This window comes from Streptomyces sp. col6, from assembly GCF_008042035.1.
Taxonomy (GTDB): Bacteria; Actinomycetota; Actinomycetes; order Streptomycetales; family Streptomycetaceae; genus Streptomyces.
Genome location: NZ_RDBL01000006.1, coordinates 1332050 through 1447392 on the forward strand (window position 1 = coordinate 1332050; position 115343 = coordinate 1447392).

The window sequence follows — 115343 nt, forward strand, 5'->3', positions numbered from 1 at the left end:
GGGGAGGGGACTTCGGCGGCGGGTTCTGACCACGGGGCCGGGAGCGTCCCGTGACAGAATCGCGCGCATGAACGGTTCGGCCGCGACGCCCATGGCCCGGCTGGTGCACCGCCGCTGGCGGGAACGGGAAGCACCCGACGGCGACTTCCTCGTGTTCGCCGACGGTTCGCTCCGCGTGATGGACCTCCTGCGGACGCGGCCCCCGGACCGGCCCGGTGATCCGCGGGCGGAGACCTGGCACTGGGCGCAGATCCTGCGGGCCACCGAGTGGAGCACGGACGACTGGGTGGAGGTCGACTCCGCACTCGCCACCCACGTCCACGGCACCAGCCGCGCCTGGGCGGGGGAGTCCGCCCAGCACGGCTCCATCGGCTGGGTCGCGCTGACCCGGGACGACGAGGACAGCACCCTCGAATGGCTCGCCGTCTCCGGCTGGTCCAACCCGTTCCACGCCGTCACCCTGGACGACACCGCGGTGACCGCGGTCAGCACCGCCGGCCGGATCTGGACCTTCCCCCGCGACGCGCCCCAGAACGTGAAGATCACCGCCGACCCGGCTCATCCGGGCGCGCGCCGCTGAGGCGGGAACCGGACGCACGAATGGGCCGCGGGGTGCGGCCCCGCGGCCCGGACGTGGTGGAAGGACTGACGGGCGGGTCAGCCGCGTCCGCCGTGGGCGCGCTCGAAGGTGGCGAAGGCCGCCTCCTGGCGCCACTCGGTCGCCGCCTTCGGGCTGCGCGCGAGGTACGCCGCGCAGCGCGCGCCGGGGCGGCCGTCACCGGGGCGGTCGGCCCGGCAGGCGTCGACCACGCGGTAGCCGGAGGGCGCGGAGCCGGCGGCCCACAGGCTGCGGCCGTCGCGGAAGGCGTACTCCAGCGAGGCGCGGGCCAGGTCCTTCAGCTCGGTGTACGAGAGGCTGTAGGTCTTCGCCGCGTACTGGTACTCGTGGCTGATGTCGATCCGGGAGACGCCCGGGTCGTCCGTGGACAGCACGATCGGCACGCCGTAGCGGCGGTACGCGTTGAACGGGTGGTCGTCGCCCGCGATGCCGAGGATCTGCTTGTTGCTGGAGAACGGCACCTCGACGGCCACGTGCCGCCGCGCCATCGTCCTGGCCAGCTGCCGCCAGTCGTTCTCGTGGACCAGGTCCACGCCATGGCCGATGCGCTCGGCGCCGGCGACCCGCACCGCCTCGTTGATGTGGAAGGTCAGGTCCTCCGGCTTGACCAGGCCGGGCGCCAGCTCACCGGCGTGCAGGGTGAGGTGGGCGCCCGGGTACTGCCCGCGCAGGTACTTCAGCATCCGCATCTGGAGGCTGTAGTTCTCCAGCGAGCTGTCCCAGTCCTCCGGCTGGACGAGGTTGACCGCGACGAACCGGTGGTCGCGCTCGGCCAGCCGCATGCCGACCGCCATCTGCGTGAAGACGCGGACCGGCGAACTGCCCCGGGAGACCTGGGAGATCCAGCGGACGGGCAGCCGGCAGCCGGGCGCCGGGCGCGGGGTGTCGCAGTGCGCGGCCTCACGGAACTGCGCGTCGCTGTCGTCGGCCTCCTTGACCGCCTCGTCGATGACCTTGTCCAGCTTGCCGCCGGCCAGGAGCTTGCGGTGCAGCGCGGCGAGGTCGGCGTCGTAACCCACCGCGTCGGCCAGTGCCTTGGCGCTGTCCGAGGCCGGGCTGACCATCGTCTCCAGGTAGAACTGGTTCTGCTTCACCACGGTGTTCGCGACGTTGGCGAGCATCTTGCCCCGGGTGTACCAGGTCGCCATGCCGAACTTGCCGAACGTGTCGAAGAAGTGGTCGTGCCCGGACTCGTCGGCCGGGAAGTCCTGCATCGACCAGGCCCGGATGATCTGCTGCTTGAACGCGGGGTCGGTGCGCGCGTCGGAGGCCGGCCGGGCGCCCGGGGCGCACGGCGAGGCCACCGCGGTCATCGTCGCGTCGATGCAGAGCCCCTGCTCGATCGCGAGCTGGAGCAGGTACTCCGTGGTCACCGCCCCGGAGAGGTGGTTGTGCAGGTCGCCGCCCTTGGGCAGCTCCTTGAAGAAGGCCCGCAGCCGCGCGGGCCGTTCCCGCAGCGAGTCCAGGTACGCGGCGGTGCGGCGCTCGGCCGGTGTGACGGCGCGGGGCGACGCGTATCCGGCGGCCCGTGCGGCGCCGTCCTGCGCGGGGGCGGAGGCGGTCGCCGGGATCGCCGGAAGCAGGGTCAGGAGGGCGAGCGCGCCGCCGAACCCGGCCAGCAGGGAGGACTTGGGACGGCGTGCCGTCCGATGGGAAGAGATCACCGACGCATGATCGCGCTCGCCGGGGTCATGTGACGCGGAATCATGCCGGGAAGGCCGAACGTCCACCCGATCGAGTGGGCGCAGGAGAGACCGGCGGAGAGAGCCGGGCGGGAGACCCAGGTCACTTCCGTACCTGTCACATCGCCGTCGGCCGCTCCGTCAGAGGGGTGTAGAGAACACCGACCCGACTCACGGCAGGGGAACCACCATGGAAGCGCGCCTCAACCTCTTCACCAACGCCGTCGCGGCCAAGACCCTGAAGCACTTCGTCGCGGCGGGCAAGGAACTCGCCGCCACCTCCACGATTCCGGGCCACACGCTGGAGCTGGTCACGCTGCGCGCCAGCCAGATCAACGGCTGCGCGGTCTGCGTCGACATGCACACCAAGGACCTTCTCGCCGGCGGCGAGTCCACCACCCGTGTCAACCTGGTCGCCGCCTGGCGCGAGGCCACGGTCTTCACCGACGCCGAACGCGCCGCCCTGGAGTTCGTCGAGGAAGCGACGCGCATCGCGGACGGGGCGGGCGGGGTCCCGGACGAGGTCTGGGCCGGGGCGGCCAAGCACTACGACGAGGACGAGATGGCGGCCCTTGTGAGCATCACCGCCCTCATCAACGCCTTCAACCGGCTCAACGTCGCGACCCAGCAGCCGGCGGGCGCCTACGTGGCCGGCCAGTACGCCTGACGGTACGGATGCCGCCGCCCGGAAAGTTCTGCCGGGCGGCGGCCGTTCGCGCAGCTCATGCCGACGCAAAGAGGTCTAGACCACTAACGAAGGGAGAAAACTGTTTACCGGCGTGCGGTTCTGTGGCTGACTATGTCGTGTTCGCGACAAGTGGACGCGCGTAGACCACGCGCGTAGAACATCGTGAAGCGTGCTGCCCGAGCGGTCGGTCGACGGCCGTCCCCCCACCAGCAGGAGGCTCCTCATGACCACGCGCAAGAGATTCACCGCGGCCGGTGTCATCGCCACGAGCGCGGCACTGCTGCTCGGCCTGATGTCCGGCTCCGCGTCGGCGGCGCCCCGCCACGACAACCCCGTCCCGCTCGGCAAGGGGTACATGGGTGTCGGCTACGTCCAGGACAGCAAGGACTTCAAGCCGGACACCCGGCAGCTGCACCTCGACCCCGGTGCCGGTGCCCAGCTCAAGGCGAACCCCGAGGGCATCGACGTCTCCAGCTGGCAGGGCGGCATCAACTGGAGCTCGGTGCGCGGCGCGGGCATCGAGTTCGCCTGGATGAAGGCGACCGAAGGACTGACGTACAAGGACCCGACGTTCAGCGCCAACTACCTGAACGCCTACAACGCGGGCGTCATCCGGGGCGCGTACCACTACGCCCGGCCGGACGTCTCCGGCGGCGCGGCCCAGGCGGACTTCTTCGCGAGCAACGGCGGCGCCTGGTCCCGCGACAACCTCACGCTTCCGGGCGTGCTGGACATCGAGGGCACCTGCTACGGCTACTCCCAGGCCTCCATGCAGCAGTGGATCCTCGACTTCTACAACCAGTACAAGGCCCGCACCGGCCGTGACGTCGTGATCTACACCAGTCCGAGCTGGTGGAACACCTGCACCGGCGGCTGGAGCGGCATGTCCGCCCGCAGCCCCCTGTGGGTCGCGAACTGGACCACCGGCACCCCCAGCATCCCGTCGGGCTTCCCCTTCTACACGGTCTGGCAGTACACCTCCACCGGCGCGGTGAACGGTGTCTCCGGCAACGTCGACCGCGACCGCTTCAGCGGCGACCGCTCCCGCCTGCTGGCCCTGGCGAACAACACGCCGTGAACGTAAACGTATAGGTGTACGAGCCGGAGCGGCCAGGTCGGGCCGCTCCGGCTCCCGTCCCCCACGACCGCTCACGAAGGAGCACGTCATGACCCCACCGCTCAGCAGGCGCGGCGCCCTGATCGCCGGAGCCGCGGCCCTGGCCGGCGGCCTGGCCCCGGCGGCCGGTGCGGAGGCGGCCCTCCGGCTGCCGATGGCCACGCGGCCCCGCTTCTCCGCCCTGTCCCCCCTCCAGCGCGCCGGGCAGTGCGTGATCCACTCCTACCCGGGGCTCACCCCGCCCGCGTCCCTGATGGACGCCATCAAGCAGGGTCACACGGCCGGGGTCATCTTCTTCGGCGAGAACATCCAGAACCTGAGCCAGATCGAGGGCGTCATCAACCAGATGAAGGCGGCCCACGCCTCGTCCCCGGTCAAGGCCCCGCTGCTCCTGATGACCGACCAGGAGGGTGGTGTCATCCGCCGGCTGCCCGGCGAGCCCGTGAGGTCCGCGAAGGACGTCGGCGCCTCGTCCGACCCGCACTACTGGGCCGACTTCACCGGCAGCGGCGCGGGCCTGAACCTCGCGGGCATCGGCATGAACGTCAACCTCGCCCCGGTCCTGGACGTCTACCGCAAGGACGGCGACTTCACCGACCAGTACGAGCGTTCATACAGCAAGTCGGCCGCGGCCGTAGCCAGTTGCGGGTCCACTTTCATCACCGCCCAGCAGGCGGAGGGCGTCGCCGCCACCGCCAAGCACTTCCCGGGACTCGGCCCGGCCACGGCGAGCCAGAACACCGACCTGCGCGCCGTCACGATCAGCACCTCCGCCTCCAGCCTGCGCAGCGTGGACGAGGCGCCGTACCGTGACGCGATCGCCGCCGGCGTCAAGCTCGTCATGCTCTCCTGGGCCGTCTACACCGCCCTGGACTCCGCCCGCCCCGCCGGTCTCTCGCCGACCGTCGTAGGCGAGCTGCGCAACCGCCTCGGCTTCAAGGGCGTCACGGTCACCGACGCCCTGGAGGCCGGCGCGCTCTCGTCCTACGGCAGTACGTCCCAGCGCGCCGTGAAGGCCGCCGCCGCGGGCATGGACCTCATCCTCTGCTCGGCGCGCAGCGTCTCCCAGGGCGACGAGGCAGTGACCGCCCTGGCCGACGCCCTGGGCGACTCCCTGGACCCGACCGCCTTCGACGCCGCCGCGGCCCGCGTGAACGCGCTGCGCGCGGGGCTGTGACGGCCCGCCGGAGGCGTACTCGCTAGATTACGGCGGTGACCGACGCGCCCGTCCCCTCTCCCGCCCCCGGCAGCGCCGCCGACGTCGTCCGTACGTGGGACGCGCGCGCGGAGCAGTACCTCCGGCTCTTCCGCGACGAGTTGGAGGGCAAGCCGTACGACCTGGACGTCCTGCGCGCCTTCGCGGACCGGGTCGGCGCGGGAGCCAGGGTGTACGACGCCGGGTGCGGGCCCTGCGGCCATGTGACGGCCCTGTTGGCGTCCCATGGCCTCGATGTGCTGGGTATCGACCTCTCGCCCCGCTGCGTCGACCTCGCCCGCCGCGAGCAGCCGGGCTGCCGGTTCGCCGTCATGGACCAGGGCGCGATCGGCACGGGCCCGCTCGACGGGCTGGTCGCGTACTACTCGCTGCACGACCAGCCCAAGCGCGTGCTGCCCGTGACGCTGGCGGCCTGGGCAGCAGCGGTACGCCCCGGCGGACAGCTGCTGACCGTCGCGAAGGAGGGCACGGGGGACGGGGTCGTCGACGATCCCATGGGCGGCGAACTCCGCGTGTACTGGGCGGAGTTCACGGCATACGAACTGCGCACGGCGGCCCGGGACGCGGGTTTCCGCGTCGACGACTGCACGGTCCGCGAGGCGTACGAGGACGAGATCCCGGCCCGCCGCGTCTACCTCGCGGCGACGAGGTCCTAGGGGGTGTCTTGTCGATCAGGGTCGGATCAGGCCGCGGCGTCTGGTGCGGTGCATCGCAAGGCGCCGGAGCGTCTCGATAGCGGAGCTATTGGGGCGTTTCGGCAACGCCGCGAGGTGCCGTACCAGGCGTCGCGGACCCGGCCATGATCGGCAAGACACTCCCTAGCGGTTCGCCGACGCAGTCGCCGCCCCGGCGAGGATCTTCACCAAGGCCCGGGTTTGCCGCACCGGCAAGGATGTTTGCCGTGGCGCCGGGCGACGCGCACCATCTGCCGTATTGGAGGTGCGCGCATGAGCGACATGACGCAGATGTACGACGTAGTGGTGGTCGGCGGCGGGGCCGCCGGGCTGAGCGGGGCACTGGCGCTGGGCCGGGCCCGGCGCTCGGTGCTGGTGATCGACTCGGGCAGCCCGCGCAACGCGCCCGCGTCCCACATCCACAACTACCTGGGCCGCGAGGGCACCCCGCCCGGCGAACTCCTGGCGATCGGCCGGGAGGAAGTGGCCGGCTACGGGGTGGAGGTCGTCACCGGTGAGGTCACCGTGGCCGAGCGGCTGCCGGAGGACTCGGGGTTCCGGGTCGTACGCGGGGACGGGACGACCGTCACCGCGCGGCGGCTGCTGGTCACGACCGGGCTGACCGACGAGCTGCCGGCGATCCCGGGCCTGGCCGGGCGGTGGGGCCGCGAGGTGCTGCACTGCCCGTACTGCCACGGCTGGGAGGTGCGCGACGCGGCGATCGGCGTCATCGGGGTCAGCCCCATGGCCGTGCACCAGGCGCTGCTGTGGCGGCAGTGGAGCGAGGACGTCACTCTCTTCCTGCACCAGGCTCCGGAGCTCAGCGACGAGGAGTACGAGCAGCTCGCCGCGCGTGGCATCGCGGTCGTGGACGGCGAGGTGGCTGGGCTGGAGGTCAGCGGCGACCGGCTGACCGGCGTACGCCTCGCGGGCGGCCGGGTGGTCGAGCGGGCGGCGTTGGTCGTGCAGCCGAGGTTCACGGCGCGCTCCGGCGTACTGGAGAGCCTGGGGCTGCGGCCCGTACCGCTGGAGATGGGCGGGCACACCCTCGGCTCGTACATCGAGGTGGACCCGAACGGGGCCACGGCAGTGCCCGGTGTGTGGGTGGCCGGGAACGTCACCGGTCTCATGGACCAGGTGATCGGCTCGGCGGCGGCCGGGCTGAAGGCGGGCGGGGCCATCAACGGGGACCTCGTCATGGAGGACACCGAGCGGGCCGTGAAGGCCCGCAACGCGCCCTCGGACGCCCAGATGTGGGACGACCGCTACCGCGAGAGCGACCGGATCTGGAGCGGCAAGCCCAACACCGTGCTCGTCCGCGAGGTCGAGGACCTGGAGCCGGGCCGGGCGCTGGACCTGGGCTGCGGGGAGGGTGCGGACGCGGTGTGGCTGGCGGGCCGGGGCTGGCGGGTCACCGCCACGGACATCTCGCGCGTCGCGCTGGGCCGGGCGGCCGAGCACGCGGCGGAGGCGGGCGTCGCCGGCCGGGTGGACTGGCAGTTCCACGACCTGGGCGTCACGTTCCCCGAAGGGGCGTACGACCTTGTCTCGGCGCAGTTCCTGCACTCCATGGGCGACCTGCCCCGCGAACGCATTCTGCGCCGGGCGGCCCGCGCGGTCGCCCCGGGCGGGGTGCTGCTGATCGTGGGCCACGCGGGCTTCCCGGCCTGGGACCACCACCACGCGGACATGGAGCTGCCGACCCCGGACGAGGTGCTGGCCTCGCTGGAGCTGCCGGAGGGGGAGTGGGAGGTGCTGCTCAGCGAGGAGCACGAGCGCGTGCAGAACGACCCGGACGGCAATCCCACCACCCGTACGGACAACGCCCTGAAGATCAGACGGCGTTGACCGCGCGTATAGGACGGATACCGACCTAAAGGGCTCGTACTGTCATTCCTGACGGCGGAACAGGAACGACGGAAGGCAGAACCCATGAACGCCAGCGAGACGGCCCCCGCGAACACCGGCTCCGACGAGCGCGCCGACCTGCTGGAGGCGCTGGGCAAGCAGCGGCACTTCCTGCGGTTCACCACCCGCGACCTGACCGACGAGGAGGCCGGGCAGCGGACCACGAAGAGCGAGCTGTGTCTCGGCGGCCTCATCAAGCACGTCACCTCGGTGGAGCGGACCTGGGCCGCGTTCATCGTGGAGGGCGCCTCCGCGATGCCGGACTTCACCGCGATGACCGAGGCGGACTTCGCCCAGCGGGCCGACGACTTCAGGATGCTGCCGGGCGAGACGCTGGCCGGCGTGCTCGACGCGTACGAGAAGGTGGCGGAGGCGACCGACGAGCTGGTCGCCTCGCTGCCCGATCTGGGCGTCTCGCACGCGCTGCCGAAGGCGCCCTGGTTCGACGGGGACGCGAAGTGGTCGGCCCGCCGGGTGCTGGTGCACATCGTCGCGGAGACCGCCCAGCACGCCGGCCACGCGGACATCATCCGGGAGTCCCTGGACGGCGCGAAGTCCATGGGCTGACCCGGGACGCACCGAACGCCCGCCGCCCGCTCCCGTACGAGGAGCGGGCGGCGGGCGTTCGGGGATGGATCAGGCCTGCGGGGCGGCGGCCTTGATCGCGGAGATGTCGAAGTTCAGCTTCACCTTGTCGCTGACCATCACGCCGCCGGTCTCCAGCGCCGCGTTCCAGGTCAGGCCCCAGTCGGAGCGCAGGATCTCGGCGCCGCCCTCGAAGCCGACGCGCTCGTTGCCGTAGACATCGGTCGCGGAGCCGTTGAACTCCAGGTCGATGGCGAGCGGGCGGGTCACGTCCTTGATGGTGAGGTCGCCGGTGACGCGGTACTTGTCACCGCCGAGCTGCTCGGCCGAGGTCGAGCGGAACGTCATCAGGGGGAACTTCTCGGCGTCGAAGAAGTCGCCGCTCACCAGGTGGCCGTCGCGGTCCTTGATACCGGTGTCCACGCTGGCGATCTTCACGTCGATCGAGGCCGAGGAGTTGGCCGGGTCGCTGCCGTCCAGCTTCAGGGAACCCTCGTGGTCGGCGAAGGAGCCGCGGACGTTGGTGACCATGGCGTGCCGCACGGTGAAGCCGATGCTGCTGTGCGCCGGGTCGATCGTGTAGTCACCCGTGAGAGCGGCCAGGGCGGGGTCGACCTCGGCCGTGGTCACGGCGGTGGCGGCGTCGTTCTTGCGGTTGAACAGAGCCATGGCTCCTCCTCGGGGACGAGGCCGAGTGGACCCGGCCTGTTGTTTAACCTTCAACGACATTCACTGTAGACCCATCTTGTTCAAAGTTCAACATCTATGGCGAGGACTGTTGCGGTCGCCGTCATCTGTTCACGCGGCCGTTACGTCGGGCCCTCTGGCGACGCGCGTAGAACTGGGGCACCATCTCTCCTGCCCCTTTGTCATGCACAGGAGGAGTCCCCCCATGGAGTTCCGCGCGCCCCACGTCTCCCGGATGACGCTGCGCCCCGTCCTGACCGCCCTCGCCCTCGTCCTCGGCGTCCTCTTCGCCCCGGGCTTCGGCCTCGTGAGCGGGACCACCGACGCGTACGCCGTCACCAAGCTCACCCACAGCCAGGCGACCTCGCGCTTCAGCTCGTCCGGCATCACCTGGTCGTCCTCGGGCGGCTGCTCCAACCGCAACGTCGCCACCTGCACCTCGTTCGACCAGCTCAACCTGCCGACCGCCCAGGGCGCCCAGACCCTCAAGAGCGCCACCGGCTGCGCCCTGAACATCACCGGCGGCACCGAGACCGGGCACGCCAGCGGCACGTACTCGCACTGGAACGGCTACAAGCTCGACTTCGGCAAGACCACCTGTCTCACCAACTACGTGAAGAGCGCGTTCACCTACATCGGACTGCGCGGTGACGGCGCGCCCCAGTACAAGTCCGGCTCCGGCAACGTCTACGCCGACGAGGGCAACCACTGGGACGTGACCTACTACAACTGCGGCGGCTGCTGACCGGCCATCGTCGTCCGGGTGCCCCCGTCCGCACGGGCGGGGGCACCCGAACCCTCCGCGCGCCCCTCCCCACAGGAGCTGCCCATGCATGCGAACAACCCGAGCCGCCGCGCCCTGCTGCGCACCGGCGCCGGCGCCGCCCTCGCCGCGGCCGGACTCGCCGCCGGCGCCCCGGCCGCCGGCGCCGCGTCCCTCGTCACCGGCGGCAGGATCCGCAACCTCACCGGCCCGGCGGAGACCGGCCGCTTCGCCGCACCCTGGACGGACCTCGGCATCCCGGCCCGTTGCCCCGACGGCTCGATGCTCCTCGTCTGCGGCGACACCTTCGACGGCGGCGGGGTCGGCGGACCCGACTGGCGCGCCCCCGTGGGACTGCGTGCCTCCAACGCCTCCCTAGGCTCCCTCGTCATCGACGGGAGCGTCGGCGGCGCCCATGCCGTCGGGCTCGTCCCCGAGGGCCACGCGGGCGGCACCACGGCCATCCCGTCCGACGTGTTCACCGTCGGCTCCACGATGTACATGCACCTGATGCGCGGGGTCATCTACCGCACGCACCACTCGGACTTCTGGCGCTCCGACGACAACGGCAACACCTGGCAGTACCTCTGCCAGTGGCCCGGCGACCAGTACGGCGGCCAGTTCCAGCAGAAGACGTACGCGGTCGCCGACGACGGGTACTGCTACGTCCTGTCCACCGCGTTCAACCGGGACATCACCTCGGGGCTGCTGCTCCACCGGGTGCGGCAGGACGCCCTCGGGAACCCCGCCGCCTACCAGCCCTGGGGATACGCGGGAGGCGTCTGGGCCTGGGGGAACCCGCCGACCACCATCACCGCGGCCCGCCGCTGGGGCGAGATCTGCTTCCGGGCCATGGGCGGCAAGTACGCCTTCACCTGGCTCAACATGGCTCCGCTCGACATCCGGGCGCAGATCTTCGCGCTGCCCACGTCCAACCTGTTCGCCACCCCGGAACAGACCATGATCGTGCCCACCGTGCCCGGTCTGGAGGTGGGCAACGCGGTCGCCAGCCCGTACGGGGGCTTCATCGTCCCGGGATCGACGTTCGCCGACTTCCACATCGCCGTCAGCCAGTGGTTCGACAACCAGAACTATCGGGTCATGCAGTACCGCATCAACGGCCTCGCCGCCTGAACGCCGAGAAGGCGCCCCACCCGGGAAGGGCGGGGCGCCTCTCCGTGCGGGACGGGGGTTTCAGACCACCGCGTCCAGAGCCCGGCACGCCCGCGCCACGACCTCGGGGTCGGTGACGAAGTGGGTGTCCTGCTCGGCCGACGTACCGCCCGCGCCGAGCGGAACCCAGGCGCTGCCCGCCCGGCGCGGCGCGCGGGTCTTGGCGGAGAGGTGGACGGAGGCGACACCGGCCGAGGCCAGCGCCGGGATGTCGGCGAGGCGTACACCGCCGCCGGCCATCACCTCCACCTCCGGGGCGGCCTCGGCCATCGCGGCGATCGTCGCCAGCCCTTCGGCCGCAGCGGGGGCGCCGCCCGACGTGAGGACCCGGGTCAGGCCGAGGGAGGGCAGCAGCGCGGCGGTGGCCACCGGGTCCGCGGACTGGTCGACGGCCCGGTGCAGGGTCACCTCCATCGGGCGGCCCGAGGCGCGGGCCGCGTCGGCGAGCCGGGCGACCGCTTCGGTGTCCAGGGCGCCGTCGGCGGTGAGCGCGCCGATGACCACCCCGGAGGCGCCGGAGGCGATGACCGACCGGACCTCGGCGGCCATGAGGGCGACCTCCTCCGCGTCGTGGACGAAGTCGCCGGGCCGGCACCGGACCAGCACCTGAACCGGCAGCCCTTCCGCGGCGACCGCCTCGACCAGGGCGGCCGACGGGGTCAGACCGCCCAGCTCCAGCGCGGTGCACAGCTCGACCCGGTCGGCGCCGTTCTCGCGGGCGGCGCGGGCGCCGGCCGGTGAGGTGACGGCGATCTCCAAGGCGGGACGGGGGCTCATTCGTCGTCCCCGGTCAGCGGCTGGTCGGAGGCGGGGATGATGCGGGCCGACAGGTCCGGGTCGGCCATCTCGCGGTCGAAGGGGAACATCGGGCGGCGGATGCGGTGGTGGCCCAGGCGCACCAGGTCCTGGTCCACACCGCCGGGGGTGAGCGCCATCTTCCAGCCCACCGACATGTCGAAGAGCTCCGGCTCCAGGTAGCCGATCTTCACGATCACGATGTCGGCGCCGCGCGGGTCGAGGCCGAGGTCGGTGAAGTCGTGCTCGTGGTGGTACGGCTTGCGCAGTTCCGTGAGGATCGCGTACACGCTGCCCACCCGGATCACGACCTCGGTCCGCGCGTCGCGGTCGCCGTGCCGGACCGAGTGCACCGTGCCGGTCAGGGTGACCGGGCCGGCATGCCGGTCGTCCACCTCGGCCCCGGCGGTGACGGTGACGGTGGCGCCCACACCGGCGGCGGCGGCCGTCGCGACGGCCGCCGGTCCCGGCACCGAGGCGTAGATGACGGCCGGGCCGTCGTCCTTCTGGAACTCCGGGCGGGCCAGCAGCCGGGTCAGGCCCCAGGTCATGTCGCCGGAGCCGCCCGCGGTCGGGTTGTCCCCGGTGTCGCTGATGAAGTAAGGGCGCTGGTCGGAGCCCAGGGCCTCGTCCAGGATGCCGTCGAAGGTGCCGGTCGGGGCGACGAACTCGAAGTCGTCGCGGGCCTTCCAGAAGCCCTCGGCCAGGCGCTCGGCCCCGGCCGCCACGGCGTCCCGGTCGGTGCCGGTGACCACCACGGCGGCGCGGTTGCGGGGCTCGTCGGCCCAGGCGTAGCCGACCCAGATGGCGGCGTCGGTCACGCCGTCCACGGCCTCGACGTCGGCCACCGCCGCGTACACGCTCTTCGCCGGTTCGATCCTGGTGGAGGTCTGCTCGCCGGCCAGCAGCACGGGGACCGGCACCCACGCCTTGACCGGGCGGGGCGCGCCGGAGACCAGCAGGTCGACCAGGTTGCGGGCGGCCCTCTCCTTGGTCTCCATGTGGTCCTCGTGCGGGGCCAGCCGGTAACAGGTGATCAGGTCGCTGCCGTGGACGAGTTCGCGGGAGACGTTGCCGTGCAGGTCCATCGAGGTGGAGATGATCACGTCCGGGCCGACGGTGGCGCGGATGCGGTCCAGCAGGACGGCCTCCGCGTCGTCGACGCCCTCGACGGTCATCGCGCCGTGGATGTCGTACCAGAGGCCGTCCGGGCGGGGCAGCGCGGCGAGCCGTTCGATCAGTTCGTCGGTCAGCTCCTGCCAGGCCGCGGCGGTGACGGTGCCGCCCGGCAGTGACTTGCCGACCAGGGCACCGTGCCAGTCGGCCGCCTCGCGCAGTTCCTCACCGGGGGCCAGGAAGGGGTAGCGGTCCAGCACCTCGGCGCCGCGCGAAGGGTGGAAGGCGGCGGCCCCGGTCCGGGCGGGGGAGAAGGTGGAGGACTCGATACCGAGCCCTGCGACGGCGATGACCGGGCGGGATGCGGCGGTGCGGGATTGCGACATGGCTCCTCGTAGGGGTCGGGCGTCAGGGGTGACGGGGGGCGAGCGTGCCGGGCCGGTCGGTTCCGCCCACCTCGTGCAGCGCGTGGGCCAGGGCGTGCTGGAGGGCGAACTGGCCGGCGCCGACCAGTCCGGCGTCGGCGCCGAGCCTGGTCCGCTCGATGGTGAGGTGCTCGGTGACGAGCGGATGGCAGCTCTCGTAGAGCCGGCTGCGCACAGCGGCGACGAACTGTTCCAGGGTGGAGAGGATGCCGCCCAGGTAGACGGCGTCCGGGTTGAAGAAGTTGACGTTGGCGGCGAGCACCTGGCCCAGGTAGTCGCCGGCCCTGCGGACCGTGCGGGTGGCCAGGGGGTCGCCGTCCAGGGCGAGCCGGGCCACGTCCTCGGTGCTGTTCACGTCGGCCCCGCGCTCGCGCAGGATGCGTACCAGCGCGGCACCCGACGCCACGGTCTCCAGGCAGCCGGTGTTCCCGCAGGAGCAGGGGATGCCGGCACCGGCGTCGATCCGGATGTGCGTGATGTCCCCGGCGGCGCCCTGGGCGCCCCGGTACAGGCGCCCCTCGACGATCACGCCAGCGCCGATCGCGGAACCGATCTTGACCATGATGGTCTGAGCGTTCGCGTCGGGCCGGACGGTGTGCTCGCCGACCGCCATGCAGTTGGCGTCGTTGTCCACGGCTGCCGGGACGCCGAAGCGCTCCTGGAGCCAGTCGGCGACCGGGAAGCGGTTCCAGCCCGGCATCCGCGAGGGCCGGACGACCGACCCCGACACGGTGTCCACCGGGCCGGGCAGTGAGAGCCCGACTCCGCGCAGGCGGCCGGTTTCACGTCGGCCGGCCAGGGTCTCCAGGGCCTCGGCCAGCCGGGGCAGGGCCGCCTCCGGTCCGTCGGAGATCAGGAACGGGACCGTCGAGACGTCGGTCAGGCCGCCGCCCGGAAGGACCACGCCGATCCTGGCGTGCCGGCCTCCGAGGTCGGCGGCGACGGCGAAGTCGTCACGGCTTCCGACCCTCAGCGCCTTGCGGGGGCGTCCGCCCGTGGAGGCCTGAATGCCTTCCTCGGCGACCAGACCGCGATCCACCAGGTGCCCCACGGCGAGGGAGATGGTGGACGCGGCGGCCCCGAGACGCTCCGCGAGTTCGGCGCGTGACGTGGCCTGGCCCGAAGCGATGAGTTCCAGAACACGCACGGCGAGGGACGGGGTCCCTTTGGTGGCCTTGCGGTCCCACGCACTTATTCCAGTCATGTACAAAGTTACTTCCGCAACGGGGTAGGTGGCGCAGACGATACGCCCGCACTTCGCACAGGGGAACAGTCGGATGAAGGAAGTAGGTCACCCTGGAATGCCGCTGAATAGGCACAAAACACCCCAAGGGGTCGGGTGAAATGGGGCAAGGGGACTTTCGTCGAATGTGCAGTAACTTACTTGTTACTAATTCTTGTTTGTTTCTTCGATGGCTGCGGCGTTAGCTGTCGTGAACGCAGCGCCGACCTTCCCGAGCGGCTGCGGGCCCTATCGAACCGAGGAGTGTCATGATCCTTACCCGTACGGTGCGCAGCCGCCGTTGGGCCCTCGCCGCAGGCGCCGCCACCACCGCGGCCGTACTGCTGTCCGGGTGTTCCGGCGGGGGCACGACCTCCTCCGGCTCCGCCTCGTCGGACAGCATCAACTACGCGCTGCCGGCGAACTTCACCCCGAACTGGATCCTCCCGGTCGGCACCGCCGCCCACCTGAACACCAACAACTCCTCGATATCCCAGTCCCTCTGGGAGCCGCTGATCGCGTACGACGGCTCCACCGGCAAGGTGGGCTGGAACAAGGGCAACTCGCTCGCGACCGCCGCCGACTTCGCCGAGGACAGCAAGAGCGTCACGATCACCCTCGGCGACCGGCACTGGAGCGACGGCGAGAAGATCACCTCGCGCGACGTGCAGTTCTGGTTCAACCTGGTCAAGGCCAACAAGAAGGACTGGGCCAGCTACAGCCCGGGTAAGGCGCCGGACAACTGGACCGCGCTGAAGATCGTGGACGACACGCACTTCACGATCACCTTCGACAAGGCCTACAACACGCAGTGGATGCTCGCCAACGAGCTGAGCATGATCCGCCCGATGCCGCAGCACGTCTGGGACAAGACCGGCGACGCGGGCAAGGTGTCGGACCTCGACCTCACCCCGGCGGGCGCCAGGAAGGTGTGGACGTACCTCAACACGGCCGCCAAGAAGATCTCCGGTTACGCCACCGACCCGCTCTGGAAGACGGTCAGCGGCCCGTACACCATCAAGTCCTTCTCCACCGCGGGCAAGGTGCAGCTGCTGGCCAATGCCAAGTACGACGGCGGCGGCAAGGCCAACATCAAGACCGTGAACCTGCTCCCGTTCACCACCACGGACGCCGAGGAGAACGCGCTGCGGGCCGGAACGGTCGACTACGGCTACATCAACGCCACCAACCTCAGCCAGGAAGCGTCCTTCACCGCCAAGGGCTACACCCTCAAGCCGTGGGCCGGCTGGGCGATCACGTACATGCCGTACAACTTCAACAACCCCACCATGGGCCCCGTCTTCAAGCAGCTCTACGCCCGCCAGGCGATCCAGATGTCGGTGGACCAGGCGACCCTGTCCAAGGTCATCTTCAACGGGACCGCCGTCTCCACCTACGGGCCCGTCCCGCAGGGCCAGACCTCCTCCTTCGTCTCCGAGGCGCAGAAGAACAACCCGTACCCCTTCTCCACCGTCAAGGCGCGCAAGCTCCTCACCGACCACGGCTGGACCGAGCAGAACGGCACGATGGTCTGCACCGACGCCGGCAGCGGCGACGACCAGTGCGGCGCCGGGGTCGACAAGGGCACGAAGTTCAAGATGCAGGTGCTGTCGCAGTCCGGCTCGACCGTCACCGACAACCTGATGAGCGCGCTCCAGTCCTCCTTCGCCAAGTCCGGCATCGGCTTCGGCATCAAGACCGCACCGGTCAACTCCGTCCTCTCGCAGGCCGGCCAGTGCGAGGCCGGGGACTCCGGCTGCAAGTGGCAGCTGTCCTTCTTCGGCAGCGCCGGCAGCTGGTACTTCCCCGCCTACCCGAGCGGTGACTCGCTCTTCGCGACCGGCGGAGGCTCCAACTTCGGCAGCTACTCCAACTCCGACGTGGACAAGCTGGTCGAGAAGACCACCACCGACTCCTCCGACGCCGCCATGCAGAAGTACAGCGAGGCCCTGGCCAAGGACCTCCCGGTGATCTGGCTGCCGGAGCCCGACTACCAGGTCTCCGTCGTCAGGAGCGGCCTCGGCGGCTTCGCCCAGGACTCGCTCGCCAACTTCCACCCGGCCATGTGGAAGTGGACCAAGAAGTGAGCCGGGTCGCCGACCACGCGCACCACTGAGCCGAAGCGACCGGAAAACACATGAGCACTTCCAAGTACCTCCTCAGGCGGGTCCTGCAAGCCGTCGTGGTGATCGTCATCGTGACGATCGTGGTCTTCGGTCTGCTGCACGCCCTGCCCGGGGGCCCCGCACGCGGGATCCTCGGCCCGCAGGCCACCGCGCAGCAGATCACGGCCTTCAACCACGAACAGGGCCTCGACAAGCCCCTGCCGGTTCAGTACTTCTACTACCTGAACCAGCTGATCCACGGCGACCTCGGGACCTCGTACACCCTCAACGAGCCGGTGTCCCAGCTGATCACCGAACGGCTGCCGAAGACACTGCTCCTCACCGTCCTGTCGGCCGTCGTCGGCCTGGTGCTGGCGATCCCGCTCGGCATGTGGCAGGCCATGCGGCGCAACAAGCCGGCGGACTACGTCATCACCACGCTGAGCTTCATCGCCTACTCCACGCCCGTCTACTTCCTCGGTCTTGTCCTGGTGCTGGTCTTCAGCCAGACGCTGGCATGGTTCCCCTCCCAGGCCCCCCAGGGTGACACGCTCGCCCAGGTCTTCTCCGAACCGCAGGCACTCGTGCTGCCGGTGGTCGCGGGCGCCGCCTCGATGATCGCGGTGTTCAGCCGCTACATGAGGGCGGCCACCCTGGAGAACCTCTCCGAGGACTACGTCAGGACCGCGCGGGCCGGCGGCTCCCGCTCCCGCGCCATCCTGTGGCGGCACGTGTTCCGCAACTCGCTGACCCCCGTGGTCGCCATGCTCGGGTACTACGTGCCCGTGCTGTTCGGCGGTGCCCTGGTGGTCGAGCAGCTCTTCAACTACCCCGGTATGGGCCTGCTCTTCTGGACCGCCGCGCAGTCCTCCGACTACCCGGTGCTCCTGGGCTGTGTGCTCGTCATCGCGATAGCCACGGTGACCGGAACGCTCCTCGCCGACATCGTCCAGCGGGTCATCGACCCCCGAGTGAAGGCAGGCCGGGCATGAGCGCCGTCATCCAGCCGGGCCAGGTGCCCGGCAAGGTCACCGCCCCCGTCGCGGCGTCCGGTACCCGCCTCGCGGTCCGGCGCTTCCGCCGCAACCGGCTCGCGGTCGTCGGGCTCGGCGTCGTCTCCTTCTTCTTCCTGTTCTGCTTCGTGGGCCCGCTGGTGTACTCCACCGACCAGACCCACACGCTGCTCGACCAGGTCAACCTCGCCCCCAGCGGCTCGCACTGGCTGGGCACCGACGCGGTCGGCCACGACGTACTGGGCCGGCTCATGTACGGCGGCAAGGTCTCGCTGATCGTCGGCCTTGCCGCGGGCGTGCTCGCCACCGTCATCGGCACCCTGTGGGGCGCCGTCGCCGGTTACGCGGGCGGCTGGATCGACGCGGTCATGATGCGCGTCGTCGACGCGGGCATCGCCATCCCCGCCCTCTTCATCCTGCTGGTCGTCTCGGCCATCACCACTCCGGACCTGACCGGGCTGATCGTCATCCTGGGCTTCGTCTCCTGGCTCGTGCCGTCCCGCCTGGTCAGGGCGGAGACGCTGAGCCTGAAGAACCGCGACTACGTGCTGACGCTCCGGGCCATCGGCGGTACGCACGGCCGCGCGATCATCCGGCACATCCTGCCGAACTCGGTGTCGACCATCATCGTCGCCGCCACCTTCCAGATTGCCGACGCCATCCTGCTCGTCGCGTACGTCTCCTACCTGGGCCTGGGCGTCCAGCCGCCGTCCACCGACTGGGGCGGCATGCTGTCGGCCGGCCTCACCGCCGCGTACTCCGGCTACTGGTGGCTCATCATTCCGCCCGGCCTGGCCATCATCCTGGTGGTGTGGGCGTTCAACGCGATCGGGGACGGGCTCCGCGACGCATTCGACGTGAGGGGACGCGGATGACCGCCACCCAGCGCCCCGCCGCACCGCAGGCCGGGCCGATCCTCGAACTCGACGGCCTCGGCGTCGTCTTCACCACCGAGAGCGGAGAGGTACCCGCCGTCCGGGGCGTCTCCCTCCACGTCGCACCCGGCGAGACGCTCGCCCTCGTCGGCGAGTCCGGCTCCGGCAAGTCCACCATCGCGTTCGCCGCGATGGGCCTGCTCAGCGGCAACGCCCGGACCACCGGCAGCGCCGTCATCGCCGGCACCCAGGTCGTCGGCGCCCGCGAGAGCGACCTCGCCGCGCTGCGCGGCCGGACCGCCTCCATGGTCTTCCAGGAGCCGGCCACCGCCCTGGACCCGCTCACCCGGGTCGGCAGGCAGATCGCCGAGGTGATCCGCAACCACCGCGAGATGTCCGCCAAGGAGGCCGCTGCCGAGGCCGTCGCCCTCCTGCGCAAGGTCGGCATCCCCGAGCCGGAGAAGCGGGCCACGGCCTACCCCTTCCAGCTCTCCGGCGGACAGCGCCAGCGCGTCGTCATCGCCATGGCCATCGCCAACGACCCCGCCCTGCTGATCGCCGACGAGCCGACCACCGCGCTGGACGTCACGGTCCAGGCCGAGATCCTCGACCTGCTGCGCCGGCTCGCAGCCGAGACCGGCACGGGCGTCCTGCTGGTCACCCACAACATGGGTGTCGTCGCCGACTTCGCCGACCGGGTCGCCGTGATGTACCGCGGGGAGATCGTGGAGACCGGACCGGTCGAGGACGTGCTCCTGCGCCCGGCCCACGACTACACCCGCCGACTGCTGGGAGCCGTGCCCCGGCTCTCGGTCGCCGAGACGGACAAGGCCGCCCCGGCCGCCGCCACCGAGGCCCCGGACACCGAGCCGGTCGCCGAACTCCGCGACGTCTCCGTGGTCTTCGGCCGCGGCAAGAACGCCGTACGGGCCCTGGACGGCGTCTCCCTCGCCGTGCACCCCGGCCAGACCCTGGGCCTGGTGGGCGAGTCGGGCTCCGGCAAGTCCACCGCCTCCAGGGTCGCGCTCGGCCTGATCGCGCCGACCTCCGGCACGGTTTCCCTGTTCGGCACCGACCTGGGACGCGCCAGGTCCCGGGCCCGCCGGGCCCTGCGGGCCGGGATCGGCGTGGTCCTGCAGGACCCGGTCGCCTCGCTGGACGCCCGGATGACGGTCGGCGAGTGCGTGGCCGAACCGCTCAGGGTCCACCACAAGGGGCTGACCGCCAAGGACCGCCGGAGCAAGGTGGCCGCCATCCTCGACCGCGTCCGGCTGCCGCGCGAACTCGCCGACCGGGCTCCCCGGGAGCTGTCCGGCGGGCAGCGCCAGCGGGTCAGCCTGGCCCGTGCGCTGGTCCTGGAACCCCGGCTGCTGGTCGCCGACGAACCCACCAGCGCGCTGGACGTCAGCGTGCAGCAGGCCGTGCTCGAAGTGATCTCCGAGCTCCAGGACGAGCTGGGCTTCGCCTGCCTCTTCGTCTCCCACGACTTGGCCGTCGTCCAGCACTTCGCGCAGCGCGTCGTGGTGCTGAGGGGTGGACGCATTCAGGAGCAGGGCCCCACCGGGGAGACCCTGCTGCACCCGGAGACCGACTACACCCGCGGCCTGCTGGCCGCCGTACCGGTGCCGGACCCGGTGGTCCAGCGCGGCCGCAGGGCCGAGCGCCTGGCCGCCCTCGCGGCCGGCCGGACGGAGGTCCAGGCATGAACACGTACGACCGCAGGCTCTTCGCGGGCGTGGACATCGGCGGCACCACCACGCAGGTGGTCCTCTGCGACGACGACCTGACCGTCCTGGACCGGGCCGAGACCGCGACCCCGGCGGACCGGGGCGGCCGGGCCATGACCGACGCGGCCCTGGGCGCCCTGGCCCCGCTCCTGGAGCGCACCCCCGGCCGGCTCACAGGCTGCGGGGCCGGGGCCGCAGGCGTCGTGGACTCCGTCACCGGACGCATCCTGGTGGCCAGCGACTCCTTCACCGGCTGGGCCGGTTTCGGGGTGACGGACGCCTTGGAGGACGCGCTCGGAGTCCCGGCCTTCCTGGACAACGACGTCAACGCCTTCCTGTACGGGGAGACCTCGGGCGGCGCGGTCCGCGACGAGCAGGACGTCCTCGGGATCACCCTGGGCACCGGCGTCGGCGGCGCGCTGTGGAGCGACGGCGCGCTGTTCACCGGCCCGCACGGCGCGGCCGGCGAGATCGGGCACATCCCGGGCTTCGGGGACCTGCTCTGCTCCTGCGGCGGGCGGGGCCATCTGGAGACCCTGGCCTCCGGCCGCTCCATCGGCGCCCGCTACGCCGAGCGCACCGGCCGGCGGCTGACCGCCCGGGAGGTCGCTGACGCGGCGGGCGGTGGTGACGAGGACGCCCGCGCCGTGTTCCGGGCCGCCGGGGAGGGCATCGCACGGGCCATCGTGATGACGGCGGGCGTCGTCGACATCACGACCGTGGTGGTGGGCGGCGGGGTCAGCCGTGCCTGGCCGCTGCTGAGCCCGGTCGTCCTCGCCGCGCTGGCCGCCGAACCCCCGGTCAGCGGGCACCCCGTACGGCTGGTCAGGTCCGGCCTGGGCTCCGACGCGGTACCGGTCGGCGCCGCCGCCCGCGCGCTGCGGGAGCTCGCGGTGGGCTCACCGGCCTGACCCCGCGGGGCCCGGCCTCGTACACGGCATGAGGGGAGGACCCCCGTCCCGCCCGGACGGGGGTCCTCCCGGTTCTGTGGGGGGTGGGCTCAGGAACCGACGCTCACCGTGAACCGCCTCGGGTTGCCGTCGTTCGCGGCGCCCGAGACGTCCGGCTCACCGTCCGGACGCACGTCGTCGTACGGGAAGGCGTAGCCGATGGGGCTGTTGGCGTGGACGATCCGGGACCAGTGGTTGGTCACCGCGCCCTGGTAGTAGTCGGCCACCGAGGTGCCGTTCGGCTGGTCCGGGTGGCTGAGCATGATCGAGCGGTTGAAGCCCGCCGCCAGCCGCGCCAGCAGGGCCTTCTTGTCGTCGTTGTCCGCCGGGTTGTTGGTGAACGGCCCGTGGTTGCAGGTGAAGATGTCCTTCGACACCGGCTTGCTGAAGGTGTGCCCGCCGTCGAACGTCAGCGTGTCGCCGCTGACCCGGCCGGTGCGCACGCCGCGCCCGCCCTGGAGGTCGATCCGCAGGTCCGTCGAGCGGTACTTCTCCCAGACCTCGTCGATCTGCGCCGTGAACAGGTCGCGGAACGGCATCTGGTCCGGGCGGTCGAAGTAGGGCGCCATCAGGTTCTGCGGGGAGATGACCCGCAGCACGCTGCCGTCCGCGCCGCGGGTCACCAACTGGTCCCAGGGCTGGCCGTCGGCGGCCGCCTGGGCGATGAGGCCGTCGGCGATCCGCTGCACGGCGCCGTCGGGGAGCGGGGCGACGGTGTGCGTGGAGTCGCCCTCCAGGGTCAGGCCGATCGGCAGCGCGGTCACCAGGTCGACGTAGCTGATGTTGGCGTACAGCTGCTGCGGGTTGAACGTGAACTCGCAGAACGACCAGGTCCGCCCGTAGTTCGGGTCCGTGGACGTGGCGAACGCCGGCTCGACCAGGGCGGGGCCCGGGTTCAGGTAGAAGGTCAGGGTGTCGTCCCGGACGAAGTAGACCCGGGCACCGTACATCTGAGGAAGCGTCAGTACGACGGGCGCGCCGCCCGCGCCGTTCAGCGGGATGGCGCAGTCGACCGGCAGCGGGGTCTGCGGGGCCGAGGGGGAGTCGGGGTGATAGACGCTGCCGTCGGCGCGCAGCAGGACCCAGCGGTCGGTGCCCTGCTCGTGGCCGGTGACATAGGCGTTGACGCGGCCGGGCAGCGACTTGTTGACCAGGGCCAGTTCGCAGGTGGCGGCGGACGCCGAGGCGCTGGGGCTCAGGGCGCTGCCCCACAGGGGGTAGGTCACCGCGGTGGCGGTGGCGGCGGCTGTGCCCGTCAGGAACTTCCGGCGCGAAATCATGAGGCGACTCCGGGGGTACGTGGGGGCGGTGACCCGGGTGGGGCCGGGATCCTCGGGGCGGGTCTCCAGCGTGGTCAGATCGGCGACGATCCCGATGCCCACGGCCTTGAGTACCGCCTCCTTACGGGTCCAGCAGCGCAGGAAGGCCGCGGTGCGGTCGGGGCCCTCCGGCTCGGCGAGCACCGCTCGGCGCTCATGGGGTGTCAGTACCTGGCCGGTGATGTTTGCTACCGGGATGCTCCGGAGCGCTTCGGTGTCGATCCCGACCGGGAACGGCGCGACGGCGAGCATCGCGAGGCCGGGGGTGTGGGAGACGCTGATGCGGCAGGGGGCCGGCGGGTGGAGCACGGCGGGCGGTCCGTGCTCGCTGCTGCCGCATCCGGGACAGGGCTTTCTGCCAAGTGAAATCTCCGTGGCTCCCACCTGAAAATGAGTGGCCAGTAAACGACGTACGGCGGCACGGCAAGACACGTATTCGGCCGCTGCTCTGGCTGATTTGAATTGGTGCGCCCGTGCCAGTTCCGTGCTGTCGAGCAATTCCAGATCCGCCTCGCGGGGCGGGCCCGCCACCGTGCGCCATGACCACACGTGGACGTCGCCCGCGGGCGGCCGGGGCCGGGAAGCGGCGGCGGGGTGTGGGGCTTGTGAGTGGGGTGTGGTCACCCGGTGACCGTAGGTCGGAAACGCTCATGGCCGGACGCCTGCTGACAGCAAGCGGTCAGTGGGGGCACGCCGCGTGAGGGTGCGTGCGCCCTCGGTGGCACAAGCGGAAGTGGGGGTGCTGCTTCCGGGGGCCCGTATGCAACTTGTTGACAGGTGAGGTGGAATGGGTCGCCTTTTTGACGGAGTCTGCCGCTCATCTGTGGGTCCCGGGCAGGCGAGACCGCCTCTTGTTGACTGATTCCAAGCCAGCGAACTAGTGTCTGATGAAGCTTTCTTCAACCTATGTATGAAGAAGTATTTTTCGATTGAACTGTTTTTGGTGAGCGATATTTTCGCTTACGCGGCGAAACATTCCGAACGTGATGAGGACGGCCCGCGTGGTGGGAGACGGCTTCGCGGGCAGCCGAGGGGGGCACATGTGACGGGTGTGCAGATCGAGCCACCGGATAAAGCGGAAGGTGCGACGGCCGAGGGCCATGCGGCCCACCTGGAGGAGGCGCTGCTCCAGGCCCGCGCCCTGATCGAGTCCACGGTGTCCCTCTACCGGCGCCGTCCCGCCGCCCCGGACGCGGCGGCGCCCACCGACATCGCCGCGCTCGGTGAGGCCCTGGACCGGATCGTCGGGGGCGCCCGGCACTCGGTCGGCGTCGCGCTGGCCGGCCCCGGCGAGTTCACGGATTCCGTTCTGCGACTGCTCGCCGCACAGCCGCCCAGGGCCGCCGTACGGCTGCTGGGATCCGCCGAGGTCGCCGACGCCTCGTTCGCCGGGCTGCGCCAGCCCCCCGGCCGGCCCCTCGAAGCCAGGGTCTCCGAGAGCGAGTTGCGCGAGATCGTCGTGGTCGACGGCGTCGCGGCGCTGGTGCGTGGAGCCGCCCGGAGCGAGGGGCAGCAGGCCACCGTCGTCAACGACGTCGCGGCCGTGCGCGCCCTGGAACTGCTGTTCGCCGGAGCCTGGGCGCGCGGCCGCAGACTCGCCGACCACCTCGGCCTCAGCCCGCGGCTGCGCAGCGAGCTGACCCGCAGCATCCTGGAACGCCTGAGAGCCGGTCACACCGACGACACGGCGGCTCGCGACCTGAACGTCTCGCTGCGCACCTACCGGCGCCATGTCGCGGAGATCATGCGCGAACTGGACGCCAGCTCCCGCTTCCAGGCGGGAGCCCGCGCGGTCGAGCTGGGTCTGCTCTCGGAGTAGACCGAGCGCTGTCCCCGGCGCGGTCCGTGGCCGGGACGGCGCGAGGAGTCAAGTCAACGGGGACGGTGGGATACGACGTGTCGGGAAGACCAGAGGACGAGCTGGAGCATGCCCTGCTGGAGGTCAGGGAACTCATCGAGTCCACGGTGGCCATCCACCGGGACCGCAGCTTGCGCGAACGCCGGATCACCACGGTGGAAGGCGGGTACGGGGCCGTGCTCGAAGCGGCCGAGGAGCTGATCGGCGGTGCGGTCCACAGCATCGACATCGTGCACGCCCGCACGCCGCTCTCCGGGGAACAGCCCGAGCGGCCGCTCAAGTCGGAGCGGGAACTGATCTACAGCGCGGACGAATCGGTCGCCGTGCGGCTGCTCGCCAGCCCTGTGCTGCTGGACGAGTCCTTCGTAAGGGAACAGCTCGGCCGTGAGCGGCCGGTGGCGATCCGGGTGGCGCGCGTGCCTCCCTTACAGGCCCTGCTCGTCGACGGAGTCACCGGCCTCGTGGTGGCCGAGTCGGCCGTGGGCCGCAGGGCCTCACTGATCCGGGCCCCCGAGGTGCTGCACACCCTGCACACCCTCTTCGCCGGCGTCTGGAGCAACGCCGTGCCGGCCAACGAGCGCATCGTCTTCGGTGACCGCGACCGGGCCGCGCTCGCCCGGCAGATCCTCGGCGCCCTGCGGGCCGGTGTCACCGACGAGGTCGCCGCCCGCGATCTGACCGTCTCGGTCCGCACCTACCGGCGCCATGTCGCGGAGATCATGGCGCTGCTCGGCGCGAGTTCCCGCTTCCAGGCCGGAGTCAGGGCCGCCGAACTGGGCCTGCTCCCGCTGGCCTCGGCACCCGGCCCCGGCGGCCCGGCCGGCCGGTAGCGGCCGCCCGGCCCACCCGAAGCAGCGGCCCCGGCCTCCACGGCCGGGGCCGCACCGCGTCTCCGGCCGCGCCGACTGGCAGCTTCCTGAAAGGAACGTTGCCGCCCCCCGCCCCGGACAGTTGTATGGGACGTCGGGAACGGGATTCCGGAACACCCGGAATTTCCCGCCCCCGGCGGCAGCCCATCCCCCGTGCGCCGCCGTGCGCGGGGGTCCGGACCTTCCTTCTCCGGACCCCCGCGCCCCGGTCGAACACCGCGCGGAAGGCGGCCCCATGAATCAATTGCCGATCGGTCTGGTGTTTCCCGGACAGGGGACACAGAAAGAGGGAATGGGCGCCGCCTGGCGGGAATCCCCGTCCTGGGACCTGACCGCGGAAATCTCCGAGGTGACCGGCGAGGACATTCCCCGGCTCCTGCTGCACACCCCCGGCGAACAGCTCCGGCGCACCGACCTGGCCCAGCTCGCCGTCTTCACCGTCGCGGTGATCGCGCACGCCGAGGCGGTCCGGCTCGGCGCGCTCGGCGGACGCGTGGTGGCCTGCGCGGGCCACAGCCTGGGGGAGTACGCCGCGCTCACCGCGGCCGGTGCCCTCACCGTCGCTGACGCCGCCGCGCTCGTCGCCGTCCGCGGCCGGGCCATGCGGGACGCCGCCGAGGCGCGCGAAGGCACCATGGGCGTCCTGGTCGCCGCGCCCCTGGCGGAGGTGGAGACCCTTGTCGCGGCCGTGCGCGCGTCCGGCGCCGACGTCTGGATCGCCAACGTCAACAGCCCGGGGCAGACCGTGGTGTCCGGCTCGCCCGGGGGGATCGACGCGCTCGACGCCGAGGCCCCCGCCATCGGCGCCAAGATGATCCGCCTCCAGGTCGGCGGCGCCTTCCACAGCCCGTACATGGCACCGGCCGCCGAGACCCTGCGCCGGGCCCTGAAGAACGCCCCCTTCGCCCCCACGCACCTGCCCGTCGTCGCCAACGCCGACGCCGAGCCGTACACGGGCGACTGCGACTGGCCCGAGCTCTCCACCCGCCAGCTCACCTCACCGGTGCTCTGGGAGAGGTCCGTCGCGACCCTCACCGGCCGGCTCGGCTGCCGCCGCCTGGTCGAGCTCGGCCCCGGCCGCACCCTGGCCGGCCTGGTCCGCCGCATCGACGGGGACACCGAGGTCGTCTCCCTCGACAGCCCCGATGCCCTGGACGCACAACCCGACGCGAGCGAGGAGACCTGACCACCATGGCACTGGGCACCGAGAGCATCTGGCTGCGCGCCTACCCCGGCGCGGCGCCGCCCCGCACCAGGCTCCTGTGTCTGCCGCACGCCGGGGGCTCGGCCAGCTTCTTCCACAGCTGGGGCAACGCCCTCGGCGACGACGTGGAGGTGGTGGCCGTCCGCTACCCCGGCCGGCAGGAACGTATCGCCGAGGAACCCGTCGACGACATCGAACTCCTCGCCGACTCGATCAGCGCGGAGCTGGTCCCGTTCCTCGACACCCCGCTGGCCCTCTTCGGACACAGCATGGGCGCCTCGCTCGCGTACGAGATCGCCCTGCGCCTGGAGGCGCGGTACGGCGTCGTCCCGGCCGCGCTGATGGTCTCCTGCCGCAAGGCCCCGCACCTGCTCACCCCGCGTACGGCGGCCCTGACCGACGACGGCCTGATCGACGAGGTCCGGCGGCTCGGCGGGACGGACAGCGCGCTGCTCGCCGAACCGGAGCTGCGCGAGCTGATCCTGCCCGCGATCAGGGCCGACTTCTCGGCCGTCGCCCGGTACGCGGCACGCCCCGGCGTCCCCGTGGGCTGCCCCGTCACCGGCTACGTCGGCGACAGCGACCCCGATGTCGACTCCGAAGCGGTCCGGGCCTGGCGGCGGGTCGCGCCCCGGGGCTTCGGCCTGAAGGTCCTTGCCGGCGGCCACTTCTACCTTGTGGACCGCCGCGCCGAACTCCTCGCCGACATCCGCGCGCGGCTGGCACGAAATCCCTGAAAAACGCCGCCGCCGACGCCGGTTGGCAGCTTGTTGCAGTTCTCGTTGTGGCGCAAAGAACTCCACGCCAGCATTCATTCCAGTAATCCGGCCGCGCGTTATGGGGCGGCATTCCGAAAAGGAGAAAAAGCGTGTCCACTGCTACGCAGGACGAGCGACTCGACACCATCAAGGAAATCGTCTGCGACATTCTTGAGATCGAGGAGGACGAGGTAACCCCGACGAGTCTCTTCAAGGAGGACCACGACGCGGACTCGCTGCGCGCCATCGAGATCCTCGCCGCCCTGGAGAAGGAATTCGGCGTCGTCATCAACCAGAGCGAGCTGCCGCGCATGGTCAACCTGACGGGTGTCTACGAGGTCGTCTCGGAGCCGGCCGGCTGGTAGTCCGTCCCCGCTGCGGTTGATTGGGAGGTTGGCATGACGGCAGTGCGCGGCACCGGCCACGACCGGACCGAGCGGCACCGGGTCGTCCTGACGGGACTCGGTGTGGTCTCCAGCATCGGCCTGGGGGCGAAGGAGTTCCTGCAAGGGCTCCGCGAAGGACGCAGTGGTGCACGGCGCATCACGGTGTTCGACACCGAGGGCTTCGCCCACGCGAACGGGTGCGAGATCACGGACTTCGAACCGCGGGAGTGGATCAGCACCCTGGACGTGGAACAGCTCGGCCGTGCCGCGCAGTTCTCCGTCGCGGCGGCCCGGATGGCGCTGGAGGACTCGGGACTCGGTCTGGAGGAGCTGCGCGGCCGTCGCGGCCTGATCTCCATCGGCACGACCGACGGCGAGAGCTACGACCTGGACCAGCTGGTCGAGGGCGAACTCGCCGACGGCATCGGAGCGTTCGACGCCACCGCTGCCCGGCGCATCCCCGCCGGGCGGCTGTCGGTGGCCATCGCCCAGGAACTCGGCCTCCGCGACGTGGAGGCACTCACCATCCCCACCGCCTGCTCGGCGGGCAACTACGCGATCGGCTACGGCTTCGACGCCGTCAGCTCGGGCGAGGCGGAATTCGCCTTCTGCGGCGGGGCCGACGCCATGTGCCGGAAGACCTTCACCGGCTTCTACCGGCTCGGCACCATCGCCCCCGACCGCTGCCAGCCCTTCGACGTGGACCGCAAGGGCATCCTGACCGGGGAGGGCGCAGGCGTCCTCGTACTGGAACGCCTGGACTCCGCCCTGGCCAGGGGCGCCACCATCTACGCCGAGGTGCTCGGCTACGGCCTCAACTGCGACGCGCACCACCAGGTAGCGCCCGACCGCGACAGCGTCGCCGAACTGATGCGGCTGGCCCTGGACAACGCGGGCGTCGCACCCCACGAGGTGGACCTCATATCGGCGCACGGCACCGGCACCAAGGCCAACGACATCACCGAGGCCGGCGCCATCCGACAGGTCTTCGGAGACACGCCTCCCCGCACCGTCTCCATGAAATCGATGCTCGGCCACAGCATGGGCGCGGCCAGCGCGCTGGGGGCCATCGGCTGCGCCCTGGCGATCATGAACCGCTTCATCCCGCCCACCATCAACCACGTCACCACCGACCCCGAGTGCGACGTCGACTGTGTGCCGAACCAGGCGGTCGAGGCCGACCTGCGGATCGTTCAGAACAACGGTCTCGCTTTCGGCGGCAACAACGCGGCGGTACTGCTGGGCCGGTACGACGCAATCAAGGAGGCGTCATGACGATCCGCCCCATCATCGGGATGGGCGCCGTCGCAGCGACCGGCTCCGGGGTCGGCGAACTCTTCGAGAGCCTGTGCCTGGGCCGCAGCGGCCGGGCCGAGCTCCGCGGCTTCGACCGCACCCGCTTCCGGGCCCAGCACGCCTACGAGGTGGACGACCGCCCCGTGCCCGGCGAGGACATCCCCGGACGGGCCACCCGGCTCCTGCTCGACGCCATCGGGCAGGCCGCGGCGGACGCCGGGCTGGGTGAGGACCTGAGCGGCATCCCCATCCTCATCGGCACCGGACTGCGCGAACTGCGCTCCCTCGAACTGTGGTGGCGCGACGGCTCCCCATTCGCCGACTCCGGGCTGCACTTCGGCACCGGACTGCGCGAGCGCTTCAACGCCGACGTCACCCACACCTTCTCCAACGCCTGCTCCGCCTCCCTGTACGCCCTGGCGCTCGCCTCGGACCTGCTGGACCAGGGCGGGGACGACGGCCCCGACACCGTGATCGTCGCCGGCGTCGACGTGCTCACCGAGTCCATGTACGGACTCCTGGAGCGCGTGCACCCCGTGCCGCCCGACCGGGTGCGCCCCTTCGACCGCAACCGCACAGGCGTCCTGATGGGCGACGGCGCCGCGGCGATCGTGCTGCGCCGCACCGACCGCGACGCGCCCCAGGTGCATGGCCGGCTGCGCGGCGTCGCCGTCAACTGCGACGCCTACCACGTCACCGCCCCGTCCCCGGAGGGCATCGCCGAGGCCATGCGCTCCGCGTACCGGCTCGCCGGGGTCAAGCCCGCCGACGTCGACCTGGTGATGCTGCACGGCACCGGCACCCTCCTCAACGACGAGGCGGAGGCCGGCGCGCTGGCCGCCGTGCTCGGCGGTGACGCGGACAAACCGCTGATGACCGCCGTCAAGTCCATGACCGGGCACACCTCCGGGGCCTCCGGTCTGCTCAACCTGATCGTGGGCCTGTGCGCCCTCAACGAGGGCCGGGTGCCGCCGACGGTGGGGCTGGACGACCCGGTCGAGGAGGCGGCGCCGTTCCGCTTCGTCACCGGCGAGGCGGCCGCCGGCCGCCGGCTGAACGTGGCGCAGCTCAACGCCTTCGGATTCGGCGGCATCAACGCCGTCACCATCGTGGAGGGAAACCGATGAGCACGCAGAGTGCCGCGGTCGTCGTCACCGGAGCCGCCGTCCTGCTGCCGGGGGCGGACACCGTGAAGGCCCTGGCAGACGGGCCCGCGCCGGGCGGCGCCCCCGTCGACCCCGCCGGTTACGTGGGCCGCAAGGGCCTGCGCTACAAGGACCGGGCCACCCAGCTCGGTTACTGCCTGACCGCCGCCGCCCTCGGGGACGCCGGACTGCTCGGCGAGGACGGCCTGACCGTGCCCGCCGAGTCCGTCGGAGTGGTCGCCAGCTCCAACTTCGGCAATCTCGACACCGTGGTCCGGGCGCTGGACACCATCCGGGAGGAGACCGTCACGGCCACCAGCCCGATGGACCTGCCGAACGCCTCCAGCAACGTCCTCGCCTCCTCGGCCGCCATCCGCTACGGGCTGCGCGGCCCCAACCTGATGGTGTGCAACGGCGAGACCTCCGGACTGGACGCCGTCCACTGGGCGGTCACGATGATCACGGCCGGCCGCTCGGCCCGGATGCTGGTCCTCGGCGTCGAGCCCGACAACGAGGTGGTGCGCCGGCTCCTCGGCGGCACCCGCGCGGTGGACGGCGGCGCGGCCCTGCTCCTGGAGTCCCGGGCCGCCGCCGCGGAGCGCTCCGCGACCGTACGGGCCGTGGTCGGCCCCTACCGCAGGAGCGCCGCCGCCGCCGCGCCGCTCCCCGGCCGGCGCTGGACGCTTCCGGAGCACCTCGGCCGCGCCTCGGGCGCCCACGGGGTCCTCCAGTGCGCCGCCGCCGTCGGCTGGTTCGATGTCGGCGAGCGCGAGCCGGTCCATGCCGTCACGGGCACCGCGCAGGACGACGCGAGCGCGAACCTCGTACTGCTGGCACCGGAGGCGGCCGGGTGAGCGCCGACCCCGACCTGCGGCCCGTCTCCGTCCAGCGGCGCACCACCGGCACCGGCCGGCGGATGCTCCTGCTGCACGGCCTCGCCGCCAACGACAGCGTCTGGGACCGCACGGTCGACCGGCTCCCGGCGGACGCCGAGGTCTGGACCGCCCGCCTGCCCTGGCGCACCGACGGCATCGGCGACTGGGGCCAGGAGCCCAACCTCAAGGGCTGGCTCGCCAAGGCCCTCGAAGCGGTGCCCGGCCGCGCCGAGACCGTCGTCGCCCACTCGATGGCGGCCAACGTGCTCCTCGACCTGCTCGACCAGAAGGGCCGGGGCGGCACCGACCCGCTGCGCCACTACGGCATCCGCTCGCTGGTGCTCGTCTCGCCCTTCTTCCGGTCCCGCGCCGACCAGTTCGACTGGGAGACGATCAGCTACTACCTGAACGACTTCCACCGGATCATGGAGGAGGGGATCCGGGTCCACTCGGACGGCCGGCTCCCCGCCGACATCCAGGAGGCCATGGGCAAGCGGGTGCGCGACCGGGTCGGCCCCCACGGCTGGCTCCGCTTCTTCGAGCTCTATCTGCGCACCCCCACCCTCCAGACCTCACGGATCACCGTGCCCACCCTGGTGCTGGCCGGTGAGACCGACTTCGCGGCCCCGCCGGCCGAGAGCCTGGCGCTCGCCGCCGCCCTTCCCGCCGCGCACGCCCGCGTACTGCCCGGCTGCGGCCACTTCCCGATGATCGAGGCGGCCGAACGGTTCGCCGAGGAGATCCGGGAGTTCGTCCGACACCCCGCGTCCGCCGCCCCCTTCGCGGCAGCCGCCCCCATCGACGCCATGGAGTCCCAGCGATGACCCTCGTCACGGAAACCGCCGTCAAGGCGCTCCTCAGCACCCCGACCACCACCCAGGTGCGCCCCCGCTACGAGGGCTCCAACATCTGCACCTGGATCGGCTTCAAGCACGTCAACTACCTCGTCGAGGAAGCCGTACTCGACCACTTCCGGCAGGCCGGACTCCCGGCCCGCGCGCTGTACGAGACCCACGGCCTCGGCCTCGACCTGGTCTCGGTGGACACCCGCATCCTGCACGCCTTCCACATGGACGACGTCGCCGAGGCGGAGGTCGTGCCGTGGACCCCCAAGGGCGAGGCCGACTCCACCACTCTCGACTTCAAGGTCACCATCCGCCTGGAGCGCGACGGCGAGACGCTCAAGGCGGTGACCGCCAAGGTGCGGGTGTCGCTGCGCATCGACACCTACCTCGAAGCGGCGGGCGACGTGCCCGCCGAGCTGGCCCGGTACGCCGTCGCCACCCTCGGCGACGACCTGGAGCGCGAGCCCGCCACCGCCGCCCCGGCCGAGGAGGAGATCCTCGCCTCCCTCACCGCCGGGCAGAACGCGTACGCCTGGAAGTGGAACATCCCGTACCCGTACTGCCACTTCACCGAGCGCATCCAGATGTCCGGCTATCTGCGGCTGATGGAGGAGGGCAAGGACCGCTTCGTCGCCGACCGGGGCATCTCCATCAAGACCCTGCTCGACGACCGCCGCTGGATCCCCGTCGTGCCGCGCTCCGACATCCGCATCCTCGACGAGGCGCTGATGGAGGAGGACCTCTACACCGTCTACACCGTCGAGGAGGTCTTCAAGGACTTCACCTACACCTCGCGCATGGACTTCTACGTGCTCCGCGACGGGCAGCTGGTGAAGACCGCCACCGGCCGGATCGTGCACGGCTACGCCGTCATCGCGAACCGGCGCGACTGGAGCCTGGTCAGCCTCGACCGGAGGGTCGTCGATGCGATCAACGGCACGACGCGGCAGGCGTGACGGAGGCCTGGGCGGGCGGCGCACCACCCAGGCGGCTGCTCATCGAGAGCCAGGGGTGCGACACCGACGACGCCGGCTTCCGGCGCGACGCCGTCACCCAGGTCCTCACCGGACACTCCGTTCTCCTCTTCCTGGTCCAGGACGGAGTCGTCCTGGCGCTGCCCGGCAGCGACGACGAACTGGACCGGTTCCAGGGGCGGGGCGGAGTCCTCGCCGCGGACGCCCACTCGCTCGCCCAGCGGGGACTGGACACGGTCCCCCTCCGCCCCGGCCTGCGCGTGATCGGCATGGACGAGGTGGCGGGCTGGATCCTCGACCCCGCCGTCCAGGCGGTGTGGCACTGACAGCCCATTTCCTGTGAGCCCGCGCGAACCGCGCGCGGGCAGCTGAGAACGGAAGGAACACGTGACGGTCATGTCCCCAGTCACCACCGGCGCCGGGCGCCCGGTGATCACCGCCTGGTCCGCCGTGTCGTCGTACGGCATCGGCAGGCCGGCGTTCACCGAGGGCCTGCGTGAACGGCGCCCGACCGTCACCGGACTCGGCCCCGAGCACGCCCCGACCCCTGACGGCACCGGTTGCGTCGTCCCGTCCTTCGACATCCGCGGGGTCCTGGGCAAGAAGGGCACCCGCTCCATGGACCGGGTCACCGGTCTCGCCGTCACAGCCGTGGGCTCCCTCCTCGACGACGGCGAGCGCAACCGGGCCGTCGGCACCGGCGAGGGCGCCGCGTTCGCCCTCGGCACCACCACCGGCAGCGCCCAGTCGATGATGGACTTCACCCGCGACTCCCTCACCGGCGAGCAGCCCTTCTTCGTCGACCCGGCGCGCTTCCCCAACACCGTGATGAACTGCGCCGCGGGACAGAGCGCCATCTGGTACCAGCTCAAGGGCCCCAACGCCACCATCGCGGGCGGCCGGACCGCCGCCCTCCACGCCCTCAACTACTCGCGCAGACTGCTCGGTTCGGGCCGCGCCCGCACCGTGCTCTGCGGGGGAGCGGAGGAGTTCTCGCCGGCCCGCGCCTGGCTGGAGCACCACGCCTCGGACGGCGGCCCCGCGGCCCCGCTCGGCGAGGGCTGCGCCATGCTCCTGGTCGAACCCCACGACCCCGGTGACAGCGGACAGCCCGTCCTCGCCGAACTCCTCGCCGTCGAGCTGGGCGTCGTCATCGAGGGCGGCACCGGCCCCGCCCTCGTCTCCTGCCTGCGCTCCGCCCTGCACCGGGCCGGAGCCGAACCGGCCCAGGTCGTCGCCGTCGCCCGCTCCGGCGCCCCCGGGCCCGAGGGCCACGAGGAGTCCGAGGCCGTGCACGAGGTCTTCGGCGCCGCCGGTCCCGCCGACCTGACGCCCACCGGGCTGATCGGTGACACCGGGGCCGCCGCGGCGGCGTTCCAGGCCGCCGCCCTGCTCTCGTACGCGGCCGACCACCCGGACACCGCGGCCGGCCGGATCGGCGTGATCACCTCCGTCGACCGCACCGGCACCGTCGGCTGCGCCCTGCTCGGCCTGCGCTGAGCCCGCCCCGCCCCACCAGCTGATGAGAGGAACCGGAACGATGCTGGACAAGGAAGAACTGCGCGCCGTCGTCGCGCAGGTGATGGACGTCGACACCGAAGAGGTGACCGACGATGCCAGGTTCATCGACGACCTGGAGGTCGACTCGCTGATGGCCCTGGAGATCGTCGTCGTCCTGGAAAAGAAGTACGACGTCAAGGTGCCCGAGTCCGAGCTGAAGCACATCGTCGACCTGCGCAGCGCCTACGACCTGCTGCGCGGCAAGCTCGACGCCGCCCGGCAGGCGGCCTGATGGCCGCCGCCGGTCCGCTCGCGGGAACGGTCGAGGTGCGGCCGGCCGAGGACGAATCGCGCACCGCGGCCCGCTTCACCGTGGGCGAGGACGAGACCGTGCTGCCCGGCCACTACCCCGGCTTCCCGATCTTCCCCGGCGTCTGCCTGGTCGAGTGCGCCCACCTCGGCGCGCTGGCCACCGCGCCCGGCGACGTCAAGGACGCCGAGCTGGCCGCCGTGGAGTCGACCCGCTTCACCGGGCCCGTCTTCCCCGGCGACCGGGTGGAGATCGCCATGGGCTGGAAGCGGACCCCGGCCGGCGAGTGGCAGTGCCGGGCGAAGCTCACCACGGACCGGGGCGACGCCGCGACCGTACGGCTGCGCTACCGCGCCCGGACCACCCGGACGGAGACGGCGGCATGAGCGGCCAGCGCGAGATCAGGGCCCGGCTGCCGCACCGCTTCCCGATGCTGCTCGTCGACCGGCTCGTCGACGTCGTCCCCGGTGAACGCCTGACCGCGCTCAAGGCGGTCACCTGCAACGAGCCCTGGTACGAGAAGCTCGGCCCGCACCACCCCGACGAGGACTTCGCCTACCCGCCCTCGCTGCTGGTGGAGTCCTGGTGCCAGGCGGCCGGCGTCCTCGCCACCTGGGACGACCCCAACCCGGACGTCCTCCAGGGTCAGGTGATGCTCTTCGGCGCCATGACCGGCGTCGAGTTCCACCGGCCGGTCCTGCCCGCCGAAGTCCTCGAACACCGCGTCCGGCTCGACCGCCGGATCGACGACACCCTCCTGTTCGAGGGCGACAGCCGCTCGGCCGGCGAGACGGTCATGACCGTCGGCCGGATCGTCATGACCTTCCGCCCCGCCGAGTCGCTGCGCCCCGCCGCGACGGCCGGCTGACCGCAGACCACGGAGAGACATCATGGGAGACAGTGCGCACCGGGTGGCCCTCGTCACCGGCGGATCGCGCGGCATCGGCCGGGCCACGGTGCTCGCCCTCGCCCGCGACGGCCACGACGTCGCCTTCTGCTACCGCTCGGACGACGAGGCCGCCCGCGCCGTGGAGAAGGAGGCCGCACAGGGCGCGGGCACCGCGACCGGCACCCGGGTCGACGTGACCGACGCCGCCGCCGTCCGCGCCTGGGTCACCGCCACCGAGGACCGGTGGGGGCACATCGACGCGGCCGTCACCGCCGCCGGCATCACCCGGGACAACCCGCTCGTTCTGATGGAGGACGAGCAGTGGCGGCAGGTCATCGACACCAACCTCGACGGCGTCTACCACGTCTGCCGGGCCGTCGTCTTCGGCATGATGAAGCGCCGCGCCGGGGCCATCGTGAACCTCTCCTCGGTCGCCGGGGTGTACGGACACGGCACCCAGACCAACTACTCCGCGTCGAAGGCCGGGATCATCGGCTTCTCCCGCGCCCTGGCCAAGGAGGCCGGCCGCGCCGGCATCCGGGTCAACGCGGTCGCCCCCGGGTTCATCGAGACCGACATGGTCGCCGCGATGAACGACAAGGCCCGCAAGGAGGCCCTGTCCTCGATCCCGCTGCGCCGCATGGGCACCGCGGAGGAGGTCGCCGACCTGGTCGCCTACCTGGTCTCCGACCGCGCCGCGTACATCACCGGAACCGTCCTGCAGATCGACGGCGGCATCACCATCTGACCCACCCCCACCCGCACTACCCCGATCGGAGGCGGTGATGGCACGAAGAGGACCGCGCTGGTACTTCTCGTTCCGCAGCCCCTACTCCTGGATGGCCTACCGGGACCTGCTCGGTCAGTACCCCGATGTGGCCGAGCAGATCGAGTGGCTGCCGTTCTGGGAGCCGGACGAACCCGCCCTCGACCATCTGGAGCGCAACAACATCACCCTGCCGTACGTGCCGATGTCCAAGGAGAAGCACCTCTACATCCTCCAGGACGTCCGCCGGCTCAGCCGGGCCCGCGGCCTGGACATGGTGTGGCCCGTCGACACCGAACCGCGCTGGCACGTCTCCCACCTCGCCTACCTCGCGGCCCAGGAGCTGGGCGCCGGACGGGAGTTCATCGCCGAGGTCTACCGGGCCCGCTGGGAGCGCGGCGAGGACATCTCGGATACCGACACCATCCGCCGGGTCGGCAAGGACCTGGGCCTGGACCCGGAACTGCTCGCCGGGGCCCACGAGAACGACGAGGTACGCGCACGCGGTCACGCGGCCCTCGACTCCCTGCACCGCGACGGGGTGTTCGGCGTCCCGTACTTCATCAGCGGCTACGAGAAGTTCTGGGGCGTGGACCGGCTGCCCGACTTCGTCGCGGACGTCCGCGCCCGTGCCACCAAGACCACCGTGAGGAAAGGCTGACCATGACCACCAACCCCTTCGAGAACGACGACGCCCGCTATCTGGTCCTCGTCAACGAGGAGAACCAGCACTCCCTCTGGCCCGCCTTCGCCGAGGTCCCGGCCGGCTGGACCGTGGCCCACGGCGAGGACAGCCGTCAGGCCTGCCTCGACCACATCAACTCCCACTGGACCGACATGCGGCCGAAGTCACTGGCCGACGCCATGGACGCCGCCTGACACCCCCGCCGGGCGGCTGGGCGACGGGCGTTGGCAGCAATTTGCAACGCCCGTTGCCCGGGGGCCCGCGCGGTGTGAACGTGGCATCCACGCAGCTGACGAGAAAGCGACGCCGCTCATGACTCATTCACTGGTCTGCCTTCCCTTCGCGGGCGGCGGGGCAGGCTTCTACCGCGCCTGGAAGAACCTTCCCGTGCACGCACCGGACATCGTGCCCCTGCAACTCCCCGGCCGGGAGGAGCTGTTCATCGAGGAGCCGTTCCGGGACGCGGCCGAAGCGGCCGACGCGCTCGCCCCGGCCGTCGCTGACCTCACCGGGGGAGGGCCCGTCGCCCTCTTCGGGCACAGCCTCGGCGCCGTCCTCGCCCACGAGGTCGCCCGGCGCCTCGAACAGGACCCCGCCGTCGAGCTGACCCACCTCTTCGTGAGCGGTTCCCCGGGGCCCCGGGCCGGCCGCAGCCGCCGCGCCACCGGACTTGACGACGACGCCTTCCTCGCGCGCGTACAGGAGTTCGCGGGATACCGGCACGACGCGCTCGCCGACCCCGACATGCGGGAGCTGCTGCTGCCCGTCCTGCGGGCGGACGTGGAGATGCACGAGAACTACCGGCCCGCCACCGACGAACCGCTGCGCACCCCCGTCACCTCGCTGCGCGGCACCGACGACCGGCTGGTCGGCAGGGACGAGGCGGCCGAGTGGCAGCACGCCACCACCGGCGCGTTCCGGCTCGTCGAACTGGCCGGCGAGCACATGTACCTCACCGAGTCGCCGCTGCCGCTCCTCGAAGCGATCGGCGACACCCTGCGCCTGCAGCCGGAACCGCAGCCATGACGCGTACGGCGGACGACAGCCGGGACGCGCGGCTGCGGGACCGGACCGTCGTGGTGACCGGCGCCGCCCGCGGACTGGGCCGCGCGTGCGCCGAGCGCTTCGCCCGGGAGGGCGCCGACCTGGTCCTCGTCGACATCGCGGCGGACGTACCCGGGGTGCCCTACCCCCTCGGCTCGGCGGGCCAGCTGGAGCACACCGCCAAGCTCTGCCGCGCCGAGGGCGCGGCGGTCGTCACCGCTGCCGCCGACGTGCGCGACCCGGAGGCGGTCCGCGAGGTGGCGCGGCAGACCCTCGACCGGTTCGGGTCGATCGACGTGCTGCTCAACGGCGCGGGCATCGCCGCGCCTTCGGGCAAGGCCGTGCACGAGATCAGCGAGGACGAGTGGGATCTGATGGTCGGCATCGACCTGACGGGTGCCTGGCGGATGACGAAGGCCGTGATCCCGGCCATGATCGAGCAGCGCTCGGGCAGCGTCATCAACGTGGCGTCCACCGCCGGCCTCGTCGGCTACCGCCACTTCGCGGGCTATGTGGCCGCGAAGCACGGACTCATCGGCCTCACCAAGGCCGCGGCACTCGACTACGGCCCCTTCCGGGTACGGGTGAACGCCCTGTGTCCCGGATCGGTCCGCGACGACCCGCTCCACGAGGGCCGGATGCTGGCGGAGATCGCCCGCTCCCTCGATGTCGACGTGGACGAGCACGAGGAGATCTTCGTGCAGTCCCAGCCGATGAACACCCTCATCGAACCGCGGGACATCGCCGGTGCGGCCCTCTGGCTCGCCGGGGACGACTCGCGCCAGGTCACCGGCACCACCCTCACCGTCGACGGCGGGTTCAGCGCCCGCTGACGGCCCCCGGCCCTCTTCCCCGTCCCTCCCGTACTGCCTCAGGAGTCCGCCCATGTCGAGAAGTCAGGCCAGGCGCTGTCACAGCCTCGTGGTCCGTGTGCCCGGCCCGGTCGATGCAGCGGGGCTGCGACAGCGCCTGTGCGCCGGAGCGGCCGAAGCCCGGCTCGGCACGGGGGAGTTGCGGCTGTGGGAGGAGAACCTGCCCTTCGGCGCCGCGGACCCGGCCGCCGCGCACCGACGCCGCCGGGAGTCCGAACGCCCGCTGCACACCTCGGCCCTCCCGCTGCGGGCCGTACTGCTCCGCTACGCGGACGGGGACGCGGACCTCGTCCTGGTGGCCCGCCACGAACTCACCATCGGCGACGACCCGTTCACCTTCGAACGGGCCGGCACACCCACCGGCGCCGCGACCGGTCGGCGGCCCGCCCTGGAATGGGGCCTCGGCACCCCCGCCGACGCCGGCCGCACCGGTGAGGTGACCGTGCCGCTCCCCGCCGGCCTGCGCGCCGGACCCGCCCTGCTGAGGGGAGCGGTCGCCCTGGTCCTCGCGCGGTACGGCACGGGCGCCCCGGTCGACGAGACACGGCGGACCGCCGACTACCTGGCCGAGTGGGAGAGCACCGGGACCGAGGGACCGCCCGCCCTGACCGGCTCCGGGGTCGGCGTCCGCGTCGAGCGGGCCAAGCCAGGCGAACGCAGGCTCCCGTCCCTCGCCCCCGAACTCCCCGCCGAGCTGCACTTCACCCTGTACGACGGCGGCCGGGCCTCCGGGCTGCTCCGGCACGACCTGGGCGAGCTGACCCCGGTGGTGGCCGAGCGGTTCGCCGGCCATGTGGCGCACGTCGCCGCCCAGCTGGCCGCCGCACCGCAGCAGCCGCTCGACGCGGTCGAACTGCTGACACCGCAGGAGACCGAGGCGGTACTGCGGCTGGGCATCAGCCCCGCCACGGACACCACCACGGCCGGCCGCACCGTGCACGGGCTCTTCGCCGACGTCGTACGCAGGCAGCCCGACGCCGTGGCCCTCACCGCGGGCGACACCCGCCTCACCTACGCCGAACTGGACGCCATGGCCGAGCGGGCCGCGGCCGGCCTGCACGCTCTCGGCGTCGCACCCGGCAGCATGGTCGGCGTCGCCCTGGAACGCGACGCGGACCTGGTGGCGACCCTCCTCGGCGTCCTCAAGGCCGGCTGTGCCTACGTCCCGATGGACCTGCGCTACCCCGAGGAGCGCCTGCGCTACACGGTGGAGAACGCGGGCATCACGGTGGTCGTCGGCGGCGTCGACGCGGCGTTCCCCCCGGCCGACGGCGTACGGGTCGTCACCCCCGACGAGCTGCGCGCCCTCGGCGAGGGCACCGGACCGGTCGCACCGGCACAGGACCCGGCGGCCCCCGCGTACGTCATCTACACCTCGGGCTCCACCGGCCGGCCCAAGGGGGTCGTGGTGCCGCACCGGAACGTCGGCGCCCTGCTCGACGCGACCCGCGAGGACTTCGCCCTCGGCACCGGCGACGTCTGGACCCTCTTCCACTCCAGCGCCTTCGACTTCTCCGTCTGGGAGATCTGGGGCTGCCTGCTCACCGGCGGGCGCCTGGTGGTCGTGGACCACTGGGTCACCCGGGACACCGAACTCTTCTACGACCTGCTGGTGGCCGAGCGCGTCACGGTGCTCAGCCAGACTCCGTCCGCCTTCGCCCAGGTGATCGAGGCGGACCGGAGGCGGCGTGAACCCCTCGCCGTACGTCTGGTCGTCTTCGGCGGCGAACCGCTGGACGTCCGGATGCTCGCGCCGTGGTTCGCCCGCCACCCGCACACCGGCTGCCGGCTGGTGAACATGTTCGGCATCACCGAGACGACGGTCCATGTCACCGCGCACACCGTCACGCCCGCCGATGTGGAGGTCGCGGGCCGCCGGGTCGGCCGCGCCCTGCCCGGCTGGACCCTGTCGGTGCGCGACCCGCGCGGCAGGCTGCTCCCGGTCGGCGCCGCCGGGGAGATCTGCGTGGGCGGCGCGGGTGTCGCCGACCGCTATCTGGGCCTCCCCGGCCTCACCGCGGAACGGTTCGTCGAGGATCCGTACGGCGGCGGGCGCGTCTACCGCAGCGGTGACCGGGGGCGGCTGCGCCCCGACGGCGGCCTCGACCACCTCGGCCGGCTGGACAGCCAGGTCAAGGTGCGCGGCCACCGGATCGAACTCGACGAGATCCGCAACGTGCTGCTGGGCCACCCCGCGGTCTCGGCCGCGGCGGCCGTGCTCAACCACGAGGTGCCGGCCGACCCGGCGACCGCCCGCATCGACGCCTACGCGGCGCTGCGCGAGGGGACCTCCACCGCCGATGTGCTCGCGCACGCCCGGGGTGTGCTGCCGGCGTACATGGTCCCGGCCTCCCTGACGGCGCTGCCCGCGATCCCCCTGACCATCAACGGCAAGGTCGACACGGCCGCGCTGCCGGCGCCGGCCGCCACCGGCCAGGAGGAGCGGACCGAACCGGGCGGTGCCCCGGCCGACGAGCACGACCCCCGGGCCGCGCAGATCCTCAAACTCTGGGGACACGCGCTGAACACCGAAGTGACCGAGAAGGACAATTTCTTCGAGCTCGGCGGGAATTCACTGCTCGTGATCCGGGTACTGCGCGAAATGCGGGAACTCGGCCTGCCGAAGGTCACCACCCAGGATTTCTACCGCAACTCGACGGCAGGCCGGTTCATCGCACTCGTACGGGAATCTCAGGGCTGATCCGTGCCCTGATCCGGAACTTGCTCCGCCGTCCGGCCGCCGGGACTTTCTTCGGAACTCTTCCGGCGGCCGTCCACGCGTCGCTTGATCGCGGAGAGAAGGGCGATACGGATCATTCCGCTCGGAATGCGGATCAGGAACCAGTAACGGCCGAAGTTGCGCCGGGTCCGCTCGTCCGTCGCGTATATCCTGGTCTCCGTCGTCAGGACGCCGGCGGCATAGTGCATATTGAACGCGACCTTGGTGCAGCCCGGCTCCGCATAGTCCCTGAACACCTCGTGCATCGGCCGGTCCGGGCGCACGGGGCCGGCCTGGGAGCCGATCCCTCCGTAGAGCAACTCCTCTTCGGACAGCTCCAGTACGGTGTCCCCGCCCATCGCGAAGTCGTCCAGGACCTTCCCGTCGGCCCGCAGCTTGTTCCGGGTGAAGGCGAGGAAGAAGCGCGCCACCGGGGCCTCGCGCCAGGTCATCTCGCGCGCCGCGCGCAGCACTTCCTCGCGGGGTGCCGAAACGGCCACCCAATGCCGTTCACGGAAATGCCATTGCGGCATGTGACGGTCCAGCAGGGTGGCTTCTGATTTCACGTCTCCGGTCATGTTCCTCACGCTAGCACGCGGCCTCCGCCCCGCGGGTGGCAACTTTCTGCAACGGCCGTTGTCCCAGTGGAATCCGGACTGTTAGACATGGCCCTGTTGTTCTGCAGCATTTCTTTTCCATGCTTGTTCCGTCATTTCATTGAGGGTGAGTAGCTGTGTCTGACCTTCCGGGCGCCCTTCTGCCGTTGACCGCTGCCCAGTCGGGCGTCTGGTACGCGCAGCAGTTGAATCCGCGGAACACGATCTTCAACATCGGTGAGTTCCTGGAAATCAGCGGCCCGGTCGACGCCGCCCTCTTCGAGACAGCGCTCCGGCACGTCGTCCGCGAGGCCGACACACTGCGTCAGCGCTTCGTCGACACCGAGGCCGGCCCCGCCGCCCGCGTCGTCCCCGCCGACACCCTGGACTGGGGACTGCACGTCGTCGACGTCAGCGGCGAGAGCGACCCGTGGGCGGCGGCCCGCGCCTGGATGGACGAGGACTTCGCGCGGCCCCTGGACCCCGAGCACGACCAGCTCTTCCTCTTCGCCCTCTTCAAGCTCTCCGAGGATTGCCACCTCTGGCTGCACCGCTACCACCACCTGCTGCTCGACGGGTTCACCGTCAACCTGGTCGTCCACCGCACCGCCGCCGTCTACTCGGCGCTGGTGGCCGGCGAACCGGTCCCGGCGACCCCGTTCGCCCCCCTGGCACAGCTGCTGGACGAGAAGGCCGCGTACCGGGACTCCGAGCGCTTCGGCACCGACCGTGGCTACTGGATCGACCGGCTCAAGGACTGCCCCGAGCCGGTCAGCCTCTCCGGCGCGCAGCCCTCCCTGGCCACCTCCCTGGTCCGGCGCACCGCACGGCTGGACCCGCTGGAGACCGACCGCCTGCGCACCCTGGCGAGCGAGGTCTCCGTCACCTGGCCGCCCGCCCTGATCGCCGCCGTCGCCGCCTGGATCCAGCGCCTCACCGGCGAGCCCGAGATCGTGCTCGGCCTGCCCGTCTCCACCCGCCTCGGCAAGCGCGCCCGCAGCGTTCCCGGCATGGTCTCCAACGTGCTGCCGCTGCGGGTCGCCGTCCGGCCCGGGATCACCGTCGAGGAGCTTCTGCACGAGGTCTCGGCGGAGCTGCGCGCCGCGATGAAGCACCAGCGCTACCAGTTCGAGGACCTGCGCCGGGACCTCGGCATGCTCGCCGACGACCGCCGGCTCGTCGGCCCGCACGTGAACATCATGATCCTCGACTACGACCTCACCTTCGGCGGACACCCGGCCCGGCCGCACAGCCTCTCCATCGGCCCGGCCGACGACCTCTCGTTCCAGGTGTACGACCGGGGCACCGGCGGCGGACTCCAGATCGACTTCGACGCCAACCCCGACCACTACACCGACGAGGACCTGGGCGCGTACCTGGACACGTTCCTCGGTTTCCTCGACGCCCTCGGCACGGCCGAGCCCGGCCGGCGCGTCGACTCCCTCGCCCCGGACACCGGCCGCCCCGCGCCCCCGCGCGACTCCGCCGCGCGGACGCGGACGACCGCCGCCGACCCGGCCGGCGGCGACACCGGGGCCACCGAGACCGTCGCCCCCCGTACCCCCGAGGAGGAGGCACTTCGCGGCCTCTTCGCCGACGTCCTCGGCCGTGACGTCCACTCCGTCCACGACAACTTCTTCCTGCTGGGCGGCAGTTCTCTCCAGGTCACCCGGCTCGTCGGCCGTATCCGCAAGGAGCTCGGCGCCGAACTCACCCTGCGCACCGTGTTCGAGAACGCCACGGTCGCCACCCTCGCCGAGGCGCTCGGCCTCGCCGCCGGCGCCCGCCAGGCCCTCACCGCCCGCACCCGGCCGGAACCCCTCCCGCTGTCCGCCGCGCAGAACCGGCTCTGGTTCCTCAACCAGATGGAGAGCGGCGACACCTCGTACAACGACGGGCTCGTCGTCGAACTGACCGGCCGCCCGGACACCGACGCGCTGCGCGCCGCCCTCGCCGACGTCGTCGCACGCCATGAGAGCCTGCGCACCGTCTTCCAGGTCCGGGACGGAGTCCCGTACCAGCACGTGCTTCCGGCCGCCGACGCGCGCCCCCACCTGACCGTCACCGCGACCGCCGCCGACGCGCTCGACCGCGCGCTCACCGACGCGACCGCGCGCGGATTCGACCTCGCCACCGAACTCCCCATCAGGGCAGACCTGTTCACCGTCGCCCCGGAACGCCATGTCCTGCTCGTCGTGGTGCACCACATCGCGGGCGACGGCTGGTCGGTCGCCCCCTTCACCCGCGACCTGAGCCTGGCCTACACGGCCCGGCTCGACGGCATCGCCCCGGAGTTCGCACCGCTGCCGGTCCAGTACGCCGACTACACCCTCTGGCAGCAGGATCTGCTGGGCGACGAGACCGACCCGCGCAGCGTCCTCGCCCGGCAGATCGCGCACTGGAAGGACACCCTCGCAGGCCTGCCCGAGGAGCTGGCCCTCCCCGCCGACCGGCCCCGCCCGGCGGTCGCGAGCCACCGGGGAGGCCACATCGGCCTGCGGCTCACCGCGCGGACGCACGAGCGCCTGACCACCCTCTCGCGGGAGAGCGGCGCGAGTGTCTTCATGGTCGCCCAGGCCGCGCTGGCCGCCCTGCTGGGCCGGCTCGGCGCCGGCGACGACATCCCCGTCGGCACCGTCATCGCCGGCCGCACCGACGAGGCGCTGGACGACCTGGTCGGCTTCTTCGTCAACACCCTGGTGCTGCGCACCGACCTGTCGGGCGACCCCACCTTCCGGGAGCTGGTGGAGCGGGTCCGGGAGGCCGACCTGGCCGCGTACGCCCACCAGGACGTGCCCTTCGAGCGGCTGGTCGAAATCCTCAACCCGGTGCGCTCGATGGCCCGGCACCCCCTCGCCCAGGTCACCCTCGCCCTGGAGGACAACGCCGCACCCGTCCTCGATCTGCCGGGGCTGACCGCGACGGCCCGCAACCTGGAGACCGACACCGCCAAGTTCGACCTCTCCTTCCGGCTGGGGGAGCGCTTCACCGACGACGGCCGGCCCGCGGGTGTCGAGATCCGGATCGAGTACGCCCTCGACCTCTTCGACCCCGCGACCGCGCGCACGATCGGTGACCGTTTCCTCCGGCTCTTCGAGGCCGTCACCACCGCCCCCGACACCCGCGTCGGCGCCGTCGACGTGCTCTCCGCCGACGAGCGGCACCGCACCCTCGTCACCTGGAACGACACCGCGCGGGACGTTCCGTACGCCACCACCCCGGAGCTCTTCGCCCACCAGGTCCGCAGCACCCCCGACGCCACCGCCCTCGTCTTCGAGGACACCGCGTTGACCTACCGCGAGCTCGACGACCGCGCGGCACGCCTGGCCCGGCTCCTCCACGAACGTGGCGTCCGGCGGGGCGACCGCGTGGCCGTGGCGCTCGGCCGCTCGGCCGGTACGATCGTCTCCCTCCTCGCGACGATGAAGGCGGGCGCAGCCTACGTACCGGTCGACCCTGCCTACCCGGCCGAGCGGATCGCGTACATCCTCGGCGACGCCCGCCCCGCCCTCGTCCTCAGCGACACCGCACACCGGACCGCCCTGCCCGACGACGGGCCGGGGCTGCTGCTTCTCGACGACACGCAGCTCCCCGCCCACGGCCTCGACCCGGCCCTCCTCACCCCGCTCGACGCCGCGTACGTCATCTACACCTCCGGCTCCACCGGCCGCCCCAAGGGCGTTGTGGTCAGCCACACCGGCGTCGCCAGCATGGCCGTCGCGCACCGCGAGGCGTTCGGCGGCGGCGAGGGCCACCGGGTGCTGCAGTTCTCCTCACCCAGCTTCGACGCCTCGATCTGGGAGATCCTCGCCACGCTGCTCTGCGGCTCCACCCTCGTCCTCGCCCCGGCCGAACGGCTGGCCGCCGGCGAACCCCTCGCCCGGCTCCTCGCCGACCAGCGCGTCACCCACGCCACCCTGCCCCCGGTCGTGCTCGCCGCCATGGGCGACGCCCGACTCCCCGACGGCATGAGCCTGGTCACCGCCGGTGAGGCGTGCTCCCCGGAACTCGTCGCCCGCTGGTCCGAGGGCCGCCGCATGGTCAACGCCTACGGCCCCACCGAGTCGACGGTCTGTGCCAGCATGAGCGCCCCCCTCCGGCCCGGCGCCGGCGCGCCCCCGATCGGCCGCCCCATCACCAACACCCGCGTGTACGTACTGGACGCCTCCCTCCAGCCGGTGCCCGCCGGCGTCCCCGGAGAGCTGTACCTCACCGGCGCCGCCCTCGCCCGCGGCTACCTCGGCCGACCCGGACTGACGGCCGAACGCTTCACGGCCGACCCCCACGGCGCCCCCGGCGCCCGCATGTACCGCACCGGCGACCTCGTCCGGTGGACGGACGACGGCGAACTGCACTACCTCGGCCGCGTCGACGACCAGGTCAAGATCCGCGGCTTCCGCATCGAACTCGGCGAGATCGAGGGCGTCCTCCTCGGGCACGACAGCGTCGCCCAGGGCACCGTCGTCGTCCGCGAGGACCGCCCCGGCGACAAGCGCCTCGTCGCCTACGCCGTCCCCGCCTCCGGCACCGCCGACCCCGCCGAACTGCGGGCGCACATCGCCGCCGCGCTGCCCGACTACATGGTCCCGGCCGCCGTGCTCCTGCTCGACGCCCTGCCGGTGACGACCAACGGCAAGCTCGACCGCAGGGCACTGCCCGCCCCCGACTTCGCCGCATCCGGCGAGGGCCGGGCCCCGCGCACCCACCGCGAGAACCTGCTGTGCGGCCTGTTCGCGGAGGTCCTGGGCCTGGAACGGGTCACCGTCGACGACAGCTTCTTCGACCTGGGCGGCCACTCGCTGCTCGCCACCCGGCTGATCAGCCGCATCCGGTCGGCCCTCGGTGTCGAACTCACCGTGCGCGCCCTCTTCGAGACGCCAACCGTCGCGGCGCTCGCCGCCGTACTCGACGACGCGGAGGGCGCCCGCGAGCCGCTGCGCCCGCGTGAGCGGCCCGCCGAGATCCCCCTCTCGCACGCACAGCGCCGGCTCTGGTTCCTCGCGCACCTGGAGGGCCCCAGCGGCACCTACAACCTGGGCCTCTCGCTACGGCTGCGCGGAATCCCCGACCCGGCCGCGCTGGAGGCCGCGCTCGCCGATGTGACGGTGCGTCACGAAGCGCTGCGCACCTTGTTCCCCGACGTCGACGGACGCCCCCGCCAGCTGGTCCTGGATGCCTCGGACCCGGCGGCCCGGCCCCGGCTGCACCGGACCGACGCCACCGCCGAGACCCTTGACGACACCCTGGCCGCGATCGCCGCCGAGGGCTTCGACCTGGTCCACGGGATACCGGTCCGCGCCCACCTGGTGACCGTCGCACCCGATGACCATGTGCTGCTGGTCGTGGTGCACCACATCGCGGGCGACGGCTGGTCCCTCGCACCCCTGGCCCGCGACCTGGGCGAGGCCTACGCGGCGCGTGCGGGCGGTGGTGCGCCGGAGCTGGTGGCGTTGCCGGTGCAGTACGCGGACTACACGTTGTGGCAGCGCGACGTGCTGGGTGACGAGGCCGACCCGGCCAGTGAATTGTCGCGTCAGGTGGATTACTGGCGTGGGGTGTTGGCGGGGTTGCCGGAGGAGTTGGTGCTTCCGGTGGACCGGCCGCGTCCGGCGGAGATGAGTTACCGGGGCGACACCGTCCCCTTCCACATCCCGGCCGCACTCCACACCCGGCTCGGTGAGCTGGCCCGCACCACGGGCACGAGCCTCTTCATGGTCGTCCAGGCCGCCCTGGCCACCCTGCTGCACCGCCTCGGCGCCGGCACCGACATCGCCCTGGGCTCGCCCGTCGCGGGCCGCACGGACGAGGCGCTGGACGACCTGGTCGGCTTCTTCATCAACACACTCGTGCTGCGCACCGACGTGTCGGGCGACCCGACCTTCGCCGAACTCCTGGACCGCGTGCGGGAGACGGATCTCGCGGCGTACGCGAACCAGGATGTGCCGTTCGAGCGGCTGGTGGAGGTACTGAACCCCGAGCGCTCCATGGCCCGCCACCCGCTCTTCCAGGTCTCGCTGCAACTGCAGAACATCCCGTCGGCCGACCTGGAACTCCCCGGCATCGAGGTCAGCCGGCAGCCGGTCCGCCTGGACACGGCGAAGTTCGACCTCTCCTTCACCCTCGCCGAGACGTCGGAGGGCATCGAGGGGAGCGTGGAGTTCGCGGTCGATCTGTTCGACCGGGTGTCGGTGGTGGGTGTGGTGGAGCGGTTGGTGCGGGTGTTGGAGGTGGTGGCTGCTGATCCGGGGGTGCGGGCTGGTGGTGTGGAGGTGCTGTCGGGTGCCGAGCGGGGTTTGGTGCTGGGGGAGTGGGCGTCGTCGGGGCGTGTGTGTGAGCCGGTGACGTTGCATGGCTTGTTCGAGCGGTGGGTGGAGCGGACGCCGGATGCGGTCGCGGTGACGGGCGACGGGGGTGTGGCCCTGTCGTATGCGGAGCTGGAGGTGCGGGCGAATCGGCTGGCGCATTGGTTGCGTGGTCAGGGGGTTGGTTCTGAGGGTGTGGTGGCGTTGGTGCTGCCGCGTTCGGTGGACATCGTCGTGGCGCAGTTGGCGGTGCTGAAGGCGGGTGCGGCGTATCTGCCGGTGGACCCGGAGTATCCGCAGGACCGGATCGATTACATGCTCGCGGACGCGTCCCCGGTGCTGGTGCTGCGTGAACTTCCCCGTATCGAAGATGAGGTGACTGTTTCGCGGCCCGAGGTGTCGGTGCGTGCGGACAGTGCGGCGTATGTGATCTATACGTCGGGTTCCACCGGGCGCCCCAAGGGTGTGGTCGTCTCACATCGGGGTATCGCCGGGTTTGCCGCAGGGCTGGTGGAGCAATGCGAAGCGGGCCCGGAGAGTCGGGTGTTGCAGTTCGCGTCTCCGAGTTTCGACGCGTCCGTGCTGGAGCTGGTGATGGCGTTCGGCTCGGGTGGTGCGTTGGTGGTTCCGCCGCCGGGTCCGCTGGCCGGGGATGTGCTGGCGAAGGTGCTCGTCGAGCGCGAGGTGTCGCACGCGCTGATCCCGCCGGCCGCGCTGGCGAGTGTTCCGGACGGGGAGTTCCCTCTGTTCCGGTCGCTGATCGTGGGCGGCGACGCCACTTCGGCCGAGCTGGTGGACCGGTGGGCGCCGGGCCGTCTGATGGTGAACGCCTACGGCCCGACGGAGTCGACCGTGGCGGCGTCGATGTCGGGCCGTCTGGTGGCAGGTTCGGGTGTGCCGCCGATCGGTGGCCCGGTGCCGGGGACACGTACGTATGTCCTGGACGATGCGTTGCGTCCGGTGGCACCCGGCGTGGCAGGCGAGCTGTACGTGGCCGGCTCCGGCCTCGCCCGTGGGTATCTGGGCCGTCCGGGCCTGACCGCCGAGCGGTTCGTGGCCGACCCGTTCGGTCCGGCGGGCTCGCGGATGTACCGCACGGGTGACGTGGTGCGCTGGTCCCGCAAGGGCGAGCTGGAATACCTCGGCCGTTCCGACGACCAGGTCAAGGTCCGAGGCTTCCGCATCGAGCTCGGTGAGATCGAAACGGTCCTCGCCCGTCACGAGAGCGTGGCCCGGGTCGCCGTCGTCGTCCGCGAGGACCGGCCCGGCATCAAACGCCTCGTCGCCTACGTCGTACCGGCCACCGACCCGGCTCCGGCCGTGGATGTGCTGCGCCGACACGTGGCCACTGTCCTCCCCGACTACATGGTGCCCTCGGCCTTCGTCTCCCTGGACGCCCTCCCGCTGACCGTCAACGGCAAGCTCGACCGCAAGGCGCTTCCCGCGCCGGAGTACGCCGGTGCCGGCGAGGGGCGGCAGCCCCGCACGCCCCGGGAAGAGCTTCTGTGCGGGATCTACGCCGAAGTCCTCGGACTCGACGCGGTGGCCGCCGATGACAGCTTCTTCGAGCTGGGTGGCGACAGCATTGTGTCGATCCAGTTGGTGAGTCGGGCGCGGCGTGCGGGGTTGGTGTTCTCGGCGCGTGAGGTGTTCCAGCACCGGACGCCGGAGGCGTTGGCCGTGGTGGCGGGTGTGGTGTCGGCCGAGCGGGTCGAGGAGCCGGGTGCGGGTCTGGGTTCGGTGGTGGAGACGCCGATCATTGGGTGGTTGCGTGAGCTGGGCGGCCCCGTGGACGGGTTCAGCCAGACGATGCTGGTACGCACGCCGGATGGGATCACGTACGAAGGGCTGGAGTCGGCGCTTCAGGCCGTGCTGGACCGTCATGACGTGCTGCGTTCACGCCTGGTCCGTGGTGACGACACGTGGGGCCTGGAGGTGGCCGCACCGGGCGCGGTGCGGGCCGGGGACGTACTGCGCCGGGGCGAGGGCGAGATCTCGGACGGGGCTCGCGCGGCGCAGGGCCGTCTTGCGCCGGATGCGGGTGTGATGGTGCAGGCGGTGTGGTTCGAGGATGTGGGCCGACTGCTGCTGACTCTTCATCACTTGGTGGTGGACGGGGTGTCGTGGCGGGTGCTGCTTCCGGATCTGGCGCGTGCGTACGAGGGTGCGGAGCTGGAGCCGGTGGGGACCTCGTTCCGCCGCTGGGCCCAGGAACTGCACACCCTCGCCGAGGACAGGGCAGACGAACTCCCTTTCTGGGAAGACGTGCTGAGCGACGAGGACGCCCCGATCGGTGCCCGTCGCCTCGACCCGGAGGTGGACTCGGCCGCCACGGTCCACCACCTCTCTCTCACCCTGCCGACCGATGTCACCGCTCCTCTGCTCGCGCGAGTCCCGGCGGTGTACCGGGCGGGCGTGAACGACGTACTGCTCACCGCGTTTGCCGCAGCCGTTGCCGAGTGGCGGGGCTCAGGATCGCGCAGTGTGCTTGTCGACCTGGAGGGCCACGGCCGCGAGGACATCGTCCAGGGTGCGGACACCTCCCGGACGGTGGGCTGGTTCACGAGCATGTTCCCGGTCCGCTTGGACGCGGGGGAGCCGGGTGACTGGGGCGGTGCGCTGAAGGCCGTCAAGGAACAGCTTCATGCCCTGCCGGACAACGGCATCGGCTACGGCCTCCTGCGCTACCTCAACCCCGAGACCGCACCCAGCCTCGCTGAACTCCCCACCGCTCAGATCGGGTTCAACTACCTGGGCCGGTTCGACGCCCGCGACGGCCAGGACGCCGACTGGGCACTCACCTCCGACGCCGAGCTGGGCGACGGCCGCGACCCGGGTATGGGGCTCACCCACGCGCTCGACCTCAACGCGGTCACCCTCGACGACCAGGACGGTCCGCGCCTGGTCGCGGACTGGTCGTGGCCGGCGGCGCTGTTCTCCGAGGACGAGGTACGGAAGCTGGCGGAGGGCTGGTTCGCCGCACTGCGTGCCCTCGCCGCCCACGCGGCCGACCCCGGTGCCGGCGGGCTCACCCCCTCCGATCTGCGTCCCCTGGTCACCCTGTCCCAGGAGCAGATCGACCGCCTGGAGAGCGAACACGGCCGGCTCACCGACGTACTGCCTCTCTCTCCCCTCCAGCAGGGACTTCTCTTCCACGCGGTGTACGACGAGCAGAGCCACGACGTCTACACCGTCCAACTCGCCCTCGATATCGAGGGGCCCCTCCGCGCGGACGCCGTGCGGGCCGCTGCGCACACCCTGCTCGCCCGCCACGGGGGACTGCGTGCGGCGTTCCGGCACGACGGACTCGACGCGCCGGTCCAGGTCATCCCCGCCGGCTTCGAACTCCCCTGGCAGGAGCTGGACCTCAGTGACCTCCCGGCCGAGGACCGCGAGCCGGAGCTGCGGCGCTGGATGGCCGAGGACCGCACCGCGCGTTTCGACGCCGCCCGGCCCCCGCTGATGCGGTTCGCTCTGCTCAGGACCGGTGCGGAGCAGCACCGCCTGGTCGTCACCAACCACCACATCCTGCTCGACGGCTGGTCCATGCCGGTCCTGGTCAAGGAGCTGCTGGCGCTCTACAACAGCTCCGGTGACGGCTCGGCCCTGCCCCGCGTCACCCCCAACCGCGACCACCTCGCCTGGATCGCCGCCCAGGACCGTACCGCTGCCGAGACCGCCTGGCGGCAGGTGCTCGACGGCCTCGACGGGCCCACCCTGGTGGCCCCCGCAGGCCGTGACGGCAGCCCTGCCGCCCCCGGCCGCCTCCTCGTCGACCTGCCCGCCGACCTCACCGATCGGCTCACCGCACTCACCCGCGCGGGCGGCGTCACCTTCAACACCCTGCTCCAGGCGGTGTGGGCGATCGTGGTGGGTCAGCTGACCAGTCGTCAGGACGTGGTCTTCGGCGGTACGGTCTCGGGCCGCCCGCCGCAGGTCCCCGGCATCGAGTCCATGGTCGGGCTCTTCATCAACACCCTGCCCGTACGCGTCCGGCTGGATCCTGCCGAGACGCTGGGCGCCCTGCTCGAACGGCTCCAGGACCAGCAGGCCGGCCTCATGGACCACCAGTACCTCGGCCTGACCGACATCCAGCAGGCGACCGGTTACGGTGAACTCTTCGACACGCTGGTCGTGTTCGAGAACTACCCGCTCGACGCGGACGTCCTGGACATCGGCGGCGGTCTGTCGGTCACCGGGATCGAGGGCCACGACGCCACCCACTACCCGCTCATCCTGACCGCCGTCCCCGGTGAGCGCCTTCAGCTGCGGCTCGACTTCCGTACCGACCTCTTCGACGCCGCGGCGGCGGACACCCTGATGGGCCGGCTCGTCCGGCTGCTGGAGGACGCGCCCGCCCGGTACGAGACTCCCGTCGCCAGGATGTCGCCGCTCGGCGCAAAGGAGCGGCACCAGCTGCTGGTCACCTGGAACGACACCGAGCAGAACGAGGCCGGCGACCGCCCGGTCCCCGCGCTCTTCGCCGAACTCGCGGCCTGGTCCCCGTCCACCGACGCCGTCGTCCACGACGGGGGCACCCTCTCGTACGGGGAACTCGACGCGCGCGCCAACCGGCTGGCGCACCGCCTCGTCGCGGCCGGGATACGGCCCGAGGACCGGGTCGCGCTGCTCATGGAGCGCTCGCCCGACCTGGTGGCGGCCGTGCTGGCCGTCCTCAAGGCCGGCGGCGTGTACGTACCGCTCGACCCGCGCTTCCCCGACTCCCGGGTCCGGCACATCCTCGCCGAGACAGGCGCCCGGGTGCTGCTCACCGACCCCGGCGCACCCGACCGTGCGGCGGCGCCCGACCTGACCGTGATCGAGGCGGGCCCGGCCCTGACCGCGTCCGACGCGCCCGCGCACGACCCCGCCGTCCCGGTGCACCCGGAGCAGCTGGCGTACGTGATGTTCACGTCCGGCTCCACGGGCGTGCCCAAGGGCGTCGGGGTCACGCACCGCGACATCGCCGCGCTGGCCGCCGACCGGAGGTTCGAGTTCGGGCACGACCGGGTCCTGCTGCACTCACCGGCCGCGTTCGACGCCTCCACGTACGAGATGTGGGTGCCGCTGCTCGGCGGTGGCCAGGTCGTCGTCGCCGCCCCCGGTGACCTCGACGCGGTGCGGCTGCGCGAGACCGTCACACGGCACGGTGTCACCGCGCTCTGGCTGACCGCCGGGCTCTTCCGGCTGATCGCTGAGGACGGCCCCGGCAGCCTCGGCCGTCTCGGCCAGGTGTGGACCGGCGGTGACGTGGTGCCCGCCGCCGCCGTCGCGCGGGTGCTGGAGGCCTGCCCGGGGCTCGTCGTCGTCGACGGCTACGGCCCGACCGAGACCACCACCTTCGCCACCACGTACACGATCAGGAGCGCGGCCGAGACCCCGGCCGGCATCCCCATCGGCCGTCCCCTCGACTCCATGCGCACTTATGTGCTGGACGCCGGGCTCAATCCGGTGCCGGTGGGTGTGGCGGGAGAGCTCTATCTCGCGGGCGCCGGACTGGCCCGTGGGTATCTGGGCCGGCCCGGTCTGACCGCTGAGCGTTTCGTGGCCGATCCGTTCGGGTCGGTGGGGGAGCGCATGTACCGCACGGGCGACCTGGTGCGGTGGAGTACGGACGGGCAGATCGAATACCTGGGCCGTACCGACGACCAGGTCAAGGTGCGCGGATTCCGCATCGAACTCGGCGAGATCGAGGCCGCGCTGGCGGAGCACGCCGACGTCGCACAGGCGACCGTCATGGTCCGTGAGGACCGGCCGGGGGACCAGCGGATCGTCGCCTATGTCGTCCCGTCGGGCGCCACCGCCGACCCGGCGGACCTGCGCGCGCACGCCGCCGGCCGGCTGCCCGAGTACATGGTCCCGTCCGCCTTCGTGACGCTCGACGCGCTTCCCCTGACCGCCAACGCGAAGGTCGACCGCAGGGCCCTGCCCGCCCCCGACCTCGGTGTTTCCGGTACGGGACGCGCGCCCCGCAACGCGCAGGAGGAGATTCTCGCGGCCCTCTTCGCCGAAGTGCTCGGCCTGCCCGGCGTCCTTGTCGACGACAGCTTCTTCGACCTCGGCGGACACTCCCTGCTCGCCACCCGGCTGGTCAGCCGTATCCGCGCGGTCTTCGGCGCCGAACTCGCCGTCCGAACCCTGTTCGAGGCGCCGACGGTCGCCCTGCTCGCGGAGCGCGTCACCGGCGCGAACCGGGCCCGCAGGGCCCTGACCGCCCGGGAACGGCCGGAGGAGGTCCCGCTGTCCCCGGCGCAGCGCAGGCTCTGGTTCCTGAACCGTTTCGAGGGCCCCGGCGCCACCTACAACCTGCCCTTGGCGCTCCGCCTCACCGGGGCGCTCGACCCGGACGCCCTGCGGGACGCGCTCGGCGATGTGGTCGTCCGCCACGAGAGCCTGCGCACCGTCTTCCCCGAGGTCGACGGCCGGCCCCGCCAGCTCGTCCTGCCCGCCGAGGTGTCCCGTCCCGGCCTGCCCGTCACCGCGGTCACGGCGGCCGGACTCGACACGGCGCTCGCGGAAGCGGCCGGGGAGGGCTTCGACCTCTCCGTCGAACCGCCCCTGCGCGCCCGGCTGTTCCAGGTGACCGACGCCGCCGGATCCGGCACGGACCATGTGCTGCTGGTGGTGCTGCACCACATCGCGGGGGACGGCTGGTCCCTGGCCCCGTTCGCCCGCGACCTCGGCTTCGCCTACGACGCGCGGCACAGCGGCACGGCACCCGCCTGGGAGCCGCTGCCCGTCCAGTACGCCGACTACACCCTGTGGCAGCGCGAGGTCCTGGGCGACGAGAACGACCCGACGAGCCCGCTGGCCCGGCAGATCGACCACTGGCGGACCACGCTCGCGGGACTCCCCGAGGAACTGGTGCTGCCCACCGACCGGCCCCGGCCCGCCGAAACGAGCTACCGGGGCGGGAGCGTCCCGCTGCGGCTGCCGGCCGAGGTACACGAGCGCATCGTGGCCCTGGCCCGCGAGAGCCATGTCAGCGTCTTCATGGTCGTCCGGGCCGCGCTGGCCGCGCTGCTGGGCCGGCTCGCCGCCGGCGACGACATCCCCGTCGGCAGTGTCATCGCCGGCCGCACGGACGAGGCGCTGGACGATCTGGTCGGGTTCTTCGTGAACACGCTGGTGCTGCGCACCGACCTCTCCGGTGACCCGACGTTCCGGGAGCTGGTGGAGCGGGTCCGCGAGAACGACCTGGCCGCCTACGCCAACCAGGACGTGCCCTTCGAGCGGCTGGTCGAAATCCTCAACCCGGTTCGCTCGTCCGCCAGGCACCCCCTGTTCCAGGTCATGCTGGCCTTCCAGAACAACGCGGAGGCGACGCTCGACCTCGACGGGCTGCGGGCCGCCGCCCACCACGTCCCGATCGCGGCCTCCCGGTTCGACCTGCTGTTCTCCCTGGAGGAGACCTTCGCCGCCGACGGTGGTCCGGCCGGACTCCGGGGCGTCGTCGAGTACGCCGCCGACCTCTTCGACCCCGGCACCGCCGAGGCGCTCGGCGACCGCCTGGTGCGGCTGCTGGACGCCGTGACCGCCGACCCCGGCGCCCGCATCGGCTCCGTCGACCTCCTCACCGGCGACGAGCGCCACCGGCTGCTCACCGAGTGGAACGACACCCACCGGGACGTGGCCCCGGCCACCGTGCCCGCGCTGTTCGAGGCCCAGGCCGCCCGGACGCCCGGCAACCCGGCGGTGGGCCACGCGGGCACCGAACTCACCTACGCGGAACTCGACGCACGCGCCGACCGCCTCGCCCGGCTGCTCATCGACCTGGGCGTCGGACCGGAACAGCTCGTCGCCCTGGCCCTGCCCCGTTCCGAGCAGATGATCGTCGCCCTGCTCGCCGTCCTGAAGTCCGGTGCCGCCTATCTGCCGGTCGACCCCGGATACCCGGCCGACCGCATCGCGTTCATGCTGGACGACGCCCGGCCCGCCCTCGTACTCACCACCGGCGAGGCCGCCGCCGTACTGCCCGGTGACACCCGGCGTCTGGTGCTCGACGGGCCCGAACTCGCGGACAGGATCGCCGGGTTCCCGGACACCGCTCCGTCCGACGCGGACCGGGTCCGGCCCCTGGTGCCGGACCACCCCGCGTACGTCATCTACACCTCCGGCTCCACCGGCCGCCCCAAGGGTGTGGTCGTCGCCCATCGCAATGTCACCGACTTCGCGGCCTGGGCGATCGCCGGCATCGGCCGCGACCGGCTCTCCGACGTGCTCGCCGCGACCTCGCTGAACTTCGACGTCTCCGTCTTCGAGATGTTCGGCCCGCTGCTCAGCGGCGGACGCATCGAGGTGGTGCGGGACATCCTCGCCCTCCTGGAGACCAGTGCCCGCACCTACAGCATGATCAGCGCGGTGCCCTCGGCGCTCGCCCACACCCTCGGGCAGGACCCCGAGGCCCGCGTCGGCGCCGGCCTGGTCGTGCTCGCGGGCGAAGGGCTCACCGCCCACACGGCCGACACCATCCGCGCTGCCGTCCCCGGCTGCACGCTCGCGAACATCTACGGACCCACCGAGGCCACGGTGTACGCCACCGCCTGGTTCACGGACACCGACACGGACCGCACCCCGCCGATCGGGCGGCCGCTGCACAACACGCGCACCTATGTGCTGGACGCCGGGCTGAATCCGGTGCCGGTGGGTGTGGCGGGAGAGCTGTATCTCGCGGGCGCCGGACTGGCGCGGGGATACCTGGGCCGGCCGGGTCTGACGGCCGAGCGTTTCGTGGCTGATCCGTTCGGGTCTGCGGGCGAGCGCATGTACCGCACGGGCGACCTGGTGCGGTGGTGCACGGACGGCCAGATCGAGTACCTGGGCCGTACCGACGACCAGGTCAAGGTGCGCGGATTCCGCATCGAACTCGGCGAGATCGAGACCGTACTCGCCCGCCACAAGGCCGTCGTCCGGACCGCCGTCGTCGTCCGCGAGGACCGGCCGGGCGATCGCCGGATCACCGCCTACACCGTCCCCGCCGACGGCAGGCAGACCGACCCGGCCGAGCTGCGCGCCCATGTGGCCGCCGCCCTGCCCGAGTACATGGTCCCGTCCGCGTTCGTGACCCTGGACGCCCTGCCGCTCAACCCGAACGGCAAGCTCGACCGGCGCGCCCTGCCCGCACCCGTCCTCGGTTCCGCCACCGAGACCGGCCGGGCGCCGCGCACCGAGCAGGAGGCCGCCCTCTGCGAGGTCTTCGCCCAGGTGCTCGGTGTGGAACGGGTCTCGGTCGACGACAGCTTTTTCGACCTCGGCGGACACTCGCTGCTCGCCACCCGTGTGGTCAGCCGGGTCCGCACCCTGTTCGGCGCGGAACTCTCCGTCCGCGCCCTGTTCGAGACCCCGACCGTGGCCGGCCTCGGCGAGCGGGTCGGTGACGCGGCCGGCGCCCGCCGGGCCCTGACCGCCCGCTTCCGCCCGGAATCCGTTCCGCTCTCGCCCGCCCAGCGGCGGCTGTGGTTCCTCAACCGCTTCGAGGAGCGCAACGGCACCTACAACCTCCCCCTCGCGGTGCGCCTCACCGGCGAGCTCGACGCGGACGCGCTGCGGTCCGCCCTGGCCGATGTCGTCGCACGCCACGAGAGCCTGCGCACCGTCTTCCCCGACACCGACGGCAGGCCGCGCCAACTCGTCCTGCCCACGGACGAGGTGACCCCCGAGCTGACCGTGCTCGACCTCGACCCGGCGGCCGTGGCACGGGCGGCGGCCCAGGACTTCGACCTCGCCACGCAGATCCCGGTCCGGGCCACGCTCTTCCGGGCCTCGCCCGCCGAGCACCTGCTGCTCATCGTCGTCCACCACATCGCGGGCGACGGCTGGTCCATGGCCCCGCTCGCCCACGACCTGGGCGAGGCCTACGACGCGCGGCACGCCGGCACCGCTCCCGCCTGGGAGCCGCTGCCGGTCCAGTACGCCGACTACACCCTGTGGCAGCGCGAGGAGCTGGGCGACGAGAACGACCCCGACAGCGGCCTCGGCCGGCAGATCGCCTTCTGGCGCCACACCCTCGGTGCCCTGCCGGAGGAGCTGGCGCTTCCCCTGGACCGGCCCCGCCCGGCCGAGATGAGCTTCCGGGGCGACACCGTGCCCCTGGAGATCCCGGCGGCGGCGCATGCCCCGCTGGCCGAGCTGGCCCGTACGAGCCGGGCGAGCGTCTTCATGGTGGTCCAGGCGGCCCTGGCCGCGCTGCTGCACCGCCTCGGCGCCGGTACCGACATCCCGATCGGCTCGCCCGTCGCCGGCCGCACCGACGAGGCGCTGGACGATCTGGTCGGGTTCTTCGTGAACACGCTGGTGCTGCGGACGGACGTGTCGGGCGACCCGACCTTCCGTGAACTCCTGGGCCGGGTACGGGAAACCGACCTCGCGGCCTACGCCAACCAGGACGTGCCGTTCGAGCGCCTGGTGGAGGTGCTGAACCCCGAGCGCTCCCTGGCCCGCCACCCGCTCTTCCAGGTGATGCTGTCCTTCCAGAACAACGCGGAGGCCACGCTCCAGCTGGACGGCCTGCACGTCGCTCCCGAGCAAGTCACTGTGGACGGGGCCAAGTTCGACCTCTCCTTCCAGCTCGCCGAGACCTTCGGTGCCGACGGCGCGCCCGCCGGCATCGGCGGCCGGGTCGAGTACGCCACGGACCTCTTCGACCGCGAGACGGCACAGGACCTGGCGGCCCGCCTGGTGCGCCTGGTCGGCGAGCTGGTCGGCGACCCGGACCGCAAGCTGTCCTCGGTGGACGCCCTCACGGCCGCTGAACGCCACCGCATCCTCGTCGAGTGGAACGAGACGGCCCGCGAGGTCCCGGTGGCGACCCTGCCGGAGCTCTTCGAACGGCAGGCCGCGCACACCCCCGACGCCACGGCCCTGGTGGCCCGCGACGGCCGCCTCACCTTCGCCGAGCTGGACGCCCGCGCGAACCGGCTGGCCCGCCTCCTGCGCCGGCACGGCGTCGGCCCCGAGCAGTACGTCGCCGTGGCGCTGCCGCGTACGACCGACCTTGTGGTCGCCGTGCTCGCCGTCACCAAGGCGGGTGCCGCCTACGTGCCCGTCGATCCGGCGCACCCCGTGGACCGGACCGCTCTCCTGCTCCAGGACGTCGGCACCTCCGCCGTGCTCACCGCCGCCGGAACCCGGGACGCCCTCCCGCACGACCGCGGCGGCCACCACATCGGCCTGGACGACCCCGAGGTCGTCGGGGCCCTGCGCGAACTGCCCGGCACACCTCTCGACGACGCCGGACGGACCGTCGCGCTGCGGCCGGACCACCCGGCCTACGTCATCCACACCTCCGGATCCACCGGCCGCCCCAAGGGCGTCGTGGTCGCCCACCGCAGCCTCGTCAACCTGCACCACCACCACTTCGAGGAGCTGTACGCCGCCGAGGTGGCCGACGCGGGCCGCCCGCTGCGCGCCGCCCTCACCGCCGCCGTGTCCTTCGACGCCTCGCTCGACCCCCTGCTGTGGATGGTGGCCGGACACGAGCTGCACCTGATCGAGGACGACGTCCGGCGCGAACCGGAGGCACTGATCGCCTACGTCCGCGCCGCCGGTATCGACTTCATGGAACTCACCTCCTCGTACGCGGAACAGCTCGTCGAGCAGGGACTCGTCCGCGACCCCGGGGCCCGCCCGCGCATCATCGCCCTCGGCGGCGAGGCGGTGAGCCCGGCCCTGTGGCAGGAGCTGGCGGCCACGGAGGGCGTCACCGGGTACAACCTGTACGGCCCCACCGAGGCCACCGTCGACACCCTCACCGCACGCACCACCGACACGGTCCGGCCGCTCATCGGCCGGCCCGTCACCAACAGCCGGGTCCACGTCCTGGACGACGCGCTGCGCCCGGTGGTGCCGGGGGTCGCGGGCGAGCTGTACATCGCGGGTGCGGGACTGGCGCGCGGGTACCTGGGGCGTCCGGGACTGACGGCCGAGCGGTTCGTCGCCGATCCCTTCGGCCCGGCGGGCTCCCGGATGTATCGCACGGGTGACGTGGTGCGCTGGTCCCGCAAGGGCGAGTTGGAGTACCTGGGCCGTTCCGACGACCAGGTGAAGGTGCGCGGATTCCGCATCGAACTGGGCGAGATCGAGACGGTCCTCGCCCGGTACGAGGGCGTGGCCCAGGTCGCGGTCGTGGTGCGCGAGGACCGGCCGGGCATCAAGCGCCTCGTCGCGTACGCCGTGCCGCGCACCGGCGACCTGGACACCGCCGCCGTACGGGCCCATGTGGCCGCCGCGCTGCCGGACTACATGGTGCCCTCGGCCTTCGTCTCCCTGGACGCCCTCCCGCTGACCGTGAACGGCAAGCTCGACCGGCGCGCCCTGCCGGCCCCGGCGCCCACGGGCGGCGGCACGGGCCGGGCCCCGCGCAATCCGCGCGAGGAGACACTGTGCGGCCTCTACACCGAATTGCTCGGCGTGGAGCACGTGTCGCGCGATGACAGCTTCTTCGAGCTGGGTGGCGACAGCATCGTGTCGATCCAGTTGGTGAGCCGGGCGCGGCGTGCGGGGTTGGTGTTCTCGGCGCGTGAGGTGTTCCAGCACCGGACGCCCGAAGCGCTGGCCGTGGTGGCGGGTGTGGTGTCGGCCGAGCGGGTCGAGGAGCCGGGTGCGGGTCTGGGCTCGGTGGTGGAGACGCCGATCATTGGGTGGTTGCGTGAGCTGGGCGGCCCCGTGGACGGGTTCAGCCAGACGATGCTGGTACGCACCCCCGCCGGGGCGACCTATGAGGCGCTGGAGTCGGCGCTTCAGGCAGTCCTTGACCGTCATGACGTGCTGCGTGCGCGCCTGGTCCGAGGCGAGGAGACGTGGGGTCTGGAGGTTGCTGTACCGGGCGCGGTCCGGGCCGGGGACGTGCTGAGCCGGGGCGAAGGGGACATCTCCCTCGCTGCGGCAGCTGCTCGGGATCGTCTCGCGCCGGATGCGGGCGTCATGGTCCAGGCGGTGTGGTTCGAGGATGCGGGCAGGCTGCTGCTGAGCGTTCACCACCTGGTGGTGGACGGGGTGTCGTGGCGAGTGCTGCTCCCGGATCTGGCGCGTGCGTACGAGGGTGCGGAGCTGGAACCGGTGGGGACCTCGTTCCGCCGCTGGGCCCAGGAACTGCACACCCTCGCCGCCGACCGCGATGCCGAACTCCCGCTCTGGGAAAAGGTGTTGGACGGGACCGATCCGATGATCGGCGCCCGCCGGCTCGACCCGGAGCTGGACACCGCCGCCACCGTGCGGCACCTGTCCCTCACGCTTCCCGCGGATGTCACCGACTCCCTTCTCACAAGGGTTCCGGCGGTGTACCGCGCCGGCGCGAACGACGTGCTGCTGACGGCGTTCGCCGCTGCGGTTGCCGAGTGGCGGGGCTCAGGATCGCGGAGTGTGCTCGTCGACCTGGAGGGTCATGGTCGTGAGGACGTGGTCGAGGATGCGGACACCTCTCGGACGGTGGGCTGGTTCACGAGCATGTTCCCGGTCCGCTTGGACGCGGGGAAGCCGGGTGACTGGGGCGGTGCGCTGAAGGCCGTCAAGGAACAGCTTCACGCCCTGCCGGACAACGGCATCGGCTACGGCCTCCTGCGCTACCTCAACCCCGAGACCGCACCCAGCCTGGCCGAACTCCCCACCACCCAGCTCGGGTTCAACTACCTTGGCCGGTTCGACGCCCGCGACGGCGGAGACGCCGACTGGGCACTCACCTCCGACGCGGACACGGGTGACGGGCGCGACCCGCGCATGCCCCTGACTCACGCCCTGGATCTCAACGCGGCCACACTCGATGACGCCGAGGGCCCGCGTCTGGTCGCGGACTGGTCGTGGCCCGCCGCGCTGTTCTCCGAGGACGAGGTACGCAAGCTGGCCGAGGGCTGGTTCGCCGCACTGCGTGCCCTCGCCGCCCACGCGGCCGACCCCGGTGCGGGCGGGCTCACCCCGTCCGACCTGCGTCCCCTGGTCTCCCTTTCCCAGGAGCAGATCGACCGGCTGGAGAGCGAGCACGGCCGGCTCACCGACGTACTGCCCCTCTCCCCGCTCCAGCAGGGACTTCTCTTCCACGCGGTGTACGACGAAGACAGCCACGACGTCTACACCGTCCAACTCGCCCTTGACATCGAGGGTGCCATCGACAGGGACGCCCTCCAAGCGGCCGTGCGCACCCTGCTCACCCGGCACGGCAACCTCCGCTCCGCGTTCCGGCACGGCGGGCTCGACGCACCGGTCCAGGTCATCCCCACCGGCTTGGAACTCCCCTGGCAGGACGTCGACCTGACGCGCCTGCCCGAGGCCGAGCGCACTGCCGAGGCGGACCGCCTGGTGGCCGAGGACCGGACACGGCGGTTCGATCTCGCCGTGCCTCCGCTGATGCGGTTCACCCTCCTCACGACGGCCCCCGACCGCCACCGGTTCGTCATCAGCCACCACCACCTGCTGCTCGACGGCTGGTCCATGCCGGTCTTCCTGGGCGAGCTGTTCTCGCTGTACGCGCAGAAGGGCGACAGCGCCGCCCTGCCCTCCGTCACGCCGTACCGCGACTACCTCGGCTGGGTCGCAGGCCAGGACCGTACGGCCGCCGAGGCCGCCTGGCGCCAGGTACTCGACGGGCTGGACGAGCCGACGCTCCTCACCGCCCCGGACGCCTCCCGGGAGCCCGTCGTCCCCGGCCGGATACGGGTGGAACTGGGCGAGGAGGAGACCGCCGCGCTGGCGCGGTGGGCCCGGTTGCGCGGGGTCACCGTCAACACCGTGGTGCAGGCGGTCTGGGCCATGGTGCTGGGCCGGCTCACCGGCCGCCAGGACGTGGTCTTCGGCGGTACGGTCTCCGGCCGTCCGCCACAGGTCCCCGGCATCGAGTCCATGGTCGGGCTCTTCATCAACACCCTGCCCGTCCGCGTCAGGACGGACCCCGCCGAGACGCTGGGCGCCCTGCTCGACCGGCTCCAGGACCAGCAGGCCGGCCTCATGGACCACCAGCACCTGCCGCTCGCCGATGTCCAGCGGGCCGCCGGCCAGGGCGAACTCTTCGACTCCCTCGTGATTTTCGAGAACTACCCGCTCGACGCCACCGCACTGCGGAAGTCCGCCGGCGGGCTCGGGATCGTCGGCGGTGACAACCACGAGAGCACCCACTACCCGCTCAGCCTCACCGTCGGACTCGGCCGTTCGCTCGGCCTCGATCTCGCCCACCGGCCGGACGTGCTCGACCGGGAGCAGGTCGAGGAGCTGGCCGCCGCCCTGGCGAGGACCCTGGGCGAGGTCCCCGGCCACGCGGACCTGCCCGTGGGCCGGCTGAGCCTGCTGGCACCGCGCCAGGAGAAGCTGGTCCTCGGCGACTGGGCGGGCACCGTGGACCCGGAGCCCGGCATCCCGGCGCTGACCGAGCTGTTCGCACGCAGGGTGGCCGCCACCCCGGACGCCACGGCGGTGATCGCCGGGACGGAACGGATCGACTACGCCGAACTGGACGCGCGGTCCGACCGGCTGGCGCACCTCCTCGCCGCGCGCGGGGCGGGCCCCGAGCGCTACGTCGCCGTGGCCCTGCCCCGGTCCGCGGAGTTGCTGGTCGCACTGCTCGCCGTCCTCAAGTCCGGGGCCGCCTATGTGCCGCTCGACCCGGAGCACCCCGCCGAGCGGCTGGGCTACGTCCTCGACGACGCACGGCCCTCGCTGCTGCTCACCAACGAGTCGACCGCCGCCGCCCTGCCCGCTTCGGACACGCCGCTGCTGCTGCTCGACACCCCGGAGACGGTCCGCGCACTGGCGGACCTGCCCGCAGGGCCCCCGGACGGCGTCCCGGCCGACGGCCGCAACCCGGCCTACGCCATCTACACCTCCGGATCGACCGGCCGCCCCAAGGGCGTCGTGATCCCGCGCGCCGCCCTGGACAACTTCCTGGCCGACATGGCGGCGCGAGTGCCGATGGACGGTACCGACCGGCTCGTCGCCGTCACCACCGTGTCCTTCGACATCGCGGCCCTGGAGCTCTACCTGCCGCTGCTCGCGGGCGCCGCCGTGGTCGTCGCGGGCAAGGACGAGGTGCTGGACCCGCACGCGCTCGCGGCCCTGATCCGCGACAACGGCGGCACGGTGCTGCAGGCCACGCCCTCCATGTGGCAGACCCTGATCGCCCAGGTCCCCGAAGCCCTCGACGGCCTGCGCATGCTCGTGGGCGGCGAGGCCGTCCCCGGCGCGCTCGCCGAGGCGATGGCCGCGAAGGGCCGGCGCGCGGTCAACGTGTACGGGCCCACGGAGACGACCATCTGGTCCACCACCGCCGAACTCGACGGCACCGCCGGCGCCCCGCCCATCGGCCGCCCGATCCGCAACACCCGGGTCCTCGTCCTCGACGGCGCACTGCGCCCCGTCGCACCCGGCGTCCCCGGCGAGCTGTACATCGCGGGCGCCGGCCTGGCCCGCGGCTACCTGGGCCGTCCCGGACTGAGCGCCGAGAGGTTCGTCGCCGACCCGTACGGGCTGCCCGGGAGCCGCATGTACCGCACCGGCGACCTGGTCCGCTGGGGCCGGGACGGCGAGCTGGAGTACCTGAGCCGTACCGACTTCCAGGTCAAGGTCCGCGGCTTCCGCATCGAGCTCGGCGAGATCGAGTCGGTGCTGGCCAGGCACCCGCGGGTCGCCCGGGTCGCCGTGGTCGTACGGGAGGACCGCCCCGGCACCAAGCTGCTGGTGGCGTACACCGTGGCGGCCGGCGAGACGGCGCCCGACGCGGCCGCACTGCGCGCCCACGCCGCCGCCGAGCTGCCCGACTACATGGTCCCGGCCGCGTTCGTCACGCTGGACGCCCTGCCGCTGAACACCAACGGAAAGCTGGACCGCAAGGCGCTGCCCGCCCCCGACTTCGGGGCCCGCCCCGCCGGACGCGCACCGTCCGGCCCCCGCGAGGAACTGCTCTGCCGGCTCTTCGCGGAGGTGCTCGGGCTGCCCGCCGCAGGAGTGGAGGACAGCTTCTTCACGCTCGGGGGCGACAGCATCACCTCCATCCAACTGGTGGGCCGCGCCCGCCAGGAGGGCCTGGTGCTGACCCCTCGCGAGGTGTTCCGGCACAAGACGCCCGAAGCGCTCGCGTCCGCCCTCGCCGGGACCACGGCCGAGCCGCTTCCGGCCGCCGACCCCGAAGGGGCCGACCCGGCACTCGGAGCGGTGCCCGCCACCCCGATCATCCGGTGGCTGCGGGACCTGGGCGGCCGGATCGAAGGGTTCAACCAGTCCGTGGTGTCACCCGCGCCCGGCGACCTCACCGACGCACAGCTCGCCGCCACGGTCCGGGCCGTACTGGACCACCACGACGCACTGCGCGCCCGGCTGGTCAGGACGGACACCGACTGGTCGCTCCACATCCCGCCGAAGGGCTCCGTCCGGGCCGAGGACATCATCCACCGGGTCGACGTCTCCGGACTCGACGCGGCCGGTACGGCGGCGGCGCTCGACGCGGAGGGCCGCGCCGCGCAGCACAGGCTGGACCCCGACGCCGGGGTGATGATGCAGGTGGTCCGGTTCGACGCCGGCCCCGACCGCGTCGGCAGCCTGCTCCTGATCGTCCACCACCTCGTGGTCGACGGAGTGTCCTGGCGGATCCTGACCCCCGACCTGATGGCCGCGTACGAGGCGGTCGTCGCGGGCCGGGAACCCGTCCTGGAACCGGTGTGGACCTCCCTGCGCCAGTGGTCCCGCGGCCTGACGGCCGCCGCCCGCACCCCCGGGCGCGCCGCGGAACTCCCCGTATGGACCCGGATGCTCGCGGGCCGGCCCGAACAGCCCCTCGGGTCCCGGGCACTGGACCCGGCCCGGGACGTGGCCGGGGTGGCGCGCCAGCTGACGGTGACCCTGCCCGCGGAGGTGACCGGGCCACTGCTCACCAGCGTGCCCACCGCCTTCCGGACCGGGGTCAACGACGTCCTGCTGACCGCGTTCGCCCTGGCGGTGACCGAGTGGAACCGGGGCCGGGGCCGGTCCGCGCATGGCGGGGTCCTGCTCGACCTGGAGGGCCACGGCCGGGAGGAACTCCTCGCGGACGTCCTCCCCGACGCGGACATCTCCCGCACGGTCGGCTGGTTCACCAGCCTCTTCCCGGTCCGGCTCGACCCCGGGGTACCGGAGAGCGACTGGGAAAGCATCAGCTGCGGCGGCCCCGCCGTCTCCCGGGCCGTGGCCGAGGTGGCACGGCAGCTCGCCGAACTGCCGGACAACGGAGCCGGCTACGGCCTGCTGCGCCACCTCAACCCCGAGACGGCGCCCGCCCTCGCGGCCTTCCCCGCACCGCAGATCGGCTTCAACTACCTGGGCCGGTTCGCCGCGGGGGACGACGGGAACGACGGCGACGGCGGACTCGGCGGCAGCGACGACGCCATGCCCGCAGCGCACGCCCTGGAGCTGAACTCGCTCACCCAGGACCGGCCCGACGGCCCCCGCCTGGTCGCCTCCTGGAGCTGGCCCGGCGAACTGTTCACCGAGGAAGAGGTGGCCGCACTCGCCGACGGCTGGTTCCGGGCCCTGCGGTCCCTGGTGATCCGCGCGAAACACCCCGACGCGTACACCCCGCCCCCGGCGGCACCCCAGCACACCGCGGCGTCACTGGCGCCGCTGCTCGACCTCGGCCAGGACGAGATCGACGCATTCGAAGAAGACTTCGGGCTCTGAGTGGAGAGAAGCGAAATGACTACGTCCAAGCCGCGGCTCGAGGGCATCCTCCCGCTCTCCCCGCTCCAGCACGGCCTCCTGTTCCACGCGCAGTACGACACGCAGGGCCCCGACGCCTACACCACGCAGTTCACCCTGGACATCGAAGGCGGAATCGACGCCGAGTCCCTGCGCGCGGCGTGCGCCGCCGTGCTGCGCCGGCACTCCGTGCTGCGTGCCGCCTTCCGCCACCGCAAGAACGGCGAACCGGTCCAGCTCATCCCGGTCCAGGCCGAACCCGACTGGACCCGCGCCGACCTGTCGGGGCTGCCGGCCGCCGACCGGGCCGCCGAGGCCGACCGGCTGGTGGCCGAGGACCGGGCCCGGCGCTTCGACCTGGCCCGGCCCCCGCTCGTCCGGTTCACCCTGATCGACCTGGGGGAGGGGCGCCACCGCTTCCTGCTGACCGCGCACCACATCCTGCTCGACGGCTGGTCCCGGGCCCTGCTCATCGGTGAACTCTTCCAGCTGTACGGGCTGTTCGGCCGGGGCGAGGACGAGACGGCGCTGCCGCCCGTCGCCCCGTACCGCGACTATCTCGCCTGGGTCGCCGCGCAGGACCGTACGGCCGCCGAGACCGCCTGGCGGCAGGTGCTGGACGGGCTGGACGAGCCGACCCTGCTCGCCGCCCCGGACATGGCGCGGGAGCCCATGGCCCCGGGGCAGGTCCGGGTGGAGCTGGGCGAGGCGGAGACCGCCGCGCTGGCACGGTGGGCGCGGCTGCGCGGGGTCACCGTCAACACCGTGGTGCAGGCCGCCTGGGCGATCGTGGTGGGTCAGCTGACCGGCCGTCAGGACGTGGTCTTCGGAGGTACGGTCTCGGGCCGTCCGCCGCAGGTCCCCGGCATCGAGTCCATGGTCGGGCTCTTCATCAACACCCTGCCCGTCCGCGTCCGGCTGGACCCCTCCGAGACCGTCGGCGCGCTCCTGGACCGGCTCCAGGACCAGCAGGCAGGTCTCATGGACCACCAGTACCTCGGCCTCTCCGACATCCAGCGGCTGACCCCGGTCGGCGGCGAACTCTTCGACACCCTCCTCGTCTTCGAGAACTACCCGGTGGACACCGAGGGCCTGCGCACCTCCGCCGACGGCCTCGGCGTCGTCGACGGCCGCAGCCACGAGGGCACCCACTACCCGCTCGGCCTCATGGTCCACGTGGGCACCACCCTCGCCATCGAGCTGAGCCACCGCCCCGACGTACTGGAGCACGCCGAGGCCCGTGCCATCGGCGACCGCGTGCTGCGGCTGCTCGCCTCCCTCGCCGGGTCCGAGGACACCCCCGTCGGACGCCTCGACCTCCTCGCCCCCGAGGACCGCGCGCTGGTCCTGGGCACCTGGAACGACACCGCCCACGCCACCGCACCGGTCACGTTGCCCGCCCTGTTCCGGCGGGCCGCCGACCGCCACCCGGACGCGACCGCCGTCCAGCACGGCGACACCCGTCTCTCGTACGCCGCGCTCGACGCCCGCGCCAACCGCGTCGCCCGGCTCCTGATCGCACACGGTGCCGGCCCCGAGCAGACCGTCGCCCTGGCACTTCCCCGGTCCGCCGACCAGATCGTGGCGCTCTGGGCGGTCCTCAAGGCGGGCGCCGCCTATCTGCCCGTCGATCCCGAGTACCCCGCCGACCGCATCGCCCACATGCTGACCGACGCCCGGCCGGTCCTCGTCCTCACCGACAGCGCCACCTCGCCCCGGATCACCGCCGCCGTACCCGGCGACGCACTCCCGCTCCTGGTGCTCGACACCGATGACACGGCCGAGCGGATCGCCGCCGCCGCCGCGGACACCGACCCGGCCGACGGCGACCGCACGGCCCCGCTCACCCCCCTCGCACCCGCGTACGTCATCTACACCTCCGGCTCGACGGGACGGCCCAAGGGCGTGGCGATGCCCGGCGGGGCCCTCGCCAACCTCGTCGCCTGGCACGAGGACGTGCTTCCCGGCGGCCCCGGTGTGCGCACCGCGCAGTTCACCGCCATCAGCTTCGACGTATCCGCCCAGGAGATCCTGTCCGCCACCCTGTCCGGACGCACCCTCGTCATCCCCGACGAGGACACCCGGCGCGACCCGGCCGCCCTGGTGCGCTGGCTCGACGAGCAGCGGATCGGCGAGGTGTACGCGCCCAACCTGGTCATCGACGCCCTCTGCGAGGAGGCCGCGGGACAGGGCCTCGAACTGCCGGCGCTGCGCCACCTCGCCCAGGCGGGCGAGGCCCTGGTGCCGACCAAGCGGATGCGCGACTTCCACCACGGCACCGGCCGCGTCCTGCACAACCACTACGGACCCACCGAGACCCACGTCGTCACCGCCGCCACCCTCCCCGCCGAGCCCGGCGACTGGCCCGCCCGGCCCACCATCGGCCGCCCGGTCCACAACACCCGCGCCTACGTCCTGGACAGCGCGCTGCGCCCGGTTCCGCCCGGGGTGCCCGGCGAGCTGTATCTCGCGGGAGCGGGCCTCGCACGCGGCTACCTGAACCGGCCGGCGCTGACCGCCGAACGCTTCGTCGCCGACCCGTACGGCCCCACCGGCACCCGTATGTACCGCACCGGCGACGTGGTCTCCTGGACCGGCGAAGGCGAACTGGACTACCTGGGCCGCAGCGACCACCAGGTCAAGATCCGCGGCTTCCGCATCGAACTCGGCGAGATCGAGGCGGCCCTCACCACCCACCCCGCCGTCGCCCAGGCCGTCGTCATCGCCCGGGAGGACAGGCCGGGCATCAGCACGCTCGCCGCCTACATCGTGCCGGAGACCGGCGACCCGGCACCCGGCGCCGACGACCTCCGCGCCCACCTCGACGGCAGGCTGCCCGGCTACATGGTGCCCTCCGCCTTCGTCGCCCTCGACGCGCTCCCGCTCACCCCCAACCGGAAGCTGGACCGTCGCGCCCTGCCGGTGCCCGACGGCGCCGCCCCGTCCGGACGCGCCCCGCGCACCGCCCACGAGGCACGGCTGTGCGCCCTCTTCGCGGACGTCCTCGGGCTGGAGCAGGTCTCCGTCGACGACAGCTTCTTCGACCTCGGCGGACACTCCCTGCTCGCCACCCGGCTCGTCAGCCGGGTGCGTACGGCCTTCGGCGCGGAGATCGCGGTCCGTACCCTCTTCGAAGCGCCCACGGTCGCGGCCCTCGCCGACCGCCTCGGCACCGCCGGCCGGGCCCGCGCGGCACTCGTCGCCGCACCGCGCCCCACCGAGATCCCCCTGTCACCCGCCCAGCGACGCCTGTGGTTCCTCGGCCGGTTCGAGGACGCGGGCGGCAACTACAACCTGCCGCTGGCCGTACGGCTCTCCGGCGAACTGCGCGTCGAGCCGCTGCGCCAGGCGCTCGCCGACGTGGTGACCCGCCACGAGAGCCTGCGCACCGTCTTCCCGGAGACCGACGGCAACCCCCGGCAGGTGATCCTCGACCCCGCGCAGGCCGTCCCCGCCCTGCCCGTGATCGGCGTCGACGACGGCGACCTGGAACAGGCGCTCGCGGCCGCCGCCGGCAGGGAGTTCGACCTCACCGCCGAACCGCCCCTGCGCACCCGCCTGTTCGCGCTGGGCGGCACCGAGTACGTCCTGCTGCTCGTCGTCCACCACATCGCGGGCGACGGCTGGTCCATGGCCCCGCTCGCCCGCGACCTCGGCGAGGCGTACCGCGCCAGGTGCGAGGGCCGCGCCCCCGCGTGGGAGCCGTTGCCCGTCCAGTACGCCGACTACACCCTGTGGCAGCGCGAGGTGCTCGGCGACGAGAACCGCCCCGACAGCGAGCTGGCCCGGCAGATCGGCTACTGGAGCACCGCGCTCGCCGGCATCCCCGAGGAACTGGCCCTCCCCACCGACCGCCCGCGCCCTGCCGAGATGAGCTACCGGGGCGACACCGTCGAACTCCAGGTCCCCGCCGACGTCCACCAGCGGCTCGCCGGACTCGCCCGCGAACGCCGCGCGAGCGTCTTCATGGTGATGCAGTCGGTGTTGGCCGCGCTGCTGAACCGGCTGGGCGCCGGTACCGACATCCCGATCGGCTCGCCGGTCGCGGGCCGCACCGACGGAGCGCTGGACGATCTGGTCGGGTTCTTCGTGAACACGCTGGTGCTGCGGACTGACGTGTCGGGCGACCCGACCTTCCGTGAACTCCTGGACCGGGTACGGGAAACCGACCTGGCTGCGTACGCCAACCAGGACGTGCCGTTCGAGCGCCTGGTGGAGGTGCTGAACCCCGAGCGCTCCATGGCCCGCCACCCGCTCTTCCAGGTGATGCTGTCCTTCCAGAACAACGCGGAGGCCACCCTCGACCTCGGCGGGCCGCGGGCCACCGGGCGCGCCGTCGGCTGGAAGACCTCCAACTTCGACCTCTCGCTCGTCCTGGAGGAGCGGTTCGGCGACGACGGCGCCCCCGCCGGCATCGGCGGCGGCATCGAATTCGCCACGGACCTCTTCGACCCGGAGACCGCCCGGGACCTGGCGGACCGCTTCGTACGGCTGGCCGGCGAGCTGGCCGGCGACCCCGACCGCAGGCTGTCGTCCGTCGACGTCCTGACGGCCGAGGAACGCCACCGCATCCTCGTCGACTGGAACGACACCGCGCGCACCTACCCGACGGGCACCCTCCCCGGCCTCTTCGAGGAGCAGACCGCGCGCACCCCCGACGCCATCGCCCTGGTCTTCCAGGACACCCGGCTCACCTATGCCGCACTCAACGCCTGGGCCAACCGGCTGGCCCGCCGGCTCGTCGCTCTCGGCGCGGGGGCCGAGCAGCCCGTCGCCGTACGGCTGCCCCGCTCGGCCGAACACGTCGTGGCCCTGCTCGCCGTGATGAAGGCGGGTGCCGTCTACGTCCCGGTCGACCCGGACTACCCCGACGACCGCATCGCCCACATGCTCGACGACGCCCGCCCGGTGCTGGAACTCACCGACCCCGCCGCACTGCACGACATCGACCCCGGGACCCCGGCGGACAACCTCACCGACGACGAACGCGGCGGCGCGCCCCGCCCGGACAACGCGGCCTACATCATCTACACCTCGGGCTCCACCGGCCGCCCCAAGGGCGTCACCGTCCAGCACCGCAGCTTCGTGAACCTCTTCCACGACCACTTCGGGCGGCTCTACGCACCGGAGATCGCAGCGGCGGGCGACCGCCGGCTGCGCGCCGCGCTGGTCTCGTCGTTCTCCTTCGACGCCGCCTTCGACCCCCTGCTGTGGATGCTGGCCGGCCACGAACTGCACCTCATCGACGACGAGGCACGCCACGACGCCGCCGCACTCTTCGACTACGTCCAACGGGTGGGAGGCATCGACCACTTCGACACCACCCCCGCCCACTACCAGCAACTCCACGAACTCGGCCTGACCGCCGACGAGTCCCTGCGCCCGATGATCGTGAGCCTGGGCGCCGAGGCACTGGGCGAGACCCTGCGCCAGGAACTCCTGGGCGTCCCGGACCTCGTCACCCACAACCTGTACGGGCCCACCGAGACCACCGTCGACGCGCTCGGCCAGCGCATCGAGGAGGCCGAGCGGGTCCTCGTGGGGCGGCCGTTGGACAACTACCGGGCGTACATCCTCGACCCGTCCCTGCGGCCGGTCGCCCCCGGCGTGGCCGGCGAACTGTATCTGGCCGGCGCCGGACTGGCCCGCGGCTACCTGAACCGCCCGGACCTCACCTCCGTACGCTTCGTCGCGGACCCGCACGGCCCCGCCGGCACCCGGATGTACCGCACCGGCGACCTGGCCCGCTGGACCAGGGACGGCCGGATCGACTGCATCGGACGCCTCGACGACCAGGTCAAGATCCGCGGCTTCCGCATCGAACCCGGCGAGATCGAGACCGCGCTGGAGAGCCAGGAGGAGATCGCCCGCGCCGCCGTGATCGTCCGTGAGGACCGGCCCGGCATCAAGGAACTTGTCGCCTACACCGTCCCCGCCACCGGACGCGAGGTACCCGACGCGGACGAACTCAGCCTTCGCCTGGGCGGGCGGCTGCCCGACTACATGGTCCCGGCTGCCTTCGTCGCCCTCGACCGGCTGCCGGTCACGGTCAACGGGAAGCTCGACCGCCGTGCCCTCCCGGCACCCGGTCCGCGCACCCGGGCCGAGGGCCGGACACCCCGCACGGCCCAGGAGAAGGCCCTCTGCGACATCTTCGCCGAGGTGCTGGGCCTGGAGCGGGTCTCCATCGACGACGGCTTCTTCGACCTGGGCGGCCACTCGCTCCTGGCCACCCGGGTCGTGAGCCGTGTCCGCTCCCGGCTCGGCGCCGAACTCGCGGTCCGTACCCTGTTCGAGGCCCCGACCGCCGTGGCGCTCGCGGAACGCCTCGGTGACGCCGGCCGCGCCCGCCAGGCGCTCACCGTGCGCCCGCGCCCCGAGGAGATCCCTCTCTCGTCCGCGCAGCGCCGGCTCTGGTTCCTCAACCGCTTCGAGGGGCCCCGCGCCACCTACAACATGCCGATGGCGGTCCGCCTGACCGGCACCCTGGACCCGGCCGCGCTGGAAGCGGCACTCGGTGATGTCACGGCACGCCACGAGAGCCTGCGCACGATATTCCCCGACGTGGAGGGCCGTCCGTACCAGCTGATCCTGCCGGCGCACGAGGCGCGCCCGGTGCTGGAGACCACGCCCTTCGACCCCGGGCGCCTGGCCGCCGAGGTCGCCCGCGGCTTCGACATAGCCACGGAAACCCCGCTGCGGGCCGTCCTGTTCACCGTCTCCGACGACGAACACGTGCTGCTGGTCGTAGTGCACCACATCGCGGGCGACGGCTGGTCGATGGGCCCGCTGGCACGCGACCTGAGTGAGGCGTACGCGGCGCGTGCGGGGGGTGGCGCACCAGGCTTCGCGTCGTTGCCGGTGCAGTATGCCGACTACACGTTGTGGCAGCGGGATGTGCTGGGTGACGAGGGTGACCCGGTCAGTGAACTGTCGCGTCAGGTGGATTACTGGCGTGGGGTGTTGGCGGGGTTGCCGGAGGAGTTGGTGCTTCCGGTGGACCGGCCGCGTCCGGCGGAGATGAGTTACCGGGGCGACACCGTCCCCTTCCGCGTCTCCCGCGACACCCATGAGCGGTTGCAGGCCCTGGCCGCAGAAGTCGGCGGCAGTGTGTTCATGGTCGTCCAGGCCGCCGTCGCCACGCTGCTCTCACGGCTGGGCGCCGGCACCGACATCCCGGTGGGCACCGCGATCGCGGGCCGCACGGACGAGGCGCTGGACGATCTGGTCGGGTTCTTCGTGAACACGCTGGTGCTGCGTACGGACGTGTCGGGCGACCCGACGTTCCGGGAACTGGTGGAGCGGGTCCGGGAGACGGACCTCGCGGCCTACGCGAACCAGGATGTGCCGTTCGAGCGGCTGGTGGAGGTGCTGAACCCCGAGCGCTCCATGGCCCGCCATCCGCTCTTCCAGGTCATGTTGGCGTTCCAGAACACCGGGGAGGCCACGCTCGACCTCGACGGCCTGCGGATCGCCCCCGAGGAGATCAGCTTCGACGCCGCCAAGTTCGACCTGTCGTTCCAGTTCGCCGAGACGTCGGAGGGCATCGAGGGGAGCGTGGAGTTCGCGGTCGATCTGTTCGACCGGGTGTCGGTGGTGGGTGTGGTGGAGCGGTTGGTGCGGGTGTTGGAGGTGGTGGCTGCTGATCCGGGGGTGCGGGTTGGTGGTGTGGAGGTGCTGTCGGGTGCTGAGCGGGGTTTGGTGCTGGGGGAGTGGGCGTCGTCGGGGCGTGTGTGTGAGCCGGTGACGTTGCATGGCTTGTTCGAGCGGTGGGTGGAGCGGACGCCGGATGCGGTCGCGGTGACGGGCGACGGGGGTGTGGCCCTGTCGTATGCGGAGCTGGAGGTGCGGGCGAATCGGCTGGCGCATTGGCTGCGTGCTGAGGGGGTTGGTCCGGAGGGTGTGGTGGCGTTGGTGCTGCCGCGTTCGGTGGACATCGTCGTGGCGCAGTTGGCGGTACTGAAGGCGGGTGCGGCGTATCTGCCGGTGGACCCGGAGTATCCGCAGGACCGGATCGATTACATGCTCGCGGACGCGTCCCCGGTGCTGGTGTTGCGTGAACTTCCGTCCTTCGATGCAGAGTTGCAGGACGTCAAGCCCCATGTGGAGATCGACGTCGGTGGTGCGGCGTATGTGATCTATACGTCGGGTTCCACCGGGCGCCCCAAGGGTGTGGTCGTCTCACATCGGGGTATCGCCGGGTTTGCCGCAGGGCTGGTGGAGCAATGCGAAGCGGGCCCGGAGAGTCGGGTGTTGCAGTTCGCGTCCCCGAGCTTCGACGCGTCCGTGCTGGAGCTGGTGATGGCGTTCGGCTCGGGTGGTGCGTTGGTGGTTCCGCCGCCGGGTCCGCTGGCCGGGGATGTGCTGGCGAAGGTGCTCGTCGAGCGCGAGGTGTCGCACGCGCTGATCCCGCCGGCCGCGCTGGCGAGTGTTCCGGACGGGGAGTTCCCGCTGTTCCGGTCGCTGATCGTGGGCGGCGACGCCACTTCGGCCGAGCTGGTGGACCGGTGGGCGCCGGGCCGTCTGATGGTGAACGCCTACGGTCCGACGGAATCCACGGTGGCGGCGTCGATGTCCGGCCGCCTCGAAGCGGGTATGGGTGTGCCCCCGATCGGCGGACCCGTACCGGGCACCTCCACGTACGTCCTGGACGGCTCTCTGCGTCCGGTGGCACCCGGCGTGGCAGGTGAGTTGTACGTGGCCGGCTCCGGCCTCGCCCGTGGGTATCTGGGCCGTCCGGGCCTGACGGCCGAGCGGTTCGTGGCCGACCCGTTCGGTCCGGCGGGCTCGCGGATGTATCGCACGGGTGACGTGGTGCGCTGGTCCCGCAAGGGCGAGCTGGAATACCTCGGCCGTTCCGACGACCAGGTCAAGGTCCGAGGCTTCCGCATCGAGCTCGGTGAGATCGAAACGGTCCTCGCCCGTCACGAGAGCGTGGCCCGGGTCGCCGTCGTCGTCCGCGAGGACCGGCCCGGCATCAAGCGACTCGTCGCCTACGTCGTACCGGCCACCGGCGCTCTGGACACCACCGCCGTCCGGGCCCATGTGGCCGCCGCGCTGCCGGACTACATGGTGCCGTCCGCCTTTGTCTCCCTGGACGCCCTCCCGCTGACCGTCAACGGCAAGCTCGACCGTAAAGCGCTTCCCGCGCCCGGCCCCGAACTGCCCGACGCCGGGCGCGGACCCCGGTCCGCCCAGGAAGAGGTGCTCTGCGGGCTCTTCGCCGATGTGCTCAAGGTGGACCGGGTGGGCATCGACGACAGCTTCTTCGAGCTGGGCGGCGACAGCATCACGTCCATCCAGCTGGTCAGCCGGATCCGTTCGGTGCTGGGCGTCAAGCTGAGCAACCGGGGCATCTTCGAGACGCCGACCGTGGCGCAGCTGAGCGACAAGCTCGGCACCGGTGCGGACGGCGACGGCTTCGAAGTGCTGCTGCCGCTGCGTACCGGAGGCGACCGCGCGCCGCTCTTCTGCGTCCACGGCGCCGGCGGCCTCAGCTGGCCGTACGCGTCCCTGCTGAAGGCCGTCAGCGCCGAGTATCCGCTGTACGGGCTCCAGGCCCGGGGCCTCGACGCCAAGGAGCCGATCGCGACGAGCGTCGAGGAGATGGCGGCCGACTACGTCGAGCAGATCCGGCGGATCCAGCCCGCCGGGCCCTACCACCTCGTCGGCTGGTCCTTCGGCGCCCTGGTGGCGCACGAGATCGCCACCCTGCTGACCGGGGCGGGGGAAAGGGTCGCCCTCCTCGCGAACCTGGACCAGACACCGTACGACGCCTCGTGGGAGGACGACGACTACGCCCTGCCCACCGAGCGCGACGTACTGGAGACCCTGCTCGACTTCGTCGGCTACGACCTGGCGGAGCTGCCCGAAGGGCCCCTGGAGCACAAGCGGGTGATGGAGATCATCCGTGGCCGGGACAGTGCGCTCGGGAGCCTGGAGGAGGAGAACATCACCGCCTTCATGAAGGTCGGCATCAACAACCACGAGCTGAGCGCCCGGTACCGGCCCCGGGGCTTCGACGGCGAATTGCTGCTGTTCGTCTCCACCGTCGGTACCGACGACCCCGCCGGGAAGACGGCGGACTCCGTCGCCGCATGGCGTCCGCACGTGACGGGCGACATCACCACCCACCCGGTGCACGCGCACCACGGGCACCTGCTCCAGCCGGAACCCGCGGCGGAGATCGGCCGCGTCCTCCTGGAGCGACTGGCCGCACTGCACACGGCCCACGGCGCCTGAACACCCCACTTCCCGCTGTCCACGACAGCAGAACAGAAGGAGCGACCGCCATGGAAACGGCGATATCCGCAGAAGGTCTCCGTAAGCGCTACGGCGACCACCAGGCGCTGAGCGGCATCGATCTGGAGGTCCCCGCGGGGACGATCCTCGGTGTCCTCGGGCCCAACGGCGCGGGCAAGACCACCACCGTACGCATCCTCGCCACGCTCCTCGAACCCGACGAGGGGCGCGCCACCGTGGCCGGCTACGACCTGGCCACCCAGGCCCGCGAGGTGCGCGGCCACATCGGTCTGGCCGGCCAGTACGCGGCGGTGGACGAGCGGCTGACGGGGCGGGAGAACCTCCAGCTGATCGGGGTGCTCCTGCACCTCGGCCGGCGCGGCGCGAAGGCGCGCGCGCACGAACTGCTCGACCGGTTCGGGCTCCTGGACGCCGCAGACCGGCCGGCGAAGACGTACTCCGGCGGGATGCGCCGGCGTCTCGACCTCGCGGCGAGCCTGGTCGGCCGGCCGCCGGTGCTCTTCCTCGACGAACCGACGACCGGTCTCGATCTCACCAGCCGGATGACGCTCTGGCAGATGATCCGGGACCAGGTGGCCGAGGGTGTCACCGTGCTGCTGACCACGCAGTACCTGGAGGAGGCCGACCAGCTGGCCGACCGCATCGCGGTCATCGACCGGGGCACGGTGATAGCCGAGGGCACCCCCGACCAGCTCAAGCGCAAGGTCGGCGGTGAACGCCTTGAGGTGTCGGTGGCGTCCGTCGCCGATCTGGAGGCCGTCGCCCGCACCCTGGCGGAGATCTCGCCCGGCGAGCCGGTGACCGACCGCGGCGCCCGCACCGTCTCCGTGCCGCTGACCGGCGGTGTCGCCACGATCGCCGGGGCCGCGAGCGGCCTGCAACGGCTCGGCATCGAGCCCGAGGACTTCGCCGTACGCCGGTCCTCGCTCGACGACGTGTTCCTCGCCCTGACCGGCGAACAGGGCCGCACCGAGGCCGGTTCGGAGCCGGCCCCCGCCACGACATCGACCACGACCAAGGAGAAGCAGCCGGCATGACCGAGGCCATCAGCGATTCGTTCGCACTCGTGGGCCGCCAGATGCGGCACATCCGCCGGATGCCGGAACAGCTGATCGGTATCACCGTGATGCCGGTGGCGTTCGTCATCGTCTTCGGCTACCTCTTCGGCAGCGCCATGCAGGTGCCCGGGGACGGCGGCTACAAGGAATACATCATGGCCGGCATCTTCGCGCAGGTGATGCTCGCCAACATCACCACGACCGCGGTCGGCGTGGTCGGCGACCTGAACAACGGGCTCGTGGACCGGTTCCGCGCCCTGCCCATCTCCCGGTCCTCCGTGCTGGTGGGACGGACCGTGGCGGACGGCATGCTCGTCGCCTGGACCTGTGCCGTGATGGCCCTGGTCGGCTATCTCATCGGCTGGCGCGCGCACAACGGAGTGCTCCAGACCCTGGCCGGCTTCGGACTGCTCCTGCTGATGGGGTTCGCCATGTCGTGGCTGGGCGCCCTGCTCGGGCTCGTGCTGCGCAACGCGGAGACGGTGAGCGCGGTGTCCGGCGTCATCATGATGCCGCTCGCGTTCCTGTCCAACGCGTTCGTGCCGCTGGACGGGCTCCCGGGCTGGATGCGGGCCGTCGCCGAGTGGAACCCGGTCAGCGCGGTCGTCTCCGCGAGCCGGGACCTGTTCGGCAACGAACGCGGGCCGGCGAGCGGGGCGTTCCCCTCGGAGCACCCCGTCCCGGCGGCGCTGGGAGTGCTCGTCCTGCTGATCGTCGTGGTCGTGCCGCTCGCGGGACGCGCGTACCAGAAGGCGGCCGCCCAGCGCTGACGGCCGGTCCCGGACGTCAGCGCCGCGGGCTGATCATCATGAACAGCACCCGCAGCACCAGGACACAGCTGATGAGCAGGAGGTTGTAGCCGAACAGCTCGAAGAGCCCCAGTCCCTCGCTGATCCGGGGACCGCCGCCGGTACGCAGCAGCTGCACGCCGACCAGGCCTATCACTCCGCCCAGGAACGCCAGCAGCACGTCGTGCACCAGCGAACGCAGGAACCTGCGGTCCTCCGGGTCCTGGAACATCCGCACCCCGACCGTGAGCTGCCCGCCCTCGATGGCGCTGCCGATCCGTTCGATCCGGCGCGGCAGCCGGCGCAGCATCGGCACCATGGACAGCAGCTCCTCGGTCACCGAGCGCCCCAGCGTCTCGGGCCGCAGCTTCCGCAGATGCTGGGTGACGGCGAAGGAACGGGCCTGGCTGACGATGTCGAAGCCGGGGACCAGCCGCTCCAGGGAGCCTTCCATGGTGGCCAGGGCCCGGAACACGGCCGCTATCTCCGGCGGCACCGTGATCCCGTGCCGGGCCACGATCGTGAAGAGGTCGGCGAACATCTCCCGGTCCGGTTTGATCCCGGGCGCGAAGTGCCGGGCCAGGAAGCGCCCGAGGGCCCGTTCCAGCCTCCGTTCGTCGACCTGTTCGGGCCGGTCCACCAGCTCGATCAGCGCGTCGGAGAGGCCGGCGGGATCGCCTCGGTGCAGGGCGAGCAGCATCCCGCGCAGGGTGGAGCGCAGCGACCGGTCGATCCGTCCGACCGCGCCGAAGTCGAGCATGCCCAGGTGCCCGTCCGGGAGCAGCAGCAGGTTGCCGGGATGCGGGTCGGCGTGGAAGACCCCGCTGGTCATGATCTGCCCGAGCAGGCAGTCCAGCATCGCCTGGGCCAGTGCCTCCCGGTCCGGGCCGCCGTCGTCGAGGAGGTCCGCGACGCTGTGCAGCGGGACGCCCTCCATCCACTCGGTGACCAGGACCCGCCGGCTGGTGAGGTCGAGGTGGACCTCGGGGACCTTGATCACGGAGTCGCTGGTGGACTGTTCGATGGCGGCCGCCACCGACAGGGTGTTGCGGGCCTCGATACGGAAGTCCAGCTCCTCGTGCAGCGAGGTGGCGAACCCCTCGGCGAGCGCTTCGGCGCCCACGCTGCGGCCCCAGTCGGTGTGGTGCTCCAGCTTCGAGGCGAACCGGTACAGGATGTCCAGGTCGTCCGCGACGATCGCCCGCGCCGTCGCCCGCTGGACCTTGACCGCGACCTGCTCCCCGCTGTGCAGCCGGGCGCGGTGCACCTGGGCGATCGAACCGGCCGCGACCGGCTCGGGATCGAACTGGGCGAACACCTCGGCGGCCGGTGCGCCCAGTTCCTCGTGCAGCACCTGGGCCGTGGACTCCCAGGGCCCGGGGGTCGCCCGGTCCTGCAAGGTGCTGAGTTCGTCGATGAACTCCTGCGGCAGCAGGTCGTACCGGGTGGACATCACCTGGCCGAGCTTCACGAACGTCACCCCGGCCTCCTCCAGGGCGAGCCGCAGGGACGGTGCGAGGACGGCCCGTTCGGCGGGGGCGCGGCGGGACCCGCCGGTGAGGAAGCGCCCCAGCCCGTGCCGTACGAAGATCCGGCTCAGCCGCGCGTACCGCCGGGTCCGGGCGAACCGGCGGCGCACCGCCTTCGGGAAGCCCACCAGACCGCGCACGGTCCCGGACGGGATCAGCACCTCGGTCGCGGCCAGGAAGACCATGGCCACCAGCAGCGAGACACCGATCTCCAGGGTGAGCAGGGCGAGCGGCTGCACATCGCGCAGGGGTAACCCCACGAGGGTGCCGGCGGTCAGGCCGACGGCCGCGGTGAGCGCGGCACGGCCCTTGCCGATCTCGATGCCCAGCAGCCGCCGGGCGCCGGAGGCGAGTCCGGTGAGCAGCAGGGTGAGGGAGAGCGCGGCCAGGAGGACCAGGACCGCCGTGTTCATCGCTGACGCCTTCGCCGCAGGTAGTACGAGACGGTGACGACACCGAGCAGCGGGCCCCAGAGCAGCAGCGGCGCGTAGCACCAGCCCATCAGCGCGCGATGGGTGGCGTCGAGGCTGCCGCTGTCGACCTTGTCCCACACCAGGTACTGACTGATCGTCACCGCCGTCAGGATTACCGCGCCGAGAGCGGCGGGTACGACGGCTGCCCAGGTACGGACGGGCCGGCCCCCGATGAACGGCAGCCAACGCGGCGCGACGAGGCCCCAGTTACTGGTCAGGCCGAGCGTGAGCAGCGCCGCCACCTCCTGGAAGAGCGTGATCAGGGGCAGGACGAGATAGCCGCTGCCGGGCAGACCGTAGTCGTCGCGCAGGACCGCGTCGCTGTACCCGACCGGCACTCCGACGGTCATGGCCAGACGCCACAGCGAGGACGGCAGCGCGATCAGGGGGACGGCGTGGGCCGCCCAGCGGATCCACCGGGACGGGGGCGGAGTGGACAGCACCGCCGTGCGGCGGGGCTCGTCGGTGACTTCAGTGGTCATGTGCGTCAGACTGCCAATCTTCTTGTATGCGGCACAACGAGGCAAAGCCCGGCACCCCCGGACCGCCCTGGTGGACGGTGTCGGGGGTGCCGGGAATCCGGAGTGACGACCGGTCAAGTCGCGGACCTGGCAACGGCGTCCACGGGTTCGTGGGGCTCCGTGCCGTCCGGTCGCGCACCCTCGCCGGCGGAGGGGTTCCGGCCGCCCGGCCACCAGGCGCGGCGGCCCAGCAGGGTCGTCACGGCAGGCACCAGCAGCAGGGCCATGACGAAGGCGGTCAGCAGGATGCCGAACGCCACGGCGAAGCCCATCTGCTGGAGCATGCTGTTCTCGGCCAGCAGGAGCACGCCGAAGGTCCCGGCGAGGATGAAGGCCGCCGCCCCGACGGTGGAGGCGGTACGGGTGACCGCCTCGCGCACGGCCTCCGCCGGACTCCGGCCGCGCCCGGTCTCCTCGCGGAGCCGCGCCACCATGAGGATGTTGTAGTCGGTGCCGATGGCGACGACGAAGAGGTACACGATCACCGGCAGGGTGAACAGCAGGCCCTGCTCACCCCTGATGTCCTGGAACAGCCACACCGTGGAACCGAGTGTCGCCCCGAAGCCGAGGCCCACCGCGAGCATCAGGTACCAGGGCGCCACGACGCTGCGCAGCAGCAGCCCGAGGATGACCATGATCGCGATCCCGGCGACCGGGAAGACCACCGAGTAGTCGCGGTTCGTGGCGTGCTGGATGTCGGCGAGGAGCGCCGAGGTGCCGCCGACGAGCGCCCTGCTGCCGTCCGGAGCCGCCCGGTGCGCCGTGTCGCGCAGCGGCCCCGCGGCCAGCTCGATGGCCCGGTCGCTCGCGGGCTTCACCTTGAGCACCACACCGAACTGGGCGACGTCGCCCTTCGGGCTGACCACGGCGGGGGAGACCTCCCCGAATCCGGCCGCCGCCAGTTGCCGCCGGTAGGTGTCCAGGTCGGCCCGGTCCAGCCGGCCGCCGTCCTCCGATTCGAGGAGCACCCAGCTGGGGTCGGTCTGCCCGGCGGCGAAACCGCGCTGCATGTCCTGGCCCGCGCGCACGGACTCCAGGTCCTTGGGCAGGGAACTCTCGCTGTCGAAAGCCGGGTTGAAGCTGAACACGCCGACGGCCAGGGCCGCCAGCAGCCCGCCCGAGAGTGCGGCGACAAGACCCGGACGCCGTGCGGTGAGCGCACCGGCACGGGCCGCGAAACGGTGCCGGGGCCGGGTGCGCCAGGGCTTCGACGGCCAGAACGCCTTGCGTCCGAGCATCGAGAAGACCGCGGGGACCAGCGTCAGCGCGGCGGCCAGCGTGACCGCCACCGAGATCGCCAGGGCGGGGCCCATGGCGCGCAGCATCCCGAGGCTGGACAGCAGGAGGGCGAGGAAGGCGACGATCACCGCGCCGGCCGCCGAGGCGATGGTCTCGCCGACCCGGCCCACGGCCTCGCTCATGGCGGGCCTCGGATCGTGGCCCTCCCGCAGCAGCTCCCGGTACCGGAACAGCAGGAAGAGGATGTAGTCGGTCCCGACGCCGAACAGGACGACGATCAGGATGGCGGTGATCGAGCTGTCGGCCTGCAGTCCGCCGGCCTCCACGGCGGTGGAGATCAGCCCGGTCGCGACCACGAACGTGAGCCCGATGATCAGGACGGGAAGGATGGCGATCAGCGGGCTGCGGAAGATGATCAGCAGCAGGACGATGATCAGCAGCAGGGTCGCCTGCATGATCATGGCGTCGGTGTCGCCGGCCGACTCCTGCGAGTCCAGCGCGGTGGCGGCGGGGCCCGTGGTGCCCGCCTTCAGCTCCGTCCCGGTCAGCAGCTTCTTGAGGGCCGCCCGGATGTCCTTCACGGACTCGGTCACGCCGGTGTCGTACGGGTCGTCGACCGTGGCGACGATCCCGGCCAGGGCGATCCGGCCGTTGGGCGAGACCGAACCTGCGTCCGCCTTCACGGACTTGATCCGGTCGAACCGTCTGTCCCGGAGCCCCGACACCACCTCGCGCAGGTCGGCCCGGTCGGCGGCGGTCAGCTTGCCCTCGTCGGACCGCTGGAACACCACCACCGCAGCCGGTGTCTCCTGCTGCGGGAACACCTTCTCCTGAAGGCGGCCGACCTGCACGGATTCGTACGAGGAGGGCAGGAAGTCCGCCTGGTCGCTGGTGGGCTTCAGCTGTGGGGCGGCGAAGCCCAGCGCCACCGCGACGACGATCCAGGCGAGGATGGTGAGCCAGGGGCGGCGAACGGCCAGCCGCCCGATCCCTCCGAACATGGGACTCCTTCTGCGGATTTCTGGTGGGGGAGAGTCTTCTGCGCGAGTGTAGGGAGACCGCACCCGTAAATCCCGTGGGATGTCAGGTTGCTGCCAGACCCTCCGCGCCTCTCCTCGTCGGGCCGGTTCTCAGGAGCAGCCGCGCCGCAGATTCCAGCCGACGAAGGTGTGCCGCAGATCCACCTCGAAACGGCAGGACGCCGTACCGTCCGCATTCAGGTCCACAAAGGACCGGTGCTCGTTCGCGTACCAGTCGCCGGTCGCGTCGAAAATTCCCTTGTACGAGAACGCGGCACGGGCCTCGTTGTGCGAGACGGTGCAGTCGCTGACGCAATCGGCCGTCTTTTCCGACGACTCCAGCGACCAGCCCGCGTCCCAGGGTTCACGGTTCCATTCCTGCCGTGCCGTGGTGGACGCGGTGACGACACGACTCCCGTCGGTCTCCCAGGACGACGTCGTGTAGAGGCCGGTCATGCGGATGTTGCAGCAGTCGTACATCTCGGACCAGCTCTCCAGCTGCCGGACACCGGCCGCCGGGGCCGCCGCCCGCGCGGCCGTCTTCCCGGTGGCGGGCACCAGCCGGGCGGGGCCCAGGTGAGGTGCGCAGTCGGTGCCTATGGTGACCTGCTGCTCCACGGCCATGCCGGGCGGCGGGGCGGGCAGGGAACCCGAGAGGCGCACCGCGGCGCATTCCTGACCGGACCCGTCCGCCGCCTGTCCCGTGCCCCCGGCGGCAGCCGTGGCCGGCACCGCCGACAGGGAGACCAGCCCGGCCGCCGCCACCGCGGTCATGATGAATCGGATACGCAATTCCTCGCCCTTTCCCGGCAATCCCAGTGATGTGCACGAGAGCGTAACCGCGCCTTTCGGGGTACGGGACAGCGCCGGCGGATGTGGCAGGAAGCTGACAATGCACTTCCGCCCGGGGTATCGCGCACCCCGTGTCACCTTCATGTCATTTCCCTTGCCGGGGTGGGGTGGGCGGGACACGGTGAAGGCGATATTCGCCGCACAACACCGTCACCACCGGTGCGACCGAGGGGTTTCCTCGTGAACGCAAAACTGATGTACGAGGCTCCGATATCCGTGCCGTGTGCGTCGTCCGGAATTCTCGGGCGACTCGGTCTGGGCGAACCGGAGTTCGAGTCCGCGATGAATGAGGCGCTGGCCGCCACGGAGAAAGAGCTCCAGGACTGCGTCCACGACGCCCCCGAGCCGAGGATCGCCGCGCTCACCGGCCATCTGGCGGCAGCCGGCGGAAAGCGGCTCCGCCCGCTGCTGGTCCTGCTCGGTGCCGAGTTCGGCGACCCCTGGCGGGACGGCGTCGGCCGGGCCGCCGTCATCGCGGAACTGGTACACCTCTCCTCGCTCCACCACGACGACGTCATGGACGGGGCCGCCACCCGGCACGGAGTGGCGAGCGCCAACGCACGCTGGGGCGACCGGACCGCCGTCCTCGGCGGCGACTGGCTCCTCGCCCGCGCCGCCCGGCTCGCCGCCGGACTCGCCCCCGGAGTGATCGAACTCAACGCCCGGACGGCGGCCCGGCTGGTGTCGGGACAGCTCGGCGAACTCACCGGCCCCGCCGACGGCGAGGACCTGGTGGCGCACTACTTCCACGTGGCGGGAGGCAAGACGGCCGCCCTGCTGGCCATGTCGCTCGGGCTCGGCGCCCTCCAGTCCGGCGCGCCCGCCCCGCACGTGGCAGCCCTGACCGAGTACGGGGAACAGCTCGGCATCGCCTTCCAGATCGCCGACGACCTGCTCGACCTGGCCTCCCCGGCCGCCCTGACCGGAAAACCGCAGGGCATGGACCTGCTGGCCGGTGTGGACAGCCTGCCCGTCCTGCTGGCACGGGCGGGCGACGACCCGGCCGACGCCGAGCTGCGCGCGCTGCTCTCCGACGACGCTCCGCTCACGCCCGCCGGCCACCACCGCGCCCTGGAGCTGTTCCGCCGCTCACCGGCGACGGCGCAGGCCGAGGCGCTGATGCGGGGACGGCTGACCCACGCCCGCGCCTGCCTCGCCGGGCTGCCGCCGCTTCCCGCCCGCACCGCCCTCACCGCCCTCTGCGACTACGTCGCCCGCGGGACCGCCTGAACCGGACCGCGAAAAGGGGCTGACACCCGAAGGAGTTGGTCATGTCGATGCATGAGCGGATCGGCGAGCTGACGCGCATCCGTCAGGAGGCCGTCGAGGGCGCCCCCGCGGCGACCGAGGCGCAGCACGCGAAGGGCAAGCTGACGGCCCGGGAGCGCATAGAACTGCTCTTCGATCCGGGTTCGTTCAGTGAAGTGGAGCAGTTGCGCCGGCACCGGGCGACGGGTTTCGGTCTGGAGGCGAAGAAGCCGTACACGGACGGTGTGATCACGGGCTGGGGCACGGTCGAGGGCCGGACGGTCTTCGTGTACGCGCACGACTTCCGGATCTTCGGCGGGGCGCTGGGTGAGGCGCACGCGACGAAGATCCACAAGATCATGGACATGGCCATCTCGGCCGGTGCGCCGCTGGTGTCCCTGAACGACGGCGCCGGCGCCCGTATCCAGGAGGGCGTCTCGGCCCTCGCCGGCTACGGCGGGATCTTCCAGCGCAACACCCGTGCCTCCGGTGTCATCCCGCAGATCAGCGTGATGCTCGGCCCGTGCGCGGGCGGCGCGGCCTACAGCCCCGCCCTCACCGACTTCGTGTTCATGGTCCGCGAGACCTCGCAGATGTTCATCACCGGACCCGACGTCGTCAAGGCGGTCACGGGCGAGGAGATCACGCAGAACGGTCTGGGCGGCGCCGACGTCCACGCGGGTACTTCAGGCGTGGCGCACTTCGCGTACGACGACGAGGAGACCTGCATCGCCGAGGTCCGCTACCTGCTCTCCATGCTCCCGCAGAACAACCGCGAGAACCCGCCCTTCTCGGAGAGCGACGACCCCGCCGGCCGGCGGTGCGAGGCCCTGCGCGACCTGGTCCCGCTGGACGGCAGCCGTCCGTACGACATGCGGCGGGTCATCGAGGAACTGGTCGACGACGGCGAGTACATGGAGGTCCACGAGCGCTGGGCCACCAGCGTCCTCACCGCCCTCGCGCGCCTCGACGGCCGGGTCGTGGGCCTGGTCGCCAGCCAGCCGCAGGCGCTCGCGGGCGTGCTCGACATCCACTCCTCGGAGAAGGCCGCCCGCTTCGTGCAGCTCTGCGACGCCTTCAACATCCCGCTCGTCACGCTGGTGGACGTCCCTGGCTTCCTGCCCGGTGTGGACCAGGAGCACGGCGGGATCATCCGGCACGGGGCGAAGCTGCTGTACGCGTACTGCAACGCCACCGTGCCCCGTATCCAGGTCATCCTGCGCAAGGCCTACGGCGGCGCGTACATCGTCATGGACTCCCGGTCCATCGGCGCCGACCTCTCGCTCGCCTGGCCGGCCAACGAGATCGCCGTGATGGGGGCCGAGGGCGCCGCCAACGTCGTCTTCCGCCGCCGCATCCGGGCCGCGAGCGACCCGGACGCGATGCGCCGCCAGCTGGTCAAGGAGTACAGGACCGAGCTGATGCACCCCTACTACGCGGCCGAGCGCGGCCTCGTCGACGACGTCATCGACCCCGCCGACACACGCGCCACCCTGGCCGCCGCGCTCGCCATGCTCGGCTCCAAGCACGCCTCGATGCCCACCCGGAAGCACGGCAACCCCCCTGTCTAGGAGGCACCATGTCAGCACCGGCACTCCAAGGGCCCCTCGGTACGGCCCTCTTCAAGGTGATCAGGGGCGCCCCCTCCCCGGAGGAACTGGCGGCCGTCACGGCCCTGCTCACCGCCCTGACCGCAGCCGGCCATGACGACCCCGGCCCCGTGCGCCGCGCCGCGCCGGCCGCCGTCTGGGACCGGCCCGACAGCTTTCCGCCCGCCTCCTGGATGGCCCGGCCCTGAGGTGACAACCGGCGCTCCGGGCCCGCGGCCTGGCAGTTTGCTGCCGCTGTCGTTGCCGGGGCCGGCGGCCCCCTGGTAATCAGTCCCCAAGCGGCGAACCCGGTCGTACAGGAACGGCTGCGGTCGGAATCAGGAGGCGGTTCGTGCTTCAGGTGGTGTTCCGAATCCTGGGGCCGCTGGACATCAGCGCCGACGGGCGGCCCGTCGTACTGCAGGGCGCCCGTCAGCGCACGATCATGTCGATGCTGCTCCTCGCCCCCAACCGTGTGGTCTCGGTCGACACCCTCGCCGACGCCGTCTGGCAGGGCCGCCCGCCCGCCACCGCGCGCAACCAGATCGCGATCTGCGTCTCCGCCCTGCGCAAGACCATCAAGAACGCGGTCGGGGTCGAGGACATCCTGGTCACCAGCCATCCCGGCTACATGCTCTTCGCCGGCGAACACCGCATCGACGCCGTCGAGTTCGAGGAGAGCGCCGCCCGGGGGCGGGAGGCCGCCCGCCGCGGCCGGTCCGAGGAGGCGTGTGCCCACTTCGAGGAGGCGCTCGCCATGTGGCGTGGCCCCGCACTCGAAGGCATCTCCGCCGAGCGCGTCGAGTCCGAGGCCGCCCAGCTGACCGAGATGCGGCTCGACGTGTACGAGGAGTACGCCGGACTCCGCCTCGCGCTCGGCCAGCACCGCGACATGACCGGCGAGCTGAGCGCGTTCGTCCGCGAACACCCGCTGCGCGAACAGGCCAAGGGGCACCTGATGCTGGCCCAGTACCGCTCGGGCCGCCGCGCCGAGGCCCTGGAGACCTACCGCGACGCCCAGCGGCTGCTCGCCGGCGAACTCGGCATCGACCCCGGCCCCGCGCTCCAGGAGCTGCACGAGGAGATCCTCGCCGACTCCCCGCGACTCGGCCTGCCCGCGGAGTCCGTCACCCTCGTCCCCCAGACGACCGTCCCCGCGCACCTGCCGCCCAGCGCCGCGTCGTTCACCGGACGCCACGCCGAACTCGCCTCACTGGACCGGCTCCTGGAACACCTCGACGGCGGCGCGCTCCCGGTCGGGTCCATCACCGGCACGGGCGGCGTCGGCAAGACCGCCCTCGCCGTGCACTGGGCCCACCAGGTCGCCGCGCGCTTCCCGGACGGGCAGCTCTTCGCGGACATGCGCGGCTACGACGGGTCCGAGGCGCCCCGCAGACCGGCCGCGGTGCTCGACAGGTTCCTGCGCGCCCTGGGCGTGCCCGGACCGCAGATCCCCGCCGACCAGAACGAACGCACCGCCCTCTTCCGGAGCGTGCTGGGCGGCCGCCGGGTCCTGATCGTCCTCGACAACGCCCGCTCCTTCCAGCAGATCCGCCCGCTGCTGCCCGGCACCGGACGCTGCTGCGTCCTGGTCACCAGCAGGGACACCATGGGCCGCGCGCTCGCCGGCGACTACGCCTTCGTACCGCTGCACCTCGGCGCCCTCGAACAGGACGAGTCCATCACCCTCCTGTCCCGGGTCGCCGGTGACGACCGCTTCGGCGTCGACCCCGTGGGCGCCGCCCGGCTCAGCGCGCTCTGCGACCGCCTTCCGCTGGCGCTGCGGATCGCGGCCGCACGGCTCGCCGCCAAGCCCCACTGGTCCGTACGGACCCTGGTGGCCCGGCTGGAGGACCAGCACCGCAGGCTCGACGAACTCAGCCTGGACGAGCGGGGTGTCCGGGCCGGGCTCAGGCTCAGCTACCGGGACCTGCCCGCCGACGCGGCCCGGATGTTCCGCCGGCTCGGGGTCCTCAACGTCCCGGACTTCTCCGCCTGGGCCGGAGCCGCGCTCCTCGACATCGACCCGGTCGACGCCGAGGACCTGATCGAGCTGCTGGTCGACGCGCAGCTCCTCGAACCGCTCAGCGCCACCACCGGCCACGTCCGCTACCGCTTCCAGGACCTGCTGCGGCTGTTCGCCCGCGAGTGCGCGCGGGAGGAGGACACCGAGGCCGAGCTGCGTGCGGCCGGCCGGCGCGCCTGGGGCGCCTGGCTCGCGCTGGCGGGCGAGGCGCACCGGCGGGTCTACGGCGGCGACTACACCGTCATCCACGGACCCGCGCCGCTCCACCGGCTCCCCGGCCATCTGGTGGACAGCCTGCTGGAGGACCCGATGGAGTGGTTCGAGACCGAACGCTCCTCGATCACCGGCCTGGTCGAACAGGCCGCCCGCGACGACGAGTCCGCCTACGCGTGGGACCTGGCGATGACGAGCGTGACGCTCTTCCAGAACCGCGACTACCTGGAGGACTGGCGGGACTGCGGCGAGCGGGCCCTGGAGGCCGCCACCCGGACCGGGGACACCCTCGGCCGGGCGGCGATGCTGCACTCCCTCGGGACGCTGGAGATCGTCGGGTGGGACCACGATTCGGCCCACCGGCGTCTCAGCCTGGCCCTGCGGCTGTTCGAGCAGCAGGGCCAGGATCAGGGACGCGCCCTCGTCCTGCGCAACCTGGCGCTCTGCGAACGCCATCGCGGGGACATGGACCGGGCCAGGGAGATGGCCCACCGCTCGCTGGAGATCTTCCGCGCGGTCGGTGACCACTACGCCGAGGCCCATGTGCTGGGCCTGCTGGCGCAGGTGGAGCTGGAACGGGGCGACCCGCAGGCGAGTCTGCGGCTGTCCTCCGAGGCGGTCGCCCGCAGCCGAGGGCTGGGCACCGAACGGGGAGAGGCGCAGAACACCGTCCGGCTGGCCGAGGCGCTGCTCCACCGGGGTGAGGGGGAGCGGGCCGAGGAAGCCTGCCGGCGCGCGCTGGAACTGGTGCGTGGCAGCGGTGACCGCCGTGGTGAGGCGCACACGCTGCGCACCCTGGGCGAGGCACTGTGGTGCCGGGGCAGGACGCAGGAGGCGGAGGCGGTCCTGCGGGACGCGCTGCTGACCTCGGGCAAGGTGCCCGACCGCTTCCTGGAGGCGCGGGCCGCGATCGTCCTCGGCTGTGTGCAGATCCTGCACACCGACCGGGCCGGGGCGGCCGGGAGTTTCAAGACGGCGCACGACCTCTTCGCCGAGGTCGGGGCGCCGGGCTGGCAGGACCGCTCGGCCCGGCTGCTGGCGGCGCTCGGCGACGGCGAGACCTGGGACTCGGACCGCCTGTTCGCGCTCGTACGTCCCTGAGCACCGCCGGGCTCAGGTCCACGGGTCGTCCGCCACCTTCGCGGGGGCGGCCGTCCACGGGTCGTCCGCCCCCGCGGCGCGCACGGCGGTCCACGGATCGTCGTCCTGCCGCGACGGGGCGGTGGTCCAGGGGTCGTCGGCCACCGCCCGCACGGCGGCGTCCGTACCGGACCGGAGCGCCGCCGGACCCGAGGCGCCGGCGGAACCCACCGTGCCGGCCACCGCGAGGAGGAGCACGGCTCCCGCCGCGACACGGCCCGCCGGGACGGTCCTGGCCGAGAGGGTGGAGAGCTTCATGATGACCTCCTGTGACAGCTGCGACGGGCGTTTCGGGCTGTTGTCCCGGTGTGTGCCATGAACGGTACGGAGACCCCTTTTTGAGGCTCTTTCGTCTCGCTTTCGGAGCCGCGAAATGGAGCCGATGACGAAGAAAAACACCAGGTCAATAGCGTTTTCCCCACGTGGCCCGGCGACCGGAACGGGCCTGCTGAACGGGGGAACCGCATGGAACTCAAGATCCTGGGACCGGTATCGGCCGAGCTCGACGGCCGCGCGGTCGCACTGGACGGCGGCAAGCAGCGCACCGCGCTCGCGGCCCTGCTCCTGGCCCGCGGCAAGGTCGTGTCCGACGAACGGCTGACGCTCCTGCTGTGGGGCTGGGACCCGCCCGCCACCAGCCGGAACCAGCTCTACACCTATGTGTCGCGGCTGCGTACCCGCCTCGGCGCCGGCCTCGGCCTGGAGCGGCACGGGCCCGGCTACCGCCTGGACATCCGGGACGCCCGCTTCGACTGGGACGTCTTCCGCGAGCTCGCCGACTCGGGCCGCGACGCCCTGCGCGCGGCCCGGTACGCCGACGCGGAACGCCTGCTGCACGACGCCCTCGCGCTGTGGCGGGGCCCGGCGCTCACCGACGTCACCGCACACCTCGCCGAGGCCGAGGTCCCGCGCATGGATGAGGCCCGCCTCTCCGCGCTGGAGAACCACGCCGAGGCCGCCCTCGCACTCGGCCGGCACACCGACATGGTCCCGGCGCTCACCCGGCAGGTCACCCTCCACCCGGTACGCGAACGGCTGCGCGGTCAGCTGATGACCGCCCTGTTCCGCTGCGGCCGGCAGGCCGACGCGCTCACGGTGTACGAGAAGGGCCGCCGGGCCCTGGCCGAGGACCTGGGCATCGACCCGGGCCCGGAGCTGCGCGCGCTCCATCAGGAGATCCTCACCGGCACCCAGCCGCCCGCCGGCGCACCGGAGCGGGACCGCGCGACACCGCCCGGGACGCACGGGGGACACCCCGAACCGGTCCCCGCACCCCCCGGGGGCGGCTGGCAGGGCCTCGTCCCCGCGATGCTGCCCGCCGCCCCCGGCGACTTCACCGGCCGCGCCACCGAGGTACGGGACGTGCTCGCCGCGCTGCGCGACCACCAGGACGTCGTGGTCACCGGCGCACCCGGCACCGGCAAGTCCGCCCTCGCCCTGTGGGCCGCCGAACGCTGCCGGGCCGACTTCCCCGGCGGCCAGCTCTACGCGGACCTGCGCACCGCCGAGGGCGGGGCCCGCGCGCCCGGTGAAGTCCTGGGCTGGTTCCTGCGCGCCCTCGGCACCGCACCGGACCGGCTGCCCGCGACCCAGGAGGAACGCGTCCAGCTCTACCGGACCCTGCTCGCCCGCAGCCGCCCGGTGCTGATCGTCCTCGACAACGCGGCCGACGACACCCAGGTCCGCCCGCTGCTGCCGGGCGGGGGCAGAAGCCGCACCCTCGTGACCGGAGTGCGTTCCCCGCTGGCCTCGCTGGAGGGCACCCGGCTGGTCGGCCTCGGACCCATGGAACCCGCCGAGGCCGGCGCCCTGCTGGCCGCCGTGGCCGGTTCCGCACGACTCGCCGGGGCCCCCGAGGCGGCGGCGCGGATCGCGGAGTTCTGCGACCGGCTCCCGCTCGCCCTGCGCATCGCGGCGGCCCGGCTGGCGGCCCACCCCCACTGGCCCGCGGCCCGGCTGGCCGAGCGGCTGGCCCCGGAGGACCGCCGCCTGGGGGAGCTGCGGATCGGCTCCCTCGACGTACGGGCCGGGCTGCGCACCGCCCTGGCGCAGCTCGACCGGGCCACCAGGCCCGCGTTCGCCGTCCTGGCACGGGCCGGCCTGTCCGCGCTGACCGCCGGCGACGCCGCGGCGCTGCTGGGCACGGGACCGGAGGAGGCCGAGGAACTGCTCGAACGGCTGGCGGACGCCCGGCTGCTGGAGGCGTGGAGCGTCGGCGGCGACGCGCGCCTGAGTTACCGCTTCATGCCGTTGGTGGGGCTGTTCGCCAGGGAGCAGTGCGCCGATCCCGTCCTCGCGCCCGTCCCGGCGTGAGGACGCCGCCCCCTTCTCGTCACTCCCCGGTCCGGTGGACCGGCCGTTCCCCGGCCGGCCCCCCGGACCCTTCGGCGTCAGCCGCAGCCGCCCGCATGCCCCTCGTCCAGGCCGTAGGCGGCTATGTAGCCGGTGGCGGCGGTGCCCGGGGTCGCCAGTCCGGTCAGGGCGTCCACGTACTCGGCCAGCAGGTCGGTCCAGGGTGCGCCGGTGTCCCGCAGCAGAATCTCCTGCGCCGTCGCTTCCCGTCGTTCGATCTCCGCCAGGAATTCCAGGGGATGCTGAACCATGGTGGGGCCGGGCTGCTTGTCGTACATCATTCCTCCTGTATGAGTCCGGGCCCCGATCAGGTCCCGCACCAACAGGTTCGGCCGCGGGGATACAGGAATTCCCCGGGATATCTGTACGCGTCCGTGCAGACCGGTACAGGTCTCCATGGCGTCGCGATGGATGCGGTACAGAAAGGGCGGGGAGAGTGAACGCCATGGAAAGTCTCATCAGGAGGATCGTGGTCGTCGGAGGCACGGCGGCCGGCTGGACCGCCGCCGCCAGGCTCGCGTCCGTGTTCGGCGGCACAGTCTCCGTCACGGTGCTGGAGCCGCCCTCGCGTCCGGCCGGAGTCTCGGAGACGGGCCAGGTCAGTGCCGTTCCCCCGGAGTTGCAGCGCGAACTCTTCGACCGGCTCGGGGTCCCCGAGGAGGAATGGATGCGGGCGTGCCGCGCGTCCTTCGCGACCGCCGTCCGCTACGCGGACTGGCGTGCCGGAACGGCCGGCGCGTCCGCCGTGAAGGGATCGGGGGGTTTTCGCGCGGATCACTTCTACCGCACCTGTGCGCCGCTTTCCTCGTGCGAGGAATTCACCCTTCTCGAATGCTGGCAGAACCGGCGCGGCAGCGGCGAGACCATCGAGGCATTCGATTACGCCTGTTTCCGCGAACCGCCTCTGCTGGACGCCGGTAAATCGCCTCGCTGGATGGACGGACGCGCGGCGGTTCCATACGGCTGGCATATCGACACCGCGATGTTCACGCGCTGTCTGCGGGACTTGGCGATGCGGCGGTTCGGTGTACGCGCGGTCCGCGACACGCCGGTCCACGCCGAGCGCGACGCCGACGGCATGCTGACGCTGCTGCACACGGCGGAGTCCGGTCCGGTCCCTGGCGACCTCTTCCTGGACTGCACGGGGGACGGACGGCTGCTGATGACCGGGATGCTGGGGGAGCCGTTCGTCGACACGGACGAGAGCCCGGGGTGCGACAGCGCCGTCACGGTCACCGTCCCTATGGACGAGGAGACGCACGCGATCGAGCCGTTCACCACGGTGACCGCGCTGCCCGACGGATGGGCGTGGAAGATGCCGCTGCTGGGCGGGTTCGGGGCCGGCCGTGTCTACGCCCGTGAGCTGACCGGGCCCGACGAGGCGCTGAAGGCACTGGGTGATCTGCACGGCCCCCTCCCCAGGAACGCGACGGTCCGGCACAGCGGGTACCGCACCGGGTACCTGCGCCGCTCATGGGCCGGGAACTGTGTCGCCGTGGGCCGCGCGGCCCAGGTCCTGGAGCCCCTGGCGGACGACGGTCTCGGCGAGGTCCTGCGCCAAGTGGGCCATCTGGTAAGGGACTTCCCGGCGCTCCGGGACCGGGAGGCACCCGCGGCCCGCTACGACCGGGCGGTCCGCCGGCGCCACGAGGCGGCCCGCGACCTGGCCGCGCTGCGCTACGCCGTGGCGCCCGGACTCGACACCCCGTTCTGGGCGGACCGGCGCGCGCGTCCGCTGCCCGACGCCGTACGGGAGTCCCTGGCCGCCTACCGGGCCGGCCTCTCCCCGGGGCAGGACACCCAGGAGGTCGCGTCCTACACGCTGCTGGCCTCACTGCTGACAAAGCCGCCCTCGCCCCGGCCCGCGCTGGCCCACCGCCCGGCCGCCCGGCGGGAGGCGGACGCCCTGTTCCTGCGGGTCGCCCGCCAGCAGCAGATCCTGCTGGAGACGCTGCCCACGGCCCAGGAGTATCTGCGCCGCCTCCACAACCGCCCGCCGTCCGTCGCGGCGGACCCGTGTGCCGCTCCGGGGCGGCACACGGACCCGTCGCTGCCGCCGGTTACGGCGTGACGGTCACCGTCCGGCTGCCCGCCGCGGTCTTCCCGCCCGTCCGGAAGGTCGCGGTCAGCTTCACGTCACCGGAGGCACCGGCCGGGATCGTCACCGGCACCTTGACGTTGGCGCCCTCGCCCGGACGCGTCGCGGGGAACGCCACCTGCTTCGTCGTCCAGCCCGCGGGCACGGTCAGATCGACCGTGCCCGCGTCGCGCCTGACGTCCATCCTGTTGACGACCCGTACGGTGATCTCCGTGCTCGTCCCCGCCTTCAGCGTGGCCGACGGTGTGATCGTGATGTCCGCACACGCGCCTCCGAGCCACTGCAGGTCGAACGAGGAGTACGTGATGTGCTCGTAGTTCCCGCGCTCGTACAGCAGGCCGAGCCGGCCGCTCGGCAGCCGGGTCAGCGTCGAGTACGCGGCGGCGCCCGCGTCGACGACCTTCTTGATCGGCCAGGTCTTCCCGTTGTCGCAGGACATCTTGACCGTGAGGTTCTTGCGCGAGGTGGCCTCGGTGTTGCTGAACAGCAGCCACGACGACTGCGGGTTCGAGGCCGGCGCGTCGGGGGCGTAGCGCATGACCGAGCCATTGTTGGCCGGGTCGGGCAGCTGGGTGTCCTGGACGAACGGCGTGTACGTGACCCCGCCGTCGGTCGAGTACGCGACCGTACGGTACGGCGCCGAGCGGTTGTTGAGCATGACCGTGCCGTCGTTCAGCTCGACGGTCTTGTTCTCGTCGCCGCCGGGACCGACCGGGGTGCCCATGTGCCAGGTCTCGCCGTGGTCGTCGCTGTACGCGCTGACCGCGTAGTTGCCCCCGTTGTTCCGGATGGCGTACTGCTGGATCAGCCGGCCCTTGTGGGCGCCGTTGCGCAACTGGATGCCCTCGCCGGACGCCGCGAACATGCCGCCCCAGGCGGGGTTCTTGCTCTGCTTCGTGATCCGGCGGTGGGTCCAGGTGAGCCCGTCGTCGTCGGAGTAGCTGTAGTCCGCCTGGAGGACGTCCGGGTCGCTCTCGTCGTTGCCGGTGGCCGAGCCGAAGAAGCCCTGGTTCTCACCGGCCGCGTAGAACAGGAAGATCCGGCCGGTGGTCCGGTCGACGAGCAGGCTCGGGTCCCCGTACCCCTTGGGGGCGGCGTCCTTGCGGACCACCTGCTGCGCCTGCCAGGTCGTGCCGCCGTCGGTGCTGCGCCGCAGCACGATGCCGATGTTGGACGGCAGGTCGCCCAGGGTCGGGCGGGCGTCGTACGCGGCGAGCACGGTGCCCTTGTTCGACGTGGTCAGGGCGGGGATGCGGTAGTGGGGGGAGCCGACTCCGTCGACGGTCAGGTCCTGGGACGTGAGCGTGCCGGGGGCGGGTGACGCGGCCTGCGCGGTACCGGTCGTGGCGACCACCAGGAGGGCGGCGCCGAGCAGGGCGACAGGGACGGTTCGCTGCATGGACGATCTCTCTCTCGTCAGGAGCGACCGGCCCGCCCCGATGGCGGGCCGGCGAACAGGGAGGCCACCCAGGCCAGTTGCTCCCGCTGCTGGTACTCCGCCCCGCCCTCGTGCCCGTTGAACGGGTAGACCCGTACGTCCTTGGGCCCGGCGTATCCGTTGTAGGCGGTGAAGCAGGTGGAGGGCGGGCAGATGTCGTCCATCATCGCGATGGAGAACAGCGCGGGGGCCGTCGCCCGGGTGGCGTGCAGTGCGGCGTCGAAGTAGGCGAGGGTGGCGAACACCGACTCGGTGCGGTCGCGGTGCAGCTTCAGATACTCGGCGATCTCGGTGTACGGCGGACGCCCCGCGATCTCGGCGCCCCGGCGCACGTTGCACAGGAACGGCACGTCCGGCATGACGCCGGCCAGCCCCGGCACAAGTCCGGCGACCGCCAGGGCGATGCCGCCGCCCTGGCTGACCCCGGTCACCACGATGCGGTCCGGGTCGATCTCCGGATGCTCGCGCACCGCGTCCACACAGCGCACCGCGTCGGTGAACAGCCGCCGGTAGTAGGAGGTTTCGGGGCTCTCGATGCCCCGGGTCAGGAAGCCGGGCACCACGCCCGACGCGCCGCCGTCCGGATCGGCGGTGGCGCCGCCGGCCGCCGACCAGCCCTGGCCGCGGGTGTCCATCAGCAGGTGGGCGTAACCGGCAGAGGCCCATAGCAGGTTCTCGTGGGCCAGTCCCCGGCCGCGTCCGTAGCCCAGGAACTCCACCACGCAGCCGAGGGGCGCGGTCGCCCCGGCGGGCATCCGCAGCCAGCCGCGCACCGGCTGTCCGGCGAACCCGGGGACGGTCACGTCATACACGCGGACCTGGGTGAGCCCGGTCTCCACCTCGCCGAACACGGGCTTGCCGGATGCGGCGGAGCGGGCCTCGTCCAGGGTCCGCGACCAGAAGGCGTCGAAGTCCGCGGGAACGGGCAGCGGCGGCAGGTAGTCGCGGCATTCGTCGAGCGAGAGGTCCGTCAACGGCATGGAGGTGCCCTCCTGGGGCGCGGCGGGGGAGATGCCGGGAAGCATGAGCATCGACATCAGATGCATGACGTCAGATGTCCTGTCGGCACACGGACCCTAGGCACCGCCCGAGGCGGCCGTCAAGGGCTGCCCCGGGGTCCGTCCGCAGGCCCGCCCCGGTCGGGGCGCCGCCGGGCGGCGCCGCTCAGCCCCGGGCGCGGGCCTCGGCGATCCGGCGGCGCACGGGCGCGTAGTGCTCGCCGAGCGCCTTCAGGAAACCGGCGATGTCACCGGCCCGCGCGGCGTTCACGATGTTCTGGTGGGCAGTGATCGTCTCCGTCTCGTCGGCCTGCGTGAAGCCGTCCAAGTGCGGCGCGACGATCGTGTACACGTCCCAGAAGGCCATCGAGAGCTGGCCGATCAGCTCGTTGCCCAGCGGGGCCACGAGCAGGGCGTGGAAGGCGCGGTCCGCGTCGACGAAGCCGTGCCCCTCCTGGGCCCCGGTCGCGCGCATGGTGGCCACCAGGCCGTCCAGCGCGTCCAGCTGCTCCGTACTGAGCTGCGAGACGATCCGGTCGGCCATCCCGCGCTCGAAGAGCTCGCGCACGTCGACCAGGTCGGCCATGACCTGGAAGTCGTCGTCGGGGGAGAGCAGGCCCCGGAAGGTCAGGCTCTCCACGAGTGCTGACAGGCTCAGCCGGCCGACGTAGGTGCCGTGTCCGTGGCGGACCTCGACGATGTCCAGCGCGTTGAGGATCTTGACGGCCTCGCGGACGCTGGAGCGGCTGGCGCCGAGCGCCTCGCACAGGGCGGGCTCGGTGGGCAGCGGGTCCCCGGGGCGGAGCCGTTCTTCGAGGATGTACCGCTTGATGCCGTCGACGACTTCCTGCCGGAGCAGCTGCCGGCCGGGTTTCGTTCCGGACATATGTGAACTCCCCACCTCTTGACCCCTCTCGATTGTCAAGCTACGTTCCCACGCTATCAAGGCATCAGACATCTGACGTCTGACGCTTCAGGTGCCGCGGTCCCCGTGAACCTGCGCCAGCCCCCCTTTCCCGTCCACGACGCCCCACCTCAAGTCCCTGGAGGACCCGTGCCCGAGCTGAGAGCAGCCGGTGTCGAGCGCCGCACCTTCCTGCGTTACACCAGTGCCGTCGGTGCCGCGGCCGCCATCACGGCCGGCCTGTCCGCGTGCGGCGGTCCGTCCTCGACCGCCAACGGCTCGACGGACAAGGGCAGCGGCAGCGACCTCATCGAGGCCGGTCTGTCCTACCCGCTGTCGACCGGCTTCGACCCGATGATCACCTCGGGCGCGACCCCCTACGCCGCCAATATGCACATCTTCGAGGGCCTGGTGGATCTCGATCCGGCAACGCTCGTGGCACGGCCCGCTCTCGCCACCGGGATGCCGGAGAAGATCAACGCCACCACCTACCGCGCCACGCTCCGCAAGGGCGCGACCTTCCACGACGGATCGGCCGTCACCGCCGACGACGTGGTCTTCAGCTTCGAACGCATCCTGGACCCGAAGAACGCCTCGCTGATGGCACAGTTCGTGCCCTTCATCGACACCGTCGAGGCCGTCGACGCGAGCACGGTCGAGTTCAAGCTGAAGTACCCCTTCGCGCTGTTCCCGTCCCGCATCGCCGTCGCCCGGATCGTGCCGAAGAAGATCGTCGAGCCCGACCCCAAGGCCTTCGACGCCAAGCCCGTCGGCTCGGGCCCGTACAAGTTCGTCTCCGCCACCCGTGAGGACAAGATCGTCTTCGAGGCGTACGACAAGTACAACGGCGCCCACCCGGCCAAGGCCAAGAAGATGGTCTGGCGCCTGATGTCCGACCAGTCGGCCCGCGTCAGCGCCATGGAGTCGGGCCGCGTCCAGGCCATCGAGGACGTCCCCTACATCGACGTCAAGCGCCTCTCGGGCTCCGCCAGGACCGAGTCCGTCCAGTCCTTCGGCCTGCTCTTCCTGATGTTCAACACCGCCGACAAGCGGTTCGCCGACAAGCGGGTGCGCCAGGCCCTGCACTACGCGCTGGACACCGAGAAGATCATCTCCACCGCCATGGTCGGCAACGCCGCGGCCGCCACCGGCTACGTGCCCGCCACGCACCCCGACTACCACAAGGCCGCCACGGTCTACACGCACGACGTGGCCAAGGCGAGGAAGCTCCTCGACGAGGCCGGCGTCAAGGGCCTCTCCTTCACCGTCCTGACCACCGACACCGGCTGGGTCAAGGACATCGCCCCGCTGCTCAAGGAGAGCTGGGAGGCCGCGGGCGTCAAGGTCACGCTCAACATCGCCCAGTCCCCGGCCCAGTACGCCAAGATCGACAAGGGCGACTTCGAGGTCCTCGTCGCCCCCGGCGACCCCTCGGTCTTCGGCAACGACGCCGACCTCCTGCTGCGCTGGTTCTACTACGGCTTCTGGCCCGAGAGCCGTTACGGCTGGGGCGGGTCCGCCGCGTACAAGAAGGTGAAGCAGACCCTCGACAAGGCCGCCCAGGCCGCCGACGAGGCCAAGCGCAAGGAACTGTGGGGCCAGGTCACCGACCTTGTCGCCGACGAGGCCGCCCTCTACCCGATCCTGCACCGCAAGCTGCCCACCGCCTGGAACGAGAAGGCGCTCCCCGGCTTCAAGCCCCTGCCCACCACGGGCCTGTCCTTCCTGGACGTCAGCCGCGGCTGAGGCCGCCGGCCCCGCCCGAAAGCCCCGGTCCGGGACACATGCACCCCCTCGGTGTCCCGGACCGGACCGCCCAACCGCAAGGAACCCGACGATGGTTGCTTTTCTCCGGCTCGCGCTGCGCCGCGTCGCGATGATGCCGGTGATGATCCTCGGCATCGCGCTGCTCGTCTTCGTGGTGCTGCAGTTCTCGCCGGTCGACCCGGCCTTCAACGCGCTCGGGGAGAGCGCCACCCCCGAGGCCCGTGCGGCCTTCGCCGACGCCAACGGCCTCAACGACCCGCTGCCCGTACGCTACTTCCACTTCCTGGGACAGCTGTTCCACCTCGACCTCGGCATGACGGTCCCGCCCAGCCAGCCCGTCGCGGACCGCATCACCGCCGCGTTCCCGCTCACCCTCCAGCTGACGGTCCTCGGCCTGATCGTCGCGATCGTCCTCGCGGTCGTCGCCGGCGTCCTCGGCGCGATGTACCGCGACCGCTGGCCCGACCAGCTCTTCCGGGTGCTCTCCATGGCCGGGGTCGCCATCCCCTCCTTCTGGCTCGGCGTCCTGCTCATCCAGCAGTTCGCGCTCAACACCCCGGTCTTCCCGACCGGCGGCTACACCAACCCCGCCGACTCCTTCGGCGGCTGGCTGCGCTCCATGGCCCTGCCCGCCCTCTCGCTCGCCGTACCCGTCGCCGCGTCCCTCGCCCGGCTCGTACGGACCTCGATGGTCGCCGAACTCGACCGCGACTACGTCCGCACCGCACGCGGCAACGGCCTGCCCGTCCTCCTGGTGATCCGCTCGGTACTCCGCAACGCGCTCGTCACCCCGCTCACCGTGCTCGGCGTCAAGGTCGGCTACCTGCTCAGCGGCGCCGTCGTCATCGAAGCGATCTTCGACCTGCCCGGCATGGGCAAGCTCATCCTCGAAGGTGTCACGGGCGGCGACGTCGCCCTGGTCCAAGGCACCGTACTGACCATCGCCATCGCCTTCCTGGTGGTCAACGTCATCGTCGACCTGCTCTACCTGCTGGTCAACCCGCGCATCAGGACGGTCTGACATGTTCGACACCAGCCGGCTGACCACCAAGCTCTCCCGCCCCGGCATCGCCCTCCGCACGCTCCCTGTCACCTCCCGCATCGCGCTCGGCGTGCTGCTCGTCGTCCTCCTGGGCGCGGTCCTCGCACCACTGCTCACCCAGAACCCCCTCACCACCGGAACCCCCGTCCAGACACCGAGCGGCGACCACTGGTTCGGCACCGACCGGGCCGGCCGCGACGTCTTCGCCCGCGTCGTCCACGGCTCGCGCTACTCGCTGGTCATCGGCCTCGGCGCGACCGCCGTCGCCCTGGTCGCCGGCTCCCTGCTCGGGGCACTCGCCGCCACCTCGCGCAAGCTCGGCGACGAGTCCGTGATGCGCACCCTCGACGTGGTGATGTCGTTCCCGCCGATCGCGCTGGCCGCCGTCCTCGTCGCGGTCTTCGGGACCAGCGTCCCCGTCATCATCTTCACCATCGCCTTCGTCTACACCCCCTCGCTCGCCCGCGTCGTCCGCGCCAACGTGCTGTCCCAGTACGGTGAGGACTACGTCGCGGCGGAGAAGGTCATCGGTGCCCGGCGCGGCTACATCGTGCTGCGGCACGTCGCCGTCAACTGCATGGCCCCGGTCATGGTGTTCGCCACCGTCATGGTCGCCGAGGCGATCATCTTCGAGGCCAGCCTCTCCTTCATCGGCGCCGGAGTGCAGGACCCCGACCCCAGCTGGGGAAGCGTCCTCGCCTACGGCCGGCAGATCCTCCTGGCCGGCGGCTGGTGGGCCACCTTCTTCCCCGGCCTCGCCCTGCTGATCACCGTGCTCGCCCTCAACATCCTCTCCGAGGGCCTCACCGACGCCTCCGCCGCGCCGAAGGCAGCCCGCGCCGCCGTCCCCTCCGACGCCACCACCGCCCCCGACCCCGTCGAGGCCCGCTCCACCGTGGACATCGACGCCGCCCTCACCCAGCTCGCCCGGCGCGTCGACGCCCAGGAACCCACCATCACCCCGGTCCCCGAGGACGCCGCCGAACTCCTCGTCGTACGCGACCTCGCGATCCGCTTCCCCGACCGCTACGGCACCACCCCGGTCGTCGACTCCCTCTCCTTCACCGTCCACGAGGGCGAGACCCTGGGCCTCGTCGGCGAGTCCGGCTGCGGCAAGTCCATCACCAGCCTCGCGGTCATGGGCCTCCTCGCCCGCAACGCCGAGGTCAGCGGCGAGATCCTGTACCGGGGCCGCAACCTCCTGGAACTCCCGTCCAAGGAACGCCGCGCCCTCATGGGCCCCGAGATCGCGATGGTCTACCAGGACGCGCTCTCCTCCCTCAACCCCTCCGTACTCGTCGGCACCCAGCTGAAGCAGCTCACCTCGCGCGGCGGTACGAAGACCCCGGCCGAACTCCTCGAACTCGTCGGCCTCTCACCCGAACGCACCCTGCGCAGCTACCCCCACGAACTCTCCGGCGGCCAGCGCCAGCGCGTCCTGATCGCCATGGCCCTCTCCCGCAGCCCCCGCCTGCTCATCGCGGACGAGCCGACCACCGCCCTCGACGTCACCGTCCAGGCCCAGGTCGTCGAACTCCTCGTGCGGCTCCGCGAGGAACTGGGCTTCGCCATGGTGCTCGTCTCGCACGACCTCGCCCTTGTCGGCGACCTCTCGCACCGCGTCGCGGTCATGTACGCGGGACGGCTCGCCGAGATCGGCGGAACCCGCTCCGTGCTCACCGCTCCGACCCACCACTACAGCCGCGGCCTGCTCGGCTCGGTCGTCTCGCTGGAGGCCGGCGCCGACCGGCTGCACCAGATCCGCGGCGTCGTCCCCGCCCCCCAGGGTTTCGGACCGGGCTGCCGGTTCGCCTCGCGGTGCGGCGCGGCCACCGAACTGTGCCGCACCACCACCCCGGCACTCACCGCACGTGCCGCCACCGAGGACCACGGCTTCGCCTGCCACCACCCGGCGAAGACCGCACAGCTGGAAGGGAGCGCCCTGTGATCAGGCTCGACGGCGTCCACGTACGCCACAAGGCACGCAGCGGAGGCGTCTTCCGCCGCGACGCCGTCCACGCCCTCACCGACGCGAACCTGGAGGTGAAGCGCGGCGAGATCGTCGGCCTCGTCGGCGAGTCCGGGTGCGGCAAATCCACCCTCGCCCGGGTCCTGACCGGCCTCCAGAAGCCCACCGAGGGCACGGTCACCTTTCACGGCCGCGATCTGTGGGAGATGTCCGGGGCCCAGCGCCGCCAGGATTTCGGCTCCGCCGTCGGCGTCGTCTTCCAGGACCCGTCCACCGCCCTCAACCCGCGCCTGACCGTGGAGCAGATCCTGCGCGACCCGCTCGACGTGCACCGCCGGGGAACCCGCGAGGCGCGCACCGCCCGCGTCGCGGAACTCCTCGACCTGGTGGGCCTGCCCGGCCACACCCTCGCCGCGCTGCCCGGTCAGCTCTCCGGCGGCCAGCGCCAGCGCGTCGCCATCGCCCGCGCCCTGGCCCTCGAACCGGAACTGATCGTCGCCGACGAACCCACCTCCGCGCTCGACGTCTCGGTCCGCGCCCAGGTCCTCAACCTCCTGGTGGACCTGCGTGAACGCCTCGGGCTCGGCATGGTGTTCATCTCGCACGACATCCAGACCGTGCGCTACCTCGCGGACCGCATCGCCGTCCTCTACCTCGGCCGCATCGTCGAGGAGGGCCGCGCCGCCGACGTCGCCGGCGCCCCCTCGCACCCGTACACCGAGGCACTGCTCTCCGCGACGCCCAGCCTGCTGGAGGCCACCGAGCGCATCGTGCTCACCGGCCCCGTCCCCTCGGCGACCAACCCGCCGGCCGGCTGCCCGTTCCGCACCCGCTGCTGGAAGGCGGACGACGCCTGCGCCACCGCCTTCCCGGTCCGCACCGAGGGACCCGACGGGCGCCGCTACCACTGCGTCCACCCCCAGACCGCGCTGTGTATGCCCCCATGACCAGGGACATTAATGACGGGCACGGGACACACACATGCCCCRTCGGCGGTCCTTCCGATACGGCCCCTTCCCCAAAAGGGGTATCGGAACGCCCGCCGATGGGGCATGTGTGTGTCCCGTGCCCGTCATTAATGTCCCTGGTCATGGGGGCATACACAGCGCAGATCAATTCCGGGACACCGACTTCCACCCTGCGGATCGCAGGTGCGGCACGCGCCGCCGTTCTCTTCGTCGAAGAGGCGCGCGTCTGCGTGCAGATCGTCTTTCTGATGCGTTTCCTGGCCGCCGCCGCGGTCACCGCCGGCGGCAGGCTCGCGGGTATGGGGCCGGAGCTGATCGCTCCGGGAGTCAGCTGGGTGCTGGCGACCCTCTTCACCTACGGGATCAACGGGGTGTCCGACGTCCAGGAGGACCGGCTGAACCGGACCGGGCGGCCGATCGCCCGGGGGGACCTCTCGCCGACCGCCGCCGCCCGGCTGACCTGGCTCTCCGCCGCAGGGTCCGTCATCATTGCGCTGGCCTGCAACAACGTACTGCTGATCACCTTCGACCTGGCCTTCCTCTTCCTCGGGTACGCCTACTCGGCCGCACCCTTCCAGCTCAAGCGCAGCGCCGCCGGCACCTCCGGGTCCGTCCTGCTGATGGGCCTGCTGACCTACGCGGCGGGCTGGACGGCGGCGGGCGAGGGCCGGCCTCCGGGGGCGATGCTGGTGCTGGCCGCCGCGATGTCGCTGTGGATGTGCGTGGTGGGGGCCGTGACCAAGGACTTCTCCCATGTGCGGGGCGACGCGGCGGCGGGCCGGCGTACGTCGGTGACCGCCTGGGGCGACACCACCGCCCGGCTGGTGGGCGGGGCGGGCGCCCTCCTGGTCGGCGGGGGCTTCCTGGCCGCCGCGCTGACCGGCTGGGCGGCCCTGCTGGGACCGGCGGCCGCGGTGCTGGCGGGCGGGGGACTGGTGGTGGCGGTGCTCTGCCGGACCACGCGGGGCGACGAGGCCCGGGGCCGTACCCCGTACCGCGCCTTCATGGTGACCCAGCACCTGGTCCATCTGACCCTGTTCGCCGGGCTGTTCCTCACCGTCTGACGACCGGCACTCCGGGCCCGCCGCCCCGCACACGCCCTTGTGTGCGGGGCCCTGCCGTGTCAGAAGCGGCGGCGGGGCGGGTCGGGCTGGGGGAGCAGGCCGCGCTCGACGGCCTTGTTGACGGCGTCGATCCGGGAGACCGCGTCCAGCTTGGTGAAGATGTTCCGCATGTGCCGCTTGATGGTTCCCTCGGCGATGCCGAGCTTCACCGCGATCTGACGGTTGCTCATGGCCTGGGCCACCAGGGTCAGTACCTCGGCCTCGCGGTCGGAGAGGCCGCCCGCGCTGTCGGGCGCCTGCTGCGGGGCACGCAGGCTGTCGGGGGACACGGAGACGGTCACGGTCCGCAGCTCGCCGCCGCCCTCGCGGGAGCGCACGGCGGAGATCAGGGTCTCGCGACCGGTGCTCTTGTGCAGATAGCCGCTGATGCCGAGGTGCAGCAGCTCCTGCACCAGCTGCTGGCCGTCGTACATGCTCAGCACGATGATCCGCAGGCCCGGGTCGCCCTGGAGCAGCCGGCGGACGGTGGCCGGGGGGTCGTTGCGCGGCATCTCGATGTCGAGCAGGACGACGTCGGGACGGTGCGCGGCGGCCAGCCGGATGGCGTCCTCGCCGTTGCCCGCCTGGGCCACGATCTCGAACCCCGGCTCGGAGCGCAGCAGGTCGCACAGGGCCTCGCGCAGCAGGGTGTGGTCGTCGGCGACGAGGATGCGGACGGATTCGGGGGTGGTGGGGGCGCTCATCGGAGGGCCTGGTCCTCCTTGATCGGTATCCACATGGTGACGTGCGTGCCCCGGCCGGCCGAGGAGCCGATGTGGAGCGTGCCGCCGAGCAGATCGGTGCGTTCCTGGAGGCCGGTGAGGCCGTTGGTGCGGCCGCCGGCGAGGACCTGTTCCACGTCGAAGCCGAGGCCGTCGTCGATGATCTCGCTCTGGATCTCGTGCGGGGCGATGTCGATGTGGACGACGATGTTGCCGGCCTCCGCGTGCCGGAAGGCGTTGCGCAGGCACTCGCGGACCATGACGAACACCTCCTCCGCGACCGGGGCCGGAATCCACTCGTCGAGACCGCGCACCCACAGCTGCACGGGGACGCCCTCGTCTCCCATGGAGGCGACGAAGTCGGCGAGGGCCGCCTCCAGGCACCCGGTGATGGCGGGGCGGCGCAGTTCGGTGACCAGCTCCCTGGTGTGGGCCAGCGTCTCCAGGATGGCGTCCTGGGCCGCCCGCACCTCCTTGGGCACATCGGCGTTCTGCCGGGCCACGTGGAGCTCGTACAGCTCCAGCTGGCGCATGGCGAGGCTGAGGGAGTTGCCGATCTGGTCGTGGATCTCGCGGGCCAGCTTGCGGTGTCCCTTGTCGTGCACCTCGCGGACGCGGGCGAGCATGAACGAGTCGTACGCGATGGAGCCGACCTCCAGGCGTCTCCCGATGCCCTGCTGGAGGGCCCGGATGGCCGCCGCGTAGGCCTTCTCGGCGCCCTCGACGCCCGCGGTGCACTCCAGCAGGCGTTCCAGGACGGTGTCGAAGAGGATGACACCGGCCCGCACCGAGTGCGTGAGGTGGACGCCCTGCTGGACCCGGGCGCTGCCGAGGTCCACGACCTCGGCGATATGGCTGTCGGAGACCTCCGTCAGGCCGGCCTCCAGGCTGTCGGCGCAGTCACGGAAGACCCGGCGGCCCTGTAACTCGCACTGCGCCCACACCTCTTGTTCGGCGGCGAGCGGGCTGCTGATCCCGCGGAGCCGGGCGTGGTAGAGGGCGATCACCTCGTCCTCGTACGCCCTGAAGCGTTTCACGGGCGGGCCGCCCTGGCGGCTGCCGAGACGGCCGTGCGCCGGTTCTCTCATCACGCTCTCCTCCCCCGGGGCTCAACTGCTTCTCAAGCGCTGAACCGGTGCAGGATAAGCCGATTTGCGGACTGCGTGGCGGTGATGGCTGGAATCAGCCAGGTGTCCCACGTCTCAGTGGCGGCGGCGCAGGACGGCGGCGCGGACCTTCAGCAGGTTGGGCACCAGCGTGTAGACGACGGCCGGCACGACGATCCCGGTGATCACCAGGGTGCGCAGGAGCATCGGGAACCCCTTCACGTAAGGGCCGACCAGCAGCTGCACGACGGTCAGGGCGGAGAAGACCGCGATCCAGGTGAGCAGTGCACGCATATGGACGGAGGGCAGTCCGGCCGGCTGGGCGGGGGCGGCGGACCGGGGCTGATTCCGGTCGGCGGCGGTGGTGGCGGAAGCGGCGGCGGGGCGGGCGACGGTGGTCATGAGAAGTCCCATCCAGGTTGGTGTGCGGTGCGTACGGAAGGCGGTACGGGCGGTGCTGTCGCAGGTCCTGTCCTGGGGCCTGGGCGGTGGTGCTGCCCTCGGCGACGTGTTCCACTCTGCCAACCAACTAGTTGGATGTCAACCATCCAGTTGGTTGGCATCTGCGGAAAGCCGTTCTACGCTGGTGTCATGACCTCGGACACGACCCACACCAAGGAACGGCTCCTCGCTGCGGCGAAGGAGGAATTCGCAGCTCACGGCATTGCCGGGGCGCGCGTCGACCGCATCGCGGAGCTGGCCGGCGTGAACAAGGAACGGATCTACGGCTACTTCGGCAACAAGCAGAAGCTGTTCGACGCCGTCGTGGGCCGTGCGCTGGACGAGCTGGCCGCGGCCGTCCCGCTCAAGGGCGGCGACGACCCCGCCGAGTACGTCGGCCGGGTGTACGACTTCCACCGCGACAACCCGGTCCTGGTCCGGCTCTTCTTCTGGGAGGGCCTGCACTACCGCGACGGCGTCCTGCCCAACGAGGAGGGCCGCCGCAGCCACTACGAGGAGAAGATCGCCGCCCTCGCGGAGAGCTTCGGGACCGAGGCGTCCCCGCAGGTCGCGGCCTGTCTGCTGAGCCTGATCGGGCTCGCCGCCTGGCCCAACGCGGTGCCGCAGCTGGCCCGGCTGATCATCGGCCCCGACGCGGAGGCGGCAGGCGGCCTCGACCTGCGCGCCCACGTCGTGGCCTTCGCCCGCCAGGCCCTCTCCGACGTCCCGCTCGCGGCCCCGGTGGCCTGAACGGTCCCTCGTCCCTCGCACCCCCGGCAGCCGGATACCCCCGAGGCATCCGGCTACTACTTTTGGTCCGCGGCCACCCGGACTAGGAGGCAGTGACGGCCTCCACGGCCCTTCGCGCGTCTAGCGTTCCTTGCATACGGGTGGCCCCAGCGGTCACCGACAAGGACCCCTGGGGGTAAGGGCATGTCGCAGAACCGCGCGGCTCTCGCAGTCGCCTCTCCGCCGGTACGTACCACCACCTCGCCGCTGATCCCGCAGCAGGCGACCCACGTCATCCTCTCCGTCCGCGACGACCTGCAGCGCTACGGCCTGGAGCGCATGCTCGGTGCCGTGGGCACGGTCGGCACCTGCCGGGCCTTCGCGGAGCTGTCGGCCGCCGTGGACGCCGTCCACGACCCGCGCACCGACTTCCTGCTCATCGTCCCGGAGCCGGCGGACCTGGACGGCGACTCCGTGCTGCACCGGGTCGCCGCGTACGGCGTGCGCGTGCTGCTGCTCCTGCCGGACACCCGGTCCTTCGACCTCGACCGGGTCGCCTCCGTGGCGGGCGCGTCGCTGCTGTTCTCCGACGGCCTCGACGCGGCGGCCCTCGGCGACATGCTCGGCGCGATGCGGGCCGGCGAGGTCCGCATACCCGCGGCCCTGACCCGCCCCCTGATGGAACTGGCCGGACGCGGCGCCCGCGAGGTCCCGGCCGCGCCCCGGCTCACCCCGCGCGAGCGCGAAGCGCTGACGCTCGTCGTGGACGGCCTCAGCAACAAGCAGATCGGCCGCCGGCTGCGGATCTCCGAGCACGGCGCGAAGCGGCTGGTCGCCAACATCCTCGCCAAGCTCAACTGCCCCAACCGCACGCTCGCCGCGGCCCGCGCCCTGCGCGAGGGCCTGTGCGGCCACCCCGCCGCCGCCCCGCGCGGCCCCCTCGCCCCGCCGGCCGCCACCCACGCGCCGGCGTCCCCCTACGAAAACGGCTGGTGAACGACGTGACGAACCTTGCGAACGGTGCCACCCGCGCCGCCTTCTTCGACGTCGACGAGACGCTGATCAACACCAAGAGCATGTTCGACTTCCTGCGGTTCTGGATGGCCCGCCACGGCGACGACGGCTCCGGCCACGCCGCCGTGATGGCCGGGGTCCGCGAGGCCGCCGGCTCCGGCGTCCACCGCTCGGAGATCAACCGCCGCTACTACCGCCGGTTCGCCGGGGTCGCGATGGAGGAGCTGCGCACGGCCGGGCGCGAGTGGTACGAGGAGTACCGGCGCGGGCCCGCCGCCGTCACCGTCGCCACCTGGGCCGCCGCGAGCCGGCACCGGGAGGCGGGCGACCTGGTGGTGCTGGTCTCCGGCTCGTTCCGGGGCTGCCTGGACCCGCTCGCCGAGGACCTGGGGGCCGACCTCATCCTCTGCTCGGAGCCGGTGGTGGGGCCCGACGGGCTGCTCACCGGTGAGGTGGTGCGCCCGATGATCGGCTCGGTGAAGGCCGACGCGGTCCGCGAGACCCTTGCCGGACTCGGCCTGAACGCCGGGGAGTCCAGCTGTTACGGGGACCACGCCAGCGACCTGGACATGCTCCTCGCGGTCGGCCGCCCCGTGGTCGTCGGCGGCACCGACCGGGTCCTGATGGAGCACGCCCAGCGGCTGGACTGGCCGGTCCTCTCGGCGGCCCCGGGCCAGCTGCGTACGGCGGGTGCCTGGGCCGCGGCGGAGCTGACGGGCCTCGCGGACCGGGGAGCCGAACCCGCCTCCCGGCTCACCGCGCCCGTCGCAGCGCGATCGCGGTGAGCACCAGCCCCTCGCGCACCGCCCAGTGGCCGGTGAACCAGCCCAGGCGGGCGCCGTCCACCACGGGTCCGGGCACCATCAGCCGGGCCCGGAAGGTGCCGGCCTCCGGGTCGAACGCGAGCCGGGCGTCCCGGAAGCCGAGCCAGCGGCCGGTCAGCGGGTACCACGTCTTGTAGACGGTCTCCTTCGCGCTGAACATCACGGTGGGCCAGTGCACTTCGGGCCTGACCCGGGCCAGCTCGGCCAGGTGCTCGCGCTCGGACGGCACCGAGATGTGCCGCACCATCGACTCCTCCAGCGGCGCGTGGCGCTCCGCGTCGATCCCGACGCTGTGGAACCGGTCGCTGCGGGAGAGCGCCGCCGCCCGGTAGCCGTCGCAGTGCGTCATGCTGCCGGTCACCCCGGCGGGCCAGCGCGGTTCGCCCTTGGCGCCCGGGAGGACCGGGCCGGGGGCCACCCCGAGCGCCGACATGGCGGTGCGGGCGCAGTGCCGGGTGGTCGTGAACTCGCGGCGCCGGTGCTCCACGCACTTCGCGAGCAACGGCACCTCCTCCGGGTGCGGTTGTGCCTCGGGGAGGTCGGCGGTGGTGTCGGCGCAGGCGACGGCGGACGGCAGGATCTGCTGGATCACTTCTGCTCCTGGGGGCAACGCGCCGGAAAGCCGGCGCACCGGGGCCGGCCGTATTCGGCGGCCCGCTGCCATCCCAGGACAGGTCACGGCAGTCGTGCGTTACGCCTTCGAGCATGCGCCCGTCGATGCCTCTTCCGCTACATGCCCTTTCGGCTACCCCGTACCCCTGCCCGAAAGAGCGCACCGAATGGGTACCCCGAACGGCCACCCCGTACGAGGGCTCATAAAAGCCATATTGAGCGACGAAATGCCCCGGGCTAGCTTCGAGTTATCGAAATCCGAAAAGAAATCATCCACCTGGAGAAAACGATGCCTCATCCGTTCCTGACCCGACTGGAATCCTTCCGGGATTCCGAGGCCGTCGCCTTCGAGGGCCGCAGCTATCGCTACGAGGACCTGCTGAGGCTCGTCGGCGAGTGGCGGCTCTTCCTCGACCGGCACGAGGTCCGCGCCGGCGAGGTCGTCACGCTGGAGGGCGCGTACTCCCCGCAGGCCTGTGCCGGTCTGCTGGCGCTGATCGAGCGCGGGGTCGTCGTCGTCCCGCTCACCACCCTGCCCGCCGCCAAGCGCGCCGAGTTCCTGGACGTGGCCGAGGTCGAGGTCGTCGTCAGGGTCGACGAGGGCGGCGTGCACCGCTGCGAGCGCACCGGCCGCACCGCGGACCACGCGCTCTACCAGGAGCTGCGGGACGCGGGCCGCCCCGGCCTGGTGCTGTTCAGCTCGGGCACGACCGGCCGCAGCAAGGCCTCCGTGCTCGACTTCGACAAGGTCCTCGCCCGCTACGGCGAGCCCACCCGTCCCTCGCGCATCCTCTCCTTCCTCAGCCTGGACCACATCGGCGGCGTCAACACCCTGCTGCACACGCTCAGCCAGGGCGGCACCGTGGTGACGGTCGCCGAGCGCACCCCCGAGGCCGTCTTCGAGGCGATCGCCGCGCACCGGGTGCAGATCCTGCCGACCACGCCGACCTTCCTGAACATGGTGCTGATCTCCGGCGCCCACGAGCGGTACGCCACCGACTCGCTGAAGCTCGTCACGTACGGCACCGAGCCCATGCCGCTCCAGACGCTGCGCCGGCTCGGCGAGGCGCTGCCCGGCGTACGGCTCAAGCAGACGTACGGGCTGTCCGAGCTGGGCATCCTGCCGACCCGGTCGCGCGGCGACGACACCCTGTGGGTGAAGCTCGGCTCGGCCGGCTTCGAGCACCGGATCATCGACAACATCCTGTGGATCCGCTCCGAGATGGCCATGCTCGGCTACCTCAACGCCCCGGCACCCTTCGACGAAGAGGGGTTCTTCAACACGCAGGACGTCGTCGAGGTCGACGGCGACTGGGTGCGCATCCTGGGCCGCGACTCCGAGATCATCAACGTCGGCGGCGAGAAGGTCTACCCCAGCGAGGTCGAGAGCGTCCTGCTGGAGGTCGAGAACATCGCGGAGGCCACCGTCAGCGGCCGCCCGAGCCCGGTCACCGGCATGGTCGTCAAGGCGACCGTGCAGCTCGTCGAGGACGAGGACCGGCGCGCGGTGACGCGCAGGGTGCGCGAGTACTGCGGCCGGCGCCTGGAGGCGTACAAGGTCCCGGTGCTGGTGGAGATCTCCGCCGCCCCGCAGCACTCGGAGCGGTACAAGAAGATCCGGAGCGCGGCATGAGCGCCGCGGAGACGCCCGAGGCCCCCGCGCGGGACCGGGTCGCCCTGGTCAGCGGCGGCAGCCGCGGGCTCGGCCGGCTGCTCGTCGAGCGGCTGCTCGGTGAGGGCTGGCGGGTCGCCACCTTCAGCAGGTCGGCCAACGACTTCGTCAAGGACCTCCAGGCCGAGCAGGGCGACCGGTTCCTGTGGGAGGCCGCCGACCTGGGGGACCCGGACGCGCTGCGCGGGGTCGTGCGGACGACGGTGCGCCGCTTCGGCCGCGTCGACCTGCTCGTCAACAACGCGGCCGTGCTGCACCAGGAACTCTTCCTGACCACGTCCCGCAAGCAGACCGAGACGCTGATCGCGAGCAATCTGCTCGCCCCGATCACCCTCGCCCAGGCCTGCGCCCGCGCGATGACGCGCCAGGGCGGCGGCCAGATCCTCAACATCTCGTCCATCAACGCCATCCGCGGCTACCGGGGCGTGGCGGTCTACGCCGCCACCAAGGCCGGACTCGACGGCTTCAGCCGCAGCCTGGCCCGGGAACTCGGGGCCTTCAATATCCGGGTGAATTCGCTGGTCCCCGGATTCTTCGACAGTGACATGACCGAGGAAGTCACCGAGAGGAACCGGGAACGCATTCAGCGCCGCACCCCGCTCGGCCGGCTCGGCACCATGAATGAAATCGCCGACGCCGTTCTGTATCTCATCTCGCCCGCCTCTTCATTCATCACCGGACAGTCGATCGTCGTAGACGGAGGAATCACATGCTGATCGCAGCCGACATCACCGCCCTGGTCCACCAGGAGATCAACGCCCTGCTCGCCGAGGCCGAGCGCCCCACGCACCCCACCCTCGCCGGCACGGAGTTCCTGCACGAGCTGGGGCTCAACTCCCTGCTGCTGGCCCGCCTCGTCATCCAGCTGGAGATGGAGCTCGGCGTCGACCCCTTCGAGGAGGAGTACGTCATCTCCGACGTCCGCACGGTCGGCGCCCTGTCCGACGCGTACGTCCGCACCGTCGAGCAGCTGGCGGCCACCGCCGTCTGAGCACCGCCCCCGCCCGTACCAGCCCCACACTCTGGAGGGATCGACATGTCGCACGAAGCACTCATCGCCGTCGGGGACCGTTTCGAGGACTTCCTCGCCAACCGGGGGACCGTCCCGGTCTCCGAGCTGATCGCCCGGCTGCGCGCCGGGGAGCTGACCGAGAGCCTGTCGGTCAGCATCGGCCAGGGCCTCAGCGCCGGCCAGCTCGCCGAGATACGCGCCCTGGCCGAGGCGCACGGACCGGCCGTCTCGCTGGGCAAGGGCGGGGTCCCGGAACCCGCCGAGCAGCGGCTCACCCACAAGCACGACGCCAAGAACGTCCTGATCGGCCCGGTCGGCCAGACCGGCGAGAAGCGCTTCGTCGCCGACCTCGTCATCGACGAGCGCGTCGAGGTCCTGGAGGACCACCTCACCGGGCAGCACATCCCGGCCATCACCCTCCTGGAGGCCGCCCGCCAGCTGTGGACGGTGGTCACCGAGCAGTTCTTCGTCACCGGACCGGAGAAGACCCGCTTCGTCATCAGCTCCGTCAGGTCCGACTTCCACAGCTTCGTCTTCCCGCTGCCCGCGACCGCCCAGTACGAGCTGCTGGAACACACCCGCAGTCCGGTCGGCTCGGTCTTCCGGTGCCGGATCGGCTTCCACCACGGCGAGAAGCTCGCCAGCGTCGTGGAGGCCGAGTACCGGGTCATCCCGGAGAAGTTCTCCGTGAAGCAGGAGAAGCTCGCCGCCCGCCAGGCCGTCGTCAGCGAACTGACCCGGCTCCGCGAGCAGTCCGCCCCTGCGGTCGGTGGCGAACGCGCCGCCTGACCGGGCCACTTGTCACCATCGAGGAAGGAGAAGGACATGCTGTGGGCGATCCACTGCCTGGACGCACCCGGGAGCGCGGAACTGCGCGCGGCCCAGCGCCCGGCCCACTCGGCCCGGCTGCGCGCGGCGAGCGTACGGCCCGTGCTGTACGGCCCGCTCGTCGCCGCCGACGGGACCACCGCGGTCGGCAGCCTGATCGTGGTCGAGGCCGGGACCCGGGACGAGGTGGAGGAGTTCGCCACCGGTGACCCGTTCGCCGTCTCCGGGGTGTGGGAACGCATCGACATCCAGGCGTTCGCACCGTCGGAGCGGTCCCCGGTACGGATCGGGGCAGGCACGCCATGAAGGTCCGCCGGCTCCCGCCCGGGGTGGACGGCCGGGAGTTCACCCGGGCCCTGGCCGCCTTCCGGGTGGCCCTGGGTCCCCGGTGGGTCCTGACCGAGGGCGCGGTCGGTCTCCCCGGCTACGCCGATCCCCAACCGGTCCTGGACGCCCAGTACTTCAGCGCATCCGCCGCGCTGATGCCCGGCTCGGTCGAGGACGTCCGGGCGGTGGTGCGGATCGCCGGGGCCTTCGGGGTGCCGCTCTCGCCCGTGCTGCCGGGGCGCGATCCGGGCTTCGGCGGCCC

At 72.0% G+C, this 115343-nt stretch carries 79 protein-coding genes and 1 pseudogene (1 of these 80 cut by a window edge); 59 read left to right on the forward strand and 21 right to left on the reverse strand.

The features are described from left to right. Window positions 1-67: 67 nt before the first annotated feature. Window positions 68-580, forward strand: a complete 513-nt coding sequence (locus EAO73_RS10085; protein WP_147971037.1) for a hypothetical protein — start codon at window positions 68-70, stop codon at window positions 578-580. Between the two features lie 77 nt (window positions 581-657). On the opposite strand, the gene EAO73_RS10090 is transcribed toward EAO73_RS10085, so the two are convergent. Then, window positions 658-2283, reverse strand: a complete 1626-nt coding sequence (locus tag EAO73_RS10090) for an adenosine deaminase family protein (protein ID WP_147971038.1) — start codon at window positions 2281-2283, stop codon at window positions 658-660. A gap of 208 nt (window positions 2284-2491) precedes the next feature. Between EAO73_RS10090 and EAO73_RS10095 the strand changes: the two genes are divergently transcribed. The 6 genes from EAO73_RS10095 to EAO73_RS10125 all read left to right on the forward strand — a co-directional run bounded on the left by EAO73_RS10095 (window position 2492) and on the right by EAO73_RS10125 (window position 8471). Further along, on the forward strand, window positions 2492-2968 hold the full coding sequence (locus EAO73_RS10095; RefSeq protein WP_147971039.1) for a carboxymuconolactone decarboxylase family protein: 477 nt from the start codon (window positions 2492-2494) through the stop codon (window positions 2966-2968). Window positions 2969-3212: 244 nt separating this feature from the next. After that, window positions 3213-4067, forward strand: a complete 855-nt coding sequence (locus tag EAO73_RS10100) for a GH25 family lysozyme (RefSeq protein ID WP_147971040.1) — start codon at window positions 3213-3215, stop codon at window positions 4065-4067. A gap of 88 nt (window positions 4068-4155) precedes the next feature. After that, entirely contained in the window at window positions 4156-5283 is a 1128-nt protein-coding gene (locus EAO73_RS10105) for a glycoside hydrolase family 3 N-terminal domain-containing protein (protein WP_147971041.1), read from the forward strand. Between the two features lie 35 nt (window positions 5284-5318). Further along, entirely contained in the window at window positions 5319-5978 is a 660-nt protein-coding gene (locus EAO73_RS10110) for a class I SAM-dependent methyltransferase (RefSeq protein ID WP_147971042.1), read from the forward strand. A 291-nt stretch (window positions 5979-6269) separates the two neighbouring features. Beyond that, window positions 6270-7844, forward strand: a complete 1575-nt coding sequence (locus EAO73_RS10120) for a bifunctional NAD(P)/FAD-dependent oxidoreductase/class I SAM-dependent methyltransferase (RefSeq protein ID WP_147971044.1) — start codon at window positions 6270-6272, stop codon at window positions 7842-7844. An 84-nt stretch (window positions 7845-7928) separates the two neighbouring features. After that, window positions 7929-8471 (forward strand): DinB family protein, encoded by a 543-nt coding sequence (locus tag EAO73_RS10125; RefSeq protein WP_147971045.1) that lies wholly within the window; start codon window positions 7929-7931, stop codon window positions 8469-8471. 69 nt (window positions 8472-8540) lie between these two features. On the opposite strand, the gene EAO73_RS10130 is transcribed toward EAO73_RS10125, so the two are convergent. Continuing rightward, entirely contained in the window at window positions 8541-9158 is a 618-nt protein-coding gene (locus tag EAO73_RS10130; RefSeq protein ID WP_147971046.1) for a YceI family protein, read from the reverse strand. 223 nt (window positions 9159-9381) lie between these two features. Here EAO73_RS10130 and EAO73_RS10135 point away from each other — a divergent pair, with 223 nt between their 5' ends. Further along, entirely contained in the window at window positions 9382-9921 is a 540-nt protein-coding gene (locus tag EAO73_RS10135) for a hypothetical protein (RefSeq protein ID WP_147971047.1), read from the forward strand. 84 nt (window positions 9922-10005) lie between these two features. Continuing rightward, window positions 10006-11073: a DUF4185 domain-containing protein gene (locus EAO73_RS10140; RefSeq protein ID WP_147971048.1), complete on the forward strand. Its 1068-nt coding sequence runs from the start codon at window positions 10006-10008 to the stop codon at window positions 11071-11073. A gap of 60 nt (window positions 11074-11133) precedes the next feature. On the opposite strand, the gene EAO73_RS10145 is transcribed toward EAO73_RS10140, so the two are convergent. From EAO73_RS10145 to EAO73_RS10155, 3 genes are read right to left on the reverse strand one after another with little or no spacing between them, the layout of a single operon-like run. Then, the gene (locus EAO73_RS10145; RefSeq protein WP_147971049.1) at window positions 11134-11889 is read right to left on the reverse strand and encodes a copper homeostasis protein CutC; all 756 of its coding nucleotides are present in this window, start codon (window positions 11887-11889) and stop codon (window positions 11134-11136) included. Next, entirely contained in the window at window positions 11886-13409 is a 1524-nt protein-coding gene (locus EAO73_RS10150) for a M81 family metallopeptidase (RefSeq protein ID WP_147971050.1), read from the reverse strand. Before EAO73_RS10150 ends, EAO73_RS10145 begins: the two co-directional genes overlap by 4 nt. Before the next feature lie 22 nt (window positions 13410-13431). Continuing rightward, complete coding sequence (locus EAO73_RS10155; RefSeq protein ID WP_191133981.1) at window positions 13432-14652, reverse strand: ROK family transcriptional regulator; 1221 nt, start codon at window positions 14650-14652, stop codon at window positions 13432-13434. Between the two features lie 287 nt (window positions 14653-14939). Between EAO73_RS10155 and EAO73_RS10160 the strand changes: the two genes are divergently transcribed. From EAO73_RS10160 to EAO73_RS10180, 5 genes are read left to right on the forward strand one after another with little or no spacing between them, the layout of a single operon-like run. After that, window positions 14940-16757 carry a peptide ABC transporter substrate-binding protein gene (locus tag EAO73_RS10160; RefSeq protein WP_147971051.1) on the forward strand — a complete coding sequence of 606 codons (1818 nt, stop codon included), beginning with the start codon at window positions 14940-14942 and terminating at the stop codon, window positions 16755-16757. A 50-nt stretch (window positions 16758-16807) separates the two neighbouring features. Then, on the forward strand, window positions 16808-17767 hold the full coding sequence (locus EAO73_RS10165) for an ABC transporter permease (RefSeq protein WP_147971052.1): 960 nt from the start codon (window positions 16808-16810) through the stop codon (window positions 17765-17767). Next, on the forward strand, window positions 17764-18663 hold the full coding sequence (locus EAO73_RS10170) for an ABC transporter permease (protein WP_147971053.1): 900 nt from the start codon (window positions 17764-17766) through the stop codon (window positions 18661-18663). Before EAO73_RS10165 ends, EAO73_RS10170 begins: the two co-directional genes overlap by 4 nt. Next, the gene (locus EAO73_RS10175; protein WP_147971054.1) at window positions 18660-20369 is read left to right on the forward strand and encodes a dipeptide ABC transporter ATP-binding protein; all 1710 of its coding nucleotides are present in this window, start codon (window positions 18660-18662) and stop codon (window positions 20367-20369) included. Before EAO73_RS10170 ends, EAO73_RS10175 begins: the two co-directional genes overlap by 4 nt. Then, complete coding sequence (locus EAO73_RS10180) at window positions 20366-21301, forward strand: ROK family protein (RefSeq protein ID WP_147971055.1); 936 nt, start codon at window positions 20366-20368, stop codon at window positions 21299-21301. Before EAO73_RS10175 ends, EAO73_RS10180 begins: the two co-directional genes overlap by 4 nt. Before the next feature lie 89 nt (window positions 21302-21390). Here the strand turns inward: EAO73_RS10180 and EAO73_RS10185 are convergent, their stop codons facing one another. Both EAO73_RS10185 and EAO73_RS36430 read right to left on the reverse strand, forming a co-directional pair. After that, a complete protein-coding gene (locus tag EAO73_RS10185) occupies window positions 21391-22620 on the reverse strand; it encodes a glycoside hydrolase family 64 protein (RefSeq protein ID WP_224756251.1) in 1230 nt (409 codons plus the stop codon). Window positions 22621-22659: 39 nt separating this feature from the next. Further along, a pseudogene (locus tag EAO73_RS36430) lies at window positions 22660-22911 on the reverse strand (4'-phosphopantetheinyl transferase family protein); the annotation flags it as partial. Window positions 22912-23701: 790 nt separating this feature from the next. On the opposite strand from EAO73_RS36430, the gene EAO73_RS10190 reads away from it, so the two are divergent. From EAO73_RS10190 to EAO73_RS10290, 21 genes are all read left to right on the forward strand, one after another. Beyond that, window positions 23702-24478 (forward strand): DNA-binding response regulator, encoded by a 777-nt coding sequence (locus EAO73_RS10190; protein ID WP_224756222.1) that lies wholly within the window; start codon window positions 23702-23704, stop codon window positions 24476-24478. Window positions 24479-24555: 77 nt separating this feature from the next. After that, on the forward strand, window positions 24556-25347 hold the full coding sequence (locus EAO73_RS10195) for a LuxR family transcriptional regulator (protein WP_147971057.1): 792 nt from the start codon (window positions 24556-24558) through the stop codon (window positions 25345-25347). A gap of 274 nt (window positions 25348-25621) precedes the next feature. Then, window positions 25622-26572 carry an ACP S-malonyltransferase gene (locus tag EAO73_RS10200; RefSeq protein WP_147971058.1) on the forward strand — a complete coding sequence of 317 codons (951 nt, stop codon included), beginning with the start codon at window positions 25622-25624 and terminating at the stop codon, window positions 26570-26572. Window positions 26573-26577: 5 nt separating this feature from the next. Then, on the forward strand, window positions 26578-27327 hold the full coding sequence (locus EAO73_RS10205) for a thioesterase II family protein (RefSeq protein ID WP_147971059.1): 750 nt from the start codon (window positions 26578-26580) through the stop codon (window positions 27325-27327). A gap of 131 nt (window positions 27328-27458) precedes the next feature. Further along, window positions 27459-27713 (forward strand): acyl carrier protein, encoded by a 255-nt coding sequence (locus EAO73_RS10210; RefSeq protein ID WP_147971060.1) that lies wholly within the window; start codon window positions 27459-27461, stop codon window positions 27711-27713. A 33-nt stretch (window positions 27714-27746) separates the two neighbouring features. Further along, a complete protein-coding gene (locus EAO73_RS10215) occupies window positions 27747-29009 on the forward strand; it encodes a beta-ketoacyl-[acyl-carrier-protein] synthase family protein (RefSeq protein ID WP_147971061.1) in 1263 nt (420 codons plus the stop codon). After that, window positions 29006-30157: a beta-ketoacyl-[acyl-carrier-protein] synthase family protein gene (locus EAO73_RS10220; RefSeq protein ID WP_147971062.1), complete on the forward strand. Its 1152-nt coding sequence runs from the start codon at window positions 29006-29008 to the stop codon at window positions 30155-30157. The genes EAO73_RS10215 and EAO73_RS10220 overlap by 4 nt, the downstream gene beginning before the upstream one ends. Further along, the gene (locus tag EAO73_RS10225; protein WP_147971063.1) at window positions 30154-31029 is read left to right on the forward strand and encodes a beta-ketoacyl synthase N-terminal-like domain-containing protein; all 876 of its coding nucleotides are present in this window, start codon (window positions 30154-30156) and stop codon (window positions 31027-31029) included. The genes EAO73_RS10220 and EAO73_RS10225 overlap by 4 nt, the downstream gene beginning before the upstream one ends. Further along, the gene (locus EAO73_RS10230; protein ID WP_147971064.1) at window positions 31026-31874 is read left to right on the forward strand and encodes an alpha/beta fold hydrolase; all 849 of its coding nucleotides are present in this window, start codon (window positions 31026-31028) and stop codon (window positions 31872-31874) included. Before EAO73_RS10225 ends, EAO73_RS10230 begins: the two co-directional genes overlap by 4 nt. Continuing rightward, entirely contained in the window at window positions 31871-32851 is a 981-nt protein-coding gene (locus EAO73_RS10235; RefSeq protein WP_147971065.1) for a hypothetical protein, read from the forward strand. Before EAO73_RS10230 ends, EAO73_RS10235 begins: the two co-directional genes overlap by 4 nt. Next, complete coding sequence (locus tag EAO73_RS10240; protein WP_147971066.1) at window positions 32848-33195, forward strand: DsrE family protein; 348 nt, start codon at window positions 32848-32850, stop codon at window positions 33193-33195. Before EAO73_RS10235 ends, EAO73_RS10240 begins: the two co-directional genes overlap by 4 nt. Window positions 33196-33265: 70 nt before the next feature. Beyond that, a complete protein-coding gene (locus EAO73_RS10245) occupies window positions 33266-34369 on the forward strand; it encodes a beta-ketoacyl synthase N-terminal-like domain-containing protein (protein ID WP_147971067.1) in 1104 nt (367 codons plus the stop codon). Window positions 34370-34409: 40 nt separating this feature from the next. Next, window positions 34410-34661 carry an acyl carrier protein gene (locus EAO73_RS10250; protein WP_147971068.1) on the forward strand — a complete coding sequence of 84 codons (252 nt, stop codon included), beginning with the start codon at window positions 34410-34412 and terminating at the stop codon, window positions 34659-34661. Continuing rightward, complete coding sequence (locus EAO73_RS10255; RefSeq protein WP_147971069.1) at window positions 34661-35065, forward strand: 3-hydroxyacyl-ACP dehydratase FabZ family protein; 405 nt, start codon at window positions 34661-34663, stop codon at window positions 35063-35065. Before EAO73_RS10250 ends, EAO73_RS10255 begins: the two co-directional genes overlap by 1 nt. Continuing rightward, window positions 35062-35547, forward strand: a complete 486-nt coding sequence (locus EAO73_RS10260) for a 3-hydroxyacyl-ACP dehydratase FabZ family protein (RefSeq protein ID WP_147971070.1) — start codon at window positions 35062-35064, stop codon at window positions 35545-35547. Before EAO73_RS10255 ends, EAO73_RS10260 begins: the two co-directional genes overlap by 4 nt. Window positions 35548-35569: 22 nt before the next feature. Beyond that, window positions 35570-36316, forward strand: coding sequence for a 3-oxoacyl-[acyl-carrier-protein] reductase (gene fabG / locus EAO73_RS10265; RefSeq protein WP_147971071.1), 747 nt, complete (start codon window positions 35570-35572; stop codon window positions 36314-36316). Window positions 36317-36353: 37 nt separating this feature from the next. Next, a complete protein-coding gene (locus EAO73_RS10270; RefSeq protein WP_147971072.1) occupies window positions 36354-36995 on the forward strand; it encodes a 2-hydroxychromene-2-carboxylate isomerase in 642 nt (213 codons plus the stop codon). 2 nt (window positions 36996-36997) lie between these two features. Continuing rightward, window positions 36998-37213, forward strand: coding sequence for an MbtH family protein (locus EAO73_RS10275; RefSeq protein ID WP_147971073.1), 216 nt, complete (start codon window positions 36998-37000; stop codon window positions 37211-37213). 118 nt (window positions 37214-37331) lie between these two features. Continuing rightward, window positions 37332-38045 carry a thioesterase II family protein gene (locus tag EAO73_RS10280; protein WP_147971074.1) on the forward strand — a complete coding sequence of 238 codons (714 nt, stop codon included), beginning with the start codon at window positions 37332-37334 and terminating at the stop codon, window positions 38043-38045. After that, window positions 38042-38896, forward strand: coding sequence for an SDR family oxidoreductase (locus tag EAO73_RS10285; protein WP_147971075.1), 855 nt, complete (start codon window positions 38042-38044; stop codon window positions 38894-38896). The genes EAO73_RS10280 and EAO73_RS10285 overlap by 4 nt, the downstream gene beginning before the upstream one ends. Window positions 38897-38948: 52 nt before the next feature. Next, complete coding sequence (locus EAO73_RS10290; RefSeq protein ID WP_147971076.1) at window positions 38949-41636, forward strand: non-ribosomal peptide synthetase; 2688 nt, start codon at window positions 38949-38951, stop codon at window positions 41634-41636. Here EAO73_RS10290 and EAO73_RS10295 read toward each other — a convergent pair. Continuing rightward, a complete protein-coding gene (locus tag EAO73_RS10295) occupies window positions 41627-42232 on the reverse strand; it encodes a hypothetical protein (protein ID WP_147971077.1) in 606 nt (201 codons plus the stop codon). The two genes, EAO73_RS10290 and EAO73_RS10295, sit on opposite strands and share 10 nt — an antisense overlap. A gap of 155 nt (window positions 42233-42387) precedes the next feature. On the opposite strand from EAO73_RS10295, the gene EAO73_RS10300 reads away from it, so the two are divergent. The 4 genes from EAO73_RS10300 to EAO73_RS10315 are packed head-to-tail and all read left to right on the forward strand — an operon-like array spanning window position 42388 to window position 79288. Beyond that, window positions 42388-67179 (forward strand): non-ribosomal peptide synthase/polyketide synthase, encoded by a 24792-nt coding sequence (locus EAO73_RS10300; RefSeq protein WP_147971078.1) that lies wholly within the window; start codon window positions 42388-42390, stop codon window positions 67177-67179. 15 nt (window positions 67180-67194) lie between these two features. After that, window positions 67195-77439 (forward strand): non-ribosomal peptide synthetase, encoded by a 10245-nt coding sequence (locus EAO73_RS10305; protein WP_147971079.1) that lies wholly within the window; start codon window positions 67195-67197, stop codon window positions 77437-77439. Window positions 77440-77489: 50 nt separating this feature from the next. Beyond that, complete coding sequence (locus EAO73_RS10310; protein WP_147971080.1) at window positions 77490-78497, forward strand: ATP-binding cassette domain-containing protein; 1008 nt, start codon at window positions 77490-77492, stop codon at window positions 78495-78497. Continuing rightward, window positions 78494-79288, forward strand: a complete 795-nt coding sequence (locus tag EAO73_RS10315; RefSeq protein WP_147971081.1) for an ABC transporter permease — start codon at window positions 78494-78496, stop codon at window positions 79286-79288. Before EAO73_RS10310 ends, EAO73_RS10315 begins: the two co-directional genes overlap by 4 nt. A gap of 16 nt (window positions 79289-79304) precedes the next feature. Here EAO73_RS10315 and EAO73_RS10320 read toward each other — a convergent pair whose 3' ends face one another. The 4 genes from EAO73_RS10320 to EAO73_RS10335 all read right to left on the reverse strand — a co-directional run bounded on the left by EAO73_RS10320 (window position 79305) and on the right by EAO73_RS10335 (window position 84879). After that, entirely contained in the window at window positions 79305-81248 is a 1944-nt protein-coding gene (locus tag EAO73_RS10320; RefSeq protein WP_147971082.1) for an ABC1 kinase family protein, read from the reverse strand. After that, window positions 81245-81790 (reverse strand): hypothetical protein, encoded by a 546-nt coding sequence (locus EAO73_RS10325; RefSeq protein WP_147971083.1) that lies wholly within the window; start codon window positions 81788-81790, stop codon window positions 81245-81247. The genes EAO73_RS10320 and EAO73_RS10325 overlap by 4 nt, the downstream gene beginning before the upstream one ends. Window positions 81791-81903: 113 nt before the next feature. Then, a complete protein-coding gene (locus EAO73_RS10330; protein ID WP_147971084.1) occupies window positions 81904-84069 on the reverse strand; it encodes an MMPL family transporter in 2166 nt (721 codons plus the stop codon). A 129-nt stretch (window positions 84070-84198) separates the two neighbouring features. Further along, entirely contained in the window at window positions 84199-84879 is a 681-nt protein-coding gene (locus EAO73_RS10335; protein WP_224756223.1) for a hypothetical protein, read from the reverse strand. A 240-nt stretch (window positions 84880-85119) separates the two neighbouring features. Between EAO73_RS10335 and EAO73_RS10340 the strand changes: the two genes are divergently transcribed. The 4 genes from EAO73_RS10340 (at window position 85120) to EAO73_RS10355 (ending at window position 91116) form a co-directional block, all read left to right on the forward strand. Further along, window positions 85120-86169: a polyprenyl synthetase family protein gene (locus EAO73_RS10340; protein WP_224756224.1), complete on the forward strand. Its 1050-nt coding sequence runs from the start codon at window positions 85120-85122 to the stop codon at window positions 86167-86169. Between the two features lie 47 nt (window positions 86170-86216). Continuing rightward, on the forward strand, window positions 86217-87758 hold the full coding sequence (locus EAO73_RS10345; RefSeq protein ID WP_412074585.1) for an acyl-CoA carboxylase subunit beta: 1542 nt from the start codon (window positions 86217-86219) through the stop codon (window positions 87756-87758). Window positions 87759-87766: 8 nt separating this feature from the next. Continuing rightward, complete coding sequence (locus EAO73_RS10350; protein ID WP_147971087.1) at window positions 87767-87985, forward strand: acyl-CoA carboxylase epsilon subunit; 219 nt, start codon at window positions 87767-87769, stop codon at window positions 87983-87985. A 143-nt stretch (window positions 87986-88128) separates the two neighbouring features. Continuing rightward, window positions 88129-91116 carry an AfsR/SARP family transcriptional regulator gene (locus EAO73_RS10355; protein ID WP_147971088.1) on the forward strand — a complete coding sequence of 996 codons (2988 nt, stop codon included), beginning with the start codon at window positions 88129-88131 and terminating at the stop codon, window positions 91114-91116. Window positions 91117-91128: 12 nt separating this feature from the next. Here the strand turns inward: EAO73_RS10355 and EAO73_RS10360 are convergent, their stop codons facing one another. Further along, on the reverse strand, window positions 91129-91413 hold the full coding sequence (locus tag EAO73_RS10360) for a hypothetical protein (RefSeq protein WP_147971089.1): 285 nt from the start codon (window positions 91411-91413) through the stop codon (window positions 91129-91131). 207 nt (window positions 91414-91620) lie between these two features. Here EAO73_RS10360 and EAO73_RS10365 point away from each other — a divergent pair, with 207 nt between their 5' ends. Beyond that, complete coding sequence (locus EAO73_RS10365; RefSeq protein WP_147971090.1) at window positions 91621-93468, forward strand: transcriptional regulator; 1848 nt, start codon at window positions 91621-91623, stop codon at window positions 93466-93468. Between the two features lie 77 nt (window positions 93469-93545). Here EAO73_RS10365 and EAO73_RS10370 read toward each other — a convergent pair whose 3' ends face one another. Continuing rightward, window positions 93546-93785: a DUF6269 family protein gene (locus EAO73_RS10370; protein ID WP_191133982.1), complete on the reverse strand. Its 240-nt coding sequence runs from the start codon at window positions 93783-93785 to the stop codon at window positions 93546-93548. Window positions 93786-93952: 167 nt separating this feature from the next. Here EAO73_RS10370 and EAO73_RS10375 point away from each other — a divergent pair, with 167 nt between their 5' ends. Further along, the gene (locus tag EAO73_RS10375) at window positions 93953-95578 is read left to right on the forward strand and encodes a tryptophan 7-halogenase (RefSeq protein WP_147971092.1); all 1626 of its coding nucleotides are present in this window, start codon (window positions 93953-93955) and stop codon (window positions 95576-95578) included. Here the strand turns inward: EAO73_RS10375 and EAO73_RS10380 are convergent. The 3 genes from EAO73_RS10380 to EAO73_RS10390 all read right to left on the reverse strand — a co-directional run bounded on the left by EAO73_RS10380 (window position 95568) and on the right by EAO73_RS10390 (window position 98927). Then, window positions 95568-97004, reverse strand: a complete 1437-nt coding sequence (locus tag EAO73_RS10380; protein WP_147971093.1) for an exo-alpha-sialidase — start codon at window positions 97002-97004, stop codon at window positions 95568-95570. The genes EAO73_RS10375 and EAO73_RS10380 overlap by 11 nt on opposite strands. A 17-nt stretch (window positions 97005-97021) precedes the next feature. Continuing rightward, complete coding sequence (locus tag EAO73_RS10385) at window positions 97022-98023, reverse strand: acetylxylan esterase (RefSeq protein WP_147971501.1); 1002 nt, start codon at window positions 98021-98023, stop codon at window positions 97022-97024. A gap of 184 nt (window positions 98024-98207) precedes the next feature. Further along, window positions 98208-98927, reverse strand: coding sequence for a FadR/GntR family transcriptional regulator (locus EAO73_RS10390; protein WP_147971094.1), 720 nt, complete (start codon window positions 98925-98927; stop codon window positions 98208-98210). 168 nt (window positions 98928-99095) lie between these two features. On the opposite strand from EAO73_RS10390, the gene EAO73_RS10395 reads away from it, so the two are divergent. The 5 genes from EAO73_RS10395 to EAO73_RS10415 all read left to right on the forward strand — a co-directional run bounded on the left by EAO73_RS10395 (window position 99096) and on the right by EAO73_RS10415 (window position 105755). Further along, the gene (locus tag EAO73_RS10395) at window positions 99096-100691 is read left to right on the forward strand and encodes an ABC transporter substrate-binding protein (protein WP_147971095.1); all 1596 of its coding nucleotides are present in this window, start codon (window positions 99096-99098) and stop codon (window positions 100689-100691) included. 91 nt (window positions 100692-100782) lie between these two features. Further along, window positions 100783-101733, forward strand: a complete 951-nt coding sequence (locus EAO73_RS10400) for an ABC transporter permease (RefSeq protein WP_147971096.1) — start codon at window positions 100783-100785, stop codon at window positions 101731-101733. 1 nt (window position 101734) lies between these two features. Beyond that, entirely contained in the window at window positions 101735-103702 is a 1968-nt protein-coding gene (locus EAO73_RS10405) for a dipeptide/oligopeptide/nickel ABC transporter permease/ATP-binding protein (protein WP_147971097.1), read from the forward strand. Next, a complete protein-coding gene (locus EAO73_RS10410; protein WP_147971098.1) occupies window positions 103699-104670 on the forward strand; it encodes an ABC transporter ATP-binding protein in 972 nt (323 codons plus the stop codon). The genes EAO73_RS10405 and EAO73_RS10410 overlap by 4 nt, the downstream gene beginning before the upstream one ends. A 143-nt stretch (window positions 104671-104813) precedes the next feature. Further along, a complete protein-coding gene (locus EAO73_RS10415) occupies window positions 104814-105755 on the forward strand; it encodes a UbiA family prenyltransferase (protein WP_224756225.1) in 942 nt (313 codons plus the stop codon). A 59-nt stretch (window positions 105756-105814) separates the two neighbouring features. Here EAO73_RS10415 and EAO73_RS10420 read toward each other — a convergent pair whose 3' ends face one another. The 3 genes from EAO73_RS10420 to EAO73_RS10430 all read right to left on the reverse strand — a co-directional run bounded on the left by EAO73_RS10420 (window position 105815) and on the right by EAO73_RS10430 (window position 108036). Further along, the gene (locus EAO73_RS10420; RefSeq protein WP_147971099.1) at window positions 105815-106498 is read right to left on the reverse strand and encodes a response regulator; all 684 of its coding nucleotides are present in this window, start codon (window positions 106496-106498) and stop codon (window positions 105815-105817) included. Next, window positions 106495-107604 (reverse strand): sensor histidine kinase, encoded by a 1110-nt coding sequence (locus tag EAO73_RS10425; RefSeq protein WP_147971100.1) that lies wholly within the window; start codon window positions 107602-107604, stop codon window positions 106495-106497. Before EAO73_RS10425 ends, EAO73_RS10420 begins: the two co-directional genes overlap by 4 nt. A 114-nt stretch (window positions 107605-107718) precedes the next feature. Continuing rightward, window positions 107719-108036, reverse strand: a complete 318-nt coding sequence (locus EAO73_RS10430; protein WP_224756226.1) for a hypothetical protein — start codon at window positions 108034-108036, stop codon at window positions 107719-107721. Between the two features lie 177 nt (window positions 108037-108213). Between EAO73_RS10430 and EAO73_RS10435 the strand changes: the two genes are divergently transcribed. The 3 genes from EAO73_RS10435 (at window position 108214) to EAO73_RS10445 (ending at window position 110591) form a co-directional block, all read left to right on the forward strand. Then, window positions 108214-108813 carry a TetR family transcriptional regulator gene (locus tag EAO73_RS10435; protein WP_147971101.1) on the forward strand — a complete coding sequence of 200 codons (600 nt, stop codon included), beginning with the start codon at window positions 108214-108216 and terminating at the stop codon, window positions 108811-108813. 183 nt (window positions 108814-108996) lie between these two features. Further along, window positions 108997-109788 (forward strand): helix-turn-helix transcriptional regulator, encoded by a 792-nt coding sequence (locus tag EAO73_RS10440; RefSeq protein WP_147971102.1) that lies wholly within the window; start codon window positions 108997-108999, stop codon window positions 109786-109788. Window positions 109789-109793: 5 nt separating this feature from the next. Continuing rightward, the gene (locus EAO73_RS10445; protein WP_224756227.1) at window positions 109794-110591 is read left to right on the forward strand and encodes an HAD family hydrolase; all 798 of its coding nucleotides are present in this window, start codon (window positions 109794-109796) and stop codon (window positions 110589-110591) included. On the opposite strand, the gene EAO73_RS10450 is transcribed toward EAO73_RS10445, so the two are convergent. Next, window positions 110560-111222: a 4'-phosphopantetheinyl transferase family protein gene (locus EAO73_RS10450; RefSeq protein ID WP_147971103.1), complete on the reverse strand. Its 663-nt coding sequence runs from the start codon at window positions 111220-111222 to the stop codon at window positions 110560-110562. The two genes, EAO73_RS10445 and EAO73_RS10450, sit on opposite strands and share 32 nt — an antisense overlap. Window positions 111223-111531: 309 nt before the next feature. Between EAO73_RS10450 and EAO73_RS10455 the strand changes: the two genes are divergently transcribed. The 6 genes in view from EAO73_RS10455 to EAO73_RS10480 are tightly spaced (at most 45 nt apart) and all read left to right on the forward strand, a layout consistent with a single transcriptional unit that may run on beyond the window. Next, on the forward strand, window positions 111532-112875 hold the full coding sequence (locus tag EAO73_RS10455; RefSeq protein ID WP_147971104.1) for a class I adenylate-forming enzyme family protein: 1344 nt from the start codon (window positions 111532-111534) through the stop codon (window positions 112873-112875). After that, window positions 112872-113630: an SDR family NAD(P)-dependent oxidoreductase gene (locus tag EAO73_RS10460; protein ID WP_147971105.1), complete on the forward strand. Its 759-nt coding sequence runs from the start codon at window positions 112872-112874 to the stop codon at window positions 113628-113630. The genes EAO73_RS10455 and EAO73_RS10460 overlap by 4 nt, the downstream gene beginning before the upstream one ends. Next, window positions 113624-113905, forward strand: a complete 282-nt coding sequence (locus tag EAO73_RS10465; RefSeq protein ID WP_147971106.1) for a phosphopantetheine-binding protein — start codon at window positions 113624-113626, stop codon at window positions 113903-113905. The genes EAO73_RS10460 and EAO73_RS10465 overlap by 7 nt, the downstream gene beginning before the upstream one ends. A 45-nt stretch (window positions 113906-113950) precedes the next feature. Further along, a complete protein-coding gene (locus EAO73_RS10470; protein ID WP_147971107.1) occupies window positions 113951-114715 on the forward strand; it encodes an AfsA-related hotdog domain-containing protein in 765 nt (254 codons plus the stop codon). A gap of 36 nt (window positions 114716-114751) precedes the next feature. After that, window positions 114752-115060, forward strand: a complete 309-nt coding sequence (locus EAO73_RS10475; RefSeq protein WP_147971108.1) for a YciI family protein — start codon at window positions 114752-114754, stop codon at window positions 115058-115060. Continuing rightward, a protein-coding gene (locus tag EAO73_RS10480) for an FAD-binding oxidoreductase (RefSeq protein ID WP_147971109.1) crosses the window boundary here: on the forward strand, window positions 115057-115343 show its beginning. The gene runs 1258 nt beyond the window's last position; the window shows 287 of its 1545 coding nt (coding positions 1-287); it begins with the start codon at window positions 115057-115059; its stop codon lies beyond the right edge, outside the window. Before EAO73_RS10475 ends, EAO73_RS10480 begins: the two co-directional genes overlap by 4 nt.

What these genes read in the sequence shown, in the direction of transcription:
- EAO73_RS10225 (WP_147971063.1), top strand. Translation starts at nt 30,154, where the DNA reads ATGAGCACGCAGAGTGCCGCGGTCGTCGTCACCGGAGCCGCCGTCCTG.
- EAO73_RS10425 (WP_147971100.1), bottom strand. Translation starts at nt 107,604, where the DNA reads ATGAGAGAACCGGCGCACGGCCGTCTCGGCAGCCGCCAGGGCGGCCCG.
- EAO73_RS10200 (WP_147971058.1), top strand. Translation starts at nt 25,622, where the DNA reads ATGAATCAATTGCCGATCGGTCTGGTGTTTCCCGGACAGGGGACACAG.
- EAO73_RS10405 (WP_147971097.1), top strand. Translation starts at nt 101,735, where the DNA reads ATGTTCGACACCAGCCGGCTGACCACCAAGCTCTCCCGCCCCGGCATC.
- EAO73_RS10205 (WP_147971059.1), top strand. Translation starts at nt 26,578, where the DNA reads ATGGCACTGGGCACCGAGAGCATCTGGCTGCGCGCCTACCCCGGCGCG.
- EAO73_RS10140 (WP_147971048.1), top strand. Translation starts at nt 10,006, where the DNA reads ATGCATGCGAACAACCCGAGCCGCCGCGCCCTGCTGCGCACCGGCGCC.
- EAO73_RS10380 (WP_147971093.1), bottom strand. Translation starts at nt 97,004, where the DNA reads ATGCAGCGAACCGTCCCTGTCGCCCTGCTCGGCGCCGCCCTCCTGGTG.
- EAO73_RS10150 (WP_147971050.1), bottom strand. Translation starts at nt 13,409, where the DNA reads ATGTCGCAATCCCGCACCGCCGCATCCCGCCCGGTCATCGCCGTCGCA.
- EAO73_RS10285 (WP_147971075.1), top strand. Translation starts at nt 38,042, where the DNA reads ATGACGCGTACGGCGGACGACAGCCGGGACGCGCGGCTGCGGGACCGG.
- EAO73_RS10465 (WP_147971106.1), top strand. Translation starts at nt 113,624, where the DNA reads ATGCTGATCGCAGCCGACATCACCGCCCTGGTCCACCAGGAGATCAAC.
- EAO73_RS10290 (WP_147971076.1), top strand. Translation starts at nt 38,949, where the DNA reads ATGTCGAGAAGTCAGGCCAGGCGCTGTCACAGCCTCGTGGTCCGTGTG.
- fabG (WP_147971071.1), top strand. Translation starts at nt 35,570, where the DNA reads ATGGGAGACAGTGCGCACCGGGTGGCCCTCGTCACCGGCGGATCGCGC.
- EAO73_RS10390 (WP_147971094.1), bottom strand. Translation starts at nt 98,927, where the DNA reads ATGTCCGGAACGAAACCCGGCCGGCAGCTGCTCCGGCAGGAAGTCGTC.
- EAO73_RS10460 (WP_147971105.1), top strand. Translation starts at nt 112,872, where the DNA reads ATGAGCGCCGCGGAGACGCCCGAGGCCCCCGCGCGGGACCGGGTCGCC.
- EAO73_RS10475 (WP_147971108.1), top strand. Translation starts at nt 114,752, where the DNA reads ATGCTGTGGGCGATCCACTGCCTGGACGCACCCGGGAGCGCGGAACTG.
- EAO73_RS10345 (WP_412074585.1), top strand. Translation starts at nt 86,217, where the DNA reads ATGCATGAGCGGATCGGCGAGCTGACGCGCATCCGTCAGGAGGCCGTC.
- EAO73_RS10215 (WP_147971061.1), top strand. Translation starts at nt 27,747, where the DNA reads ATGACGGCAGTGCGCGGCACCGGCCACGACCGGACCGAGCGGCACCGG.
- EAO73_RS10155 (WP_191133981.1), bottom strand. Translation starts at nt 14,652, where the DNA reads ATGACTGGAATAAGTGCGTGGGACCGCAAGGCCACCAAAGGGACCCCG.
- EAO73_RS10170 (WP_147971053.1), top strand. Translation starts at nt 17,764, where the DNA reads ATGAGCGCCGTCATCCAGCCGGGCCAGGTGCCCGGCAAGGTCACCGCC.
- EAO73_RS10105 (WP_147971041.1), top strand. Translation starts at nt 4,156, where the DNA reads ATGACCCCACCGCTCAGCAGGCGCGGCGCCCTGATCGCCGGAGCCGCG.
- EAO73_RS10330 (WP_147971084.1), bottom strand. Translation starts at nt 84,069, where the DNA reads ATGTTCGGAGGGATCGGGCGGCTGGCCGTTCGCCGCCCCTGGCTCACC.
- EAO73_RS10415 (WP_224756225.1), top strand. Translation starts at nt 104,814, where the DNA reads ATGGGGGCATACACAGCGCAGATCAATTCCGGGACACCGACTTCCACC.
- EAO73_RS10245 (WP_147971067.1), top strand. Translation starts at nt 33,266, where the DNA reads ATGTCCCCAGTCACCACCGGCGCCGGGCGCCCGGTGATCACCGCCTGG.
- EAO73_RS10400 (WP_147971096.1), top strand. Translation starts at nt 100,783, where the DNA reads ATGGTTGCTTTTCTCCGGCTCGCGCTGCGCCGCGTCGCGATGATGCCG.
- EAO73_RS10310 (WP_147971080.1), top strand. Translation starts at nt 77,490, where the DNA reads ATGGAAACGGCGATATCCGCAGAAGGTCTCCGTAAGCGCTACGGCGAC.
- EAO73_RS10260 (WP_147971070.1), top strand. Translation starts at nt 35,062, where the DNA reads ATGAGCGGCCAGCGCGAGATCAGGGCCCGGCTGCCGCACCGCTTCCCG.
- EAO73_RS10295 (WP_147971077.1), bottom strand. Translation starts at nt 42,232, where the DNA reads ATGACCGGAGACGTGAAATCAGAAGCCACCCTGCTGGACCGTCACATG.
- EAO73_RS10180 (WP_147971055.1), top strand. Translation starts at nt 20,366, where the DNA reads ATGAACACGTACGACCGCAGGCTCTTCGCGGGCGTGGACATCGGCGGC.
- EAO73_RS10455 (WP_147971104.1), top strand. Translation starts at nt 111,532, where the DNA reads ATGCCTCATCCGTTCCTGACCCGACTGGAATCCTTCCGGGATTCCGAG.
- EAO73_RS10125 (WP_147971045.1), top strand. Translation starts at nt 7,929, where the DNA reads ATGAACGCCAGCGAGACGGCCCCCGCGAACACCGGCTCCGACGAGCGC.
- EAO73_RS10095 (WP_147971039.1), top strand. Translation starts at nt 2,492, where the DNA reads ATGGAAGCGCGCCTCAACCTCTTCACCAACGCCGTCGCGGCCAAGACC.
- EAO73_RS10430 (WP_224756226.1), bottom strand. Translation starts at nt 108,036, where the DNA reads ATGGGACTTCTCATGACCACCGTCGCCCGCCCCGCCGCCGCTTCCGCC.
- EAO73_RS10360 (WP_147971089.1), bottom strand. Translation starts at nt 91,413, where the DNA reads ATGAAGCTCTCCACCCTCTCGGCCAGGACCGTCCCGGCGGGCCGTGTC.
- EAO73_RS10435 (WP_147971101.1), top strand. Translation starts at nt 108,214, where the DNA reads ATGACCTCGGACACGACCCACACCAAGGAACGGCTCCTCGCTGCGGCG.
- EAO73_RS10320 (WP_147971082.1), bottom strand. Translation starts at nt 81,248, where the DNA reads ATGAACACGGCGGTCCTGGTCCTCCTGGCCGCGCTCTCCCTCACCCTG.
- EAO73_RS10130 (WP_147971046.1), bottom strand. Translation starts at nt 9,158, where the DNA reads ATGGCTCTGTTCAACCGCAAGAACGACGCCGCCACCGCCGTGACCACG.
- EAO73_RS10250 (WP_147971068.1), top strand. Translation starts at nt 34,410, where the DNA reads ATGCTGGACAAGGAAGAACTGCGCGCCGTCGTCGCGCAGGTGATGGAC.
- EAO73_RS10085 (WP_147971037.1), top strand. Translation starts at nt 68, where the DNA reads ATGAACGGTTCGGCCGCGACGCCCATGGCCCGGCTGGTGCACCGCCGC.
- EAO73_RS10305 (WP_147971079.1), top strand. Translation starts at nt 67,195, where the DNA reads ATGACTACGTCCAAGCCGCGGCTCGAGGGCATCCTCCCGCTCTCCCCG.
- EAO73_RS10185 (WP_224756251.1), bottom strand. Translation starts at nt 22,620, where the DNA reads ATGATTTCGCGCCGGAAGTTCCTGACGGGCACAGCCGCCGCCACCGCC.
- EAO73_RS10220 (WP_147971062.1), top strand. Translation starts at nt 29,006, where the DNA reads ATGACGATCCGCCCCATCATCGGGATGGGCGCCGTCGCAGCGACCGGC.
- EAO73_RS10145 (WP_147971049.1), bottom strand. Translation starts at nt 11,889, where the DNA reads ATGAGCCCCCGTCCCGCCTTGGAGATCGCCGTCACCTCACCGGCCGGC.
- EAO73_RS10270 (WP_147971072.1), top strand. Translation starts at nt 36,354, where the DNA reads ATGGCACGAAGAGGACCGCGCTGGTACTTCTCGTTCCGCAGCCCCTAC.
- EAO73_RS10315 (WP_147971081.1), top strand. Translation starts at nt 78,494, where the DNA reads ATGACCGAGGCCATCAGCGATTCGTTCGCACTCGTGGGCCGCCAGATG.
- EAO73_RS10165 (WP_147971052.1), top strand. Translation starts at nt 16,808, where the DNA reads ATGAGCACTTCCAAGTACCTCCTCAGGCGGGTCCTGCAAGCCGTCGTG.
- EAO73_RS10385 (WP_147971501.1), bottom strand. Translation starts at nt 98,023, where the DNA reads ATGCCGTTGACGGACCTCTCGCTCGACGAATGCCGCGACTACCTGCCG.
- EAO73_RS10255 (WP_147971069.1), top strand. Translation starts at nt 34,661, where the DNA reads ATGGCCGCCGCCGGTCCGCTCGCGGGAACGGTCGAGGTGCGGCCGGCC.
- EAO73_RS10280 (WP_147971074.1), top strand. Translation starts at nt 37,332, where the DNA reads ATGACTCATTCACTGGTCTGCCTTCCCTTCGCGGGCGGCGGGGCAGGC.
- EAO73_RS10160 (WP_147971051.1), top strand. Translation starts at nt 14,940, where the DNA reads ATGATCCTTACCCGTACGGTGCGCAGCCGCCGTTGGGCCCTCGCCGCA.
- EAO73_RS10440 (WP_147971102.1), top strand. Translation starts at nt 108,997, where the DNA reads ATGTCGCAGAACCGCGCGGCTCTCGCAGTCGCCTCTCCGCCGGTACGT.
- EAO73_RS10100 (WP_147971040.1), top strand. Translation starts at nt 3,213, where the DNA reads ATGACCACGCGCAAGAGATTCACCGCGGCCGGTGTCATCGCCACGAGC.
- EAO73_RS10470 (WP_147971107.1), top strand. Translation starts at nt 113,951, where the DNA reads ATGTCGCACGAAGCACTCATCGCCGTCGGGGACCGTTTCGAGGACTTC.
- EAO73_RS10350 (WP_147971087.1), top strand. Translation starts at nt 87,767, where the DNA reads ATGTCAGCACCGGCACTCCAAGGGCCCCTCGGTACGGCCCTCTTCAAG.
- EAO73_RS10325 (WP_147971083.1), bottom strand. Translation starts at nt 81,790, where the DNA reads ATGACCACTGAAGTCACCGACGAGCCCCGCCGCACGGCGGTGCTGTCC.
- EAO73_RS10175 (WP_147971054.1), top strand. Translation starts at nt 18,660, where the DNA reads ATGACCGCCACCCAGCGCCCCGCCGCACCGCAGGCCGGGCCGATCCTC.
- EAO73_RS10365 (WP_147971090.1), top strand. Translation starts at nt 91,621, where the DNA reads ATGGAACTCAAGATCCTGGGACCGGTATCGGCCGAGCTCGACGGCCGC.
- EAO73_RS10135 (WP_147971047.1), top strand. Translation starts at nt 9,382, where the DNA reads ATGGAGTTCCGCGCGCCCCACGTCTCCCGGATGACGCTGCGCCCCGTC.
- EAO73_RS10120 (WP_147971044.1), top strand. Translation starts at nt 6,270, where the DNA reads ATGAGCGACATGACGCAGATGTACGACGTAGTGGTGGTCGGCGGCGGG.
- EAO73_RS10370 (WP_191133982.1), bottom strand. Translation starts at nt 93,785, where the DNA reads ATGTACGACAAGCAGCCCGGCCCCACCATGGTTCAGCATCCCCTGGAA.
- EAO73_RS10375 (WP_147971092.1), top strand. Translation starts at nt 93,953, where the DNA reads ATGGAAAGTCTCATCAGGAGGATCGTGGTCGTCGGAGGCACGGCGGCC.
- EAO73_RS10235 (WP_147971065.1), top strand. Translation starts at nt 31,871, where the DNA reads ATGACCCTCGTCACGGAAACCGCCGTCAAGGCGCTCCTCAGCACCCCG.
- EAO73_RS10420 (WP_147971099.1), bottom strand. Translation starts at nt 106,498, where the DNA reads ATGAGCGCCCCCACCACCCCCGAATCCGTCCGCATCCTCGTCGCCGAC.
- EAO73_RS10275 (WP_147971073.1), top strand. Translation starts at nt 36,998, where the DNA reads ATGACCACCAACCCCTTCGAGAACGACGACGCCCGCTATCTGGTCCTC.